At 70.6% G+C, this 115343-nt stretch carries 96 protein-coding genes, 1 tRNA gene and 1 pseudogene (1 of these 98 cut by a window edge); 58 read left to right on the forward strand and 40 right to left on the reverse strand.

The features are described from left to right. A protein-coding gene (locus ACN28F_RS30665; RefSeq protein WP_289205916.1) for a glycosyltransferase crosses the window boundary here: on the reverse strand, nucleotides 1–778 show its 5' portion. It extends 119 nt beyond the left edge of the window; the window shows 778 of its 897 coding nt (coding positions 1–778); it begins with the start codon at nucleotides 776–778; its stop codon lies beyond the left edge, outside the window. Beyond that, nucleotides 778–1497 carry a DUF899 domain-containing protein gene (locus ACN28F_RS30670; RefSeq protein ID WP_421360965.1) on the reverse strand — a complete coding sequence of 240 codons (720 nt, stop codon included), beginning with the start codon at nucleotides 1495–1497 and terminating at the stop codon, nucleotides 778–780. The genes ACN28F_RS30665 and ACN28F_RS30670 overlap by 1 nt, the downstream gene beginning before the upstream one ends. A 311-nt stretch (nucleotides 1498–1808) precedes the next feature. Between ACN28F_RS30670 and ACN28F_RS30675 the strand changes: the two genes are divergently transcribed. The 6 genes from ACN28F_RS30675 to ACN28F_RS30700 all read left to right on the forward strand — a co-directional run bounded on the left by ACN28F_RS30675 (nucleotide 1809) and on the right by ACN28F_RS30700 (nucleotide 9454). Next, nucleotides 1809–4802, forward strand: coding sequence for a family 16 glycoside hydrolase (locus tag ACN28F_RS30675; RefSeq protein ID WP_421360966.1), 2994 nt, complete (start codon nucleotides 1809–1811; stop codon nucleotides 4800–4802). A 263-nt stretch (nucleotides 4803–5065) separates the two neighbouring features. After that, complete coding sequence (locus ACN28F_RS30680) at nucleotides 5066–6037, forward strand: ABC transporter substrate-binding protein (protein ID WP_289205919.1); 972 nt, start codon at nucleotides 5066–5068, stop codon at nucleotides 6035–6037. A gap of 66 nt (nucleotides 6038–6103) precedes the next feature. After that, on the forward strand, nucleotides 6104–6904 hold the full coding sequence (locus ACN28F_RS30685; RefSeq protein WP_289205920.1) for an ABC transporter permease: 801 nt from the start codon (nucleotides 6104–6106) through the stop codon (nucleotides 6902–6904). Then, nucleotides 6901–7737 carry an ABC transporter permease gene (locus ACN28F_RS30690; RefSeq protein WP_421360968.1) on the forward strand — a complete coding sequence of 279 codons (837 nt, stop codon included), beginning with the start codon at nucleotides 6901–6903 and terminating at the stop codon, nucleotides 7735–7737. Before ACN28F_RS30685 ends, ACN28F_RS30690 begins: the two co-directional genes overlap by 4 nt. Continuing rightward, nucleotides 7730–8530 carry an ABC transporter ATP-binding protein gene (locus ACN28F_RS30695; protein WP_289205922.1) on the forward strand — a complete coding sequence of 267 codons (801 nt, stop codon included), beginning with the start codon at nucleotides 7730–7732 and terminating at the stop codon, nucleotides 8528–8530. The genes ACN28F_RS30690 and ACN28F_RS30695 overlap by 8 nt, the downstream gene beginning before the upstream one ends. A gap of 36 nt (nucleotides 8531–8566) precedes the next feature. Then, nucleotides 8567–9454, forward strand: a complete 888-nt coding sequence (locus tag ACN28F_RS30700) for a PaaX family transcriptional regulator C-terminal domain-containing protein (RefSeq protein ID WP_289205923.1) — start codon at nucleotides 8567–8569, stop codon at nucleotides 9452–9454. Here ACN28F_RS30700 and ACN28F_RS30705 read toward each other — a convergent pair. The 4 genes from ACN28F_RS30705 to ACN28F_RS30720 are packed head-to-tail and all read right to left on the reverse strand — an operon-like array spanning nucleotide 9378 to nucleotide 13303. Beyond that, nucleotides 9378–10913: an acyl-CoA synthetase gene (locus ACN28F_RS30705; RefSeq protein ID WP_289205924.1), complete on the reverse strand. Its 1536-nt coding sequence runs from the start codon at nucleotides 10911–10913 to the stop codon at nucleotides 9378–9380. The genes ACN28F_RS30700 and ACN28F_RS30705 overlap by 77 nt on opposite strands. 37 nt (nucleotides 10914–10950) lie before the next feature. Beyond that, the gene (locus ACN28F_RS30710) at nucleotides 10951–11403 is read right to left on the reverse strand and encodes a MaoC family dehydratase (protein ID WP_289205925.1); all 453 of its coding nucleotides are present in this window, start codon (nucleotides 11401–11403) and stop codon (nucleotides 10951–10953) included. 36 nt (nucleotides 11404–11439) lie between these two features. Then, entirely contained in the window at nucleotides 11440–12321 is an 882-nt protein-coding gene (locus ACN28F_RS30715; RefSeq protein ID WP_421360971.1) for an amidohydrolase family protein, read from the reverse strand. A gap of 55 nt (nucleotides 12322–12376) precedes the next feature. Next, nucleotides 12377–13303, reverse strand: coding sequence for an SDR family oxidoreductase (locus ACN28F_RS30720; RefSeq protein WP_289205927.1), 927 nt, complete (start codon nucleotides 13301–13303; stop codon nucleotides 12377–12379). Nucleotides 13304–13387: 84 nt separating this feature from the next. Between ACN28F_RS30720 and ACN28F_RS30725 the strand changes: the two genes are divergently transcribed. Next, nucleotides 13388–13855, forward strand: a complete 468-nt coding sequence (locus ACN28F_RS30725) for a MarR family winged helix-turn-helix transcriptional regulator (RefSeq protein WP_421360973.1) — start codon at nucleotides 13388–13390, stop codon at nucleotides 13853–13855. Between the two features lie 43 nt (nucleotides 13856–13898). Here the strand turns inward: ACN28F_RS30725 and ACN28F_RS30730 are convergent, their stop codons facing one another. From ACN28F_RS30730 to ACN28F_RS30765, 8 genes are all read right to left on the reverse strand, one after another. Then, nucleotides 13899–14651 (reverse strand): IclR family transcriptional regulator, encoded by a 753-nt coding sequence (locus ACN28F_RS30730; RefSeq protein WP_421360975.1) that lies wholly within the window; start codon nucleotides 14649–14651, stop codon nucleotides 13899–13901. Nucleotides 14652–14695: 44 nt separating this feature from the next. Next, nucleotides 14696–15718, reverse strand: a complete 1023-nt coding sequence (locus ACN28F_RS30735; RefSeq protein WP_289205930.1) for a PDR/VanB family oxidoreductase — start codon at nucleotides 15716–15718, stop codon at nucleotides 14696–14698. After that, on the reverse strand, nucleotides 15715–15951 hold the full coding sequence (locus tag ACN28F_RS30740; protein WP_289205931.1) for a hypothetical protein: 237 nt from the start codon (nucleotides 15949–15951) through the stop codon (nucleotides 15715–15717). Before ACN28F_RS30740 ends, ACN28F_RS30735 begins: the two co-directional genes overlap by 4 nt. Next, the gene (locus tag ACN28F_RS30745; RefSeq protein WP_421360977.1) at nucleotides 15948–16988 is read right to left on the reverse strand and encodes a Rieske 2Fe-2S domain-containing protein; all 1041 of its coding nucleotides are present in this window, start codon (nucleotides 16986–16988) and stop codon (nucleotides 15948–15950) included. Before ACN28F_RS30745 ends, ACN28F_RS30740 begins: the two co-directional genes overlap by 4 nt. A gap of 119 nt (nucleotides 16989–17107) precedes the next feature. After that, the gene (locus ACN28F_RS30750; protein ID WP_421360979.1) at nucleotides 17108–19450 is read right to left on the reverse strand and encodes a glycoside hydrolase family 3 N-terminal domain-containing protein; all 2343 of its coding nucleotides are present in this window, start codon (nucleotides 19448–19450) and stop codon (nucleotides 17108–17110) included. A gap of 72 nt (nucleotides 19451–19522) precedes the next feature. Beyond that, the gene (locus ACN28F_RS30755; protein WP_421360981.1) at nucleotides 19523–20401 is read right to left on the reverse strand and encodes a carbohydrate ABC transporter permease; all 879 of its coding nucleotides are present in this window, start codon (nucleotides 20399–20401) and stop codon (nucleotides 19523–19525) included. 1 nt (nucleotide 20402) lies between these two features. Continuing rightward, nucleotides 20403–21401, reverse strand: coding sequence for a carbohydrate ABC transporter permease (locus tag ACN28F_RS30760; RefSeq protein ID WP_421360983.1), 999 nt, complete (start codon nucleotides 21399–21401; stop codon nucleotides 20403–20405). Continuing rightward, nucleotides 21398–22705: an ABC transporter substrate-binding protein gene (locus ACN28F_RS30765; RefSeq protein WP_421360985.1), complete on the reverse strand. Its 1308-nt coding sequence runs from the start codon at nucleotides 22703–22705 to the stop codon at nucleotides 21398–21400. The genes ACN28F_RS30760 and ACN28F_RS30765 overlap by 4 nt, the downstream gene beginning before the upstream one ends. Before the next feature lie 163 nt (nucleotides 22706–22868). Between ACN28F_RS30765 and ACN28F_RS30770 the strand changes: the two genes are divergently transcribed. The 4 genes from ACN28F_RS30770 (at nucleotide 22869) to ACN28F_RS30785 (ending at nucleotide 31272) form a co-directional block, all read left to right on the forward strand. Then, nucleotides 22869–23927, forward strand: a complete 1059-nt coding sequence (locus ACN28F_RS30770) for a LacI family DNA-binding transcriptional regulator (protein ID WP_289205936.1) — start codon at nucleotides 22869–22871, stop codon at nucleotides 23925–23927. A gap of 385 nt (nucleotides 23928–24312) precedes the next feature. Then, on the forward strand, nucleotides 24313–25041 hold the full coding sequence (locus ACN28F_RS30775; protein WP_421360987.1) for a hypothetical protein: 729 nt from the start codon (nucleotides 24313–24315) through the stop codon (nucleotides 25039–25041). Between the two features lie 118 nt (nucleotides 25042–25159). After that, nucleotides 25160–30622, forward strand: coding sequence for a carboxyl transferase domain-containing protein (locus tag ACN28F_RS30780; protein WP_421360989.1), 5463 nt, complete (start codon nucleotides 25160–25162; stop codon nucleotides 30620–30622). Nucleotides 30623–30747: 125 nt separating this feature from the next. Next, on the forward strand, nucleotides 30748–31272 hold the full coding sequence (locus ACN28F_RS30785; protein ID WP_421360990.1) for a protein-tyrosine phosphatase family protein: 525 nt from the start codon (nucleotides 30748–30750) through the stop codon (nucleotides 31270–31272). On the opposite strand, the gene ACN28F_RS30790 is transcribed toward ACN28F_RS30785, so the two are convergent. Beyond that, entirely contained in the window at nucleotides 31257–32201 is a 945-nt protein-coding gene (locus tag ACN28F_RS30790) for an acyltransferase domain-containing protein (protein WP_289205940.1), read from the reverse strand. The genes ACN28F_RS30785 and ACN28F_RS30790 overlap by 16 nt on opposite strands. Before the next feature lie 189 nt (nucleotides 32202–32390). On the opposite strand from ACN28F_RS30790, the gene ACN28F_RS30795 reads away from it, so the two are divergent. After that, the gene (locus ACN28F_RS30795) at nucleotides 32391–33026 is read left to right on the forward strand and encodes a TetR/AcrR family transcriptional regulator (RefSeq protein WP_289205941.1); all 636 of its coding nucleotides are present in this window, start codon (nucleotides 32391–32393) and stop codon (nucleotides 33024–33026) included. A gap of 15 nt (nucleotides 33027–33041) precedes the next feature. Here the strand turns inward: ACN28F_RS30795 and ACN28F_RS30800 are convergent, their stop codons facing one another. Then, nucleotides 33042–34232, reverse strand: coding sequence for an acyl-CoA dehydrogenase family protein (locus ACN28F_RS30800; protein WP_289205942.1), 1191 nt, complete (start codon nucleotides 34230–34232; stop codon nucleotides 33042–33044). Between the two features lie 112 nt (nucleotides 34233–34344). On the opposite strand from ACN28F_RS30800, the gene ACN28F_RS30805 reads away from it, so the two are divergent. Continuing rightward, the gene (locus ACN28F_RS30805; protein ID WP_289205943.1) at nucleotides 34345–34836 is read left to right on the forward strand and encodes a MaoC family dehydratase; all 492 of its coding nucleotides are present in this window, start codon (nucleotides 34345–34347) and stop codon (nucleotides 34834–34836) included. Nucleotides 34837–34850: 14 nt separating this feature from the next. Here ACN28F_RS30805 and ACN28F_RS30810 read toward each other — a convergent pair whose 3' ends face one another. From ACN28F_RS30810 to ACN28F_RS30820, 3 genes are read right to left on the reverse strand one after another with little or no spacing between them, the layout of a single operon-like run. Then, nucleotides 34851–35366 (reverse strand): flavin reductase family protein, encoded by a 516-nt coding sequence (locus ACN28F_RS30810; RefSeq protein ID WP_289205944.1) that lies wholly within the window; start codon nucleotides 35364–35366, stop codon nucleotides 34851–34853. 4 nt (nucleotides 35367–35370) lie between these two features. Further along, nucleotides 35371–36180 (reverse strand): VOC family protein, encoded by an 810-nt coding sequence (locus ACN28F_RS30815; protein WP_289205945.1) that lies wholly within the window; start codon nucleotides 36178–36180, stop codon nucleotides 35371–35373. After that, on the reverse strand, nucleotides 36177–36914 hold the full coding sequence (locus tag ACN28F_RS30820; RefSeq protein WP_289205946.1) for an enoyl-CoA hydratase/isomerase family protein: 738 nt from the start codon (nucleotides 36912–36914) through the stop codon (nucleotides 36177–36179). Before ACN28F_RS30820 ends, ACN28F_RS30815 begins: the two co-directional genes overlap by 4 nt. A 198-nt stretch (nucleotides 36915–37112) precedes the next feature. Between ACN28F_RS30820 and ACN28F_RS30825 the strand changes: the two genes are divergently transcribed. The 11 genes from ACN28F_RS30825 to ACN28F_RS30875 are packed head-to-tail and all read left to right on the forward strand — an operon-like array spanning nucleotide 37113 to nucleotide 49222. Further along, the gene (locus ACN28F_RS30825) at nucleotides 37113–38630 is read left to right on the forward strand and encodes an ABC transporter substrate-binding protein (protein ID WP_421360994.1); all 1518 of its coding nucleotides are present in this window, start codon (nucleotides 37113–37115) and stop codon (nucleotides 38628–38630) included. Between the two features lie 2 nt (nucleotides 38631–38632). Beyond that, nucleotides 38633–39472 (forward strand): ABC transporter ATP-binding protein, encoded by an 840-nt coding sequence (locus ACN28F_RS30830; RefSeq protein ID WP_289205948.1) that lies wholly within the window; start codon nucleotides 38633–38635, stop codon nucleotides 39470–39472. Next, nucleotides 39469–40392 (forward strand): ABC transporter permease, encoded by a 924-nt coding sequence (locus tag ACN28F_RS30835; RefSeq protein WP_289205949.1) that lies wholly within the window; start codon nucleotides 39469–39471, stop codon nucleotides 40390–40392. Before ACN28F_RS30830 ends, ACN28F_RS30835 begins: the two co-directional genes overlap by 4 nt. A gap of 5 nt (nucleotides 40393–40397) precedes the next feature. After that, nucleotides 40398–41285 (forward strand): ABC transporter permease, encoded by an 888-nt coding sequence (locus tag ACN28F_RS30840; RefSeq protein ID WP_289205950.1) that lies wholly within the window; start codon nucleotides 40398–40400, stop codon nucleotides 41283–41285. After that, nucleotides 41282–42073 (forward strand): ABC transporter ATP-binding protein, encoded by a 792-nt coding sequence (locus tag ACN28F_RS30845; protein WP_289205951.1) that lies wholly within the window; start codon nucleotides 41282–41284, stop codon nucleotides 42071–42073. Before ACN28F_RS30840 ends, ACN28F_RS30845 begins: the two co-directional genes overlap by 4 nt. A gap of 14 nt (nucleotides 42074–42087) precedes the next feature. Continuing rightward, the gene (locus tag ACN28F_RS30850; protein WP_421360997.1) at nucleotides 42088–43500 is read left to right on the forward strand and encodes a hypothetical protein; all 1413 of its coding nucleotides are present in this window, start codon (nucleotides 42088–42090) and stop codon (nucleotides 43498–43500) included. Continuing rightward, nucleotides 43500–44684 carry an acetyl-CoA acetyltransferase gene (locus ACN28F_RS30855; protein ID WP_421360999.1) on the forward strand — a complete coding sequence of 395 codons (1185 nt, stop codon included), beginning with the start codon at nucleotides 43500–43502 and terminating at the stop codon, nucleotides 44682–44684. Before ACN28F_RS30850 ends, ACN28F_RS30855 begins: the two co-directional genes overlap by 1 nt. Then, nucleotides 44681–45601: an SDR family NAD(P)-dependent oxidoreductase gene (locus ACN28F_RS30860; protein WP_421361000.1), complete on the forward strand. Its 921-nt coding sequence runs from the start codon at nucleotides 44681–44683 to the stop codon at nucleotides 45599–45601. The genes ACN28F_RS30855 and ACN28F_RS30860 overlap by 4 nt, the downstream gene beginning before the upstream one ends. Nucleotides 45602–45630: 29 nt before the next feature. After that, nucleotides 45631–46119 carry a VOC family protein gene (locus ACN28F_RS30865; protein ID WP_289205955.1) on the forward strand — a complete coding sequence of 163 codons (489 nt, stop codon included), beginning with the start codon at nucleotides 45631–45633 and terminating at the stop codon, nucleotides 46117–46119. Beyond that, a complete protein-coding gene (locus ACN28F_RS30870) occupies nucleotides 46119–47642 on the forward strand; it encodes a class I adenylate-forming enzyme family protein (RefSeq protein ID WP_421361002.1) in 1524 nt (507 codons plus the stop codon). Before ACN28F_RS30865 ends, ACN28F_RS30870 begins: the two co-directional genes overlap by 1 nt. Continuing rightward, nucleotides 47639–49222, forward strand: a complete 1584-nt coding sequence (locus tag ACN28F_RS30875; protein ID WP_421361004.1) for a class I adenylate-forming enzyme family protein — start codon at nucleotides 47639–47641, stop codon at nucleotides 49220–49222. Before ACN28F_RS30870 ends, ACN28F_RS30875 begins: the two co-directional genes overlap by 4 nt. Nucleotides 49223–49225: 3 nt before the next feature. Here ACN28F_RS30875 and ACN28F_RS30880 read toward each other — a convergent pair whose 3' ends face one another. Then, on the reverse strand, nucleotides 49226–50212 hold the full coding sequence (locus tag ACN28F_RS30880) for an MBL fold metallo-hydrolase (RefSeq protein WP_289205958.1): 987 nt from the start codon (nucleotides 50210–50212) through the stop codon (nucleotides 49226–49228). 69 nt (nucleotides 50213–50281) lie between these two features. Here ACN28F_RS30880 and ACN28F_RS30885 point away from each other — a divergent pair, with 69 nt between their 5' ends. The 14 genes from ACN28F_RS30885 (at nucleotide 50282) to ACN28F_RS30950 (ending at nucleotide 65276) form a co-directional block, all read left to right on the forward strand. Then, a complete protein-coding gene (locus tag ACN28F_RS30885; RefSeq protein WP_289205959.1) occupies nucleotides 50282–51829 on the forward strand; it encodes an AMP-binding protein in 1548 nt (515 codons plus the stop codon). Between the two features lie 39 nt (nucleotides 51830–51868). Then, nucleotides 51869–53020, forward strand: a complete 1152-nt coding sequence (locus ACN28F_RS30890; protein WP_421361007.1) for an acyl-CoA dehydrogenase family protein — start codon at nucleotides 51869–51871, stop codon at nucleotides 53018–53020. Nucleotides 53021–53033: 13 nt separating this feature from the next. Further along, on the forward strand, nucleotides 53034–54095 hold the full coding sequence (locus tag ACN28F_RS30895; protein WP_289205961.1) for an acyl-CoA dehydrogenase family protein: 1062 nt from the start codon (nucleotides 53034–53036) through the stop codon (nucleotides 54093–54095). A gap of 80 nt (nucleotides 54096–54175) precedes the next feature. Then, nucleotides 54176–55303, forward strand: a complete 1128-nt coding sequence (locus ACN28F_RS30900) for an LLM class flavin-dependent oxidoreductase (RefSeq protein WP_289205962.1) — start codon at nucleotides 54176–54178, stop codon at nucleotides 55301–55303. Further along, nucleotides 55300–56343 carry an LLM class flavin-dependent oxidoreductase gene (locus ACN28F_RS30905; protein ID WP_289205963.1) on the forward strand — a complete coding sequence of 348 codons (1044 nt, stop codon included), beginning with the start codon at nucleotides 55300–55302 and terminating at the stop codon, nucleotides 56341–56343. Before ACN28F_RS30900 ends, ACN28F_RS30905 begins: the two co-directional genes overlap by 4 nt. Further along, nucleotides 56340–57944 carry a class I adenylate-forming enzyme family protein gene (locus tag ACN28F_RS30910; protein ID WP_289205964.1) on the forward strand — a complete coding sequence of 535 codons (1605 nt, stop codon included), beginning with the start codon at nucleotides 56340–56342 and terminating at the stop codon, nucleotides 57942–57944. The genes ACN28F_RS30905 and ACN28F_RS30910 overlap by 4 nt, the downstream gene beginning before the upstream one ends. Next, nucleotides 57941–58939, forward strand: coding sequence for an LLM class flavin-dependent oxidoreductase (locus ACN28F_RS30915; RefSeq protein WP_289205965.1), 999 nt, complete (start codon nucleotides 57941–57943; stop codon nucleotides 58937–58939). The genes ACN28F_RS30910 and ACN28F_RS30915 overlap by 4 nt, the downstream gene beginning before the upstream one ends. Before the next feature lie 9 nt (nucleotides 58940–58948). Then, entirely contained in the window at nucleotides 58949–59920 is a 972-nt protein-coding gene (locus tag ACN28F_RS30920; protein WP_289205966.1) for an enoyl-CoA hydratase/isomerase family protein, read from the forward strand. Between the two features lie 9 nt (nucleotides 59921–59929). After that, nucleotides 59930–60913: an LLM class flavin-dependent oxidoreductase gene (locus ACN28F_RS30925; protein WP_289205967.1), complete on the forward strand. Its 984-nt coding sequence runs from the start codon at nucleotides 59930–59932 to the stop codon at nucleotides 60911–60913. After that, a complete protein-coding gene (locus tag ACN28F_RS30930; RefSeq protein WP_421361011.1) occupies nucleotides 60910–61245 on the forward strand; it encodes a VOC family protein in 336 nt (111 codons plus the stop codon). The genes ACN28F_RS30925 and ACN28F_RS30930 overlap by 4 nt, the downstream gene beginning before the upstream one ends. A 50-nt stretch (nucleotides 61246–61295) precedes the next feature. Then, nucleotides 61296–62267, forward strand: a complete 972-nt coding sequence (locus ACN28F_RS30935; RefSeq protein WP_421361012.1) for a PaaX family transcriptional regulator C-terminal domain-containing protein — start codon at nucleotides 61296–61298, stop codon at nucleotides 62265–62267. A 145-nt stretch (nucleotides 62268–62412) separates the two neighbouring features. After that, nucleotides 62413–63648 (forward strand): cellulose binding domain-containing protein, encoded by a 1236-nt coding sequence (locus ACN28F_RS30940; protein WP_421361014.1) that lies wholly within the window; start codon nucleotides 62413–62415, stop codon nucleotides 63646–63648. A 240-nt stretch (nucleotides 63649–63888) separates the two neighbouring features. Next, nucleotides 63889–64659: a DsbA family protein gene (locus tag ACN28F_RS30945; RefSeq protein ID WP_289205971.1), complete on the forward strand. Its 771-nt coding sequence runs from the start codon at nucleotides 63889–63891 to the stop codon at nucleotides 64657–64659. Continuing rightward, nucleotides 64656–65276, forward strand: coding sequence for a vitamin K epoxide reductase family protein (locus tag ACN28F_RS30950; RefSeq protein ID WP_289205972.1), 621 nt, complete (start codon nucleotides 64656–64658; stop codon nucleotides 65274–65276). The genes ACN28F_RS30945 and ACN28F_RS30950 overlap by 4 nt, the downstream gene beginning before the upstream one ends. Nucleotides 65277–65282: 6 nt before the next feature. Here ACN28F_RS30950 and ACN28F_RS30955 read toward each other — a convergent pair whose 3' ends face one another. Then, nucleotides 65283–66068, reverse strand: a complete 786-nt coding sequence (locus ACN28F_RS30955) for a spermidine synthase (protein ID WP_421361015.1) — start codon at nucleotides 66066–66068, stop codon at nucleotides 65283–65285. Between the two features lie 302 nt (nucleotides 66069–66370). On the opposite strand from ACN28F_RS30955, the gene ACN28F_RS30960 reads away from it, so the two are divergent. From ACN28F_RS30960 to ACN28F_RS30980, 5 genes are all read left to right on the forward strand, one after another. Continuing rightward, the gene (locus ACN28F_RS30960; protein WP_421361017.1) at nucleotides 66371–67537 is read left to right on the forward strand and encodes a glycosyltransferase; all 1167 of its coding nucleotides are present in this window, start codon (nucleotides 66371–66373) and stop codon (nucleotides 67535–67537) included. Next, nucleotides 67534–68853 (forward strand): aromatic ring-hydroxylating oxygenase subunit alpha, encoded by a 1320-nt coding sequence (locus ACN28F_RS30965; protein ID WP_289205975.1) that lies wholly within the window; start codon nucleotides 67534–67536, stop codon nucleotides 68851–68853. Before ACN28F_RS30960 ends, ACN28F_RS30965 begins: the two co-directional genes overlap by 4 nt. After that, nucleotides 68850–69362 carry an aromatic-ring-hydroxylating dioxygenase subunit beta gene (locus ACN28F_RS30970; RefSeq protein WP_289205976.1) on the forward strand — a complete coding sequence of 171 codons (513 nt, stop codon included), beginning with the start codon at nucleotides 68850–68852 and terminating at the stop codon, nucleotides 69360–69362. The genes ACN28F_RS30965 and ACN28F_RS30970 overlap by 4 nt, the downstream gene beginning before the upstream one ends. A gap of 78 nt (nucleotides 69363–69440) precedes the next feature. Beyond that, nucleotides 69441–69827, forward strand: coding sequence for a carboxymuconolactone decarboxylase family protein (locus ACN28F_RS30975; RefSeq protein WP_289205977.1), 387 nt, complete (start codon nucleotides 69441–69443; stop codon nucleotides 69825–69827). Next, nucleotides 69824–70366: a hypothetical protein gene (locus ACN28F_RS30980; protein WP_289205978.1), complete on the forward strand. Its 543-nt coding sequence runs from the start codon at nucleotides 69824–69826 to the stop codon at nucleotides 70364–70366. The genes ACN28F_RS30975 and ACN28F_RS30980 overlap by 4 nt, the downstream gene beginning before the upstream one ends. Here ACN28F_RS30980 and ACN28F_RS30985 read toward each other — a convergent pair. The 5 genes and pseudogenes from ACN28F_RS30985 to ACN28F_RS31005 all read right to left on the reverse strand — a co-directional run bounded on the left by ACN28F_RS30985 (nucleotide 70315) and on the right by ACN28F_RS31005 (nucleotide 84209). Next, nucleotides 70315–70965 carry a flavodoxin family protein gene (locus ACN28F_RS30985; RefSeq protein ID WP_421361020.1) on the reverse strand — a complete coding sequence of 217 codons (651 nt, stop codon included), beginning with the start codon at nucleotides 70963–70965 and terminating at the stop codon, nucleotides 70315–70317. The genes ACN28F_RS30980 and ACN28F_RS30985 overlap by 52 nt on opposite strands. Continuing rightward, a complete protein-coding gene (locus tag ACN28F_RS30990; protein ID WP_421361022.1) occupies nucleotides 70962–72482 on the reverse strand; it encodes a condensation domain-containing protein in 1521 nt (506 codons plus the stop codon). Before ACN28F_RS30990 ends, ACN28F_RS30985 begins: the two co-directional genes overlap by 4 nt. Further along, nucleotides 72479–81649, reverse strand: a complete 9171-nt coding sequence (locus tag ACN28F_RS30995; RefSeq protein ID WP_421361024.1) for a MupA/Atu3671 family FMN-dependent luciferase-like monooxygenase — start codon at nucleotides 81647–81649, stop codon at nucleotides 72479–72481. Before ACN28F_RS30995 ends, ACN28F_RS30990 begins: the two co-directional genes overlap by 4 nt. 2 nt (nucleotides 81650–81651) lie before the next feature. Then, a complete protein-coding gene (locus ACN28F_RS31000) occupies nucleotides 81652–82902 on the reverse strand; it encodes an MFS transporter (RefSeq protein WP_421361026.1) in 1251 nt (416 codons plus the stop codon). A gap of 375 nt (nucleotides 82903–83277) precedes the next feature. Next, nucleotides 83278–84209 (reverse strand): annotated as a pseudogene (locus tag ACN28F_RS31005) (alpha/beta fold hydrolase). 63 nt (nucleotides 84210–84272) lie between these two features. Between ACN28F_RS31005 and ACN28F_RS31010 the strand changes: the two are divergent. Both ACN28F_RS31010 and ACN28F_RS31015 read left to right on the forward strand, forming a co-directional pair. Further along, nucleotides 84273–85265 (forward strand): helix-turn-helix transcriptional regulator, encoded by a 993-nt coding sequence (locus ACN28F_RS31010; protein WP_421361028.1) that lies wholly within the window; start codon nucleotides 84273–84275, stop codon nucleotides 85263–85265. A 77-nt stretch (nucleotides 85266–85342) separates the two neighbouring features. Further along, nucleotides 85343–85489 carry a hypothetical protein gene (locus tag ACN28F_RS31015; RefSeq protein WP_421361030.1) on the forward strand — a complete coding sequence of 49 codons (147 nt, stop codon included), beginning with the start codon at nucleotides 85343–85345 and terminating at the stop codon, nucleotides 85487–85489. On the opposite strand, the gene ACN28F_RS31020 is transcribed toward ACN28F_RS31015, so the two are convergent. The 12 genes from ACN28F_RS31020 to ACN28F_RS31075 all read right to left on the reverse strand — a co-directional run bounded on the left by ACN28F_RS31020 (nucleotide 85461) and on the right by ACN28F_RS31075 (nucleotide 99388). After that, the gene (locus ACN28F_RS31020; RefSeq protein WP_421361032.1) at nucleotides 85461–88472 is read right to left on the reverse strand and encodes an AfsR/SARP family transcriptional regulator; all 3012 of its coding nucleotides are present in this window, start codon (nucleotides 88470–88472) and stop codon (nucleotides 85461–85463) included. The genes ACN28F_RS31015 and ACN28F_RS31020 overlap by 29 nt on opposite strands. A 169-nt stretch (nucleotides 88473–88641) precedes the next feature. Continuing rightward, nucleotides 88642–88995 (reverse strand): hydroxyisourate hydrolase, encoded by a 354-nt coding sequence (locus ACN28F_RS31025; protein ID WP_289205987.1) that lies wholly within the window; start codon nucleotides 88993–88995, stop codon nucleotides 88642–88644. Between the two features lie 89 nt (nucleotides 88996–89084). Next, nucleotides 89085–89777 carry an HAD family hydrolase gene (locus ACN28F_RS31030; RefSeq protein ID WP_289205988.1) on the reverse strand — a complete coding sequence of 231 codons (693 nt, stop codon included), beginning with the start codon at nucleotides 89775–89777 and terminating at the stop codon, nucleotides 89085–89087. A gap of 39 nt (nucleotides 89778–89816) precedes the next feature. After that, nucleotides 89817–91079, reverse strand: coding sequence for a sulfate adenylyltransferase subunit 1 (locus ACN28F_RS31035; RefSeq protein WP_289205989.1), 1263 nt, complete (start codon nucleotides 91077–91079; stop codon nucleotides 89817–89819). Next, nucleotides 91079–92026, reverse strand: a complete 948-nt coding sequence (gene cysD, locus ACN28F_RS31040; protein WP_289205990.1) for a sulfate adenylyltransferase subunit CysD — start codon at nucleotides 92024–92026, stop codon at nucleotides 91079–91081. Before cysD ends, ACN28F_RS31035 begins: the two co-directional genes overlap by 1 nt. A gap of 50 nt (nucleotides 92027–92076) precedes the next feature. After that, entirely contained in the window at nucleotides 92077–93453 is a 1377-nt protein-coding gene (locus tag ACN28F_RS31045; RefSeq protein ID WP_289205991.1) for an MFS transporter, read from the reverse strand. Between the two features lie 45 nt (nucleotides 93454–93498). Further along, nucleotides 93499–94293, reverse strand: a complete 795-nt coding sequence (locus ACN28F_RS31050; protein WP_289205992.1) for a class I SAM-dependent methyltransferase — start codon at nucleotides 94291–94293, stop codon at nucleotides 93499–93501. Between the two features lie 35 nt (nucleotides 94294–94328). Further along, on the reverse strand, nucleotides 94329–95480 hold the full coding sequence (locus tag ACN28F_RS31055; protein WP_421361036.1) for a hypothetical protein: 1152 nt from the start codon (nucleotides 95478–95480) through the stop codon (nucleotides 94329–94331). 41 nt (nucleotides 95481–95521) lie between these two features. Continuing rightward, nucleotides 95522–96253 carry an SDR family NAD(P)-dependent oxidoreductase gene (locus ACN28F_RS31060; RefSeq protein WP_289205994.1) on the reverse strand — a complete coding sequence of 244 codons (732 nt, stop codon included), beginning with the start codon at nucleotides 96251–96253 and terminating at the stop codon, nucleotides 95522–95524. Next, nucleotides 96250–97008: a hypothetical protein gene (locus ACN28F_RS31065; protein ID WP_289205995.1), complete on the reverse strand. Its 759-nt coding sequence runs from the start codon at nucleotides 97006–97008 to the stop codon at nucleotides 96250–96252. The genes ACN28F_RS31060 and ACN28F_RS31065 overlap by 4 nt, the downstream gene beginning before the upstream one ends. Nucleotides 97009–97072: 64 nt before the next feature. Then, complete coding sequence (locus ACN28F_RS31070) at nucleotides 97073–98398, reverse strand: transaldolase family protein (protein ID WP_421361039.1); 1326 nt, start codon at nucleotides 98396–98398, stop codon at nucleotides 97073–97075. A 159-nt stretch (nucleotides 98399–98557) separates the two neighbouring features. Then, the gene (locus ACN28F_RS31075) at nucleotides 98558–99388 is read right to left on the reverse strand and encodes an alpha/beta fold hydrolase (protein ID WP_289205997.1); all 831 of its coding nucleotides are present in this window, start codon (nucleotides 99386–99388) and stop codon (nucleotides 98558–98560) included. Nucleotides 99389–99595: 207 nt separating this feature from the next. Between ACN28F_RS31075 and ACN28F_RS31080 the strand changes: the two genes are divergently transcribed. The 13 genes from ACN28F_RS31080 (at nucleotide 99596) to ACN28F_RS31140 (ending at nucleotide 113692) form a co-directional block, all read left to right on the forward strand. Continuing rightward, entirely contained in the window at nucleotides 99596–100306 is a 711-nt protein-coding gene (locus ACN28F_RS31080) for a ThuA domain-containing protein (RefSeq protein ID WP_421361041.1), read from the forward strand. After that, nucleotides 100276–101394 carry a Gfo/Idh/MocA family protein gene (locus ACN28F_RS31085; RefSeq protein WP_289205999.1) on the forward strand — a complete coding sequence of 373 codons (1119 nt, stop codon included), beginning with the start codon at nucleotides 100276–100278 and terminating at the stop codon, nucleotides 101392–101394. Before ACN28F_RS31080 ends, ACN28F_RS31085 begins: the two co-directional genes overlap by 31 nt. Before the next feature lie 388 nt (nucleotides 101395–101782). Further along, nucleotides 101783–101998, forward strand: a complete 216-nt coding sequence (locus tag ACN28F_RS31090; RefSeq protein ID WP_289206000.1) for an MbtH family protein — start codon at nucleotides 101783–101785, stop codon at nucleotides 101996–101998. A gap of 250 nt (nucleotides 101999–102248) precedes the next feature. After that, nucleotides 102249–103967 carry a condensation domain-containing protein gene (locus ACN28F_RS31095; RefSeq protein WP_289206001.1) on the forward strand — a complete coding sequence of 573 codons (1719 nt, stop codon included), beginning with the start codon at nucleotides 102249–102251 and terminating at the stop codon, nucleotides 103965–103967. Next, nucleotides 103886–104734 (forward strand): iron-containing alcohol dehydrogenase, encoded by an 849-nt coding sequence (locus ACN28F_RS31100; RefSeq protein ID WP_289206002.1) that lies wholly within the window; start codon nucleotides 103886–103888, stop codon nucleotides 104732–104734. The genes ACN28F_RS31095 and ACN28F_RS31100 overlap by 82 nt, the downstream gene beginning before the upstream one ends. 382 nt (nucleotides 104735–105116) lie before the next feature. Next, a complete protein-coding gene (gene rhaI, locus ACN28F_RS31105; RefSeq protein ID WP_289206003.1) occupies nucleotides 105117–106298 on the forward strand; it encodes an L-rhamnose isomerase in 1182 nt (393 codons plus the stop codon). 44 nt (nucleotides 106299–106342) lie between these two features. After that, the gene (locus ACN28F_RS31110; RefSeq protein ID WP_289206004.1) at nucleotides 106343–108373 is read left to right on the forward strand and encodes a bifunctional aldolase/short-chain dehydrogenase; all 2031 of its coding nucleotides are present in this window, start codon (nucleotides 106343–106345) and stop codon (nucleotides 108371–108373) included. Next, nucleotides 108370–109851, forward strand: a complete 1482-nt coding sequence (locus tag ACN28F_RS31115) for a rhamnulokinase (protein ID WP_289206005.1) — start codon at nucleotides 108370–108372, stop codon at nucleotides 109849–109851. The genes ACN28F_RS31110 and ACN28F_RS31115 overlap by 4 nt, the downstream gene beginning before the upstream one ends. A gap of 1 nt (nucleotide 109852) precedes the next feature. Next, nucleotides 109853–110626 carry a (Fe-S)-binding protein gene (locus tag ACN28F_RS31120; RefSeq protein ID WP_289206006.1) on the forward strand — a complete coding sequence of 258 codons (774 nt, stop codon included), beginning with the start codon at nucleotides 109853–109855 and terminating at the stop codon, nucleotides 110624–110626. Continuing rightward, the gene (locus tag ACN28F_RS31125) at nucleotides 110623–112053 is read left to right on the forward strand and encodes a LutB/LldF family L-lactate oxidation iron-sulfur protein (protein ID WP_421361045.1); all 1431 of its coding nucleotides are present in this window, start codon (nucleotides 110623–110625) and stop codon (nucleotides 112051–112053) included. The genes ACN28F_RS31120 and ACN28F_RS31125 overlap by 4 nt, the downstream gene beginning before the upstream one ends. Further along, complete coding sequence (locus ACN28F_RS31130; protein ID WP_289206008.1) at nucleotides 112035–112649, forward strand: LutC/YkgG family protein; 615 nt, start codon at nucleotides 112035–112037, stop codon at nucleotides 112647–112649. The genes ACN28F_RS31125 and ACN28F_RS31130 overlap by 19 nt, the downstream gene beginning before the upstream one ends. 137 nt (nucleotides 112650–112786) lie before the next feature. Further along, a complete protein-coding gene (locus ACN28F_RS31135; RefSeq protein ID WP_421361047.1) occupies nucleotides 112787–112987 on the forward strand; it encodes a hypothetical protein in 201 nt (66 codons plus the stop codon). Between the two features lie 504 nt (nucleotides 112988–113491). Further along, nucleotides 113492–113692 (forward strand): hypothetical protein, encoded by a 201-nt coding sequence (locus ACN28F_RS31140; RefSeq protein WP_289206010.1) that lies wholly within the window; start codon nucleotides 113492–113494, stop codon nucleotides 113690–113692. A 226-nt stretch (nucleotides 113693–113918) separates the two neighbouring features. Here ACN28F_RS31140 and ACN28F_RS31145 read toward each other — a convergent pair. Both ACN28F_RS31145 and ACN28F_RS31150 read right to left on the reverse strand, forming a co-directional pair. Then, nucleotides 113919–114002, reverse strand: a tRNA-Leu gene (locus ACN28F_RS31145). 145 nt (nucleotides 114003–114147) lie between these two features. Next, entirely contained in the window at nucleotides 114148–115335 is a 1188-nt protein-coding gene (locus tag ACN28F_RS31150) for a monooxygenase (RefSeq protein WP_289206011.1), read from the reverse strand. Nucleotides 115336–115343: the final 8 nt, after the last annotated feature.

A 115343-nucleotide genomic window follows, 5' to 3' on the forward strand; every position in this document is an offset into this window, starting at 1 on the left:
GGGTACCGTACTTTTCGACCATGTAGCGGTAGTTCGCCGCCTCCCGTGCCCGCGAGGCCAGCGGATGCGGCACGTGCAGGCTGGCGGCGTCCCGGTTCAGCACGATCCGAGCGCCGGCCCGGTGCAGCCGGTAGCCCAGGTCGAGGTCCTCACCACCCCAGCCCTCGAACGACTCGTCGAACATGCCGACCGCCCGTACCTGGTCGGTGTTCGCGGAGGTGTTGCAGGTGAAGTAGACGACCCAGGGGGCGGGCAGGTCACCGAAGTCGTCGCCGTACTTGGCGTAGAAGTCCTCCCGGATGTCCGGCCACAGCCCACGCTCGCGGACCAGTGCGATCGATCCGTCGGCGTCGGCGTAGTCCAACGTCCGGTTCATCCGTCCGGACTCGCGTTCGTGCAGCAGCAGGCAGTAGGCGTACCCGATCACGGCGACCGGCCCGGCGTGGGCCTCGTGGGTGTCGACGTGCGCCCGTAGACATCCTGAGTGGGCGATGACCCCGTCGTCGAGGAAGACGCAGATGTCCGACCGCGCCTCGGTGATGCCCAGGTTGCGGGCGGCGGCCGCCCGCGACCCGGTGTCGGCCTGGAAGAAGTAGCGTAGGTCGAACCGGTCGGCGAAGCCCTGCACCATCTCACCGGTGCCGTCGGCGGATCCGTCGTCGACGACCAGCACCTCGAACTCGTCGCGGGGCAGCGACTGGCGGGTCAGTGACGTCAAGGTGTACTCGAGCAACCGCCGTCGGTTGTAGGTCGGAATGATCACACTGCACCGGGGCATCAGGCCGCTCCGTTCCCGTCGTACCGGTCGTGGTGGCGCAGCCAGGGACGACCGGGCGCGTCCTGTCGGCCGAGCGCGGTCAGGTCGAGGTAGTTGTAGGTGCCGTGCAGCAGGTCGGTGCTGTGTGCGTAAGCGGAGTAGGTGTGCAGCACGGTGTCACCGTCGCGCAGGAACACGCTGACCCCGCCCTGCTCACCCTGGGTGAACCAGACCTCGCCGTCGGCCTTGAGCGTCGCCTTGTCCTTGAAGTTGTACGTCACCGGTGCCACCGACTCGTCGAGCGTGACGTGGAAGTCGTAGTTGAAGGAGCTGCCGTACGACGAGTACCACGGCACGGACCAGCCCATCCGCTCGCGGAACGCGGCGATCTTCGTGGCCGGGGCCCGGGACACGAGGACGAGCGTGGTGTCCCGGGAGTGCAGGTGAGACAGGTGGCCGATGTTGTCGGCGAGGAAGGAACAGTGCTTGCAGCCTTCGTCCCAGGCCGGGTCGAACATGAAGTGGTACGTGATCAGTTGCCGCCGGCCGTCGAACAGGTCCAGCAGGGTCGCCGTGCCGGTCGGGCCGTCGAAGACGTACTCCTTTTCGATCTTCACCGCCGGTAGCTGTCGACGCTGCTCGGCCACCGCCGCCCACATCCGGGCGGCCTCCTCCTCCTTGGCCAGCAGTTCCTTGCGTGCGGTGAGCCAATCGTGTCGAGCGACGATCTGTCGAGTCATGGTGTGTTGCCCCTGCGGTAGTAGTTCGCCGGTTGGCGCTTCCGATGGGTAGTCGGAGCCGACCGGCCGGACTCGACACTGGTCTGCCGGCGGCCCTCGGCGCCGGGTTCCAGGCTGGCCTTCAGCCGCCACTGGTGGATCTTTCGACCTAACGTTCAAAAGTTCGAGTATTTCCATCGGAAGATCTTGCTACCCGAGCGAATGTGGCTCATGATGTGCCGCAGTCGTGATCGAGATCATCGCGTCCGCCGAGCAGCACACCTCGGTGATGGTTCCGACCGGCACCCACCCGCACCGCCGAAGGGGGAGGAATGTCTCCACACCCACCACGATTCCGTCGACCAGTCACGTTCGCCGCCGCCGCGGTCATGCTCGGTTCGTTGGCCACCGTCGGCGCGTCGCCGGCCGCCGCCCAGAGCACCGACCTGCCACCGCAGGAACCAGGCGTGACGCTGCGTACCTACGACGTGCGGGTACCGCTGTCGGAGATCTGTACTCTCAAGCCTGGCCAGACCCCCAACGTCGACAAGCTGATGCCGGTCGTCGACTGGTCCACCGCCGCCGACTTCGGCTTCGAGGACAACTTCGTCACGCACGCGCTCGCCAACCTGCACATCGCCACCGCGGGGACCTACACCTTCCGGCTGACCAGCGACGACGGCTCCCGGCTCTACATCGACGACGCGGTGGTGGTCGACCACGACGGGCTGCACGGTGCCACCTCCATGGACGGCGCGGTCACCCTGACCGAGGGACACCACGCGCTGCGGGTCGAGTACTTCGAGGCCGGCGGCGGCCAGCAGCTCACCCTGGCGTGGCAGCCACCGGGCGCGGCGGACTTCGTCGTCGTGCCCAGCTCCGTGCTGAGCACCGACGCCGGCGTGGTCCGGGTGACCGCGCCCGGCCGCAAGGAGTGCCAGGGGGTCACCGACACTCCCGGCGACGGGCTTCCGCTGGACGGGGTGCACCCCGACTACACCCTGACCGACCTGCGCCCGGACGGCTTCCAACCACAGGTCTCCGGAATGGCCTGGACCGCCGACGGTCGGCTGGTCATCGCCACCTGGGGCGGCAGCGAACAGTTCAGCGGCGAGGTCTACATCGTCGAGAACGTCACCGGGGACAGCGGCCCGGACGAGGTGACCTACAAGCGGGTCGCCAGTGGCCTCAACGAGCCGATGGGCGTGGCCGTCGTCGACGGCATGATCTACGTCTCGCAGAAGCACGAGCTCACCGAGCTGCGCGACACCAACGGCGACGACGTCGCCGACGAACTGCGGACGGTCGCCAGCTGGCCGTACGGCGGAAACTTCCACGAGTTCGCCTTCGGGCTGCTCTACAAGGGCGGCAACTTCTACCTGAACCTGTCGGTGGCGATCGACTACGGCGGCGCGACCACCAACCCGCAGCCGGTGGCCAACCGGGGGACCAGTGTCGTGGTGAACCGACGTACCGGCAAGGTCAGCTACGTCGCCGGTGGGCTGCGTACCCCCAACGGCATCGGCTGGGGGCCGGACAACGAGCTGTTCGTCACCGACAACCAGGGCGGCTACCTGCCGGCCAGCAAGTTGGTCCATATCCAACCCGACCAGTTCTTCAACCACTACACCAACCCGGCCGGGCCGTACGACGCCAACCCGGTGACCCAGCCCGCGCTCTGGCTGCCGCAGAACGAGATCGCCAACTCGCCCAGCACCCCGGTGCTGCTCAAGAAGGGCCCGTACCGGGGGCAGTTCCTGATCGGCGACGTCACCTACGGTGGGCTGCAGCGGGCGTACCTGGAGAAGGTCAAGGACCAGTACCAGGGCGCGGTGTTCCGGCACACCCAGGGCCTGGAGGCCGGCGTCAACCGGGTCACCCTCGGCCCGGACGGTGCCATCTACGTCGGTGGGCTCGGCGCCGACGGCAACTGGGGCCAGCCCGGCAAGCTGCGGTACGGCCTGCAGAAGCTCACCCCGAACGACAACCGTACGTTCGACATGAAGTCGATGAGCGCCACCCCGAACGGCTTCAAGATCGAGTACACCCGGCCGCTGTCCACGGCGACCATTCAGGACATCGCCGGGCGCTACCAGGTCGAGCAGTGGCGCTACGCGCCGACCCCGACCTACGGAGGCCCGAAGGTCGACGAGGAGTCGCTGCGGGTCAGTGGGGTCAAGGTCTCCAACGACCGGCGGACGGTCTGGCTGACCATCGACGGGCTCCAGCAGGGCCGCGTGGTGCATCTGCGCTCGCCCCGGTCGTTCACCGCGTCCAACGGCGAGCAGCTGTGGAGCACCGAGGCCTGGTACACCCTCAACGCCATCCCCGGTGTCCAGCCCGACCGGGTCTTCTACGAGGCCGAGGAGGGCCGCCGCCAGGGCAGCGCCCGGGTCGACACCGAGCACGCCGGCTTCTCCGGGGTCGGCTTCGTCGCCGGGTTCGGGGACCTCAACGCCGCGACGACCGTACACGTCGACGTGAAGCGCAACGGCGAGTACGAGGTGGGGCTGCGCTACAGCAACGGTCCCAACCCGTTCTCCGGCGACAAGACCGTCAGCATCTACGTCAACGGCGAGAAGGTACGCCAGACGGTCCTGCCGTCCACCGTCACCTGGAAGGAGTGGGCGACCAAGTCCGAGCTGCTGACGTTGCGCAAGGGTGTCAACGCCATCCAGTACCGGGTGGAGACCGGCGACACCGGACACGTCAACCTGGACCTGGTGACCGTGCGTCAGCCCGGCGAACGGATCGTGCTGTTCGACGGTGGCGACCTGGCGGAGTGGCAGCACACCGACGGGCGTTCGGCGAGCTGGCCGCGACTGGCCGACGGGTCGATGGAGGTCTGCTGCGGCGATCTGCGTACCCGCCAGGCGTTCGGCGACTTCCGGTTGCACGTCGAGTTCAAGGTGCCGCAGCTGCCGGCCGACGTGACCGGGCAGAACCGCGGAAACAGCGGTGTCTACCTGCAGGAACGCTACGAGATCCAGATCCTCGACTCGTACGGTGACCCGACCCTGGACACCAACGAGGCAGGTGCGATCTACCTGCAGAAGGCGCCGGACGTCAACGCCGCGCGGCCGGCGGACACCTGGCAGACGTACGACATCACCTACCGGGCCGCCCGTTACGACGGTGCCGGTACCAAGACCGAGGATGCCCGGGTGACGCTGGTCTGGAACGGCGTGACCGTCCACGACGATGTCGCCATCACCGGTCCGACCGGCGGCAACATCCCCGAGGGGCCGGCCACCGGATCCATCAGGTTGCAGGACCACCAGAACGCCGTGCAGTACCGCAACATCTGGATCGAGCCGTTGAGCTGATCCGCCTACCTCCGGCGGCGCCGGGCCGGGTCCACCGGTCCGGCGCCGCCGGCTGTCGCCGCGTCCGTCACGGGCTGTCGTCCCACAGCGATATTCAATCGTTTCGTGACGGGCGACGAGAAATTGTTGACATTGGGTGTGCCGGTGGTTGACCATGGCCGGACGGCGGGGTGACCACGCTCACACCGAGCCGCACCTGCGCCCCGGGTGCACCCGCCTGGATTGACGCACCCCACGACCTCCGTCCCGGAAGGGCCTCGTCAATGAAGAAGACCCTCACCCTCGGGTTGATCGCCACCGTCGCGTTCGCCCTTACCGCCTGCACCGATTCTGACGCGCCCCCGACCGACCAGGCCGACGACGACCTGCGTCAGGTCCGCGTCGCGGCGCTACCGATCACGGAGACCGCCGCGCTCTGGGGCGGTATCGAGGCCGGCATCTTCGCCGAGCACGGTCTCGCGGTCGAGGTGCTGCCCGCACAGGGCGGCGCACAGGCGATTCCCGCCCTGATCAACGGAGACATCGACTTCGCCATCGGCCAGCCGTTCGGTCCGTTCCGCGCCGATCTGCAGGATCTCGGCGTCGTGATGATCGGCAACTACGCCTCCTCCTACGCCGACGGCGACGACATCAACGCGGTCGTGGCGTCGGCGCAGTCCGGCATCACCCGGCCCGCCGAGCTCGCTGGCCGCCGGGTGGCCGTCAACAGCCTCGGTGCCGCCGGCGACGTGACGATCATGGCTGCGGTGGAGCAGGACGGCGGCGACCCGACCGCCATCCAGTTCGTCGAGGTCGCCTTCCCCGACGTCCCCGCCCAGTTGGAAGCGAACAACATCGACGCCGCCTGGGTGCCGGAGCCGTTCGTCACCCAGCTGCGCGGTCGGGGCGACGTCCTCGTCGTGGAGCCCTATCAGGCGGTCATCCCCGGACTCGCCACCCTGACGACGATCACCACCGCCGAGCGCCTCGAGTCCGACGCCGATCTGATCGCCGACTTCTCCACCGCGATGGAGCAGACGCTGCAGTGGGCGCAGGACTCCGCCAACGAGGCGGCAGTGCGCCAGGCGATCAAGGACAACCTGGAGCTGCCCGAGGCGGTCGCCGACTCGGTGCGGCTGCCGGAGTTCGGCTGGGAGCTCGACCGGGCGAGCCTGGAGACGCTCGCGACCCTCGCGGGCGAGTACGGCGTCCTGGAGCAGCAGCCGGACTTCGACCGCCTCATCCAGCAGCAGTAGCGGTGCGGTCCCGCCCGCCCGCGGCCACCGGCACGCTGCGGGCGGGACCCCCGACCAGGGAGCAACATGCACGTTCTGTCCATCCGACGTCCCCGTTCACTGCGCAAGGCGGTGCTGGGCGTCGTCGGACTGACCGGGTTCCTCGTCGTCTGGCAGCTGATCCCGACGCTCGGCCTGGTGAATTCGCAGTACCTGCCGTATGTCACGGACGTAGTCGCACGACTCGCCGAAGAGTTTCGTGACCTCGCCTTCTGGCGGCGGCTCGGGTCCACCATGACCGCCTGGGCGATCGGGCTGGGAGTAGCGACCGTGGCCGCTGTCGCTCTGGGCACGCTCGTCGGTCTGGTGCCGGCCCTGCGCAGGGCCACCCACACGATGGTCGAGTTCCTGCGCCCGATCCCGTCGGTCGCGCTCATCCCGCTGGCCGTGCTGCTGTTCGGCATTCAGCTGCAGGCGGCCCTCGTGATCATCATCTACGCGTCGTTCTGGCAGGTGTTCGTGCAGGTGATCTACGGCGTCGCCGACGTCGACACGGTCGCTCGCGACACCGCGCGCAGCTTCGACCTGACCCACCGTGAGCGGTTGTTCTACCTGGTGCTACCGACCGCCCTGCCGTATCTGATGACCGGTGTCCGGCTGGCCGCCGCGGTCGCGCTCATCCTGGCCATCACGGCCGAGATGGTGATCGGCAACCCCGGACTCGGCCGCATGATCGAGTTGTCCCGCTCCGCCGGCGACGCCGTCGGGCTCTACGCCTTCGTCGTGGTGACCGGGCTGCTCGGGCTCGGCGTCAACCTGGTCTTCCGGTTCATCGAGCGGCGCTCGCTCTCCTGGCACCAGTCGGTACGCGGAGAGGAGGTCCAGTGACCGCGTCAGCCGTACCCGCCGACGGGGCCGCCCGCCGACCGCGTCGGCGGCCCTCCGCCGCCCGGCGGATCGTCGAGAATCTGCTCTACTCCTTCGGCCTGCCCTTCCTGCTGCTGGTCGTCTGGGGGCTGGCGTCGACGTCGTCGTCGAACCGGTTCTTCCCCGGGCCGGTGCCGATCCTCGACGCGTTCGTCGCCACCTGGGTCGGTCCCGCGTTCGTCTCCGACGTGCTGCCGAGCCTGTACCGGCTGGCCCTGGGGATCGTCGCCTCGATCGTGCTCGGCATCGCCGCCGGTACGCTCATCGGCCTGTTCCGGTGGCTGCGGGAACTACTCGAACCGCTGCTGGAGTTCTTCCGGGCGATCCCGCCGCCGGTGCTGATCCCGGTCGTGATGCTGCTGCTGGGCATCACCGACACGATGCGGGTGGTGGTGATCGTCTCCGGGGCGCTCTGGCCGATCCTGCTGAACACGATCGACGGTGTCCGCGCAACCGACTCGGTCATGTCCGAGACCGCAGACTCGTTCCAGATCACCTGGTGGGAGCGGCTGTGGTTCCTGGTGCTGCCGGCGGCCAGCCCGCGCATCATGGCCGGCGTGCGCCAAGGGCTGTCGGTCGCGCTCATCCTGATGGTGATCTCGGAGATGTTCGCGTCCTCCGCCGGACTCGGCTACCGGATCGCCTACTTCCAACGCAACTACCTCATCGCCGAGATGTGGAGCGGCATCCTGCTGCTCGGCCTCGTCGGTGTCCTGCTCGCGGTCACCTTCGGTGTCGTCGAGCGGCGCGTGCTGCGCTGGTACCACGGAGCAAGGGAGATCAATCGTGCCTGAGCGGAGCGTCCTGCTGCGGGTGGAACACCTGCGCAAGGTCTACGAGTCGGCGAACGGCGACGTCGAGGCGATCGGCGACATCAGCTTCACGATGCACGCCGGCGAACTCGTCTGCATCGTGGGGCCGTCGGGCTGCGGCAAGACGACCCTGCTGAAGTGCCTGGCCGGTCTGCTGCGTCCCACCAGCGGACGCATCGAGATGGACGGGGCCCCGGTCACCGGCCCGAGCCCCGCGATGGCCGTCGTCTTCCAGGAGTACGGTCGCAGCCTCTACCCCTGGCTGACGGTCCGGGGCAACGTCGAGCTGCCGCTGCGGCACAAGCGGCTCTCCCGCAGCCAACGGGGCAAACTCGTCACCGACGCCCTCGAGGCGGTGGGTCTGGGCCACGCGGCCCGCAGCCACCCCTGGCAACTGTCCGGCGGCATGCAGCAGCGGGTGGCGATCGCCCGGGCCGTCGCGTACCACCCGGAAGTGCTGATCATGGACGAGCCGTTCGCTGCGGTCGACGCCCAGACCCGGGCGGACCTGGAGGATCTGGTACGGCAGCTGCACACCGACCGCAAGATCTCGATCGTCTTCGTCACCCACGACATCGACGAGTCGGTCTATCTGGGCGAGCGGGTGCTCGTGTTGTCGAAGTCGCCGACCTGGGTGCAGGAGGACCTCGCGATCGACCTTCCGGCCGAGCGCGATCAGATCACCACCCGGGCGCTACCTCGGTTCACCCAACTGCGGACGCAGATCTACGGACAGATCCAGCGGGCCAAGCGGGGGGAGACCGCCACCGCCTGACCGTACCGTCGGACCAGTGCCGCCCGAGGGGGAGCCGTGCGTAGTCGACAACCGAAACAGTTGCTGCTCGCCTTCTTCGGGGAGCACGTCGTCGACGACGACCCCGGTCCGATCCGCGCGAGTGTGCTGATCGGCGTTCTCGAAGGTGCCGGCGTCGCCGCCCCGGCGACCCGGGCCACCCTCGACCGGCTCGTGCAGACCGGCGTCCTTGCCCGCAGCCGGCAGGGCAGGGAGATCCGCTTCTCGCTCACCGGGCACGGAGCGGCGGTGCTGCGCGAGGCGACCGACCGGGTCCGTGGTCCGCGGCCGTTCGATCCGCAGGGCCCCGGGTGGACGCTGGTCACGTTCACCATCCCGGAGGGCCAACGGACCCTGCGCCATCGACTGCGGTCGACGTTGACCTGGGAAGGGTTCGCGCCGTTGCGCGACGGGCTGTGGCTGGCCCCCGGCGAGGTCGACCTGGCCGGCTCGCTGGAGCCGCTGCGCCGGGACCTGCCGGCCGGCACCGTCGTCGCCTTCCACGCCCGGGAGCTCGGCGAGTTCCCGATCGCCGACAGCGTCCGGGCCGCCTGGGACATCGAATCGATCCGCCGGGAGCACCTCGCGTTCATCGACGTCTGGGACGACCCGGCGGCGGCGACACAGGCGACCAGTGCGTTGTCCGTACGGACGATGCTCGTGGCGGACTGGCTCGCGTTGCTGCGGGCCGACCCCCGGCTGCCCCGGCAGTTCATGGACGCACAGTGGCCCGCCACCCGGTCGACACAGGTCTACCGTCGAATGCACGGACAGCTGGCCGCTCCGTCGGCCGCGGAGTTCGCCGCGCTCGTCGGAGGGGTCGACGGAGTCAGCCGGCGAACCGGGCCCGCAGCTCGGCCTTCCGCACCTTCCCCGAGGCGGTCCTCGGCAGCTCGTCCACGATGACCAGGTTCTTCGGCATCTTGTAGCGGGCGATCCGGCCGTCGAGGAATTCGCGTACCGTCCCGAGGTCGACGCTGGCACCCTCGCGGACCGTCACGATCGCCCAGGGCACCTCGCCCCAGCGGGGGTCAGGTACGCCGATCACGGCCGCCCCCGTCACCCCGTCGACCTCGCTGAGCAGCAGCTCGAGCTCTGGCGGGTAGATGTTCTCGCCGCCTGAGATGATCATGTCCTTGAGCCGGCCCGCGATGTACAGGTAACCGTCGTCGTCCAGGTAGCCGAGGTCCCCGGACCGCAACCAGCCGTCCGAGGTGAACGCCGCCGCCGTCGCCTCCGGCAGCCGGTGGTAGCCGGGGAACACGTTCGGCCCGGCGATCTCGATCTCGCCGATGGCGCCGGCCGGCACCGGCGTACCGTCGCCGCTGGCGATCCGCACGTCGGTGAAGAAGTGCGGCAGGCCGACGCTGCCCTGCTTCGCGCGGGTCATCGCCGGTGGCAGCGCGGTTGCCCCCGGCGAGGCCTCGGTCATGCCGTAACCCTGCGAGAACGACAACCCCCGCTGCTCGTACGCGTCGAGGATCCGCACCGGCACCGCCGACCCGCCGCAGGTGAGTTTCGTCAACGACGACAGGTCGGTGGACGACCAGTTCGGATGCTCGGCCATCATCTGGTACGTGGTCGGCACGCCGCTGAGCATCGTCACGCCGTACCGTTCGATCTGGGCCAGCGCCCGGCCCGGTTCGAAGCCCTTCTCCAGCACGAGCGTCCCGCCCTTGAGGATCACCGGCAACGCCCCCATGCCCAGGGAGGCGACGTGGAACAGCGGCGAGATCATCAACGCGACGTCCGTGGAGACCACGTCGTAGTCGACGATGCAGTTGAGCGCGACCCAGGTCAGGTTGCCGTGGGTCAGCGTCGCGCCCTTGGCCCGGCCGGTGGTACCCGACGTGTAGATGATCGCGGCCGGGTCGTCCATGCCCACCTGGCGTGCGGCGACCTCGCCTGCCTCGTCGGCCTCGACCTCTTCCATCAGTCGGGCCAGTCCGGGCTGCTGCGCACTGCCGAGGCCGGTGACGACGATCCGTGGCGCCGCCGCCCCACCGGTGGCGGCAGCGACCCGGGCCGCGAAGTCGGGGTCGTGGATCAGGACCCGGGCACCGCTGTCGGTGAGCACGTGCGTGATCTCCGGCGGCGCGAGGCGGGTGTTGACCGGGACGAACACCGCGCCCAGCCGCGCGGCCCCGAACATCACCTGGAGAAAGTCCGGGCTGTTCTCCCCGAGGTAGGCGACGCTGTCGCCGGTGCCGACGCCGAGGTGGCGCAGCGCCGCCGCGACCCGGTCCGCGCCGTCGACGAACTGCCGGTACGTCATGGTCGACCCCTCGCCGTGGACGAGGGCGGTCCGGTCGGGTGACATGCGGCGGCGCTTGGTCAACCAGGTGCCGATCCCGTGCTGGTGCATCAGATTCTCCCGGTCGTGCAGGAACCCGATCTCCTGGTCAGGCGTGGAAGCGGTACAGCCCCCGCGCCGCGACCGCCGGCTTGGTGCCGCCGTCGATCTCGATGGTCTGGTCGACGGTCAGTTGGTAGCCGCCCCGGACCTCGGTGACCTCGACGACCACGGCACGCATGCGGATCCGGGAGCCGACCGCGACCGGGGCGGGGAACCGCACCTTGTCGAGGCCGTAGTTGACCTTCGTCGACACTCCCTGGACGTCAAGGAGCTTCGTCCAGAACGGCACGGTCAGCGACAGGCTGAGGAAGCCGTGCGCGATCGGCGTACCGAACGGCCCGTCCTTGGCCCGCTGCGGGTCGACGTGGATCCACTGATGGTCGTCGGTGGCGTCGGCGAACAGGTTGATCTGGTCCTGGGTGACCGTCCGGTACTCGGTGTACCCCAGGTCGGTGCCGGCCAGCCCGGGCAGCTGATCGTAGGTGATGGTCGTTGACATGGCGTCTGTTCCTTTCCTCACCCGTCGCCTGCGTCCTCACTCGGTCAGACGCAGGAGACGGGCGGCGTTGTGCTTGACGATGCCGGGGAGCACGTCGGGTTTGAGATCGGTGGTCTCGACGTCCCGCAGCCAGCGGTCCGGGGTGAGCAACGGGTAGTCGGTGCCGAACAGCACCCGGTGTTTGAGGATCGAGTTGGCGTAGCGCACCAGCTCGGCGGGGAAGTACTTCGGGCTCCAACCGGACAGGTCGATCCAGGTGTTCGGCTTGTGCGTCGCCACCGACAGCGCCTCGTCCTGCCAGGGCACCGACGGGTGGGCCATGATGATCTGCAGGTCCGGGAAGTCGGCGGCGATCGGATCGAGTCGCATCGGATTGGACAACCCGAGCCGCAGACCGTAGCCGCCGGGCAGCCCGGCCCCGATGCCGGTCTGCCCGGTGTGGAACAGGGCCGGCACCCCGGCCCTGGCGATCAGGGCCCACAACGGCGCGTACTGCTCGTCGCCGGGGTCGAAGCCCTGCACCGTCGGATGGAACTTGAAGCCGCGTACCCCCTCGTCCTCGACGAGTCGGGCCGCGGCCTCCAGGGCCGCCTCGCCGGTGCGCGGATCGACCGAGCCGAACGGGATGAGCACGTCGGCGTGGTCGGCGGCGGCCCGGGCGATCTCGGTGCTGGACAACGGCGGATGCCGCAGCTGGGTACGCGCGTCCACGGTGAACACGACGGCCGCCATCCGACGTTCGCGGTAGTACCGCGCCACGGCCTCGATCGCCGGCCGGGGGCCGTCGGTGCGGAAGTATTTCGACGCGGCGGCCTCGAGCGGTGCCGGCAGCGACGAGTGGCCGTGGTCGTCGACCTCGATGTGCACGTGGACGTCGATCGCGGTGATCGCGTCGATGTCGATCGCTGGCTGGTACATGGCGCGGACCTCCGGCCGACGGATCAGGAGACGGCGGGCTCAGGACCCGGCGGGCTCAGGACCCGGCGGGGCGGAACTCCTCGGGCAGCTCCGGGAACCGCTCACCGACGCTCTGCAGCGCGTCGGCGAACTCGGTCGACCAGCCGGCGACCAGCGCCTCGTAGGTCCAGCCGCCCTCGCGGTACGCGGTCGCAGCGGCCTCCGGGTGGGTCCAGATCTGGATCCGGTCGCCGCCCACGCCGATCACCTGTCCGGTGATCCCGGCGGCGGCGTCGGAGCCGAGGAAGGCGACGAGACCAGCGACGTCGTCAGCGGTGCCGAAGCCGAGATCGTGCCGGAAGAACGCCGGCACCGGCGCACCCTTCGCCTCGGCCTCGACCGCTGCGGCGAAGTAGGGCACGGTCGCCGTCATCGCGGTCGCCGCGACCGGCACCACGGTGTTGGCGGTGATCCCGGCCCGCTTCAACTCCAGCGCCCAGGTCCGCACCATGCCGACGATGCCCGCCTTGGCGGCGGCGTAGTTGGTCTGCCCGAAGTTGCCCCGCTGCCCGGTGGGCGAGCCGACGCAGATGATCCGGCCACCCTCGCCGGCCTGCCGCATGTGTCGTACGGCCTCGCGCACCATGGTGAAGGTGCCGCGCAGATGGACGTCGACGACGGTGTCGAAATCCTCGTCGCTCATCTTCCAGAGCACCGTGTCCCGGAGCACGCCGGCGTTGGTCACCACGATGTCGAGCCGGCCGAAACTGTCGACCGCGCTGGCGACCAGGGCCTGCGCGGTCTCGGTGGGACCGACCGGTGCGACCAGCGCGACGGCGCGTCCGCCGGCCGACTCGATCGCCGCGACCGCCTCGTCGGCGGCTCCGGCGTCGACGTCGTTGACCACGACGCTGGCGCCCTGACGGGCCAACTGCCGGGCGTAGGCCAGGCCGAGGCCCCGTCCGGAGCCGGTGACGATGGCGACTTTGCCGTCCAGAGACATCGGGAACTCCTTCGCGTCGAAGCCGATCGGACCATGAACCGTTGAGAATGTCAATTATTGGAGTTGCTTGCTACCATCGTCGCCATGCCTGCGAGCGGGAAGCCCCGGCACGCCGGCGCCGACGGCCTTCGGGGTAGCGCGCTCGGCGCTGACCTGGTGTTTCTCCTCGCCCGTGCCAACGCGATCACGCTCGCGGCGGCGAACGCGGCGCTTGCCGAGTACGGGCTCAAGCCCCGGTCCTACTCGGTGCTCGCGCTGGCTGCCGACGATGCCCGCCCCACCCAACGGGAGCTGGCCGAATTTCTCCGGCTGGATCCCAGTCAGGTGGTCGCCGTGATCGACGACCTGGAGCGCCGTCACCTGGTGGCCCGCCACACCGACCCCGCCGACCGGCGCGCCAACGTACTGGTCGCCACCGACGCCGGCCGGGCCCTGTTCGCCCGCGCCCGGGAGTCGGCCCGCGCCGTGGAACACGGCCTGCTGGCAGCCGTGACCCCCCAGGAGCACCAACGGCTGGCTGAGTTCCTGCGGCTACTGGCCTTCCCGGGCTGAGCCGACGCCCGGCCTGCCCTACCGTCGCGCACCACCGGATGCCCTAGCGCTGCGGTCCGGCCAGCGCACGGGAGATCGCCCGGCCGGCCGCCTGCACCAGCGGGGCGAGAGCCACCGGATCGGCCCGGTCGTACGCGACCACCAGGGAGACCGCCGCCGTCACACCGGTCGGACCCCAGATCGGCGCGGCGACCGAGAGCGCGTCCATCGTCACCTGGCGGTCGCTCACCGCGTACCCGACGCGCCGCGCCTCGGCGAGGTGGCGGCGCAGCCGCGTCGGATCGGTGATGGTCAGCCGGGTGTAGCGCTCCAGGGGCGCGGCCAGCACCCGTTCCCGGACCTCGTCCGGCGCATGGGCCAGCAGCACCAGACCCACCCCGGTGGCGTGCAGCGCGAACCGGCCACCGACCCGGGTCAGCACCGGCACCGCGTGCCGTCCGGCGATCCGTTCGATGAAGACGAGTTCCAGGTCCTGGCGCACCGCGAGCTGTACGTTCTCGTGCGTCACCTCGTACAGGTCCTCCAGCACCGGCAGCGCCAGCTCGCGCAGCCCCAGCCCACGCGGCGCGAGTGAACCCAGCTCCCACAGCCGCAGGCCGATCCGGAAACGCCCGTCCGCGCCGCGCTCCAGCGCGCCCCAGGCGACCAGCTCGGCGACCCGCCGGTGCGCGGTGGGCAACGGCAGGCCGGTGCGCCGGGCCAGCTCGCTGAGCGTCAACGCCGGCTCGGCCGGGCTGAACGCGTCGAGCAGCGCCAGCACCTTGCTGGTGACCGACCGGCCCGGTGGCGTACCCATCCCGCCATCATCGCCGCCCGACGGTGTCCGGCACGACCCGACGGTCACAGCTCCAGTACGAGTCGGGGCGTACGGGACCGGGAGACACAGATCATCATCGTGTCACCCGCGGCCCGTTCCTCCTCGGTGAGCAGACTGTCGCGGTGGTCGGGAACCCCGGCGCGGACCGTCGTCTCACAGGTGCCGCAGGTGCCTTCACGGCACGAGGAGAGCACCGCGACGCCGGCCTGCTCCACCGCTTCCAGGATCGACGTACCGGGCGGCACGGTCACCGTACGGCCGGTCAGAGCCAGCTCGACCTCGACGCTGGCCGGCGCGTCGCCGGCGCGGCCGCGATCGCTGCCCCCGTCGTCGCCCCCGCCGCCGTCGTCTCGTGGCGCGAACCGTTCGACGTGCAGGTCACCCGCCGGCCACGCCCGGCAGCGCTGCTGCACCGCCCCGATCAGTGACTCCGGCCCGCAGCAGTAGACGACGGCACCACTGCGCCGGTCCAGCAGTTCGGTCAGGTCGAGCAGGCCCACCTCGTCCTGCGGCCGTAGCAGCACCCGGTCGCCGTAGCGCTGCCGCAGCTGCCCGGCGAACGCCATCGTGGCCCGGCTGCGGCCGCCGTACACCAGCCGCCAGTCGGCTCCGGCGGCGTCGGCGGCGGCGATCATCGGACGGATCGGGGTGATGCCGATGCCGCCGGCGATGAACAGGTACCGGCGTGCCGCGACCAGCGGGAAGTTGTTCCGGGGCCCGCGCACCGTGATCCGCGCGCCGTCGACGAGCCGGTCGTGGACCTGCCGGGAGCCGCCCCGGCCGGTGGGTTCGAGCTGCACCGCGATCTGCAGACCGGTCCGGTCGGCCGGGTCGCCGCAGAGCGAGTACGGGCGGACCAGACCCGGACCCGGTATCAGGTCGACGTGCGCGCCGGGTGACCAGCGGGGCACCTCACCACCGTCGGGTCGGCACAGGGTCAGCACCACCACCCCCGTCGCCACCTGCTCGCGGCGGGCGACCACCAGCTCCGTCGTGGCAAGCTCGGCCGTGGTCGTGCGCCCACCGTGCTGTCCGGCGGCGCTCATCCGACCACCAGACCGCGGTCGACGGCACCGGCCGGTTCCCGGTGCACCGTCGGCACCGACCGGGCCGGCCAATGGCCACGCGGGTGGTCGAGCAGCCACTGCCACAGCTCGACCGGATCGTCGCCGACCCGCTCGGCGCCGCAGTGGCAGGTGCCCCGCAGGGTGTCGGTGCCCGGCAGCCAGTGGATCCGGTAGAGCCGGTCGCCGGCGGGCAGCCCGTCGGGAAGGGTCACCGCGCTGCTCCCACCGACCCCGACCCGATCATCCGTGCGATCAGGCGTCGGGCGGCGAGCCCGCCGGTGTCGATGTTGATGCTCAGTTCCTGGTACCGCTCCGGTTCGGCGGCAATCACCTGCTCCAGGGTGTTCAGCGCGGTGACGTCCTGCATGACCACCGTGTGGTTGCTCTGGTACAGGTATTCGCTGACCGATTCGTCGTCGAGGGCGAAGTCCCGCGCCACCGCCCAGAAGTCGTACGTGGTGTGCTCGGTCGACGGAGTGATGGCGTAGACGATCTCGGCGTGGAAGGCCGCACTGTCCGGACCCTCCGCCGGTGGGTACACGCCCTGCGGGGCGATCCGGCTGTGCAGCAGGTACAGGCACGGCGGGTGGTACTCGATGTCCTGCCACCGGGTGATCCGGCCTTCGATGCCGGTGGATCGGGCATAGAACGGCGGGCATTCGGCGTCGTCCATGTGCCGGCTGACGTAGACGATGCCGGCGTCGTCGTCGACGGTGGTGGTGATCGGGGTGTTCGCCACCTCGGGGGTGCCGATGTAGCCACCGTGCAGGTAGGTCTCGTGGGACAGGTCCATCAGGTTGTCGACCAGCAGGCTGTAGCGCGCGTTCAGCGGCGCCATGCCACGGACCACCGTGTAGCCGGGATCGGCCAGCCACGGCGCGCGGGGGATCGCGGCCGGGTCGGGGTCGTCCTCGCCGATCCAGACCCAGATCAGGGTGTCCTGCTCCACCACCGGATACGCGGCGACCCGCGCGGTGCGCGGGATGCGTTGCTGCCCCGGGACGAACACGCAGCTGCCGGCGGCGTCGTAGGTGAAGCCGTGGTAGCCGCAGACGATCGTGTCGCCGTCGAGCCGGCTCTGCGACAGCGGGAACCGCCGGTGCACGCACCGGTCGGCCAGCGCCACGGCGGTCCCGGCCTCGGTGCGGTACAGCACGAGCGGCTCACCCAGCACGGTACGGGCGAGCAGTTCCCGGCCGACCTCGTTGCTGTACGCGGCCACGTACCACTGGTTACGTGCGAACGGCATGCGACGGACCTCCCTGGCGGCGATGGTGTGGGCGGTGGGGGTGGTCGTATGGTCCCGGGTGGCCCGACCGCCCGGGACCCCTACTTTCACTCAGTGAAAGCTCACCTTGCCGCCTCGCGTCAGCCCACCGTGCTGGTCGTCCACCGGCGCGACGCCGTGGTGACCGGCACGGTCGGACCGACCACCGTGGTCCGTCCCTGCACCGCCCGGTCCGCGCTGGTGCCCACCCAGATCTCGACGTCACCGGGCTCGACCACCCGGGTCGACGTACGGTCGGTGAAGGCCAGCCGGGTCGTCGGCACCGTCAGCTCGACGGTGACCGCCTGGCCCGGTGTGAGATGGATCCGGCGGTAGCCGAGCAACTGCGCCACCGGCCGGGTCACCGAGGCGACCACGTCACGGCCGTAGAGCTGGACCACCTCGTCGCCGGCGACCGTTCCGGTGTTGGTCACCCGAACCCGCACCACCAGCTCCCCGTCGCTGGGCACCGTCGCCGGCACGGTCAGCTCGGAGTAGCCGAAGGTGGTGTAGGACAGGCCGTGGCCGAACGGCGCCGGCGGGGTCACCGCCAGGTTGGTCACCTCGTGGCCCTCACCGAGCGCCGGGTGCAGATAGGAGTACGGCTGCGCCCCGGCCGACCGGGGCAGGCTGACCGGCAGCCGCCCGGACGGGTTCACCCGTCCGGAGAGCACACCGGCGATCGCGCCGGCACCCTCCTCGCCAGGGAAGAACGCCTGCACCACGGCGGCGCAGCGGTCGAGCGCCCAGCCGATCGCGTACGGCCGTCCGGTGAGCAGCACCAGGACCACCGGGGTCCCGGTGGCCAGCACGGCCTCGACGAGGTCGCGCTGCACCCCGGGCAGTTCCAGGTCGTCGGTGTCGCAGCCTTCGCCGACGGTGCCGCGACCGAACAGGCCGGCGCGGTCACCGACGACGAGTACGGCGACGCTGGCGGCGGCGGCCGTGGCGACGGCCTGCGCGATGCCGGACCGGTCGTCGTCGTCGACCCCGCAGCCGTGGGCCCAGCTCACCTGGTCGGCACCGAACTCCGCCCGGACCGCGTCGAGGACCGTCGGCACCTCGATGCCGGCGTCCACGCCAGGATGCTGAGGCAGGACGTGGTTGACGAAGGAGTAGCAGCCGAACATGGCGCTGGCCAGGTCGGCGTTCGGTCCGATCACGGCCATCGACCGTCCCGGTGCCAGCGGGAGCGTGCCCTGGTTGCCGACCAGCACGATGGACCGCTCGGCGAGCCGGCGGGCGATCGCCCGGTGCGCGGCCGAGTCGAGGTCGATGTCCCGGGGCGGCTCGTCGGTGAAGGTGGCGTCGAGCAGTCCGAGTTCGTGCTTCTGCCGCAGGACCCGCAGTACGGCCTGGTCGAGCAGCGCCTCGTCGACCTTGCCCGCCCGGATCGCCTCCGGCAGCCGGAGGTAGGCGTCGCCGGTGGGTAGTTCGACGTCGACCCCGGCGGCAAGGGCCTGGACCGCCGCCTCGGTGTGGTCGCTCGCCACGTGGTGCAGCAGGTGGAGGAAGGCGACTCCGAAGTAGTCGGCCACGAGCACGCCGTCGAAGCCCCACTGGTCCCGGAGCAGTCCGGTGAGCAGGGTCGGGTCGGCGGCGACGGGCACCCCGTCGATCTCCGCGTAGGAGTGCATGACGGAGCGGACGTCGCCGTCGAGCACAGCCATCTCGAACGGCGGCAGCAGGACGTCGGCGACCTCCCGTGGACCGGCGTGCACCGGCGCGAAGTTACGGCCGGCGCGGGAGGCGGAGTATCCGACGAAGTGCTTCAGCGTGGCGTGTACCCCCTGCGACTGCAGACCGCGCACGTACGCGGTGCCGATCGTGCCGACCAGGTACGGGTCCTCGGCGATGCACTCCTCGACCCGCCCCCACCGCGGGTCGCGGATCACGTCGAGCACCGGGGCGAGGCCCTGGTGCACGCCGAGGGCCCGCATCGACGTACCGATCGCCGAGGCCATCTCCGCGACCAGGTCGGGGTCGAAGGCGGCCCCCCACGCCAGCGGCGTCGGGAAGGTGGCCGCCTTCCAGGCCGACAGGCCGGTCAGGCACTCCTCGTGGACGATCGCCGGGATGCCCAGCCGGGTCCCGGTGACCAGATCGGACTGGAACTTCCACAGCCAGGCCGCGCGTGCCGCCGGGTCGACGGGCCGGGTGCCGTACGCCCGGGTCAGGTGCCCCAGGCCGTGCCGGGAGAAGTCCTCCAGGCGTACGGCGTCGGCGAACTCACCCTGCAGCGGCGCGACGGACTCGCCGTCCCCCTTCTCCCAGAAGCCGACCAGTTGGGCGAGCTTCTCGTCGAGCGTCATCCGGCCGAGCAGCTCGCGGACGCGGGTCTCGCCGTCCGGTGCCGTCCGCCGGTCACGTGCCTGCGGCAGGTCGAGGTACGACCCAGCCGGTCCCGGTGCGACCCCGTCCACCGTCGCGCGGACCTCAGTCATTGGCTGCCTTTCCTTGTCGTGCGCGGGCCACGGTTCGCCACGCACACCGTTCGTTGTGCGGTCGCGGGTGCCTCAGCCCTTGACGGCACCCTGCAGGCCACCGACGATCTGCTTCTCGGCGATCGTGAAGAAGACCAGCGCCGGCAGCATCGCCATCGAGGTGAAGGCGAGGATTCCGGCGGTGTCGGAGGTGTACTGGCTGGAGAAGTTTTGCACGCCCAGCGGAAGGGTGTGCAGGTCGGCGTCACCGAGGACGAGCAACGGCAGAAGGAACGCGTTCCAACTTGTCACGAACGCGAGGATCCCGACCGTGACGAGCGCGGGCCGGGACAGCGGCAGCATGATCCGCCAGAGGAAGCCGAGTCGTCCGGTGCCGTCGATCGCCGCGGCGTCCTCCAACTCCTTGGGTACGGCGGTCAGGAAGGGACGCAGGATCACGATCGTCAGCGGTAGCGCGAAGGCGATCTGCGGCAGGATGACCGCGAAGTAGGAGTTGATCAGCGCCATGTCCCGCAGCATCAGGTAGAGCGGCAGGATCGCCGCCCCGGCGGGAAACAGCAGGCCGAGGGTGAAGAAGGTGTAGAGCAGCTCCCGGCCCCGGAACGTGTACCGGGCGAGCACGAACGCGGCACAGAGTCCGAGCGTCACGACCCCGAGCGTCGTACCGAAGGCGACCACCGCGCTGTTGAACGCCTGCTGCCAGAAGCCGCTCTGGGTCAGCACCCGTGCGTAGTTCTCGCCGACCCATGGATCGGGCAGCGCGGCCGGGTCGGCTACGATCTGCGGCGTGGTCCGGAAACCTCCGATGATCACGTAGATCATCGGCGCGATCGACGCACCGACGACCACGAGGGCCAGTGCGTAGGTCAGCGGGCTGCCCCACGACGAGTCCCGGCGGCGCACGTTCCGGCGGCGCCTGGTGGGCGGCGCGGCGACAGCGGTCGCGGTCACGTCAGCCCCTCCTTCCGGTCACTGCGCCCTCGATGTCCCGGCGGAGGAGGAACCGTTGGAACAGCAGCGCTGCGATGAACGAGATCACGAACAGAATCACGGCGATCGCGTTGCCGTAGCCCCACAGTCGCGCGAAGAAGCCGTTGTCCACCATGTAGGTCGCCATCGTGGCCGAGGCGCCCAGCGATCGTACGGCGGGCACGGAGGTCACCCAGATGACGTCGAAGACCTGCAACGAGCCGATCATCGACAGGAACATCCAGATCCGGATCGTCGGCCCGAGTAGCGGCAGGGTGATGTGCCGTTGGATCTGCCACCAGCTGGCGCCGTCGATCTCGGCCGCCTCGGTCAGCTCCGGCGGTACGTTGGACAGTCCGGCGAGCAGCAGGATGATCGCGAAGCCGACGTACTTCCAGGTGAGGACGAACAGCAGGGTCCAGATGACGATGTCGAGGTCGGCCAGCCAGGGTCGCACCAGGCCGCCCAGTCCGATCGACCGCAGCAGCGCGTCCGTCGTACCCCCGCCGGTCAGCAGCAGCTTCCACATGATGCCCGCGGTGACCTCGGCGAGCACGTAGGGGACGAAGACCAGCAGCCGGAACATCCGTCGGCCGCGGAACGGCCGGTTGAGCAGTAGGGCGATGCCCAGGGCGATGGGGCCCTGGATGAGCAGCGAACCGACCACGATGAACGCGTTGTTGCGCAACGCGTCGATGAAGATCGGGTCCTGGAAGGCGAGGATGTAGTTGTTCAGTCCCACGAAGTCCGTGGGCGGCCCGACTCCCCGCCAGCGGAAGAGGCTGTAGTAGAACGCGAAGCCCATCGGGACCAGCACGAACATCACGTAGACGACGACCGCCGGGGTGGTGAGCCCGATGATCTCGTACCACTTGCGTCGGGTCTCGGCCGCGCGGGAGGACTGGCGCTGCGCGGGCCGGACCCCCGCCGGCGGCGTGGTGACACCGCCGACGGGGCTCTGGTTCTGACTGATCGTGGTCACTTGCTTGCGGCCGACTTCATTGCCGTGACGACGTCCTCGGGCGAGCCGTTGCCGGCGAAGATCGCGACGATCGCGTCGTTCATCGCGTTGCCGACCGTGCTGCCGAAGGCCGTGTCCAGCCAGAGCTGGACGTAGGACGCGTCGCTGGTCGCCGTCAGGATCGACTGCAGCGAGGGGTCGGTGACGGACTCGGCCGCCTCCGGCGCCACCGGCAGGCCGGTGCCGGTCGCGGCGTACCCCTGCTGCACCTCGGGGCTGACGATGTACTTCAGGAACTCCACGCACTCCGCCGGGGCGTTCTTGGCACAGGCGAAACCGTCGCCGCCGCCGAGCGCCGCGGTCGGGTCCCCGGCCGAGCCGGCGATCGCCGGTACGGGGAACCAGCCGATGAACTCCTTGAGGGCGTCAGTGTCGGCGGCCACGTTCTCCAGCGTGCCCAGGTTCCAGTCACCCATCAGCTCCATGGCGGCCTGGCCGTTGGCGAGCAGCCCGTTGGCGCTGGTCGGGTCGTTCTGGCCCGGCGTGGCGATGAAGTTGGCCTGGAACGGCTCGGTCTCGATGAACGCCTGCAGGTCCTCGCCGGCCTTGACGAAGCACGGGTCGTCGAAGTTCAGCTCGGTGGAGGCCGTCCGCAGGGTGTCAACGGAACAGGCACGCAGGGCGAAGTTGTACCACCAGTGCGCGGCGGGCCACTTGTCGCCGGCGCCGAGGGCGATCGGGACGACGTTGATCGCCTTCAGCTTGGTGACCGCGTCGTTGAGCTCGTCCAACGTGGTCGGGGGAGCGGTGATGCCGGCCTGGGCGAACAGGTCCTTGTTGTACCACATGCCTTCGATGCCCATCCGGTACGGCAGACCGTACTGCCGGCCGTCGGCCTGCCAGATCTCCACTGACGAGCCGATCCGGGCGACCTCGTCCTGGACCTGGTCGGTGATGTCCTTCAGGTAGTCGGCTTCCGCCTGTTCCCGCAGCTCACCGCCGCCCCAGGCCTGGAAGATGTCTGGCGGGTCGTTGCTCAGCAGCGCGGCGGGCAGCCGGGTGCGCTGGAGTTGGTTGGTCTCGATCCCCTCGATCTCGATCGTGACCGTTGGGTGCAGCGCGGAGAAGTCCTTGGCGACCTTCTCCCAGTATTCCTTGCCGGCGCCGTCCTGCGAGGCGTTGTGCCACCAGGTCAGGGTGACCGGGTTTTCGTACAGTTCACCGGCAGCCTCGCTGCTGTCGTCGCCGCTGCTGCAGCCGGTGGCTAGAAGGGTGCTGGTCAGAAAGAGCGCTAGGACGGCGCCAGCGCGGCGCGTTATCGCCATTGGGGGTCTCCTCGACTGGTCAGTCGGGTGCTTGGCCTGACGGGGAGTTTTACAGCGATGTAACGCGGTGTCAATCGATATCGATAACGTTTTCGGCTCGGCGGTGACGGGCCGCCGCCGGCCCCCTATCATCGTCGACGTGGAGTTCCCGCAGCGTGTGAAGATGTCGGACGTAGCCCGGGCGGCCGGCGTCTCGGTGGCGACCGTGTCGAAGGTCGTCAACGGCCGGTACGGCGTCGCGCAGGCGACCGTCGAGCGGGTGCGGCGGGTCATCCATCAGCTCGGCTACGAGGCGAGCCTGGGGGCGCAGAGCCTGCGCAGCCACCGGACCAACGTGCTGGGCATCCTGGTGGCCGAGTTCGAACCGTTCTCCACCGAGCTGCTGAAGGGGGCCTCCAAGGAGGTCGCCGGCACCGGCTACCAGCTGCTGGCGTACTCCGGCGGCGACGGCGACGGCGCGGCCATCGGCTGGGAGCGTCGCTCGCTGGCCCGGCTGTCCGGCACCCTCATCGACGGCGCCGTGGTCGTCACCCCGACCGTGGTGGAGACCAAGCAGGGCTTCCACGTCGTCGCGGTGGACCCGCACACGGGCCCGTCCGGCCTGCCCACCGTCGACTCGGATAACTTCGCCGGGGCGATCCTCGCGACGAACTACCTGCTGGCCCTCGGGCACCGTCGGATCGGGCACATCAGCGGTCGGGCGGACCTGGAGTCGGCGCGACTGCGGGAGGCGGGCTTCCGCCAGGCCATGGCCGACGCGGGTGTGCCGGTCGACGACGCCCTCGTGCGGGTCGGTGGCTTCCGGATCGAGAGCGCCGCCGGCACCGTCGCGGAACTGCTCGCGTTGCCGGAGCCACCGACGGCGATCTTCGCCGGTAACGACCTGTCCGCGATCTCGACGCTGAACGTCGCCCGCGAGATGGGACTGAGCGTCCCCGACGACCTGTCGGTCATCGGGTTCGACAACATCCCGGAGTCCGCGCTGGTCAACCCGCCGCTGACCACGATCACGCAGCCCCTGCAGCGGATGGGTGCCGAAGCGTTGCGGCTGCTGGTGGACCTGATCGCCGGGGTGGAGCGCGACACCCACATCCGGCTGCCCACCGAGCTGGTGGTGCGCGCGTCGTGCCGCCCCTACCGTCCGCCGGTCGGCGAGGGCGCCCTGGCGGCGGTGCCGGCCCCGGCCGTACCTGCTGCCGCCCCGGCGGTGCCGGCCCCTTGACCGTGCCGGTACCGCGCTCGTAGCCACGCGGGGTCTGATGAAACGTTTCACGGCACGCCTCCGGACCGGCGAGTCCGCGGCAGGAACCTGTCGACCGATCCTCTGATGCGGGGCCCGGCTGGTGCACGACACCCAACGGATCACGTGCTGCCGGCCGCGAGACGGATCCGTACCGGGCAGGCTGATTCGATAGACTGACCGGCGATCGTGGTGTCGGCCTCGGCGGGCCGGTGCCGGTGTCCACCCCCTGCGGCTGCGTTCCGGTCCTCGGCGAGCCGGGTGCATGCCGTCACCACCAGCCAAGGAGCACCTTCGTGCCAGCAGCTCGCCGATTCCGCGACCGCCGCGACCGTGCCGACGGTCATCTGCCGGGAGGTGCCGCGCGATGAGCAATCGGACCCGCCCCCGACGCCCTGCCGCCGCGTCCCGCCCCACCGGCGCATCGAAGTCCCGGCCGGTCCCGGCATCGGGGTCCGGCCGGTTCGCCGTGCCGGTCCGGCGTATCGCTCCCGTGGCGATCGCGTTCGCGCTCGGTGCCCTGCTCGCCGGTCCGATCGGCGCCGTCACCGCCGACAAGGGTCCGCCGGCAGACGATCCGGTCGCCGTGCTGCGGGCGCAAGAGGCCGAACGCAACGCGGCGCAGATCGTCGAGCTGACCTCGCTGGCCCGGCAGATCCAGGGGAGTCTCGTTCCGGTGCTCGACGGGTTGGCCGAGGCGGTGCCTCCAGGAGCGCCTCCAGGTCCGCCCGCCATCCAGTCCGATGTGGAATCGTGGCAGGTGGTCACCGGCGACACGGTCGCCGTGTTCGCCAACCCGCCGTCCGGCGGCACCGGGGTCAACATCGCCCGCTCCGGCCTGGCCGCCTCGGTGCGCGCCCTCGACGCCGCCGTCGACACCTACGCGGCGGCGCTGGCCCAGCCGTCGGACGCCCGGGGCACACTGCTGGAGCTCGCCGGCCGCCAACGCGACATCGCCGTCGCCACCTGGTCGAGTGCGGCCACCCAGCTCGACGTACTCAACGTCGACGCCGGCAACGGCCACGTGCACGTCTTCCTGCCGTCGACGCCGGGGCAGGGCGCGTTGACCGCCGACGGCGCACCCGAGGGAGAGTGACGTGGCCAGGACATCGCGCTTGCCCCTATGGTGTTTCCGGCCGGCAGGCGCGATGGTGGTCCTGTCGGGAGTCGCATCCGCGACGCGTGGATCGTAGGCCTACCGGAGGGTCGATCGGGTGTTCAGCCGTATTGCCATCGTCAACCGTGGAGAAGCCGCGATGCGGCTCATCCATGCCGTCCGGGAGTTGGCCGCCGAGACGGGGGCGAGAGTCGAGACCGTCGCCCTCTACACCGATGTCGACCGTACCGCGACGTTCGTCCGCGAAGCGGACATCGCCTACGATCTCGGGCCGGCGTCCGCCCGTCCGTACCTCGACCTGGCAGTCCTGGAGCGCGCCCTCGTGGCGACCGGTGCCGACGCGGCGTGGGTCGGCTGGGGGTTCGTCGCGGAGTCCCCGGCGTTCGCTGAACTGTGCGAGAAGACCGGTGTCACCTTCATCGGGCCGAGCGCCCACGCCATGCGCCAACTCGGCGACAAGATCGGCGCGAAGCTGATCGCCGAGGAGGTCGGCGTGCCGGTCGCGCCGTGGAGCCGGGGTGCGGTCGAGACCCTGGACGCCGCGCTGACGGCGGCGAGCGACATCGGCTACCCGCTGATGCTGAAGGCGACCGCCGGCGGCGGCGGTCGCGGCATCCGGGTGGTCACCAACGAAGCCGAACTCGCCGACGCGTACGAACGCACCAGCCAGGAGGCGGCCCGGGCGTTCGGCAGCGGGGTCGTCTTCCTGGAACGCCTGGTCACCGGTGCCCGACACGTGGAGGTCCAGGTGATCGCCGACGGCCAGGGCACCGCCTGGGCGCTCGGGGTCCGCGACTGCTCGGTGCAGCGGCGCAACCAGAAGGTCATCGAGGAGTCGGCCTCGCCGGTGCTCGACCCGGCGCAGGCCGCCGACCTCAAGGCATCGGCCGAACGGCTGGCCGTCGCGGTCGGCTACCGGGGCGCGGCGACCGTGGAGTTCCTCTACCACCCGGGTGACCGCATGTTCGCGTTCCTCGAGGTCAACACCCGGCTGCAGGTCGAGCATCCGATCACCGAGGCGACCACCGGGTTCGACCTGGTCAAGGCGCAGCTGCACGTGGCTTCGGGTGGACGCCTCGAGGGTGGGCCGCCGCCCGAGCGCGGGCACGCCGTCGAGGCCCGGCTCAATGCCGAGGACCCCGACCGCGACTTCGCGCCGTCACCCGGCCGGATCGCCCGGCTGGACCTGCCCTCCGGGCCGGGTATCCGGGTGGACACCGGGGTCAGTGAGGGCGACACCATTCCTGCGGCCTTCGACTCCATGATCGCAAAGATCATCGCGTACGGACGGGACCGCGACGAGGCACTCGGCCGGCTGCGTCGGGCGATGGCGAACACCACCGTGATCATCGAAGGCGGTGCGACGAACAAGAGCTTCGTGCTCGACCTGCTCGACCAGCCCGAGGTGATCGACGCCAGCGCCGACACCGGCTGGATCGACCGGGTCCGCGGCGAGGGTCGGCTCGTCTCGCACCGGCACGTCGCCGTCGCGCTCGCCGCCGCCGCGATCGAGGGCTACGAGGCCGACGAGCAGGTCGAGCGGCAACGCCTGCTGTCCACCGCGTCCGGCGGCCGCCCCCAGGTGCAGCACGCCAGCGGCCGACCGGTCGACCTCAAACTGCGGGGTGTCGGCTACCGGGTACGGGTGGCCCGGACCGGTGCGTACCGGTTCCGCGTCGGTATCGAAGCGGGCGACGCCGTGCACAGCGCCGACGTCGAGCTGGACCGCTTCGACCGGCACACCGGGCAGATCGTCGTCAACGGCAGCCGCCACCGCCTGGCCACCGGCACCCACGGGCCCGTTCACCTGGTCGAGGTCGACGGAGTGACCCACCGGGTCAGCCGCGACGAGGGTGGGGTCATGCGAGCCCCGATGCCCGCGCTGGTCGTCGCCACCCCGGCGCAGGTCGGCGCCGAGGTCGAGCCAGGGGCACCGGTGCTGGTCCTGGAAGCCATGAAGATGGAGACGGTCCTGCGGGCACCGTTCACGGCCGTGCTGAAGGAACTGGCCGTTTCGGTGGGCAACCAGGTCGAGGCCGGCGCGCCGCTGCTGCGCCTGGAACCGGTGGCCGACGGCGACGCCACGGCGGCCGGGCCGGCCGCCGCGCCCGTCGAACTGGACATGCCCGCCGCGACCGGGGCGACCCCGGCACCGCAGCGTGCCCGGCGCGGCCAGGAAGACCTGCGCGGTCTGCTGCTCGGCTTCGACGTCGACCCGCACGACGACCGCCGGGTGCTCGACGACTACCTCGTCGCGCGCCAGGTCGCCGCCGACGAGGGCGACCGGCCGCTGGCCGCCGAGATCGACCTCATCGAGGTCTTCGCCGACCTCGCCGAGCTGAGCCGCAACCGGCCGACCGACGGTGACGGCGCCGACGGCCACGTGCACAGCGACCGTGAGTACTTCCACACCTACCTGCAGAGCCTCGACGTCGAACGGGCCGGTCTGCCGGACGCCTTCCAGACCAAGCTGGCCAAGGCCCTGGGCCACTACGGCGTCACCGATCTGGAGCGCTCCGCCGATCTCGAAGCTGCCGTCTTCCGGATCTTCCTCGCCCTGCAGCGGGCCGCCGCCGACGCCGGTGTCGTCGCCACCCTGCTGCGGGCGTGGCTGCGGGAGCCACCGCCCGGCCAACTGCTGCACGAGCCCGCCGGTCTCGCGTTGGAGCGGCTGGTGGCCGCGACCCAGGTCCGCTTTCCGGTCATCGCCGACCTTGCCCGTGGGGTGGTGTTCGCCTGGTTCGCTCAGCCCCTGCTGCGGCGCAACCGGGCCCGCGTCTACGCCAAGGTCCGCGCGCACCTGCGGCACCTGGACGCCCACCCGGACGCCCCGGACCGCGCCGAGCGCATCGCCGAGATGGTACGCAGTACCGAACCGCTGGTCCGGCTGCTCGGTCAACGGATCGTCCGCGACCACCTCGACAACGCGGTCATGCTGGAGGTGCTGACCCGGCGCTACTACGGCAACAAGGGCATCGCCGCGATCCACGCGCACCAGGTCGGCGGGTGCACCTTCGTGGTCGCCGAGCGGGCCGACTCGAGTGTGGTCACCGCCGCCGTGGACATCGACACGCTCGGCGCCGCGCTCAGTGGACTCGCCCAGTTGGCCACCGGGCACGAATCCATCGACGCCGACGTCTATCTCGCCTGGGAGAACCAGCCGGAGGACTTCGACGCCATGGCGGCGGCGCTGCTCGAGGTCGTCGCCGCACATCCGTTGCCGCCCCAGGTCCGTCGGGTGACCACCACCATCGCCGGTCGCGCCGGCGCGGTCATGCACCACCACTTCACGTTCCGTCCGTCGAGCCAGGGCATGGTCGAGGAACGGCTGATCCGTGGTCTGCACCCGTACATCGCCCAGCGGATGCAGCTGGAGCGGCTGCGCAAGTTCGACCTGACCCGGTTGCCGTCGTCGGACGAGGAGGTCTACCTCTTCCGGTGCGTCGCCCGGGAGAACTCCTCCGACGAGCGTCTCGTGGCGTTCGCCCAGGTGCGTGACCTGACCCAGCTGCGTGACCACGATGGACGTCTGGTCTCGCTGCCGACCACCGAGGACACCGTCGCGGCCTGCCTCGACTCGATCCGCCGGGTCCAGTCGCGGCGACCGTCGAAGACCCGCTTCAGCACCAACCGGATCGTCATCTACGTCTGGCCGCCCAACGACCTGACCCGCGAGGAGATGGAGATGATCGCCGGGCGGGTACGTCCGACGACCACCGGAGCGGGGCTGGAGGAGATCCTGTTCATCGGGCGTCAGCGTGACCGGGCGACCGGCGAGTTGGTGAAGATCGCCGTGCGGATCTCCTTCGACGCCACCGGCGGCGGTGCCGAACTGACCGTCGGCGAGCCGCCGGTCGAACCGGTCGAGCCGCTGGACGACTACCGGTTGAAGGTGCTGCGGGCGAGCAGCCGCAACACGGTCTACCCGTACGAGCTGACCGGCCGTCTCGGCGACTTCGTCGAGTACGACCTCGACGACGCCCACGCGCTGGTGCCGGTCGACCGGCCGAAGGGGCGCAACCGCGCGGCGATCGTCGCCGGGGTGGTCACCACGGTGACTCCCCGGCACCCGCAGGGCATCAGCCGGGTCGTGCTGCTCGGTGACCCCACCAAGTCGCTCGGCGCCCTGTCGGAGCCGGAATGCCGCCGGATCATCGCGGCCCTGGACCTCGCCGAGCGGATGCAGGTGCCGCTGGAGTGGTACGCGTTGTCCGCCGGAGCCCGCATCTCGATGGAGTCGGGTACCGAGAACATGGACTGGGTCGCCGCCGCACTCAAGCGGATCGTCGAGTTCACCCAGGCCGGCGGCGAGATAAACATCGTGGTCGCGGGGATCAACGTCGGGGCCCAGCCGTACTGGAACGCCGAGGCGACGATGCTCATGCACACCAAGGGCATCCTGGTGATGACGCCGGACTCGGCGATGGTGCTCACCGGCAAGCAGTCGCTGGACTTCTCCGGTGGCGTCTCCGCCGAGGACAACTTCGGCATCGGCGGCTACGACCGGGTGATGGGTCCGAACGGGCAGGCACAGTACTGGGCGCCGAACCTGACCGCCGCGCGCGACGTGCTGCTGGCCCACTACGATCACACGTACGTCGTGCCGGGTGAGTCCCGGCCCCGGCGCACGACCACCACCGACCCTGTCGACCGGGACATCTCCTCGTTCCCGCACACGGTGGCCGGCAGTGACTTCACCACCGTCGGCGAGATCTTCTCCGCCGCCGCCAACCCCGACCGCAAGAAGCCGTTCGACATCCGGACCGTCATGCGGGCGTTGGCCGACCAGGACCACCCGGTGCTGGAGCGCTGGGCCGGGATGGCCGACGCCGACACCGCCGTGGTGCAGGACGTCCATCTCGGCGGCGTACCGGTGTGTCTGCTCGGCATCGAGTCACGGACGGTGCCCCGGCGCGGTTTCCCGCCCACCGACGGCCCGGACACCTACACCGCCGGCACGCTGTTCCCGCAGTCGTCGAAGAAGGCCGCGCGGGCGATCAACGCGGCCAGCGGTAACCGACCGCTGGTGGTGCTGGCCAATCTGTCCGGCTTCGACGGCTCGCCCGAGTCGATGCGCAAGCTACAGCTCGAGTACGGCGCCGAGATCGGCCGGGCGATCGTCAACTTCCGGGGGCCGATCGTGTTCTGCGTGATCTCCCGGTACCACGGTGGCGCGTTCGTGGTCTTCTCGAAGGCGTTGAACCCCCAGATGACCGTGCTCGCGCTGGAAGGCTCGTTCGCCTCGGTCCTCGGGGGTGCTCCCGCCGCCGCCGTCGTGTTCTCCGGGGAGGTGGACGCCCGGACCGCCAGAGACCCCCGGGTGCGTGACCTGGAGGCCCGGGTGGCGGCCGCGTCCGGTACCGACCGCGCCACACTGACCGCCGAGCTCGACGAGTTCCGTTCGTCGGTACGGGCGGAGAAGCTGGGCGAGGTGGCGACGGAGTTCGACCGGATCCACAACATCACCCGTGCCGTCGAGGTCGGCTCGGTGGATGCCGTGATCAGCGCCGCCGAGATGCGTCCGCGCATCATCGCCACCATCGAGGCCCACCTGGGCTGAGGCCGGCGGCCCGCCGGGCCGCGGATCGACCGGCGCGGACCGGCCGTCCACAGCCGTCCGGTTCCGACAGCCACGTTGCTGCCAGAACCGGACGGCTGTGCTCGCTGCGGCGGAAGGATGATCCATTGCCGGCACCGACCTTGTTCCCGATACCGGCGCCGGCCCCGGCGCGGCTGAGCATCGTGGCGCGACCGCGCGGCGGCGACGGGCTCGACGACGAGTTGCGCGCCGTCCGGGCCGCCGACGTCGACATTCTGGTCTGCCTGCTCACCTTGGCCGAGCGCGACGAGCTCGCCCTGACCGACGAGGCAGCGGCGGCGACCCGGGCCGGGCTGGAGTTCCACGCCTGGGCGATCGCCGACTTCGGCGTGCCGGACCATCAGGCCATCCGACCGCTGCTCGACCTGCTCGCCACCGCACTGCGCACCGGCCGGCACGTCGCGGTGCACTGCCGCGCCGGCGTCGGCCGGTCCTCGCTGATCGCCGCCGCCCTGCTCACCCGGCTCGGGATCGACACCGAACAGGCCTGGAACGTCATTGCCCGCGCGCGGGGAGTGCCCGTGCCGGAGACCGCCCAGCAGCGGCGTTGGCCGTCGGCTGCCCGGCAGACCGGTCGCGGTCAGATCGGGAGCGGTCAGATCGGGAACTGACCGCGACGCCACTGCCAGTGCCGGCCGGCGGTGAGATGGTCGATGACCGCGCGCTGCAGCAGCGTGCGGCGCGGCAGCGCGTCCAGCGGCGTGGCCAGCGTACGGAACACGAACCGCAGGATCTCGACGTCGGCGTCCGGCCCGTCGGACTCCACGTAGGGCTCCAGCTCGAACCGGCGCTGGAATCTGACGATGTTGGAGTCCGCCGGCAGGTACTCCCGCAGTTGCGGGTCGAGCAGCCACGACCCGCAGGCGAACGCGGTGTACCGCTCGTCGGGAAAGTGGCGGGGGAAGAACGCCCGCGCCGCGTCGAGCGACGTGTCGACCGCCGCCGGAGTCAACGGCCCCGCGTCGGGAACGTGCAGGTCGATGGCGGTGTCCCCGCGCTGGTGCTGCAGCCGGCCCAGCTCGTAGAGGCCGCCTCGCGCGTGCAACGTCAGCCAGGCCTGCATGACCGGCCAGCCCTCGCCGTGCATCCGCCGGTCGAGTGCGAGGTTGCGACCCAGGTCCGCCAAGGTTGCCCAGGACAGGTCATCGGCGATGCCGTGGTCGCGGTGGTACGCCCGGACCACGTCGACCATCGCCAGGTACGCGTAGACGTAGAGATGCCGCCAGGCGGGTCCCCGCTCGCGCGGCAGCTCCGGCCCGGGCGGTAGCCAACCGTAGCCGCCCAGGTCGGCCCGGACCAGGGCGGTCGACCGGTCGAGCAGCCAGCGCAGCTCGTCTGTCCATAGTGAAGAGTCGAGATCGGGCCAGCCGGCCATGATCTCGGCGGCGTCGTCCGGCCGTACCGTGAGCCGGTCGAGGACCGCGGCCGCGTCGGCTCTGGCCGGCGGTGGCGCCGCCGGCCAGTCGCCGGCGAGTCGGTGTACGCGGTCGACCTCCGCGACGGGCACCCCGAGCCGATCGGCGATCTCGTTCAGATCCACGGTACCGACGCTACCGGTGAACGGGGCGTCGGTGACAGGTCAGGTGACTGGCCCGGCCCCGTTGCGCGCCGTACTCTGACGTCCGGAGATCCCGGCACGTCCGATCAGGTAGGGTCCCCGCGACTAACCTTCCGACTGGGCGGTAGGATTTCGTGGGCGCTGAGCAGAAGCCGGAAGCGGAGGCCACAGATGGCTCGTGCGATATCCAACCGCCCGGGGGCGGCCCGACGCCGGCAGCGCTGGGCGGACGGCTACGACCCGGAGAACACCCGCAAGTCGTTGATCGCCAGCGCGTTGGAGCTGTTCGAGCGTCGTGGGTTCGACCGGACGTCGGTGCAGGAGATCGCCGACCAGGCCGGGCTTACGAAAGGTGCTTTCTACCATCACTTCGAGAGCAAGGACGACCTGCTGCGGCACATCCAGGAGGAGTACCTGGAGGCGCAGCTGTCCGCGATCCAGCAGATCGAGTCGGACAACGACGACCCGAAGGCGCGGGTGGCGGAGCTCATCCGGTTCAGCCTGACCAGCGTGGCCGAGTACCGCGCCCACGTGACGATCTTCTATCAGGAACGACGGTATCTCGCCGGCGACATGTTCGCCGAGGTCAGCCGTAAGCGTGACCTGGTGGAAGCAGCCTTCGCGGCGATGATCCAGGACGGCATCGCCCGTGGGGTCTTCCGTACGGACGTGGACGCGCGGATCGTCACCTTCGGTCTCGTGGGGATGTGCGCCTGGGCGTACCAGTGGCTCAACGTCGACGGCCCGCTCAGCATCGACGAAGTCGCGCGCCAGTTCAGCGTGATGGTGCTCGACGGTCTCTGCTGAGTCGGTCCGGGGCGGTTAGCCGGCCAGCAGCGTGCGGGCCATCACGATGCGTTGCACCTGGTTGGTGCCCTCGTAGATCTGGGTGATCTTCGCGTCGCGCATCATCCGTTCCACCGGGAAGTCGCGGGTGTAGCCGTAGCCACCGAGCAGCTGGACCGCGTCGGTGGTGATCTTCATGGCTGCGTCGGAGGCGAAGCACTTCGCGGCCGCGCCGAAGTAGGTGAGATCCGGCTCGTCGCGTTCGGACTTGCCGGCTGCCACGTACGTCAGCTGTCGAGCGGCCTCCAGAGTCATACCCATGTCGGCGAGGATGAACTGGACGCCCTGGAAGTCGGCGATCGATCGGCCGAACTGCTGGCGCTGTCGGACGTATCCAAGTGCATGGTCGAGGGCGCCCTGGGCGATACCCAGCGCCTGGGCGGCGATGGTGACGCGGGTGTGGTCCAGGGTCCGCATCGCCGTCGCGAAGCCCGTTCCCGGTGCGCCGATGATCCGGTGGTCCGGGATGCGGACGTTGTCGAGGTACACCTCGCGGGTCGGGGATCCCTTGATGCCGAGCTTCCTCTCCGGTGCGCCGAAACTGACGCCCGGATCGGATCGCTCCACCACGAACGCGGAGATCCCGCGTGCGCGGGCCGTCGGGTCGGTGACGGCGAAGACCGTGTAGTACTCGCTCAGCCCGGCGTTGGTGATCCAGCGCTTGACTCCGTTGAGCACCCAGGTGTCGCCGTCGCGTTCGGCGCGGGTCCGCATGCCGGCCGCGTCGCTGCCGGCGTCCGGCTCGGACAGGCAGTAGGAGAACATCGCCTCGCCGCGGGCCACCGGCGGAAGGTACCGCTGTTTGAGGTGCTCGTCGGCGGCGAGCAGCAGCGGCATGGTGCCGAGCTTGTTGCCGGCCGGGATCAGCGAGGAGGTGGCGCACGCCCGGGCGACCTCTTCGATGACGATCGCGGTGGCGAGGGCGTCCGCACCGGCCCCGCCGTACCGGACCGGGACGTGCGGGGCGTGGAAGTCGGCCGCCCGTAACGCGTCGTAGGAGGCCCCGGGAAACTCGGCCGTCTCGTCGGCGACGGCTGCGTGCGGGGCGACCTTGTCGTCGCACACCGCGCGTACGGCGTCCCGTACGGTCTTGTGCTCCTCGGGCAGCTGGTAGGCCTCGAACACCTGCGACCTCCTCGTCCGGCATCGTGGCAGCAAGAATACCATCCGGTCGGAATGTTGGTATCCTCGTGCTGGCTCCGGTCGCCCACGGCAGGTGCAGTGTGTCGGCGGGGGGGGTCCGTGGCTCTCGTCCGACGATCTGAGGAGTGACCTGACCGTGCGAACCGCGTCGCGTACGACCGTAGGTGTCCCGAGCGATCTGCTTGACCTCGTCGGTAGAGAACTGGGGGTCAGCGAACCGCAGGTGGTGACCCAACCACAGATCGACCAGTTCGCGGAGGTCACCGGGGACCATCAGTGGATCCATGTCGACGTCGAGCGGGCGCGGTCCGGGCCGTTCGGGACGACGATCGTGCACGGTTTCCTGACGCTGGCGCTCGTGCCACGCCTGCTCGCGGACATCCTCGAGGTGCGGACCTTCTCGATGGGGGTCAACTACGGCCTCGACCGCGTCCGTTTCGTCACACCGTTGCCACCCGGCGTACCGGTCCAAGGGGTCGCGACACTGGTGTCCGCCCGGGCGATCGACGCCGTACCCGGTGCCGGTGCCGGTGCCGGCGTGCAGGCCAAGGCGTCGGTGGCGGTCGAGTTCGCGGACGGGTCGACACCCTGCTGCGTGGCGGAGATCCTGTTCCGGTACTACGCCTGAGCCGCGTCGACGGCTCACTCGGTCGTGGCGCTCGACGGGTTGACGAACTGGCCCCGGTAGAACGACAACGCCGGTACGTTCGTCGGCTTCAGGTGCACGTGGTCGACATCGAGCAGGATGATCACGTGATCGCCGCTGGTGATCACGTGGTCGCGGCGGCCGGCGAGGATCGCCGGTGTGCCGGTCAGCACCGGGACACCGTCCGGACCGGGTGCCCAGGAGACCCCGGCGAGTTTCTCGGTGCCGGTGAGTCCCGAGGTGGCGAACCGGCGCGCCACGTCCTCCTGGTCACGGCTGAGGATGTGGATGGCGATCCGTTCGGCGGCCACGAGGGTCGCGAAGCTGGACGAGGAGCTGGTGACGCAGAACAGCACCTTCGCGGGCTGGAGCGATACCGAGGTGAACGAGTTGACGGTCAGCGCGGCCACGTTGCCCTGCGCGGTAACGGCGGTGACGGCGGTGACGCCGGTGGGGAAGTGCCCGCACACCTGGCGGAACTGGGTGGAGTCGAACAAGGGCTCGGCCGTCACCGGGTCACCGCCTGGGGGAGGAGTCGTGCCCGGGGCGAAGTCCGCCGTCGAGCTGGATGAGGCAGAGCGTGTGACCACCGGGATCCTTCACCAGGTGCAGCGGTCCGTACGGGCTGTCGACCGGGCCGACGGTCGGCGTCCCGCCGAGCGCGCAGACCTGGGTCAGCGCCTGGGGAAGGCAGGCCACGGCGAAGTAGGTGATCCATTTTGCCGGGATCAGATTCGGCCATTCGTTGTCGAGGGCGAGGACGCCGGCGACCGCGACGTCGTCGAGCATCAGCAGGGTGTACGGCCGGGAGGTCGGCGTGTCGCCGGTGCGGCGGGTGGCGTAGCCGAACAGGGACCGGTAGTAGGTCACCGACTCGGCGGGCTCCCCGGTGTCCAGCTCGTTCCAGCACAGTGCGCCGACCGAGTTGAGCATCTGGACGCCGGAGCGTGACTCGCCCTGGTAGAGGCCGAACGCGGCGCCGAACGGATCGATGACCACGGCGCCCGTACCGGCGGCCGGCAGGTAACGCGGACGGGTGACGAGCTCACCGCCGAGCGCGACCGCCCGGGCGGCGGAGTGGCTGACGTCGTCGACCGCGAAGTAGACGATCCAGCCCCGGGGGCGACCGCCGTGCAGGGCGGCGGCGTTCGAGATGCCGGCCACGTCGCGCCCGTCGATGCCGCACATCCGGTACGTGGTGGCCCCGAGCCGTTCGGAGCGGACCGTCCAGCCCAGCAGTGCGCGGTAGAAGGGTTCGACCTTGTCCGGATCGGGGGTGGACAACTCCACCCAGACGGCCTCGCCGGGCCGGAATCGCCTGTTCATCCGGACGCTCCTCGGGTGGTGACGCTGGCGACGATGCTGTGGGCCGAGACGTCGTAGGCATGATCGGGAGCGCCGGTGGCCAAACTGGACTCGACGACCTCGACCACCGCCCGTAGCGTGCGGCCGGGTACGGCGAGCAGCGACTCGACCAGGGCCTCGACCGCACGGTCGAGGCCGTCGTCGGCGACGACTCCGGCGACCAGTCCCCAGGCGAGGAGTTGGTCGGCCGTCGCCGTGGCGACTCCGGTCAGCAGGTGGTAGGCCAGTGAACGAGGGAGCACCTGGGCGATGGTGTGGCCGACGCCAGCGGGGGCGAAACCGTAGCGGGCCTCGGGCAGCGACAGGCTGGCGCTGGCGGCGGCGATCGGCAGGTGCACGGCGTCGAGCAGGCCGGCGCCGAAGCCGATCACGCGTCCCCGTACCGGGGCGACGACCGGCACCGGAAGCCGCCGGATCCGCCGTAACGCGGCGTCACTGGCGCGCAGGCCGTCGGCGACCGCCTCGGGCGACCTGTCGGCCAGTCCGGCGAACGCCGAGGTGTCCCAGCCGCCGCAGAAGTGCCGTCCGGCCATCTCGAGGTGGACGACCGTGCAGGCGTCGTCGGCCGCGGCGGCCTCCAGCGCGCGGACGAGTTCGCCCAGCGTCGCGTCGTCGAGGCAGTTGCCGCGGGCCGCGTTGTCGTAACGCACCTGGATGAGGCGTCCGTTGTGTCGTGGCGTGAGGGTGAGGTCCACCCGGCCGATCATACATACCGGTCGGTATGAAAACAACGTCCCTGGTCGGCTGGGCTTTGTCATGCGAATGTCATAGTCGAGATACCTGGTGGAACCGTTGACTTGATACCGGCTGGTCGGTACTTTGTGGCCAACGTCACCGGCGCGTCACGCGGTGGCATGAACGGGTCCATCGCTGTGAAGGACACCCCGATGATCATGAAATCCCCGCTCCTGCGGCGGTCCCTCGTGGCGGCCGCCACCATCACCGTCGCAAGCGTCAGCCTCACCGCCTGCGGTGGCACTGATTCCACCGAGACCGGACAATCCGGCCCGACTGTCATCCGCGCGCTGCTCGCGGCCCAGCCAGCCACCCTCGACCCGATCGTCGGGGCACGCTCCGCCCAGATCGTCTGGGCCACGATGCTCGAACCGTTGATCGACACCGACTCCGCCCTCGCCCCGACCGACACCGGCCTCATCACCGACTGGGCCCGTACCGACGCGACGACCTGGACGTTCACGGTCCGCCCCGACATCAGCTTCAGCAACGGCGAAAAGGCCGACGCCGCCGCGGTCGCGAACACCATCACCCTCACCCGTGACACCGAGGCGTCGCCGCTGAAGTCCTACTTCAGCAACGTCACCTCCATCGAGGCCACCGACGACACGACCGTCGTGCTCACCACCGGGACGCCGCAGTACAACATTCCCGATCTGCTCACCACGGTCTACCTGGTGCCGCCGGCCTACTACCAGGAGCAGGGATCCGAGGGCTTCGCCGCGGCGCCGGTCGGCACCGGGCCGTACGTGTGGGCCGGCGCCAACGCGGGTCGCGACATCTCGGTCACCACGAACTCCGACTACTGGGGCGAGGCGCCGGCGAACGGCGGCATCACCTTCACCTGGGCCAACGAAGCCGCGCAACGTCTTGCGTTGATCCAGAGCAACAGCGTCGACATCGCCTTCGACCTCCCACCGGCTCAGGCGCAGACAGCCGAGGCGGCCGGCGTCGAGGTGGTCAGCACCGAGACCGCGATGAAGATCATCGCCTTCCTCGACTCGACCAAGGAACCGTTCGACGACCCGCAGTTGCGCGAGGCCGCCGCCCTGGCCATCGACCGCGACGCGATCGTCAGCGGCATCTTCGACGGCCAGGCCGCCGCCGATGCGGGCCTGCTCAACGTCCGGCCCGGCCAGCAGCCGCAGGGCAGTGTCACCGCCGATCCGGCGAGGGCCGAACAACTCGTCGGGGACGCGACCCCGGCCGTGCAGATCACCTACCCGGCGGCGCAGTACACCAACATCGAAGAGGTCGCCCAGGCCGTCGGCGGCAGCCTCGAACAGGCCGGCTTCGCCGTTTCCTACGAGCCGCTGGACTACGGAACGTTGGTCCAACGGATCATCGGACGTCAGGTTCCCGGTATCGCCATCTTCGCCGGGGTTCCCAACGTCGCGGTGCCGGACTACTTCGTCAGCGGATTCATGAAGACCGCGTCGCTGACCGGCAACTGTCCCGACCCACAGATCGACCAACTCGCCCAGCAGGCCCTCGAACAGGACAGCGCCGAACAGGCCGCTCCCATCTACGAGCAGCTCAACACCATCGGAGTGGTCGAAAAGCACTGCTATGTCCCCCTCTACCGGCAGATCTTCAACTACGCGACCGGTCCCGGTGTCACCGGCGTCGAGTTCGGTCCGCTGAACACCGTGGACTTCACGAAGACGACCCGCTGACGATGGCCGAGGTAGTGCAGGCGGGGGTGCCGGGTGACCGGCACTCCCGCACCCCGGACACCGACACCGCCGTACTGGTGGTCGACGACCTGGTGGTCGAACACCGCGACCGCCGCACGGGGACGGCCCTGCGCGCCGTCGACGGTGTGTCGTTGCGGATCGGCGCGGGCGAGAGCGTCGCCGTCGTCGGCGAGTCGGGATCCGGCAAGACGACCCTCGCGATGGCGGCGACCGGGCTGGGCGCCCGTGGCGTCGGGACCATCAGACTCCTCGGGCACGAACTCTCCTCGACCGGTCGGGCGCAGCTGCGGCGGCTGCGACCCGAGGTACAGGTGGTGTTCCAGGATCCGCACGGGTCGCTCGACCCCCGGCAGTCGGTGCGCTCCGGGCTACGGGAACTCCGCGGGCTGCAACCGGCGCGCACCTCCTGGATCAGCGACACCGACCTGCTCGACCGGGTCCGGCTCGCGCCGCAGATCCTGGACCGCTTCCCGCACCAGCTCTCCGGTGGCCAGGCCCAGCGGGTCTGCATCGCACGGGCGCTACTCATGCGGCCACGGCTGATCGTCGCCGACGAGCCGACCTCCGGTCTCGACGTCTCGGTGCAGGCCGACGTGCTGGAGCTGCTGACCGAGATCCGCCGCAGCACCGGCGCGGCACTGTTGATGATCAGCCACGATCTCGCCGTCGTCCGGTCCGTCTGCGATCTTGTGCACGTCATGTGCCACGGCCGTGTCGTCGAGTCCGGGCCCTGCGAGAAGGTCTTCGTCACCCCGGAGCACGACTACACGCGCGAACTGCTCGCCGCGATGCCCGGCGCGCGCTGGAGGTCCCGCCGATGAAGACCACCACGGTACGGCGCGTCGGCAGCCGGCTCGCGTCACTGCTCGCCTCGCTGCTCATCGCGCTCAGCCTGGCCTTCGCACTCGGCCGGCTCTCCGGCGATCCGACCGTTGCCATTCTCGGCCCGATGGCCACCCCGGAGCAGCGTGACGCACTGCGCCACGAACTCGGTCTCGACCTGCCGCTGGCCGTGCAGTACCTCGACTACCTCAAGGGCATCCTCACCGGTGACCTCGGTCAGTCGCTGCAGTTCTATCAGGCAAACACCACGCTGATCGCCGACCGGTTGCCGTTCACCCTGCAACTGGTCGCCGCCGGGATGGCGCTCGCCGTACTCGTCGGCGTGCCGCTCGGAGTGCTGGCCGCGACCCGGGAGGGCACCTGGTGGGACCGCGCCGCGTCGACCCTCGCCCTGCTCGGCCAGTCGGTGCCCGTCTTCTGGTTCGGCATGATGCTGGTGGCGCTGTTCGCCGTCAACCTTGGCTGGTTGCCCGCCGGCCAGTCCGGCACCGCACGACATCTGATCCTGCCCGCCGTCACCATGTCGGTGTACCCGATGGCGCAGATCGCCCGGCTCACCCGGGCGTCGATGGCTGAGGCGCTGGCCGAGCCGTACATCGACTCCGCCCGGGCCCGAGGACTGCGCGGGCGACAGGTCGTCTGGCGGCACGCGTTCAAGAACGCGATGATGCCGATCCTGACCATCGTCGTACTGCAGACCGGCATCCTGCTCTCCGGCGCGGTCGCGATCGAGTACGTCTACTCCTGGCCAGGTCTCGGTCAGCTCGCGCTGCAGGCCATCCAGTTCCGTGACTTTCCGCTCGTCCAGGCGATCGTCGTCTTCGGTGCCCTGACGTTCGTCCTGCTGAACCTGGTCGTCGACGTGATCCATTCCGCGGTCGACCCGAGGGTGAGGTGACGGCCATGAGCAGATCAGATCTCCACCCGGCGCCGACGACGCAAGCGCCCCGACGCCCGGTACGGCGTGCCCGGACCTCGGTGTTCTGGCTCTCCCTGCCGCTGGTGGTGGTCGCCGGCCTGGTCCTGGTGCTGCCACTGACCGGACTGCTGCCGGAGACCGGGCAGGATCTGGCCGCGACCCGACGGCCGCCCGCCTTCCTCGACGGCGGCTCCTGGGCTCACCCGCTGGGCACCGACAAGCTCGGCCAGGACGTACTCACCCAGTTTGTCTCCGCAGGCCGGCTGACCATCCTGATCGGCCTGGTCGGCGCCCTGGTCGCGATCGGCCCCGGCACCCTGCTCGGCATGCTGGCCGGCTACTTCCGTGGCTGGGTCGACCGGGTCATCTCGGTGCTCATCGACGCCCAGTTGGCGCTGCCGTTCATCCTGGTCGCGCTCGCGATCATCTCGAACCGGGGCAGCTCCCTGCCGGTGCTGTTCCTGGTGCTGGCGCTGACCGGCTGGGCCGTCTGCGCCCGGGTCACCCGCTCGGCGACCCTGGCGATCCGGGAACGGCAGTTCGTGACCGGACTGCGGGCGGCCGGAGCGTCGGAGACGCGGATCGTCGCGCGGCACGTCCTGCCCAACCTCGCCGGAACGGTCGTCGCGCTCGGCACCCTCCAGATCGGTACGGCGATCCTGGTCGAGAGCGCGTTGAGCTTTCTCGGCCTGGGTGTGCCACCGCCGAGTGTCAGCTGGGGCTCGATGCTCGCCTCCGGTCAGGATGAGCTCAGCCAGGCCTGGTGGATCGCGCTGTTCCCCGGCCTCGCCATCACTCTGCTGGTGCTGCTGGTCAACCTGTTGGGCGACGCGCTGCTCACCCACCACGACCCACGGAAGAGGCACCGATGACCGCGCTGCTGACCGTCGCGGGCCTGACCGTCGCCGCCCGCCTGACCGGCGACGACCTGCTGCTGCTCGACGACGTGCACCTCGACGTCGGGCGTGGCCAGATCGTCGGCGTCGTCGGCGAATCCGGTAGCGGCAAGACCACCCTCGCCCGCACCGTCGTCGGGTTGCTCGAGCGCAACGTCCAGGTGAAGGACGGCGCTGTCACCCTCGCCGGCGAGGTGGTCGTGGCACCCGGGGTCGACCGGACCGACCGGGTGCGTGGCCGTGCCGTCGGCATGGTCTTCCAGGACGCGTCACGCTCGCTGAACCCGCTGATGAAGGTCCGCACCCAGCTCGCGGAGGTGCTGCGCCGGCACGTGACGGGCATCAGCCGGGCGGAGGTCGAGCGGCGTTCGGTGGAGGTCCTGGGACAGATGCGCATCAGTGACCCGGCCCGGGTGCTGAACAGCTACCCGCACCAGCTCTCCGGTGGACTGCGGCAACGGGTCGCCATCGGGCTGGCCGTCGTGACCCGTCCCTCGCTGGTGATCGCCGACGAATGCACCACCGCCCTCGACGTCACGACCCAGACCAAGGTGGTCAGCCTGTTCCGCACCCTGGTCGACGAACTCGGCATCGGCCTGCTCTTCGTCACCCACGACCTGATGCTCGCCAGCGACATCTGTGACCGGATCGCGGTGATGAGCGGCGGACGGGTCGTCGAACAGGGTGCCGCCCTGCAGGTGCTGGAGCAGCCGCAACAGGACTACACGCGGCGACTGCTCGCCGCCATCCCCTCGTGGAGCTGAAGGAGAACCGCGACATGCCTGACCAGCCCGGTGTCGACGGGTACGCGGTACACCTGCCGGCGTACGCCCTGCACGACAACAGACTCGACACGGCCGACCCGCCGCGACCCGGTGGCCCGGTACGCGGCGTCGCCGCCTTCGACGAGGACGCCGTCACCATGGCCGTCGAGGCGTTGCGCTCCGTCGCCGTCGACCATCCGGTCCGCGAACAGGTGCTGTTCGGGACCACCAGCGCACCGTACGAGGCGAAGACCTCGGCCGGGGTGGTGCATGCCGCGCTCGGGCTCGATCCGGCCGTCGGCGCGGTCGACCTGCGTGGTCACCGCTGCGGCGCGACCGCTGTCGACCTCGTCGTCCGGTCCGGTGCGGCGGCGGTGCTGGCCGACCTGCGGACCACCCGGCCCGGGGCACCCGACGAGCTGGCCCAGGGCGACGCCGCTGCGGCGTTCGTCGGCGGCGGTACCCGCGCCGCCGCGCTGCTCGCCCGCGCCGGACACACCACCGAGATCCTGGAACGGTGGCGACTGCCCGGGGAACGTCACGACCGGGTCTGGGACGAACGGTTCACCGCTGACGTCCTGGTGACCGCGGGCCTCGACACCGCCCGGCGGGCCATGGCCGCCGCGTCCCTGGACACCGTCGACGAGGTCGTCGTCTCCTCGTCGAACGCCCGGGCCGCCGCGGCGCTGCGGCGGGCACTGCGCGGTTCCGGGGTCGACGTACGGGTCGAACGGGCCACCGGGTTCACCGGTGCCGCCCATCCCGCCCTGCTGCTTGCCGCCGCGCTCGACGAGTCGCAGCCGGGCCGGACGATTCTGCTGCTGTCAGCCACCGAAGGCGCGGACGCGTTCGTCTGGCGGGCCGGTGCGGGGGTGCGGTCGGCGCGGGCCGGGCGCTCCGTCCGCGACCAGTTGGCCGCCCGTCGGCCCGTCGGCTACGGCCGCTACCTGCGCTGGCGCGGGCTGCTGGACGTGCAGGGCCCCGCGCGGCCCGCGTCCCCGGCACCGGCCTCCCCGGCGATGTTCCGGCGCGCCGGCTGGAAGTACCGGCTCGAGGCCAGTCGGTGTGACGCCTGCGGGAACCTCACCAGCCCGCCGGGGCGGGTCTGCGCGTCCTGCGGAACCGCGTCGACGGGGCAGCCCACCGCGAAGGTCTCGCTGCGGGACAAGGTCGCCCGGGTCGTCTCCGCCACCAGGGACCATCTGACCACCATGCCGGAGCCGGAGGTCGTGATCGTCGTCGCCGACGTCGACGGCGGCGGCCGGTTGACCACGTACGCGACCGATGTCGCGCCGGACGACGTGACGGTGGGCATGCCGATGACGCCCACCTTCCGGCGACTGTGGACCACCGACTCGATCCACAACTACTTCTGGAAACTCCGGCCGGTTCCGGTGCCGGACCCGCCCGTGGAAGGACAGCACTGATGGCCAGCAGACGTATGGCCCACGACGTCGCGATCGTCGCGATGGGCTGCACCCCGTTCCGCGACCACTGGCACCGTTCCGCCGACGACCTGCTGGTCGACGCGGTGCAGGAATGTGTCGGCGCGCTGCCCGGTGCCACGCTCGACGACGTCGACGCGTTCTGGGTCGGCACCCAGGGTTCCGGCATGTCCGGGCAGACGTTGGCCCGGCCGCTGCGGCTGGTCGGCAAGCCGGTCACCCGGGTGGAGAACTACTGCGCCACCGGCTCGGAGTCGCTGCGCAACGCGGCGTTCGCGGTCGCCTCCGGGGCGTACGACATGGTGATGGCGACCGGCGTCGAGAAGCTGAAGGATTCGTCGTACTCCGGTCTGGCCGCCGTCTACCCACCTGCCGACGGCACCGACGTCGACTGGACCGCGCCCGCCGGGTTCTCCCTGCTCGCGCCCGCCTACCAGCAGGCGTACGGCGTCGGGGCGCGGGACATGCGCGACGCGCTCACCAGGGTCGCGACGAAGAACCACGCGAACGGTGTGTTGAACGAACGCGCCCAGTTCCGTAAGGCGGTCTCCGCCGAGGCCGTCGAGAACGCACCACGTGTCGCCGGTCAGCTCGGCGTCCTGGACTGCTCGGGCGTCTCCGACGGGGCCGCCGCCGCGATCCTGGTCCGCGCCGAGGACGCCTACCGGTACACCGACAAGCCGGTGTTCCTGCGGGGGATGGGGTTCGTCGCCGGCTCGGGGGCCGGGCTCGCCACCGACGGCTACGACTTCACCACCTTCCCTGAGGTGGTGCAGGCGGCGCGACAGGCCTACGACCAGGCAGGTGTCACCGACCCGGCGACGCAGATCTCGCTGGCCGAGGTGCACGACTGTTTCACCCCGACGGAGGTGGTGCTGATGGAGGACCTGGGCTTCTCCGAACGCGGCAAGGCCTGGCGGGACATTCTCGACGGCCGGTACGACCTGGGCGGCGCGCTGCCGGTCAACACCGACGGCGGGCTCAAATCGTTCGGCCACCCGATCGGCGCCACCGGGCTGCGGATGATGTTCGAGTGTTTCACCCAGCTGCGGGGTGAGGCCGGCGCCCGCCAGGTGCCCGACGCCCGGTTGGCCCTCGCGCAGAACCTCGGTGGGCAGCCCGGTTCCTGTGTGGCGTTCGTCGCGGTGCTGGGGAGCCAGCGGTGAGCGCCGAGGTCCGCCTCGACAGGCAGGTCGTCGTCGTCACCGGCGCCGGCAACGGGATCGGCCGGGCACACGCCCTGCTGCTGGCCGAACGCGGTGCCCGCGTCGTCGTCAACGACCTCGGCGGGACGGTGGACGGCTCGGGTTCCTCCGGTGCGGCGCAGCGGGTGGTCGACGAGATCCGCGCCCTCGGCGGTGTCGCGGTCGCGTCGACCGACTCGGTCGCCACCGCCGCCGGCGGCGCCGACCTCGTCGCACGGGCCGTCGACGAGTACGGGCGGATCGACGCGGTGATCCACAACGCCGGCATCCTGCGGGACGCCACGCTGGCCAAGATGCGCGAGGAGGACGTCAGCGCCGTCCTCGACGTGCACCTCGCCGGGGCGTTCCACGTGCTGCGGCCCGCGTGGCGGCAGATGGCCGAGCGGGGGTACGGGCGGATCGTGCTGACCAGCTCGTCGTCCGGGCTGTTCGGCAACTTCGGCCAGGCCAACTACGGGGCCGCCAAGGCCGGCCTGATCGGGCTGATGAACGTGCTCGCGCTGGAAGGAGCCCGCCGGGGCATCCTGGTCAACGCGATCGCACCGACCGCCGCGACCCGGATGACCGAGAACCTTCTCGGTGAGCTGGCCGACCGGTTCGACCCCCGGCACGTCGCCGCGGTGGCGACCTACCTCGCCTCCGGGCAGTGCCAGCTCAACCGGCACATCCTCACCGTCGGCGGCGGCCGGGTCGGGCGGATCTTCCTCGGCGTCACCCCTGGTTGGTACGGCGGTGCCGAGCCGGTCTCGCCGGACGACATCAGCGCGTCGATCGACGAGATCTGCCGGCTCGACGACTTCATCGTCCCCGACAGCGGCGCCGACGAGGTCGCGCTGATCCAGCGGGCCCTGTCCGGACCCGCCGGTCCAACCGCCTGAGCCGCGTCAAGAAGGGAGCCACCATGCCGGTGAGCGAGGTACACCACGTGGCCGTGACCGTCTCCGACGTCGACCGCGCCGCGGACTTCTACGAGAAGGCACTGGGCTACCGCCGGACCCTGCGGGCCGACGTCGCCGGACCCGGCATCGAGGTGTCGCTGGGCCTGCCCGCCGGCACCACCGGCCGGGTCCAGTACCTGCAGGGACCGAGCCAGATCGGCCAGCTCGAGCTCATCGAGTGGAACGGCACCGCGACCCGGACGGCGACCGGCGGGCATCTGGAACTGGGCACCTTCCTGCTCAGTTTCGCGGTGCCGCTGGCGGAGATGGACGAGCTGTACGCCCGGCTGGTCGAGCTGGGTGCGCAGTGCCTGAGCCCGCCGAACCAGGTCCTGCTCGACAACTACGGGCCGATCACCGCGTTCGCGGCCCGTGACCTCGACGGCAACCTGCTGGAGTTCGTGGCGCTGCCGTCGCGGGAGGAGATCCTGGCCCGGCGGCGGGAGGGCGGCAGCTGATGGCGACCAGCAACTTCGCCGAGACGCTGCGCCGGCAGGCGCTGCGTCGCGCCGACCGGGAGGCGCTGGTCGACTCCGACGCCCGCTGGACGTACGCCGAACTGGACGCCGACGTCGACCGGCACGCGGCGGCACTGCGCGACGCCGGCATCGCCGACGGTGACCTGGTCGGGGTGCTCGGCCGCAACAGCGCCACGTACGTCATCGAGCTGCTGGCGCTGAGCCGCCTCGGTGCGGTCTCGGTTCCGCTGAACTGGCGGCTGCACCCCCACGAGCAGGCGTACGTCCTCGACCAGGCCGGTGTCACCGGGCTGATCTACGACGACGACTTCGCCGACGTCGCCGCCACCCTGGCGGCCACGACCGGGCTGCGGACGGTCGTGGCCAACGGGGCCCGGGTCGTCGTTGACGCCCGTCGGCTGGCCGATCTGCTCGCTGCGGCGCCGCCCGGGGTACGGGTGCCGGACGCCGAGAAGACCGCCGCCGACGTGCACCGGCTGCTCTACACCTCCGGCACCACCGCACGCCCGAAGGGCGTCATCCACACCTGCGGCAACCTGACGGCGAACCATCTGGCGCAGGTGCTCGAACTGGAGCTCACCGCAGCCGACCGGATCCTCGTCTCGGCACCGTTGTTCCATGTCAGCGGCCTGGAGGCGCCGGGCCTGGCGACGTTCGTGGCCGGCGCGACGATGGTGCTGACCCCGACGTTCAAGGCCGCCGACATCGCCCGGACCGTGGCCCGGGAGCGGATCACCGGCATGGTCCTGGCGGCGCAGATCCTCTTCGGGCTGCTCGACCGCGACGACCAGTCGGACCTGGCGTCGTTGCGTTACCTGCTCTTCGCCGGGGTCGCGCCCAGCGTCCGGCGTGAGGTGAAACGCCGGCTGCCGCACGTACGGCTGGTGGACACCTTCGGCATGACCGAGCTGTGCAACGGCGTCTGCTACCTGGACGCCGCCCACGAACAGAGCAAGGTCGGCGCGCTCGGCGCGCCGTTCCCCGGGGTGCACATCCGGATCGTCGACGAACATTTCCAGCCGGTGCCGCCCGGTGTGGAGGGGGAGATCATCGTCCGGGGCGAGAAGATCTCGCCCGGTTACTGGAACGACGACGAGGCGAACCGGCGTACCCGCCGGGACGGTTGGTTCCTGACCGGCGACGTCGGGCGGATCGACGCCGACGGCTACCTGTGGTTCGTCGACCGCCGCGCCGACCTGATCAAGTCCGGTGGGGAAAACATCGCCAGCGCCGAGGTCGAACGGGTCATCGCCGGGCATCCCGACGTCAGCGAGGTCGCCGTCGTCGGGGTGCCGGACCCGACCTGGGACGAGGTCCCGAAGGCGTACGTGATCCTGCGCGCCGAGGCGACCACCACGGCGGAGGGGATCCGCGAACACTGCCGGGCCGAACTGGCCCGGTACAAGGTGCCGAAGTATGTCCAGATCGTGACGTCGCTGCCGCGCAACGACTCCGGCAAGGTGCTCAAGAAGCAGCTGCGCGAGGCGGCGGTGACCGGATGAGTACGGCGAACGTCGCCGCGATGCTGGCCGGCAACGCCCGGCGTTTCGCCGACGCCGACGCGCTGGTCTTCGAGGGCCGGCGGTGGACCCACCGCCAGCTCGCCGCCGACGTCGAGGCCCTGGCCGCAGGTCTGACGGCCGAGGGGATCCGCCGCGACGCCCGGGTGGCGATCATCTCGAACAACGTGCCCGAGTTCCTGCTGTTGTCGCTGGCGTTGTCGAAGCTCGGTGCGGTCTTCGTGCCACTGAACTACCGGCTCACCGCGGGGGAGCTGGCCCAGTTGCTGCGGCACGCGCGGGTCCAGGCGGTCGCGACGGTCCCGGAGTTCGCCGCGTTGACCGACGCCGCCGTGACGCAGGCCGCGCTGACGGAGGTGGGCACCCGCCCGGCGGCCCCCGTACGCCGGTTCGCGCTGGAACCGATCGACGACGGCTGGCTCGACGTGCGGGCGATTGTCGAGGCTCACCGGGGTACCCGGGTCGCCGACGCCGATCTCGACGAGGCGGCCCTGCACCGGATCGTCTACACCTCCGGTACGACCGGGCTGCCCAAGGGAGTGCTGCTCACCCACGGCAACGTGAACATGAACATGCACGCCCAGATCGTCGAGCTCGGGCTGCGGCCGAGCGACCGGATCCTCAACTTCGCACCGCTGTACCACGTCGGCGGCACCGACCTGCCGGGCTTCGGCATCTGGCATGTCGGCGGCACGATGGTGCTGCACCGGCGGTTCGAACCGGCGGCGGTGCTGCGGACGATCGAGACCGAGCGGATCACCGGCATGGTGATGGCGGCGACGATGCTCGACATGGTCCGCCGCGCGGTCGACGTCGCCGCCGCCGATCTGACCTCGGTGCGGTGGGTCATCTATTCACAGGTCACGTCGGCGTTGTTCGCCGTGGCGCGGGAGCTCTTCCCGGACGCCCGGCTGATCGAGGGCTACGGTCTCACCGAGACGTGCAGCGCCCTGACGTACCTGGACGAGGCGCACATGCGGTCCAAGCAGGGGTCGGTCGGCCTGCCCGTGCCGTGGGTCCAGGTACGGGTGGTCGACGCGGACGGCAACGACGTGCTGGTCGGCGACGACGGGGAGGTGATCGCACGCGGCCCGAAGGTGAGCCCCGGCTACCTCGACGATCCGCAGGCGACCCGGGCGGCCTGGCGCGACGGGTGGTTCCACACCGGCGACATCGGTCGCTTCGACGCCGACGGCTACCTGTACATCCGGGACCGGCTCAAGGACATGATCCGCAGCGGTGGGGAGAACATGTCCAGCGCCGAGATCGAGAACGTGCTGGCCGACCACCCGCTGGTGCTGGCCGCGTCGGTGGTGGCGGCACCGCATCCGGTGTGGCTGGAGGTCCCGGTGGCGTTCGTGATCGGCCGGCCCGGCCTGGAGCCCGAGTCGCTGATCGCACATGCCCGGCAGCGACTCGGCGGCTTCAAGGTCCCGAAGGAGATCTACGTCGTGGACGAGTTTCCGACGAATCCGTCCGGCAAGGTGCTGAAGCGCAGCCTGCGGGAGCTGCGGTCGTCGGCGCGCCCGGACTGGACGTATGACCGGCTGCGACGCGACTGACGACTACCGGTGGACGCCCGCCGTGTGCCGCAGCAGGGCCTGGGCATGGACGAGGGAGAACCGTTGGGTACCGCGGCCGAGTTCGTCCCAGGGTCTGCGCCACTGCATCCGCCGGGCGACGTCCCAGGCGGTGACCCGCCCGTCGGTCGCCAGAGCGTCGACGGTGGCGACCTCGGCACGGTGGAAGGCGGCCAGTTCGTCGGCGCGGGCCGCGACGTCGCGGTACGGGAACTGGTGGGCCGGGCAGGCAATCGTCGCGCCGAGGTCGCGGATGCCTTCCAGCGTCCGGAACAGGTCCGCCGCCGGGTCGTCGTCGGCGCGGCTGACGATCGCGAGCTGGGTGGGGCCCTCGGGCATCATCGTGTCGCCGGTGAAGACCAGGCCGCGGGTGTCGACGTAGACCGTGTGCCCGTAGGTGTGGCCCGGGGCCGGTACGGCGCGGATGGTCACGTCGCCGAACCGCAACTCGGTCTCGTCGGCCACGGCCAGGTCGATCCGCAGGTCCTCGTGGTGCGCGGTGACCGCGACCGCGTCGGCGTACATCGTCTCGACGACGTCGGGCGGGGCACCGGTCGCCGTGAGGGCGGTGCGCAGCTGGGTGAGGAAGCCACCCCTGCTCCGGCGCATGGTGGCGAAGTCGTCGGCCTGCCCCATGACCAGCCGGGCACCGGACCGGTCCCGGACCCGGGCGGCGAAGCCGATGTGGTCCGGGTGGTTGTGGGTGAGCAGGACGGTGGAGATCGTCTCGACCCGGCGGCCGATCGCGGCGACCGATCCGGTGAACGACTCCCAGCAGCTCGGGTGGTCGTAGCCGGCGTCGATGAGGACCGCGCCGTCGCCGGTGTCGACCAGGAAGACGGTGACGTAGCGCAGTGCGCTGCCGCGCAGCGGGACCGGGATCGCCCAGATCCCGTCGGTGACCTCGGTCGGGTCCGGGACCTGACGGGCGTGATAGCTGGCGGCGTGCGCGTCGTTCACAGGTCTGGACATCGTCAGACGCCTCCCTTACTGTGGAAACAACAACATACCGGATGGTCGGAATTTAACTCAAGGAGTCCGATGAGCGACGAGCGGACCGGCTTCCGGCTCTGGGCGGCCGCCGAGCCGGACCTGTGCGCGATCGTGACTGCCGACGATCGGCAGATCTCCTACGGCGAGCTGTACGCCGAGGTGAACCGGATCTCGCACGGCCTGCGTACCCGCGCGGGCCTGCGTGCCGGCGACACGGTCGCGGCGGTGATGACCAACAGCGCCGGCATGGTCGCGCTCTACCTGGCGGCGATGCAGTCGGGGCTCTACCTGGTGACGCTCAACTACCACCTGACCGAGCCGGAGATCGCCTACATCCTCGCCGACAGCGGTGCCAAGGTCGTCGTCTGCTCCGCGCGGGTGGAGCCGGTCGTCGCCGCGGCCGCCGCCGGCGTACCCGGGATCCAGGTGTACGTCGACGGAGTCCCGACCACCGGTCGCGTCCGTCCGTTGTCGCGGCTCACCGACGGCATGTCGACGGTGAGCCCGGAGCAGACCCCGGCCGGTTCGCTGATGATGTACACCTCGGGCACCACCGGCCGCCCGAAAGGGGTGAAGCGGCCGCTGGCCGGCGTCGACGCCGACACCGGCGCGTCGACCTACCGGTGGCTGTTCCAGGAGTTCGGGATGGAACGTCCCGCCTTCGGGTCCTGGCTCGTCTCGGCTCCGCTGTACCACTCCGCGAACATCACCCCCGCGATGGGTGCCCTGCACGCCGGCGGAACTATGGTCCTGATGGACGGCTGGACGCCGGAGGGTTTCCTGCGTCGGGTCCACGACCGGCGGGTCACCGGCACCAGCATGGTGCCGACCCACTTCTACCGGCTGCTGCAACTGCCCCAACAGGTTCGCGACAGCTACGACGTCTCCTCGCTGCGCTACGTCCTGCACGGCGCCGCGCCGTGCCCGCGTGAGGTCAAGCAGCGCATCCTCGACTGGTTCGGCCCGGTGGTCTACGAGTACTACGGCTCGACCGAGGTCGGTACCACCATCGCCCGCCCGCACGAGTGGCTCGCCCACCCGGGAACGGTCGGTCGCCCCGCGTCCATCTCGACGCTGCGGATCCTCGACGAGGCCGGCAACGAGGTGCCGGTCGGCCAGACCGGCATCGTGTACATGCGTCAGGGCTCCGACCAGGTCGAGTACCACAACGACCCCGGCAAGACCGACGGCGCGCGTCGCGACGGCCTGATGACCGTCTGGGACGTCGGCCACGTCGACGCCGACGGCTTCCTGTACATCACCGGCCGGGCCGCCGAACTGATCCTGGTCGGCGGGGTCAACGTCTACCCGGCCGAGATCGAGGCCGCGTTGCTCGGCCACGACTGGATCGCCGACGCCGGAGTCGTCGGCGTACCCGATCCGGAGTTCGGCGAGGTGCCGCAGGCCCACGTCGTGCTGACCGAGACCGCGCCCGACGCCGAAGCAGCGCTCGCGCAGATCCGTACCCATCTCGCCGGACGGCTGGCGAAGCCGAAGCGTCCGCATTCGTACGTCGTCCGCGAGGCGCTGCCCCGCGACCCCAACGGCAAGCTCTACAAGGCGCGGCTCACCCGTGCCCCGGAGGTGTCGGCGTGACCGCGACCCGTGAGGTGCCCGAAGACAGGGGAGCCCGGCGTGGACTTCGATGACAGCGACAGCGACCTCGCGTTCCGGCGTGCGGCCGGCAGCTGGCTCGACCAGGCGCTGCGCGACGTGCCTGATCAGGAGGAGCTGTCCCAGACCGAGCGTGAGCACTGGTCACGGGTGTGGCAGGAGCGGCTCTGCGCCGGCAACTGGGCCGGGTTGTCCTGGCCGGTCGAGCACGGCGGCCGCGGGATGGACTCGTTGGCGCAGGCGATCTTCAACGAGGAGGCCGCGGTCCGGGGCGCGCCGTACCCGCTCAACGGGGTCGGCATGATGCTGGCCGGTCCGACGATCATCGCGCACGGCAGCGACGAGCAGCAGGCCCGGTACCTGCCGGGCATCCTGCGCGGCGAGGAGTACTGGTGCCAGGGCTTCAGCGAGCCCGGCTCCGGCTCCGACCTGGCGAGTCTGCGGACGGCCGCGACCCGGGTCGACGGCGGCTGGCTGATCAACGGCACCAAGATCTGGACCTCCAACGCGCACAACGCCTCCCGGTGTCTGTTGCTGGCGCGGACCGACCCCGAGGAGACCCGGCACCGGGGCATCACCTACTTCCTGGCTCCGATGGACCGGTTCACCGTCCGACCACTGGTGATGATCAATGGGGACACCGAGTTCAACGAGATGTTCCTCGACGACGTGTTCGTCCCCGACTCCGACGTGCTCGGCGGGCTCGGCAACGGCTGGAAGGTCGCGCTCACCACGCTCGCCTTCGAACGCGGCAGCATGGCGCTGAACCTGTGGGTGTGGGCCCGCCAGGCAGTGGACCGGGTCGTCGATCTGGCGATCGCGCGGGGCCTGGCCGACGACAGCGCCTTCGTCGACACGGTCGGCGCGTTGCAGTGCGATGCCGAGGCGGTCCGGATCGGGTCGATGCGGATGCTGGCGGAGAGTCGCGCCGGCGGCGTCCCCGGCCCGGAGACATCGGCGTTGAAGAGCCTGTGGGCCGGCGTGGTCCAGAACGCGAACCGGCTCGCGGTGCAGCTCGACGAGGCCGGCGGGGTGCTTCTCGACGGCGCCGGGGCCGCCGCCCGGATGCACCGCTACCTGCGTGCCCGCGCCCACACGATCGAGGGCGGCACGGAGGAAGTCCAGAAGTCGATCCTCGCGGAGCGGGTGCTTGACCTGCCCCGTTCACGTTGAACGGAGTGGCCGCGTGCACGCGACATTCACCCAGGAGCAGCAGGAGATCGGCGAAACCGTCGCGGCCCTCGCCAAGGCGCAGGCCGGCGCGGCGCGCGCCGCGCTGTCGACAGGTTGGCGGCCCTGCGCCGCCGACGGGCCGCTGCTGCGCGACTTCGGGCTGCTCGGCGTGCCCGAGTCGGTCGGCGGGGTCGGGTCGGCTCTGATCGACCTGCTCGTCGCCGTGGAGGTGCTCGGCGAGTACCTGGTCCCGAGCCGGTTCGCGGCCCACGCGGGCGCCGTACAGCTGCTCTGCGGCGCAGACGGGCGGACCGCGTCGTTGCCCGACGAGGTCCTCGACGGCCGCCGGGTGCTCACGTCGGCGGTCGACGTGCCGTCCACGGCCGGCTGGCCGGACCGGTCGGTGCCGGATCCGCTGGTGCGGACCCTGGTGCCGTACGCCGCCCAGGCGGACGGGTTCGTCGTCGCCGGTCCCGACGGGACCTGGGTCGCCGATGCTGCCGCGCTCGCCGAGCAGGCTCGGGTCACCGAACGGCGGTCGTTCGACCCGTCGGTGCCGCTGTCGGACGTGTCGCTGTCCGCACCGCAGCGGGTCGACCCGGTCGGCACCGGGTTGTGGCGGGCGACGCTGGTGGTCGCCGCCGAATTGTGCGGCGTCGCGCAGGGCGCGATCGGGTTGGCCGCCGAGCAGGCCCGTACCCGGGTGCAGTTCGGCCGGGTGATCGGGTCGTTCCAGGGGGTCGCGTTCCAGCTGGCCGAGGCCGCCACCGCGCGCAAGGCGGCGTGGGACCTGACGCTCTACGCGGCCTGGGCCGTCGACAACCGTCGACCGGACGCCGGGAGCCAGGTGCACGCCGCCAAGGCGGCGGCGGGAAAGGCCGCGGTCTTCGCCGCTGAGCGGGCCATCCAGGTGTACGGCGGGATGGGCATCACCATGGAGGCGGATCCGCATCTGTTCCTGCGTCGGGCGTTGGTGCTCGACGCCCGCGCCGGCCGTGGCCGGTGGCACCGTCACCGGGCCGGCACGCTTCGGATCGAAGCGCGCCGGACGGGCCCGGGACAACCCACGTACTAATGCGCTGACCTGCGCAGACCTTGCAGTGCCAGCAACGCAGCGGTAACATACCGGCTGGTCGGAATAAACGAGGAGTGGTCGTGAAGTTCGGAATCATGAACCTGTTCCCGGTCGCCGACGGGGCATCGGACCATCAGGTGCTACGAGAGACTCTCGACGAGATCCAGCTGGCCGACGAACTCGGCTTCGACTCGATCTGGCTGGCCGAGCACCACTTCTCGAAGTACGGCATCCTCGGCAGCCCGGTCAACTTCGGCATGGCCGTCGCCGAGCGGACCAAGCGGATCACGATCGGCACCGCCGTGCTGGTGCTTCCACTGCACCACCCGCTGCGGCTGGCCGAGGACATCGCGGCGCTCGACGTGCTCAGCGGCGGTCGGGTGACCATCGGGGTCGGCCGTGGCTACCAGCCGGCCGAGTTCGCCGGCTTCGGGATCGCCCTGGCCGAGTCGAAGCAGCGCTACCAGGAGACCCTCGACGTACTGCGGTTGGCGCTGACCCAGGAGAAGTTCTCCTACCACGGCGAGATCTACCACTTCGACGACGTCACGACCTACCCCCGGCCGTTCACTCCCGGCGGTCCGCCGATCCTGCAGGGCACGGTCTCCCCGGACAGCTTCCGGGAGCGCGGCGCGATCGGCGAGCCGATCATCACCTCACCCAACTTCACACCGTTGGGCATCATGCAGCGCAACTTCAGCCTCTACCGGCAGAGCATGCAGGCCAACGGCTTCGACATCGCCACCTACGAACTGCCCTTCATGCAACAGGTGTGGTGCGGCGACGGCGAGGACGGCCTGCGTGAAGCCGCCTCGGCCGCGATGAACTACTACAAATCCGTCGGGAAGGTGATCCCGGGTTCGGAGGAGGCGATCGAGCAGGAGCGGTCCTATTACGCGGCGGTCGCCAAGAACATCGAACTGCTGACCCTGGAGCAGACCCTGACCCACGGCGGCAACTTCGGCTCGGCGCAGCGCGTCATCGAGACCATCGAGATGCTGCGCGAGCAGCTCGGCATCAACCACTACATCGGCTGGCTGCGGATCCCGTCGCTCGACCGGCGGAGCGCACTGAAGTCCATGGAGGAGTTCGCCACCAAGGTGATCCCGCACTTCCGCGCGGCGGACCAGGCGGCCCGCCCGGCCGACGGCCACGACCGGGCCGACGACGTGCTGACGACCACCGCCCCCCAGGCGGTCATCGGATGAAGGTCAGCTGTTTCCTCAGCGCCCAGTTCGATCCGTCGACCAGCGCCTCAGACGGCATCGACCAGGTGCTGGAGCAGGCCGCCGCCGCTGAGGCGGCCGGCTTCCACGCCGTCTACCTCGGCCACCACTTCCTCGCCAGGTCGGCGTTCGTCCAGCCCGTGCCGCTGGCCGGCTACCTCGCCCGGGCGACCACCCGGGTACGCATCGGCTTCGGTGTGCTGCTGGCACCGCTGCTGAATCCGGTCGCGCTCGCCGAGGACCTCGCCTCGCTCGACGTGCTCTGCCGGGGACGGTTGACCGTGGGCATCGGCGCCGGTTACCGCAAGCGGGAGACCGCCGCGTTCGGCGTCGAGTGGACCGACCGGCTGCGTCGACTGCGTGAGTACGTCCCGATCCTGCGGTCGCTGTGGAACGGCGAGACGATCGACATCTCCGGCAGCTGGGGCGAGGTCCCCGGCGCGTCGCTGGCGCTGCGCCCGGTGCAGCCCGGCGGCCCGCCGCTGTGGATCGGCGCGTTCGCCGAGCCGGCGGTCCGCCGCGCCGCCCGACTGGACGCGCCGTGGCTCATCGGCCCCAAGGGCACCGACGCGGAGCTCGCCCGGCTGCTCGGCGTCTACCGGGGCGAGCTCGCCGACCGCGGTTTCACCCTCGACCGTGAGTACCCGATGAGCCGGGAGGCGTTCATCGGCGACAGCTACGCCGCCGCGGTCACGGCCGTCCGACCACACCTGCAGCGTCAGTACGCCGGTTACCGATCCTGGGACGACGCCCAGTCCCTGGACATCGACCGGTACCTGGCGCAGGACTGCCTGGTCGGCTCGGCGGACGAGATCGTCGACAAGCTGCGACGCTGGGAGGCTGAACTCGGCATCACCGAGGTCTCGCTGCGGCACCAGTTCGTCGGCGCCAGCCAGGCCGAGGCGATGGAGCAGTTGGCCCGCTTCGGAGCGGAGGTCGTCCCCCGCCTCGCCGCGTCGCCGCCGGCGTCGCCATCCGTCTCGGAGGTCGCGTCGCCATCCGCCCCGGAGGTCGCCCGATGAGCACCGACCCGGGGACCACGCTGCCGGACGCCGACAACCTGGCCCTCGTTCTGCAACGCCGCCGTGCCGACCGCGGCGACGTCGTCGGCCTGTACGGCGAGGACGGTCGGTCATGGACGTTCGACGAGATCGACCTGCTCGCCGGCGGGGTGGCAGTCGCCCTGCGGGACGAGGGCGTGGGCGCCGGCGACCGGGTCGCCGGCTACCTGGCCAACGGCCCGGACATCGTCTTCTTTCTCTTCGGCTGCTGGAAGATCGGTGCGGTCCCGGTCACCGTCAGCAGCCTGTACAACGCCACCGAACTCGCCGAGTCGCTGGCCAAGACCAGCCCCCGGTTGCTGCTCGTCGACGGACGCAGCCCGGACGTGGTCACCGAACTCATCGGCACCGGCACCGGGGTCCCGATCCGCCGCGTCGGCGAGCCGTCCGCCGCGCCCGACGGCGTCGCGGAGCCGGACGTCGAGCCGCTGCCGTGGGGTCGGCAGGCCCGGGTGCCGGCGGTCGACGTCGACCCGCAGGCCGAAGCCTGTGTGCTGTTCACCGGCGGGACGACCGGCCGGCCAAAGGCGGTCAGCGTCACCCACGGCGGCACCCGCGACTCGCTCATGCGGCTGGCCCGCGTCGCCACCGGTACCGACGCCGAAGGCACCGCCGCGCGGGACGCCAGGCCGAACCTCATCGCCCTGCCGCTGTTCCACAGCGGCGGCCAGCACTCGCTGCTGTTCGCGTTCTTCGTCGGGCGTCCGGCGGTGGTCTGGGAGAGGTTCGGCGTCGACCGGCTCGCCGACCTGATGGACCGGTACCGGTTCGACAACTTCTTCCTCCTGCCCACCATGGTCTACGACATCGTGCACGCCGAACGGGACCTGCCGTTCGACGGGGTCAAGTCCGTCCTGGTGGCCGGTCAGGCCATCTCGTGGTCGCTACGCCGCGCCTTCGAGGAGCGGTACCAGGTGCCGATCCTGGTCAACTACGGATCGACCGAGGCCGGGCACATCGCCGGCTGGACCGGCCGGGACATGAAGGCCGGCCGCTGGAAGCCCGGCTCCGCCGGGCGGGTCTACCCGGGGGTGGAGCTGGAGATCCGGGACGAGACCGGTGCCGCACTGCCGGGCGGGCGACCGGGGGAGGTGGTGGTCCGCTCCGCGTTGACCAGGGGCTACGTCGACGACGCCGCCGCCTCCCGCGAGCTGGTCCGGGACGGCTGGGTGCACACCGGCGACATCGGCTACGTCGACGAGGACGGGGTGCTGTTCCTGGTCGGCCGGAAGCGGGACATGATCAAATGCGGTGGTTTCCAGGTCTGGCCCGAGGAGATCGAGGACGAGCTGCGCCGGCATCCGCTGGTCGACGACGTTCGGGTGCTCGGCCGGCCGGACGACCGGCTCGGCGAGATTCCGGTGGCCCTCGTGGTGCGCAGGCCGGACCGCACGGTGACCGACAGCGAACTCTCCCAGCGTCTGGTCGCGTACGCGCGGGACCGGCTTGCCCACTTCAAGACACCCCGGCGGATCGAGTTCGTCGCCGCCCTGGAACGCAGCGCCACCGGCAAGATCAGCCGGGCCACACCGGCCGCGACGCGGGCGGGTGCGTCCGGATGAAGTTCGGCATCATGGCCTCGCACCAGTATCCGCACGGCGACGACCTCGGCGCGCACCTCGCCGACCTGTTCGGCACCGTCGAACTCGCCGCCGAACTCGGCTACGACTCGGTGTGGACGATCAACCACTTCCAGTCGAACCTGGCCACCCCGCAGCCGATCTCCATGCTGGCCAGCCTCATTCCGCGCTCCGGCGACATGCTGCTCGGCACTGGCATCCTGCTGCTGCCGATGTTCCACCCCGTACACGTCGCGGAGGAGTTCGCGACCCTCGACCACCTCTCCGGCGGACGGGTGGTCCTCGGCGTCGGCGCCGGCTACCGGGAGAACGAGCTCGCCGCGTTCGGAATCGACCCGCAGACCCGGTTCCGGCGCTTCGACGAGAGCATCCGGCTGATCCGCGCGCTGTGGACCGGACGACCGGTCACCCAGGACGGCGAGTTCTACCCGCAGACCGACGCGACCATCGGTGTCCGGCCGCTGACGCCGGGCGGACCGCCGATCTGGATCGGCGCCGGCGGCAGGAAAGCGGTCCGCCGGGCCGCCCGTCTCGGCGACGCCTGGTACGCGCCGGGCAACTCACCGAGCCGGCGCTTCCTGCCCGAGCATCGGGCCGTCTACGAGGAGGCGCTGGCTGAGTACGGCCGGGACCCGACGACGGTGCAGCGCCCGGTCGGGGTCGAGCTGTACTGCGCGCCGAGCACCGAGCAGGCTGTCGCCGAGGCGCTGCCGCACGCCCGGCGGGAGTACGCCACCTACGCCGAGTACCCGGCGCTGCGCTGGCAGCGGGACCGCTTCGACGAACTGGTCCGCAACACGCTGCTGCTGGGCTCGCCGGAGCTGCTCATCGAACGGATCACCGCCCTGCGTGACCTGGGCTTCGACCACGTCATCTTCCGCCCCGGGTGGCTCGGCATGCCGACCGGGAAACTGCGTGCCTCGCTGCGGCTGTTCGCCGCCGAGGTGATGCCCGCCTTCCGTACCAGCCGACCGTGAGGAACCGTCGTGAAGAAGACCGAAGCTGAACTTCTGGAACACCAGTGGGACGTCGAGAACATGGAGGTCGATCCCGAGGTCCTGGCGAAGTACGTCCGGTACGACGTCGACGAGCAGCGGTCGGTCGCGACCATCACCTTCGACCGTCCCGAGCGGCTCAACGCCATTCCGGTGGCCGCCTTCGAGCGCGTCGGCGACCTGGTGCGCGAGGCCGAGACCGACGACCGGGTCAAGGTCATCGTGTTCAAGGGCGAAGGCGAACACTTCGGCACCGGCGCCGACGCCGCCGAGCTCGGGCACTACATCGGCTACCGGACCGGCACCGACAAGTCGTCGCGGCGGCGGCCGGCGCAGCGGCAACGCATCCTGCCCGACCGCAACGTGCTCAGCTCCGGATTCACCCGCCCGATCATCGAGTCGCTCAAGGCGACCATCTGCCAGGTGCAGGGGTACTGCTACGGCGGCCACTTCCAGATCGCGCTGTCGGCCGACATCGTCATCGCCAGCCCCGACGCCCGGTTCACCCATCCGGCGTTCCGCTACCTCGGTCCCGCCCCGCAGGACATGTACCACTGGATCGAGAAGGTCGGTCTGACCACGATGAAGGACGTCATGCTGACCATGCGGGCCATCGGCGCCGAGGAGGGCGAGCGCAAGGGCCTGGTCACCAAGGTGGTCGAGCGTGACGAACTACAGCGCTGGGTCGACGACTACGCCGACGCGATCGCTGTCATGCCACTGGACTCGCTGATGATGGGCAAGTCGATGATGCAACTGGTCATGGAGGCCCGGGGCAAGGGCCTCGGCGCGATGACCGGCTGGGTCGGGCACGGCTGGGCGACCAACGTCAGTTTCGACGACGGGGACTGGAACTTCCTCAAGGAGCGCCGGGAGAAGGGCATCGGCCGGGCGCTGGCCGACCGGGACCGGCTGGTCGCACCGTACTTCCGGCTCAGCGACACCCGGTCGCGCGAGAAGTAGGGCGCGGTCGTGAAGTTCGGCATCCTTCTCGACCACCAGTACGAGCTCGGCGACGACCTGCAGCGGCGGACCGGTGAGACGGTCGAGTACGTCCAGCACATCCGCGACCTCGGCTACGACTCGGTGTTCGGTATCCACCACTATCTGTCGTCACTGGCCACACCGCAGCCGATGCCGCTGCTGAGCCGGCTCGTCGAGCACTCCGGCAACATGCAGATCGGCACCGGCATCCTCATCCTGCCGCTCGGGCATCCGGTGCACTGGGCCGAGGAGATCGCCACGATCGACCAGATGTCCGGCGGCCGGTTCGTCCTGGGCATCGGCTCCGGCTACCGCGACGCCGAGTTCGCCTCGTTCGGCGTCGACCGGCGTACCCGGGTGTCGCGGATGAACGAGGCGCTGGCGGTGATGCAGCGGTTGTGGACCGGTGAGCCCGTCCACCACGAGGGGCGGCACTTCACCCTGGACGGGGTGCGGTGCAGCGTACTGCCGCGGCAGCGGCCGCACCCGCCGGTCTGGGTCGGCGCCAACGGACCGACCGGCATCGCCCGGATCGCCCGTCAGGGCCTGCCGTGGCTCGCCCCGTCCAACGTGCGCCGCAACTGGGCCGTGGGAAACCTGACCGAATACCGGCAGCTGCGTACGGCGGCCGGCTTCAGCGAGCAGGACGCGGTGTTCCCGATCCACCGGGACCTGTGCGTCGCGGACTCGGCCGACGCCGCGCACGCGATCGCCGGCGACGCGGTCCGCCGGTCCTACGGCGAGTACGTCCAGTACGGCATGGACTTCTTCGAGTCCCAGTGGGAGGCGATCAAGGAGAAGGCGCTCTTCTTCGGCTCGCCCGACGACATCGCCGCGAAGATCTCCGACTTCGCCGCCGCCGGCTTCAACCACTTCGTCTTCCGCGCCCAGTGGCTCGGGCTGCCGATCGAGCGGTCCGTTGAGATCGTCGAACGGTTCGCCCGCGAGGTCATGCCGAGGTTCCGGCGATGAGGATCGGCCACGTGATCGTTCCGGCCGCAGACCTGGCCGCCCAGGTCGACTTCTACACCCGGCTCGGACTGACGGTGCGGTTCCGCGACGGCGACCGGTACGTCGCGCTCACCGACGGGACGGTGACCATCGGCCTGGCCGACGGATCACAGCAGCCCGTCGCCGGCCGCACCCTGCTCAGCGTCGAAGTCGACGACCTCGACCGCTGCGTCGCCGAACTGGCCGCATCCGGCGCGTCGGTCGGGGAGCCCGTGCCGGGCCCGCACGAGCGGCGGTCGGTGGTCGTCGACCCGGGCGGTGTCCCGGTCGTCGTCTACGAACGACGGGCCTGACCGAGCACGGCGGCCGGCGGGGCGGTGCCCGACCGGTGCAGTCTGGTGAGGTGAACGCCGAGGAACCCACCGACGACATTCGAATTCCCCGTGCACAGGTCGGCTCCAGCCCACAGCATCTACTGGCGACCCTGCTCGGTGAGTATCTCGACTCGGCGGACGCCGGCCTGCCGTCGACGGCGGTCATTGCGATCCTGGGCGAGTTCGCAGTCAGCGAGCCAAGCGCCCGGGCGGCGCTGTCCCGCCTGGTCAAGCGCGGTCTGATCGCGACCCGAGGGCGCGGCCGGCCGCCGGTCTACCACCTCACGCCCGTCGCGATCGCCCGGCACCGACAGCGGATGCGGCACTTCCTGAACTTCGGTGCCCAGCCACCGCGGTGGACCGGTGAGTGGTTGCTGGTGTCGTACTCGATCCCGAGTTCCGGGCAGGCCGTGCGACACGCGGTCCGCCGATCGTTGGGCGCGCTGCGCTTCGTGGGTCTGTACGACAGCGCCTGGATCCGGCCGGGAACCGACGCGGCGCCGGTGCGGCAGGTGCTGGACGAACTGCTGCACCACGTGGCAGGTGCCCGGTGGTCGGTCATGCATGTCCGGTTCGACGAGGAGGCCGGCCCGCACGGCCCGGCCAGCGCCTACGACCTGGCCGGGCTCTCCGCCGCGTACTCACGCTTCATCGCGCGGTACGCGCCGCTGCGGACCGCGGTGCGCAACGGGGCGGTGGACGCCGCGGCAGCGCTGGTGGCCCGGACCTCGGCCATGGATTCCTGGCGGTGGTTCCCGGACACCGATCCGGATCTGCCGGCCCACCTGCTACCACAGCCCTGGCCCCGGCAGCAGGCCAGGGAGATATTCCTGGACATCCACTGTGCGCTCGGTGCGCTCGCGCAGGCCCGCCTCGTCGAGGTGGCGACACCGTACTGGCCGGACGCCGCCGCGTGGATCACCCACTTCACGGCGTCGCATGATCCCGCACACCCCGAACCGACCGGTGGCGCCCGGGCCGCCCCGCCTTCGCCAGGTTGACGGCGGCCGTGGCCGGTCAGGGCAGACAATCCATTGACACTTTTCGTTGCGACGGTGATAGTAACTGCACAGCTCCCCTCGGAGCGCTGTGGGGACCGCGGCCGGGCGGTCCACGCGCCCGTCGCGACACCCGCTGGAGAGGCACATGCGAAGAAGATCGATGATCGGTGCCGGCCTGGCCGCCGCCCTCGTCCCGGCCACCGCAGTGATCGTGGCGCTCGGCGCGCCACCGGCAAGCGCCGCGATCGGTGGCTCCGGTCCCTATCCCGCCGACTACGAGACCGCGGCCAGCCTGCCCAACCACACCATCTTCCGACCGCAGACCCTGCCGGCCGAGCGCCTCCCGATCCTCGCCTGGGGCAACGGCGGCTGCTCAGCCAACGGCCTGTCGCAGGGCAACTTCCTCCGCGAAATCGCCTCCCACGGCTTCCTCGCCATCGCCAACGGCGCGCCGAACGGATCCGGCTCCACCACGTCGCAGATGCTCACCCGGTCCATCGACTGGGCCGTCGCGGAGAACTCCCGACCGGGCAGCAAGTACTACGACAGGCTCGACACGACCAAGGTCGCCGTGGCCGGCTTCTCCTGCGGCGGGCTGGAGGCCTACGCCGTCTCGAACGACCCGCGTGTCACCACGACCGGCATCTTCAGCAGTGGACTGTTGAACGACGCCGACGACTACCAGCTCAGGAGACTGACCAAGCCGATCGCCTATTTCATCGGCGGTCCCAGCGACATCGCGTACCCGAACGCCGTCGACGACTGGGGAAAACTGCCGGCCGGGCTGCCCGCCTTCATGGGCAACCTGAACGTGGGGCACGGTGGCACCTACGACCAGCCCAATGGCGGCGAGTTCGGTCGGGTGGCGGTGCTCTACCTCAAGTGGCGGTTGAAGGGCGACACCGCCGCCGGTGCCAACTTCGTCGGCGCGGACTGCGGGCTGTGCCGCAGCCAGTGGAGCGTGCAGCAGAAGAACCTGACACTCGACGGTGACCCGCCGCCGACCACCCCACCGCCGACCACTCCGCCGCCGACGACCCCACCACCGACCACTCCGCCGCCGACGACCCCGCCACCCGGCGGGACGCCGGCCTGCACCGCCGCCTACACGGTGCAGGACCAGTGGAACAGCGGGTTCGTCGCGACCGTCACCGTGACCGCTGCCAGCACCCCGCTCACCAGTTGGCTGGTCACACTCAACCTGCCAGGTGGCGCGTCGGTCAGTTCGATGTGGAACGGCGTCGTCAGCGGTACCAGCGGCACGGTCACTGTCACGAACCAGAGCTACAACGGTCGGTTGGCCGCCGGTCAGAGCACCAGTTTCGGCTTCCAGGGCGCCGGAAACGGTAGCGGCGCCACCGCCACCTGCACCGGAAGCTGACCTCCCGCCAACCTGAGCTGTCCCACCGTCGCGTCGGGCCGGTGCCGGGGGCACCGGCCCGTCACGGCTGCGCCGCCCATGGTGCAGCCCGGTCGTAGGACCAATGGCCCGGCCGGGTAGTGACCTTCGCCGGCGGCGGCCGGCGTGGGGATGGCGGAGAGTGGGCCCGACAGGGTCAGCACGGTGGCCTCGGCCCCGAGCCGCCGCGCGCCGTCGGGTGGCGACCACGGGAGTACGACAGTGGGCAAGCAGAGCCGGGACAGGGCGCGCGCACTGCGCGAGGCGCAGGCCGCTATCGCCGCGCAGCGCGGTCGCAGGCGGCGGTGGGCGTACGCGGTCGGCGGTGTGGTGATCGCCGCGCTGGTCGTGGCGATCGCGGTGACGGTCGTCGACGCGATGGGCCGAAAGCCCGGCGGCGTCGCGACGGATGCGGATGCGGCGCAGCGGCCGTCGTCGGCCACCGCAGCCGGTTCGCTCACCATCGGGGACCCGGCGGCCCCGGTGGAACTCGAGGTGTTCCTCGACTACATGTGTCCCTTCTGCGGTCGTTTCGAACGGGCCAACGGCGACGACGTCGCCCGGCTGGTCGCTCAGGGCACCGTCCGCCTGCAGCTTTACCCGCTGTCGTTTCTGGACGAGGCCTCCGCCGGCAGCGAATACTCCACCCGGGCCGCGAACGCGGTGGCGACCGTCGCGGACCGGGCACCCGAGCAACTGCTCGCGTTCCACCAGGCGCTGTTCGAGCAGCAGCCCGCCGAGGGCACCGAAGGACTGTCCGACGACGCCATCGCCGCACTGGCCCGGGACGTCGGCGTGCCGGCGGCGGTCGTGGCCACCTTCGACGACCGACGGTTCGTGTCCTGGACCGCCGCGGCCACCGAACAGGCGTTCGCCAGCGGCATCTCCGGCACCCCGACCGTGCGCATCGACGGCACGACGTTCACCGGCGATCTGTACACCGCCGGCACGCTGACCCGGGCGCTCACCGCGGCCGCGGCGGGGCCGCAGTGACCGCGCCGCTGACCCGGCTGCGTGCGGTACGGCACTCCAACGGCTGGATCTACGGCACGATGCTGTTCTCGGCGTGCCTGAGCCTGCTCGCCTCGTTCGTGCTGTCGGTCGACGCGGTACGCCTGGCCGCCGACCCGGCCGCGAACCTCACCTGCAACATCAACGCGGTGTTGAGCTGCGGCACGGTGGGCGGCTCCTGGCAGGCGCAGCTGTTCGGCTTCCCGAACGCATTCCTCGGGCTGGTCGCGGAGCCGGTGGTGATCACCATCGCGGTCGCCGCGCTGGGTGGGGTCCGGTTCCCCCGGTGGTTCATGTTCGCGGCGCAGGTCGTATACACCCTGGGAGTGATCTTCGCCTACTGGCTGTTCTACCAGTCGATGTTCGTCATCGGCGCGCTCTGCCCATGGTGCCTGCTGGTGACCGTCTCCACCACCCTGGTGTTCGCCACCCTGACCCACGTCAACATCCGCGACGGCAATCTCTTCCTGCCGCCGCGCCCGCACCGCTCGGCCCGGCAGTTCGTCGACGCCGACCTGGACGTCATCGTGGTGACGATCTGGATGCTGGTGCTGATCCTGGCCGTGGTGTCGAAGTACGGCCCCGCGCTGCTGTCCTGACCACGCTCACCGCTGCGGGTCGTCGGCGCGGGGCCGGGCACCGGCGACGAACCGGTCCAGCGCCGGCCCGTGCAGGACACGGCCCGGTACGGGGTCCCGTGACGTCCGGGCGGCCAGGAGCGCCACCGGCAGCCGGTCCGGGCGCCGCGTCGCGGCGAGCACCACGTTGCCGTACCGCCGACCGCGCAGCATCCGCCGGTCGGCGACGACGCAGACGTCGGCGAAGACCGTCCGCAGGGTGGCCACCTGTACCCGGCTGCCGACCAGCGGCGGCAGGTCGGTGACGTTGACCAGGTAGATTCCGTCCTGTCGGAGCACCCGGGCCACCTCGGCGGCGAAGCCGACCGTGGCGACGTGCGGTGGCATCCGCGCTGCCTGGTAGATGTCGGCGAGCACCAGGTCGTAGGCGTCGGCGGGCGCGGCGGTGACCGCCGCCCGTGCGTCGGCCACGTGGACCTCGACGCCGGCCGGTCGGGGCGGCAGGTTCCGGTCCACCAGCGCGACCACCGCCGGATCCCGTTCCACCACGACCTGCGTCGATTCCGGTCGGGTCGCGGCGAGGTAGCGGGGCAGCGTCAGCGCGCCGCCGCCGAGGTGCAGCACGTCCAGCCGGGTGCCGGCGGGCGCGGCGAGGTCGGCCACGGCGGCCATCCGACGGACGTACTCGAAGTGCAGGTACGTGGGGTCGGCGACATCCACGTAGGACTGGTCGACCCCGCCGGCGAGCAGCGTACGCCCGGTGGGCCGGGCCGGGTCGGCGGCCAGTTCGAGCCGGTCGTCCGGTGTCCGCATGACCAGCAGGCTAGCCTTCCCGGCCGGGCTCGGCGGCACGGGAACCGGTCTTGTCGGACGGCCAGAATTGAGGTCGAGTCGCAGTTACGCCCCCAGTTGAGTGGAAAACCAGACCGGCCACTCCAACTACTCCGACTCGCCTGAAACGGCCAAATGGCAACCTTTCCGGAGGGTGGAATCCGCCTGCGGCAAAGTAGTGGTGGTCGATTCTTCCCAGGCATTGACATCGATTGTCCGCCCCGGCAGGCTGCTGTGAAGCTGATCATGTAGCACCTCGTCGCCCCCGTCGAATCGGAGACTTGATGCGCGTCGCCCTTGTCACCACGACTCAGCATGGTCACCTGAACCCCTATGTTCCGGTGGTCAATGCGCTACGAGCTGCCGGCGGTGAGGTGACGCTGCTGCTGTTGTCCGCAGACGGTGGCGAGCTCGACCAGCAGCGTCGCCGCGCTGTCGGCACGACGCAGGCCCACCTGATCGGGCAGGTCGAGATGGCACCCTGGAGCGGCGATCCGGCGAAGATCGGTCCGATGCTGCAGGCGTCGCCGGTAGCCGATCAGACGGCTGACGCGATCAAGACGACCGACCCGGACTTCGTACTCCTCGATTCGCTGCCAGTGACCGCCTCGGCCATGGTCGGTGCGCAGCGCTCCGGCGTGCCGTACGGGATGATCTGGGCAAACCTGGGCGGGGTGTGCCCGCGCGAGCACCGACGAGCTCGCTGGCCGTACGACGAGCAGGTCGGCGACTATCTGACCCGGCACGGGGTGGCGTGGTCGACCCGGACCCATTCGGCGCGGTCGCCGATTCTCAACCTGATGCCGACGATCCCCGCGCTCGTCGGGGACGACGCGGTCACCGACGACGGGGTGCAACTGGTCGGGCTGCCCGGGGCGGCGGGGATCCGTGGCGACGAGGTCGCCCTCGCGGGGCTGGACCGGCTCGACCCGGACCGTCCGGTGGTCTACGTCTCCTTCGGCACGATCTTCTACCGGCGGCCGGACCTGCTGCGCACGGTGATCACCGGGGCGGCGGCGACCGGTGCGCAGGTGATCGCCGCCGTCGGGGACCTGGCCGCGGAGCTCGCGTTGCCCGACGACGTGCTCACCGCCCCGTACCTGCCGCAACGTGAGGTGCTTGAGCGCGCCGACGTGTTCATCACCCACGGTGGGTACAACTCCGTGGCGGAGTCGATCCGGGCGGCGACACCGATGCTGGTGATCCCGCTGGCGGTGGATCAGCCGATCCAGGCGCACTTCGTGACCAGCGCGGGCTTCGGAACGGCGCTGGGGCCGGCCGACGTCACCGCCCGCGCGGTCGCGGACGCGGTCGGCGATCTGCTCGATCCCGCCCGGCACTACCGGGCCCGGCTGCGCGCCGCGCAGCCGCAGTGTGGCGATTCCGCGGTACGCACGGCGGAGCTGGTGGCCGGCACGGTCGAGGCGCTACGGCGGAGGGCGGAGCAGTGACGATCGAGCTGCAGCGGGCGGTGATCGACCCGATCGTCGTCGACGACCGCGAGCGCATGTCGTTCCGGGTGGATCGCCGCGCCTACACCGATGACGATCTGGCCGCGCGCGAAACGGCCATGATCTTCGACCGCTGTTGGCTGTATGTCGGCCATGAATCAGAGGTGCCCGCGCCGGGTTGCTATGTGGCCCGCGACGTCGGCGGGCGTCCGGTGGTGATGGCGCGCGGTTCCGACGGAGTGATCCGGGTGTTCGCCAACAGCTGCCCCCACCGGGGGGCGCTGATCTGTTCGCAGCCGTCCGGGCAGGCCAGATCGTTCCGGTGTCCGTACCACGACTGGACGTTTTCCAACCGGGGCGACCTGGTCGGGGTCCCGATCCCGGACGGGTACGGGCCGGGTTTCCGCAAAGCGGACTTCGGCCTGGCCCTGCATCGCAGTGACAGCTACCGCGGTTTCGTGTTCGTCACCTTCGATCAGCGGCAGCCGCTCACCTTGACCGAATATCTGGCGGGTGCGGCCGAGTACCTCGATCTTCTTGACGACCAGTCCGAGGTCGGAATGGAGGTGATTCAGGGCGCGCAGCTGCACGGGGCGCGGGCCAACTGGAAGCTCATGATGGAGAACAGCGTCGACATCTACCATTTCCGGGCCCTGCACAAGCGGTACGTCGGCTACATGGAGTCGCTGGGGTCGGTGCCACCACGACGACGAGGCGGTTTCGGCCGAGCCCTCGGCCTGGGGCATGGCGCCAACGAACTGCCGCCGGCGGCGGCCCGCCCGCTCGCGTACTGGACGCCGATGTTCAGTCCCGAGGTCCGGCCACGGATCGAGGCGACGGCCGCCCGGTTCGTCGATCGGTTCGGGGCCCAACGCGCCGAACGGATCACCAGCACCAACCGGGCGGTGTTGATCTTTCCCAACCTGATGATCATCGACGCGATCGCCATCACGATCCGCAAGATCGACCCGGTCGGTGCCGGCCGAATGGCCATCACCTCGGTCGCCCTGGCCCCGAAGGACGAGGATCCGGAGATCAGGGAGCTCCGCAAGAGCCACTACCTGACGTTCCTCGGCCCTGCCGGCTTCGCCACCCCTGACGACATCGAGATCATCGAATCGTGCCAGCGAGGCTACCTCAACCGTACGGTCCGCTACTCGGACCTGTCCCGGGGCATGAACAAGGCGGTCCCGGAGACGACCGACGAGTTACCCGCCCGCGAGTTCTGGCGGCAGTGGGACCGGCTGATGCACGGCGACGCCGGGCACCTCGAGATCGCTCACCCGGCCGAGACGCAAGGGGAGTGGCCACAGTGACCACCGAGCTGACGGTCGACGACACGGTCCAGCTGAGGTTGTGGCACCGGGTGAGCCAGTTTCTCTTCCGCGAGGCGCGGCTGCTCGACGAGTGGCGCCTGCGTGAGTGGTACGACGAGATGCTCACCGACGACGTCCGCTACCGCGTGCCGGCCACCGACGTACGGGGTGGACCGGTCGACGCGCTCGCGCTCGTCGACGACGACGCCGCCCGGCTGCGCCAGCGGATCGAACAACTCCTCAACGGTGAGGTGTGGTGCGAGAATCCCCGGTCCCGCACGAACCGGATGATCAGCAACGTGGAGATCCTGACCGACCGGGGCAGCCATCTCGACGTGACGGCGAACCTCGTCGTGTACCGGTTCGGGCACGGGCGCTCGGACGCCTACGTCGGGAAGTACCGGTCCGCACTCGTCGTCGAGGGGGAGTCCCTCCGGATCCGCCGACGGGTCGTGGAGCTCGACCACGAAACGTTGTACGACCACGGCAAGCTCAGCATCATCCTGTGACCGGACAGCGGCGACCGCCGGTGCCGGCTGGGTGCAGCTGGTCCGACGTCGTCCGGGCCAACACCGAGGAGCTGATCGATGAACCAGCCGTCCGCCCGACATGAGCGGGGCGAGGCCATGTTCCATCAGGTATTCGGCCGCGAACCGCGCCCGGGCTCCTACCCGGAGTTTCTGCAGATCACCGTCGACCACCTGTTCGGCGAGATCTGGACCCGTCCGCACCTCAGCGTCGAGGAACGCGAGCTGGTCGCGCTGACCGCGGTCACCCTGGCCCGGACCGACTGGGAACTGCGCGGCCACATCGGCGCCGCGCTGCACCTCGGGATGACGCGGGAGAAGATCGTCGAAGTCATCATTCAGCTCGCCTACTACGGTGGCTGGCCGGTCGCGAACAACGGTCTGCGCGTCGCCCAGGAGGTCTTCGCCGAGCTGGACGGTGCCACCGACGGGGAGGACCGACCATGACCGGTGTACCGTCCCCTCTCGACCCGGCGGAGAAGGTCGACCTGTGGCGCCAGCGGTTCTTCGAGGCCCAGGCCGCCGCTGAGGAGTTCATCCTGGCGGCGTACGGTGACGACGGGCTCGCCGCCTGGATTCAGGCGAACTCCCGCATCACCGCGGACCTGCTGCGGGCGCAACGGCCCGCCGGGGTGTCCACCACCGATCACTTCATGGACCGGCTGCAGCGTCAGTTGCTGCTGTACGACTCGGCGGTGGTAACTGAGCCCGCGCCCTCGGGCACCGTTCTGCGCAACGCCGACTGCGGGATTCTGCGCTACCGCAAACGGGCCGCCCGTGCCGGCGTCGTCCTGACGTTCTCGTCACCGTGCCCGTACTGCCAGCAGCTCAACACCGCGATCGCCGCCCGCTACGTGGAACCGGAGGTGACGGTGTCGTGTGAACAGGCAGGCGACGGATGCACCTGGCGGGCGGAGTCGCCGGTACACCCGGGTCACGCCGACGACCCCGCCGAGCCGCCGCACCGGGGCCGGACCGGTGCCTGAACCACCGGCAGTGCGGTGCGGTCGGCAGCCGGCGACCTGCTGACGTCGAGCGTCATGCCGACCTGCCGACCCACCGCCACACACAGGTCGACCGCCGCGGTACGGGCCAGATCCTGATGCTCGTTCTGGGTGAAGCACGCCGACGCCACGTTTCTGTTGCGCAGCCGGAGATACCACGGGAACAACGAGCCCAGCGCCGGCTCGGTCAGCATCGTGCGCGAGTGCACGATCGTCCCCACCAGCAGGTTGCCGAACGGGCGCTGCCCGGCGTTCATGAAGCTCTTCAACCGCTCCTGGAAGATCTTCAGGACCGCGGGCACGTTCCCCGCGTACACCGGCATGGCGAGCAGCATCGCCTGCGCACCCTCGGCGAGCTTGACGACCTGCTCGAAGTCGTCGTCGAGAGTGCACCGACCCACCTCGGGATCCAGGCAGGTGTCCTCGCCCTCGCACATGGCGATGCGGTGGTCGATCAACCGGATGCGCTGGATCCGTGCGTCGCGCACCTCCTGGGCGACGCCGGTGACCGCGGCTTCGAGCAGTGCGTCGGTCAGCGACGGGAGCCGCTTCTGGGTGCAGGACAAGGCGATGATCTTCACACCAGCGACCCCCTCAGGTCGGCGAGCGGATGGTGCGCGCCGCCGCACGCCGTGGCGAGCAGGTCGACGTACCCGGCCATCCAGCGGCGGGCGGTGCCGTCGGCGATCCGGTCCACCGGGTACTCCAGATAACCGTCGATCCCGTCCGGGCCGGGCACCAGGGCGATGATCAGCGCCGTCCGGCCGACCCCGGCCGGTACCTCGTGCACCTGGACGGTCAGGTCCGGCAGGTCGATCCGGGTGTCGAACGTACTCTGGAAGGCGAAGCTCACCGTCATCCCGGCCGGTGCCGCGTCCCTGCCCGCCGCGTCCCTGCCCGCCGTGGCCAGCTGCTGGTATATCCAGGCCGTGGGCAGCAGGTTGTCGATGCCGGCGAACAGGCCGTCGGCGGCCTGACCGACCAGCTGCGCGAACGTCGCGGCGGCGCCCGTACGGATCCGCACCGGCAACGCCGTCGCCAGCACCGTGACGGTGTCCTCGTACGCCTGCGGCGACCGGTTGGCGTACGGCATCGACAGGGTGATGTCGGGCTGCCCGCTGAGCCGGGCGAACAGCAGCGCCAACGCCGCAGCGGTCACCGCGGTCACCGTGACGCCCCGGTCGCGGGCGAGCGCCTCGACGGCGGACCGTACCGGCCGGGGGATCTCGAACCGGCAGGTGGCGGCCTGCCCACTCGGCTGTCGCGGTGCGGGACGGTCGAACGGCAGTTCCAGCGCCAGTGGTCCGTCGCCGAGGTGCTCCGCCCAGTAGGCGAGCCGTCGACGCCGGGTCGACTCGTCCCACTGACCCTGCTGCCAGCGCGCGTAGTCGGTGCACTGGGTGGCGGCGGGTGGGCCGAAATCCGGCGAGCCGTGGTCGCGGGCGGTGCGGTACCCGACGGCCAGTTCACGCAGCAGCACGGTGACCGCCCGGCCGTCGCAGGCGACGTGATGCAGGACCAGGACCAGCCAGGACTCACCCGGCGCGAGCCGGATCAGGGCGTACCGTACCGGTGCATCGTGCGCCGGCGTGAACGCCGTCGCCACCAGCTCCTGGCAGACCACCTCGGCCCGGCGCCGCGCCGCGTCCGGCGCCAGCGCGGTCAGCTCCACGATGGGCAGCGGGACCGACCGGTGGGCGAGGATCCGTTGGGTCCAGGCGCCGCCGTCGCGGGCCAGCCGGGCGCGCAGAGCGTGGTGCCGGGCGACGAGGCCGTCGAGTGCGGCGTCGAGTGCGGCGACATCGAGTTCACCGACCAGTTCCATCCGCAGCCCGACGTTCCAGCTGGCGGGGTGCGCGCTGCGCGCGGCGACCTCCATCACCCGCTCCTGCTGGGCCGACAGCGGCGCCCGCGTCACCTCGCGTTCGTCGGCCGGTGCGGTCAGCCAGCGCAACAGTTCTCCTTTGTACGACCGCAGCGCAGCGACCAGCTCCGGACCCGACGCGGCGGCCGGGGCGTCGTAGTGCAGGACGTCGCCGGTGCCGGTGAGCCGCACGTCGTGCACGGCGAGGTGCTCCAGCAACTCGTCGAGGGTCACAGCGCCCCCCGTACCCGGTGGCCGGGTGCGTCGTCGACGGCGGCTCGTACGGGGCCCGGCGGCGCGGCCGTGACGGTGCCGCGCAGCCGGCCGACCATCGCGGCGATGGTCGGCGCGCGGAAGAACTCCAACGCCGGATAGTCCACCGCCGTGGCCTCGCGTACCCGGTTGAGCAGGCGCATCGCGTTGATCGAATGTCCGCCGAGGGCGAAGAAGGACACGTCGTGGTCGATGCGGCGCGGATCCTGGTCGAGTTCGGCGGCCCACAGTGCCCGCACCGTGTCGGCCAGCGCGGCACCGGTCGGTTCGTCCACGCCGGCCAGCGCGCCGGCCGGCGGGGCCGCCGGCGGTGGTGCCGGCTGTGGTGCTGGCTGTGGTGCCAGCGGCGCGGGCATGCCGGTGCGGATCGTGGGTTCCGGCAGCCCGGCGTGGTCGACCTTGTTGTTGCCGGTCTGCGGCAACGCGGGCAGCACCGCCCATACCCGGGGAATCAGCACGTCGGGCAGGTGACGGGACAGTGCGGCGACGAGCCGGTCGGCCAGACCGTCGTGGGCCACGCCCGGCGCGGGTACGACGTATCCGGCCAGGTACGCCTCGTCGCGCCGGTCCCGCCGGGCCACCACGACACCGTCGGCCACCAGGTCCAGCCCGCGCAGCACCGCCGACGTCTCGCCCGGTTCGACCCGGTTGCCCCGGATCTTGACCTGGTCGTCGGTACGTCCGAGGAACACCAGCGCGCCGTCGGCGGTCCACCGCACCAGGTCCCCGGTGCGGTAGCAGCGGGAACCGGGTCCGCCGGCCGGGTCGTCGACGAACCGCTGCGCGGTCAGCTCAGGTCGGTTCAGATAGCCGCGACCCACCCCGGCACCGCCGATGAACAGCTCCCCGACGGCACCGACCGGGGCCAGGCCGCCCCCTTCGTCGCGGACCTCGACGCGGACGTTGTCCAGCGGCCGGCCGATCGGGATCGGTCCGTCGGACCCGGTCGACGCCGCCGCCACCACCTCGGAGGTGGCGATGACGGTCGTCTCGGTCGGTCCGTACACGTTGCGCACGACGTACGGCACCCCGGGCTGTGGGCGTACCCGCAGCTGCTGGCCGCCGACGGTGAGGTGGCGCAGCCGGGGCTGGGCCGCGACGGGCAGCGAGAGCAGGCCTTCCCCGATCGGAGTGGGCAGCATCGCGACGCTCACTCCGGCGGTACGCAGCCAGCGTGCCAGCGCCATCGAGTCCAGCCGTACGGCGTCGTCGGCGATGGTCAGGCTCGCGCCGACCTGCAGCATCGGCCAGATCTCCAGCATCGAGGCGTCGAAGCTCTGCCCGCACACCACGGCGCCACGGTCGTCGGGGGTCAGCGCCAGCTCGTCCCGGTACCACTGGCACAGGTTCGCCACGCCGCGGTGGGTGATCACCACGCCCTTTGGCCGACCGGTCGAGCCGGAGGTGTACATGACGTAGCAGGCCGGGTCCGGATCGTCCGCGGCGCGGCCAGGGTCGCCGTGCCCGCTGCCGTACCCGCCGCCGGGATCGTCGCCGGGATCGTCGACCCGCAGCAGGTGCACCCCCTCGGGCAGGTCCGGTGCCGCGTCAGCTCCGGTGGCCAGCACCACCCGGGCCGCGCTGTCCGAGACCATGAACCGCACCTGCCGGCCGTCGAGGGACGGATCCAGCGGCAGGTACGCGGCACCGGTCCGCAGCACCGCCAGAGCGGCCACGATGAACTCCGGCGACCGGGGCAGCCACAGCGCCACGATGTCGCCCACGGCGGTGCCGTGCCGGGCCAGCCGGTGCGCCAGCACGGTGGCCTGCTCGTCGAGCTGCCGGTAGGTCAGCACGGTGCCGCCACCGATCACCGCGACTGCCTGCGGGGTGTGGACCGCCCACTGCCGCACCGCGTCGTGCACACCACCGGGCGGCAGCTCACGCTGCCGTCCGGCACCCCGACGGGCCAGCGTGTACCGGTCGGTGTCGAGGACACCGACCAGCGCCGAGATCGGCGTATCGGGCCGATCGACGGCGGCGGCCAGGATCGCGACCAGGTACGACAGCAGCCGTTCGGCGCTGTCCGCCACGAACAGGTCGGTGCTGTACTCCAGCCGGCAGTCGATCCCGTCGGGGTGCCTGGTGACGTACAGGGCCAGGTCGGTGACCGCCCGTTCGGCCCGGTGCGCCAGCGTGCGGGCCGTCACCCGGGGCAGGTCGAGCGGGAGCGGGTCACCGCCGTTGTCGAACTCCACGATGGTCTGGAAGATCGGGGTCCGGCTGGGGTCACGGTCCGGGCCTACCGCGCCGACGACGGCGTCGAACGGTACGTGGGCGTGGCCGTACGCGTCCAGGGCGGTGTCGCGAACCTGCGTGAGCAGATCGGTGAAGGTCGGGTCGCCGGACAGGTCGAGCCGCAGGGCGACCGTGTTGAGGAAGAACCCGACCACGTCTTCGGCGCCGCCGGGCCGGACCGACACCGGTGTCCCCACGACCACCTGGTCGTCGCGGGTGAACCGGCGCAGGGTGGCCGCGTACCCGGCGAGCATCGTCATGAACAGGGTGCTCCGGCGCGCGCCACTGAGCCGACTCAACAGCCCGGACAGCTGCGGGTCGAGCCGGCGGCGGACCGACGCGCCGGCGCCGGACCGTACCGGCGGGCGCGGCCGGTCGGTCGGCAGGTCCAGCACCGGCAGCTCTCCGGCCAGCCGCTCCCGCCAGTAGTCCAGACCGGCCTGCTCGTCGCGTTGACCGCCGTCGGCGTCCGCTTCCCGACGGGCCAGGCCCAGACAGTCGACGGTGAGCTCCGGCAGTTCGGCGGGCCGGCCGTCGAGCGCGGCCCGGTAGACGGTGGACAGGTCCCGGGCCAGCACTGCCACCGAGGCCGCGTCGATCACGATGTGGTGCAGCGACAGCACGAGCACGTGCCGCTCGGGCGACCAGCGCAGCAGCCGGGTAACCAGCAGCGGACCACGGGCGAGGTCGAACACCCGGCGGACCTCGTCGGCCAGCACCTGGCGCACGGCCTCGTCCTCGTCGTGGCCGGTGCGTTCCTCGACGGTGAGTTCCACCGTGCTGCGGCCGCGCACCACCTGGACCGGTTCGCCGTCGCGTTCCGGGAACACGGTACGCAGCGCCGGATGCCGGGCCACCAACTGGTCCAGCGCGACCCGCAGCGCCGACACGTCCAGCGGCCCGTCGAGCCGTACGGCGATCGGCTCGTTGTAGGTGCCCTGGCCGGGATGCAGCCGTTCGAGGAACCACATCCGTGCCTGCCCGCGTGACACCGGCCCGGACCGGTCCGGGAGAACACCAGGAGCGGCCGCGACGGTACCGGCCGCCGGCTGGCCGGCCGGGGTCTGGTAGCGGGCGCGGAGCCGGTCCAGGTACGGCAGACCCGCCCGTACCTGTTCGGGGGAGGCCCCGAAGTCGACCAGCGCGGCCACCTCGTCGACCCCGGCGGCGGTCAGCGCCTCGATCAGCCGGGCACCGTCGTCCGGCGACCCGATCAGCGCCCGCGCCTCGCAGTACCGGTCGTAGGCGCGCCGGAAGACGTAGTCCAGGTCGTCGGCGTCGGTGTTGTCGAGGTCCACCTGGAATCCGAGGCTGTTGGTCAGCTGCCCGAACAGCGACAACGACGACCGCAGGTACGCCTGCAACGGCGCGAACGCCTCGGCCCGCGCCTCGGCCGAGTCCGCACCGAGGTAGGTGTGCACGAGGACGACCACCCGCCCGCCGTCCGGGTCGAGCCCGTGCGCGGCGCGGGTCCGCCGGTAGCGCCGGACGTTGTCGGCCAACTGCTCCACCGACTGGCTCATCAGGTTGGTGACGACGCCCAGGTCGTGTTCGGCGGCCCGCTCGTACGACTCCGGGTTGCCGACCACGGCGACGAACATCGGCGGCGTCGCCTGTACGGGGCGGGGCAGGGTGCGGATCTCGACCGGTTCGCCGGTGCCGCTGCGGCGTTCGACGGCCTCCCCGCGCCACAGCCGGCGTACCTGGTCGAGGTGGCGGTACATCACGTCGCGGTGGGTGCCGAAGTGTTCGGGCGCGAGCACGAAGTCCCCGGCGTGCCAGCCGGGCGCGCAGCCGATGCCGACCCGGCCACCGGACAGCCGGTCGACCATGGACCATTCCTCGGCGACCCGGATCGGATCGTGCAGCGGCAGGACCACCGATCCGGCGTGCAACCGGATCCGACTCGTCTCGCGGGCCAGCGCGGCGGCCAGCACCACCGGGTTGGGGAAGACCCCACCGAAGGAGTGGAAGTGACGCTCGGGTATCCACAGCGCGTGGAATCCGTGCTGGTCGGCGAAGCGCGCCGTGTCGACGATCAGTTCGTACGGGTCGGCGGGCCCCGAGCCCGGCGGATAGTCCCCGAAGAAGTACACGCTGAAGTCCGGTGCCCGGCGCGCCGCACCGCTCGCCGGTCCCGGGCCGCCCGCCGGTGCGACACTCGCTGTCGGCTCGGTTCGTACCGCCGGTTCGCTTCGGGGGGTGCCGTTGGAGTTCGGCGCGGTTACGGCGGCACCGGGTGGGCGGGGGAGCAGCCCGTCGGCGCGCATCTGACGCAGCGAGTCGCGCACGGCCTCGATCACCGTGTCGACGTCGTCGTCGGTGTGCGCGGTGGAGAGGAAGAAGTTGCGCCACTCCCAGACGTACACGCCCTTGAGTAGCAGGTGGTGGTAGAGAAGCTCGAGGTCGGCGTGGTGTTCGAAGCGGAACTGCGAGCCGACGTGGCCGAGCCGCAGCGGGTACTCCTCCTCGGTGAACAAGGAGTTCAGGGTGCCGACGAGCCGGTCCGTCCGGGCGTTGAGCTCCTGCTGCAGTCGTGGGCTGTGCGCGGTCAACCTGGTCAGCACGGCGCGGGCGGCGGCCATGGACACCGGGTGCTGGATGTAGGTGCCGCCGAAGAAGGTGGTCTCCCGCTGCGGTCGGCTGTCGTCGCCGTAGCGCCAGAAGCCGCCGTCGACGCCGTCCATGATGTCGGCGCGTCCGGCGATCGCCCCGATCGGGAAGCCGCCACCGAGCAGCTTGCCGTACGTGGCGAGATCCGGCGTCACGCCGAACAGTCCCTGGGCGCCACGCGGATGAGGTCGGAACCCGGTCAGCATCTCGTCGAACATCAGCACGATGCCGTACCGCCGGGTGATGTCGCGGAGTTGGTGCAGGAACTCCGCCGGCTGCAGCGACGGGTGCCGGCTCTGCACCGGCTCGACCACGACAGCGGCCAGCCGTTCGCCGAGCGCCTCGATCACCTGCAGGCTCTCCGGTACGCCGTAGTCGAGCACGACCAGGTCCGCGACGGCGCTGGCCGGGATGCCGGTGCTGACCGGGACAGTGGTCCGGTCCGCTCCGGTCCCGACCGAGCGGCCGAGCACGTTGTCGGCATGCCCGTGGTACGACCCGTGGAACGTGACGATCGTGTCGCGTCCGGTGGCGGCCCTGGCGAGTCGGATCGCGGCCGAGTTGGCCTCGGTGCCGGAGTTGGCGAAGGCCACGCGCGGCATCCCGGTCAGCTCGCTCAACAGCCGCGCGGCCTCACCTGTGTCGACGCTGCGGGGTCCGAGCTGGATCCCCCGGGACAGGTGTTCCCGGACCGCGTCGGCGACGAAGTCCGGCTCGTGGCCGAACAGCAGGACCCCAAAGCCCATGGTGATGTCGACGTACCGGTTGCCGTCCACGTCCTCCAGCCACGCGCCCTTGGCGCGCTGGCCGGCGATCGGGTACAGCATCTCCTTCGTGGCGCTGCGGAAGCCGACCACCGCCCGGCTGTCGGCCAGCACACCACGGTAGCGCTGGGCGATCTCCTTGGAGCGCCGGGTCTTTGCCACGAACCGTTGCCGCAGGTCGTCGAGGTGTGCCTGGGCGCGGTCGTCGACAGCCGACCCGGCCTGACCGGCGTCGTGCGCCACGACCACCCTGGGCCCGTGCACGTCGACGCCGGGTGCCGCCGCCAGCGACGATGCCGGTCGCGGTGCCGGTGCCGGTTCCGGTTCCGGTTCCGGTGGCGGTTCCGGTGGCGGTGCGGCTGCCGGCGGCAGTGGCGGTGCGGCTGCTGGTGGCGGTACGGCCGCCGGCGGTGCGGACCCGACCGGGGCCCGCCGGGACAGGATCAGGCGGGACAGCTTGGCGGCGGTGTCGGCCTCCTCGAACAGCTCGCGCATGGCGAGCCGGACACCGAACTCACCCTCGAACTCCCGCAGCGCGTTGATCATGGCGAGTGAGTCGGCGCCCATCGCGACGAACGGGCGGTCGACGACGATGTCGTCCGGCGCGCAGCCGAGGTGCCGGGCGCTGATCTCGCGTACCCGCTCGACCACCGGATCGAGGTCCGGCGCGGTCGGTTCGGCGGTGATCGTGGTGTCAGCGTCGCGGGCGGTGTCGTCGTCGACCATCGACCCTCCAGGTTCGGTTCGTGCCAGCGGCGGTCCGGTCCAGTGGATTCGTCGCTGGAACGGATAGGCGGGCAGCGGTATCCGGCGTGGGTGGCCGGTGCCGAGCAGCGTCTCCCAGTCCAGGTCGACCCCGTGTGCGTACAGGCGGGCGCAGGTGTCGAGGTGCTGATCGAGCTCCGCGTCCCGGCGCTGCGCGGCGAGTACCGGCGAGCAGGGCAGGGCGCAGCGCAGCAACCCGACCAGACTCGGATGCGGCCCGACCTCCAGTACCGGCACACCGGTCGGTGACCCAGGGTCCGACCCGTCGGATGTCGCGGTGGCGAGCGCGGCCATGACCAGGTCGAACCGGACCGGCAGCCGGGTCTGCCGCACCAGGTACGCCGGATCCGGCCGGTGCCCCACCGGCAGGACGGCGCCGTCCACGCTGCTGACCAGCGGTGTCTGCAAGGGCGCCCACCCGATCGTCGCGACCGCCTCACCCAGCCGGTGCAGGATCGGGTCGAGCAGCGCCGAGTGGAAGGCGCGGTCGACCGCGAGCCGCTGCCAGCGCCACCCGAGGCGGTCCAGCAGGGTGCACACGGCGTCGATCGCCGCGACCGGCCCGGCGACGACCTGCTGCTCGGCCGCGTTGGTCGCGGCCAGGTCGAGCCGTCCGTCGGTGGCGAGCAGTTCGTCGACCGCGCTGCGGCCGGCGAAGACCGCGACCATGCCGCCGGGCGCGGTGTGCTCGCGCATCAGCCGCCCGCGCAACCCGGTCAGCCGCAGACCGTCCTCGACCGACAGCGCACCGGCCGCGGCCAGGGCGGCGTACTCGCCGATGCTGTGGCCGGCGACGAGCCGTGGCACCACCCCGAGCGTGTGCCAGAGCCGGGTCAGGGCGGCCTGGTACGCGAACAGCGCCGGCTGCGCCACGTCGGCCGGCCAGATCCGGTCGCCGACGCCGGTGGCGGTGGCGAGCAGTGGCGTCAGCACCGACGGCCCACCGGTGCGGCGCTGGTACGCCTCGCAGGCGTCGAGCACCTCCCGCACCTGCGGGTACCGCCGGTAGAGCGGACCTGCCATGCCGGTGTACGAGGTGCCCTGCCCGCCGTAGACCAGTACCGGGGCCACCGGGCCGGGTGCCGACCCGGCCGCCACCCGCGCCGGGTGGTGCCGCTGCGGCGCGGCGAGGTAGTCGTCCAGCGCCTGCCCGAGTGCCGACGTCGTAGCGCCGGTCACGACGAGTCGGTGCGGCAGGTGCGGCCGGCCGAGCGCGACGGTGGCGGCCAGGTCGGCCAACTCGAGTCCGGGGTCGGCCGACAGGTGCTCGCGCATCCGGCGGGCGAGCGTACGCAGGCTGTCCGGGTGATGCGCCGACAGCGGCACCGCCACCGGTGCGGCCGTGGCGGGCGGTGCCGTGCCGCCGGAAATCGTCGTGTCGTCAGGACTGGTCGTCGGCGGCAGCGCCCTGACCGCCGGTGGTGGTGCCTCCAGGATCAGGTGGACGTTGGTGCCACCGACCGCCAGTGCGGTCACCCCCGCCCGGCGCGGCCCCGGCAGGTCGGGCCAGTCACGCCCCTCGGTCGGGATGACGAAGGGGCTGGCCGCCAGATCCAGCGCCGGGTTCGGGCGTTCGAACCCGACCAGCGGCGGAATCGTCCCGTGCCGCAGCACCAGCACCGCCTTGATCAGGCCGGCCAGGCCGGCGCAGGCGTCGAGGTGGCCGATCGCCGGTTTGGCTGAGCCGATCGCGCAGTAGCCGGCCCGGTCGGTGTGCCGGCGGTAGGCCGCGGTCATGGCGTCGAACTCGATCGGGTCACCCTTGTAGGTGCCGGTGCCGTGGGCCTCCAGGTAGCCGATCGTGTCGGGGGAGACCCCGGCCACGTCGAACGCGCGTAGGATGGCGTCGCGTTGTCCGGCGGCGCTGGGCGCGGCGTAGCTGGTCTTCGTGGCGCCGTCGTTGTTGACCCCGCCGCCCAGGATCACCGCGTGGATGGTGTCGCCGTCGGCGACCGCCCGGTCGTACCGCTTGAGCAGCACCGCCGCGACGCCGTTGCCGCCGACGGTGCCGTCGGACGACGCGTCGAACGCCCGGCACCGGCCGGACCGCGACAGGATGGTGCCCTTGACGTGGCGGTAGCCCAGGATCTGCGGGGTGTGTACCGCCGAGGCGCCGGCCAGGGCCAGGTCGGCGTCGCCGGCGAGCAACGCCTGTCCGGCCAGGTGCACCGCCACCAGCGCCGTCGAGCAACCACTCTGTACGGTGACCGCCGGACCGGTCAGGCCGAGGCGGTACGCGACCCGGGTGGCGGCGAAGTCGTTGAAATTGCCCAGCGCCACCTGGAACGCCGGGCCGAAGTCACCGTCCCAGCGGGCGTCCGGCAGGTTGTTGCGCAGGTAGGTGTTCAGCGGATACAGGTGGTATCCGACCCCGGCGAAGATGCCCACCCTCGCGTCGGGTCGCGCGCCCGCGTACCCGCCGTTCTCCAGCGCGTGGTAGCAGGTCTGCAGGAACAGCCGGTGCTGTGGGTCGACGGTGCGCGCCTCCTGCGCGCTCATTCCGAAGAACTCCGCGTCGAACGAGTCGATGTCGTCGAGCACGCCGCTGACGGCGACGAAGTCCGGTGACTCACGCAGTCCGGCCGGCACCCCGGCATCGGCCAGCTCGGTGGAGCTGAACCGCCGTATGCTGGTCACGCCGTCTCGGATGTTGCGCCAGTACGCCTGCGGCGTGTCCGCACCCGGTAGCCGCAACGCCATGCCGATGATGGCGATCCGTCGGTCGTCGGTGCCCCCGCGCGTCGGCACGCTCATGTCGGTGCCCGCCGACGGGCCCACAGCACGGCGAGGAAGGCCAGCGCCAACAGCACCGCCACTCCGTGGAACACGGTGACAACAGTCAATGGGCTGAGCTGCTCCAACAGGAAGGAGCAGGCGACCATGCCGAAGCCGAAGCCGAGGTTCTCCACGGTGGCGGAGAACCCGAAGACGTACCCGCGCTGATCGTCCGGGGCGGCCTGGAGCCGAGTGGTGTAGGCGATCTCGGTGAAGCCGTCGGCGATGCCGGCGGCCAGGGCGACCAGGACGGCCAGCGGTAGCGGCGGCGCGGTGAAGGCGAGGATGAACGCCACCGACATGACGGCCGCGCCGGCGGCGAACGCGCGCTCGTTGATGGTCCGACCGGTCCGTACGGCCCAGCGGGCGACCGCCCGCTGCGCGATGATGTTGCCGATCGCCCAGGTGGCCCAGAACTGCGACATGAACGCGGCCGGATGCTCCGGATCGAGCAGAGTGGACAGCACCGGCAGACCGACGTTGTGCGAGGCCGAGCCGAACGCGTCGACGGCGCGCAGGCTGACCAGCGCCAACAGGATCGGAGTCAGCCGCAGGTAGCGCAGGGCCGTCATCTGCTCCGCGAGAAACCCGGCGCGCCGCGGCGCGTCGGCCGGCCCGGACACCGGCACGGACGACTGCGACGCGCCAGCGGTGGGCGCCGCCGGACGCACACTGCGGGTGGTGATCGGCAGCCGCGCCAGGACCGCGGCCGAGAAGAGGAACGCCCCGGCGTCGATGAGGAACGCACCGGTGTAGCCGACCGTGGAGACCAGTACGCCGGCCGAGGCGAAGCCGGCTACCATCGCCAGCGACCGGCCGGTGGCGAGCAGCGCGTTTGCCCGTACCCGCTGGTCCGCACCGACGATCTCGGGGATGCTGCTGCGCAGCGCGACGCTGGTGACGGTCGCGCCGGCACCGGTGACGACCGCTACGGCGTACAGCAGGCCGACCTGCGCGGTGGCTGGCGCGACGACCAGGACGATCAGGGCGAAAGCCTGGGTGACGTCGGACGTCACCATGAGCCGTTTGCGGTCGAACCGGGAAGCCAGGGTGCCGGCACCGAATCCGCTGAGGACGCTGGTGCCCAGCCGTAGCGCCAGGAAAAGTCCGGTCTGCAACGCGCTGCCGGTCAGCGAGTACGCGAACAGGCTCAGCGCGATCATGTCCAGGTAGGAGCCGTATGCCGAAACCGCGTTGCCGACCACCAGGAACCGGAAGTGTCGCATCCCGGCATCCGTTCGGCCCGGACCGTGCTCCGTGACCGTCACGGGCGGCCGGCGGGTACGTCGGGGGTCGCGGGCCCTGGTCGTGGAGGCTGGCCGGCGGAGCGGACTGGGTGCGGCAAGCTGTGCCCCCAAGGACGATGGTCGCCGTTGGCGTGTGGTCACGTGATGACTACCGCCCGTCAGGGTATGGGACGACGTCGATCTGATCAAGAACTACTGTGGATGACGGTGGGGCCGGCGGTGCCGTGCGTGGTCGACAACCCGCCGCTGGCCCCGCGAACGAGCGGGGCCAGCGGCGCGGACCACCGCAGCCACGTCGGGCAGGACTCCGCGACCTGCGCCTGCGTCCGCTCGCGCAGGCGGTGCGGGGGAGCGCTACCTGGCGTCCTGCCGCTCCAGCCAGTTCAGGATCGCCTGGTTCGTATCTTCCGGCTTCTCCTGCTGGATCCAGTGGCCGCAGTCCAGGGTGACCACGTCCACGTTGGGCACGAACTCCGCGAGTCGGTCAGACTTCGTGATCGTGTCCCGATCGCCGTAGATCATGAGGGTGGGCTGGTGGATGATCGGGTCGACGTCCGCCAGCAGGTGCCAGTTGCGGTCGAGGTTGCGGTACCAGTTGACGCTGCCGGTGAAGCCGGTCGACTCGAAGGCGGAGACGAAGACGGCCAGTTCGCTGTCGCTCATCACGGGCTCACCGAGCGGCGCTTGCGCCCGGGCGAGATCGATCAACGCCATGCCCGGCTGAGGTTCCCTGAGCGGGACGTTCTTGCGGTACAGGTTGCGCAGGAACCGGTACGTGTTCTCGTCGAAGACGGCGGTCGCGACGCCTGGCTGTCGGTTGAAGTGGACGAAGTAGAAGTCGCCGCCGAGTACGGCTTCCATCAGCTCGATCCAGGGCGTCCCGCCGCGCTCCTGGTACGGCAGGCTCAGGTTGATCACCCTGTTCACCCGGCGCGGATGCAGCAGGGTCAGCCCCCAGACGACCATCGCACCCCAGTCGTGACCGACGAAGTGGCGTCCTCGTATCCGTAGTGATCGAGAAGTGCGACGAGGTCACCCGACAGGTGTGCGATGTCGTAGTCGGTGACCTCGGTCGGGCGCGACGAGTTGCCGTATCCCCGCTGGTTCGGGGCGATGACGTGGTAGCCCGCCTTGGCCAGGGCGGGCATCTGGTGACGCCAGGAGTAGGCGTGCTCCGGCCAGCCGTGACAGAGCACGATCGGCCGTCCGGCGTTCCGCCGGCCGGCTTCGAAGACTTCGAGTTTGACACCGTTGACGGGAACAAGGCTGGGTTCGGGGAAATTCATGCCGCCATCCTGCCGACCGAAACCGGTCACCTCATGACCGGTTAATCTGACAATCTTGGCGGCATGCGCACCGACCGGCTGGTGGCCGTACTCCTGCTGCTGCAGCAGCGCGAGCAGGTGACGGCGGCGGAGGTCGCCCGGGAGCTGGAGGTCTCCGAGCGCACCGCCCGCCGCGACCTCGACGCCCTGGCCATGGCCGGGGTACCCGTCTACTCCACGCAGGGCCGAGGCGGTGGCTGGCGGCTCGTCGGCGGTGCCCGTACCGACCTGTCCGGGTTGACCGCGGGTGAGGCCCGCGCGCTGTTCCTGGTCGCCGGCCCGGCCTCGGCCACGACGCCGGCGGTGAGATCCGCGCTGCGCAAGCTCGTCCGCGCGCTGCCGGAGCCCTTCCGGGCGCAGGCCGAGGCGGCGGCGTCGTCGATCGCCGTCGACCCGCAACGCTGGGGGGTGAGCCGGGTCGACCGCCCGCGCCCCCGCTTTCTCGACGAACTCCAGGACGCGGTGATCCGGGGCGTCCAGGTGCGGCTCGGCTACGTCGACAGCACCGGCACCGTGACCGAGCGGACCGTCCACCCGCTGGGCGTCGTGGCCAAGGGGTCGTCGTGGTACCTCGTCGCCACCACCGGGGCCGGCCGGCGGACCTTCCGGGTCGACCGGGTGTCGTCCGTCGACCCGACCGACGATCCGGTGCACCGGCCTGCCGACTTCGACCTTGCCGGCAGCTGGCGGGAGATCGCCGACGAGGTCGACCGCAGGCGGATGCCCGTCGAGGTCCGGGCGGTCTGCGTGCCCGACGGGATAGCCACGCTGCGGATGGCGCTCGGCGATCGGCTCGAGGTGGGCAGCCCGACGGCCGACGGCCGTATCGAGGTCGTGATCCGTGGCTACGACGAGTACTCGCTCGCCGGCGAGCTCGCCTGGCTGGTCGAATGGCTCGAGGTGACCGGCCCGGCGGGTGTGCGGGAACACCTGGCCGCGATCGGCACCGCGCTCGTCGAGCGATACGGCGGAAACCGCCCGAAGTCCGAGGCTGCTCCTTCGATAGCCGGAAGATAGGTTCCCTTTATGCCTGCCCCTGTTTCCTGATGACCAGCGGCGCCGATGGTCGGACGTCGACAGGGAAGGAGCCTCCAATGACGATCAACAAGGTGGTGGCAGCTGTGGCCGCGGCCATGTTCGCGCTCACCGTCGTCGTGACCGGGCCGGACACCGGGAAGGTCACCGCCAGCCCGGCCGACCTTGCCGCGTCGCTCACGTCGGGTGACACGCCGTGGGACTGACCGGCTCCGTCAGCTGTCGTCGCAGGTCGTTCACCCGCTCCAGCCACCGCCGCGCGCCGATCTCGGTGAACGCCTCCTCGGCGTCCACCAGCCGGCGCCGCACCGTCGGCTGGTCGCCGTGCCGCAGCGCCAGCTCCGCCAGCATCAGGATCGCCCGCCCTTCGATCAGACGATTCCCGGTACGACGGGTCTGTCCGAGCACCTCGGTGAGCGCGTCCCGGGCCTGGTCGAGTTGCCCCCGCTGGATCCGTACCGCGCCGATCCCCAGCCAGGCGTAGATCTTGCCGACCGGGTCGTCGGTCGTCGTGGTGGTTTCCAGTACCTCGGTGAACTCCGCCTCCGCCTGCTCGTACTCGCCCTGGGTGAGATACAACTGACCCAGCCGGTGCCGTGCCTGGGCACCGACCCGACGGGCCCCGACATCGGTGCAGATCGCCAGAGCAGCGCGTAGCAGCCGCTCACACTCCTTCGGTTCCGCACGGTCGGTGCGCAGTTGGGCGAGGTTGATGAGCACGTGTGCCTCGGCCACCCGGTCGCCAGCGGTACGCAGGTCCGGCAGGGCGCGCAGATACCGCGACTCGGCCCGGTCCTCCCGTCCACGCAGGCGGTCGATCGAGGCCAGGCTCCGCAGGGCCAGCCCCCGGCCGCGTCGATCGTCGGTGCCCTCGAACCAGGACAGCGCCCGTGACAGGTCGCTTTCGGCGTCCTGGAGCCGTTGCTCAATCAGCGCCAGACCTGCCCGGGAGCAGCGCACCGCCGCCTCCCCGTACCCGTCGCCGTGCCGGATGGTGGTCTCCAGCGCGACGTCATGCGTGTGGAGCCAGTCCTCGCGGTGCAGTTTCGCCTCGAACAACGTCACCGCGGCGACGGCGAGATTCCAGCAGAGATCACTGAACCGAAGATCGGCGGCGACCCGGACGCTCGCGACCAGGCCGGCATGTTCCGAGGCGAGCCACTCGATCGGGTCGGCGAGCAGCGACTCCACCAGGTGTTGCGGAAGCTCCCACAGAACCACTGTGGAGTACAGGACGGTGTAGTCTCCGCCGTACTCCCGGCGGTGGGCGGCCCGGGCCAGGAACAGCAGGCACCGCAGGTACCGCTCCATCGCGGCCGCTCGCTCCGCAGCCGGCACGTGCGAGTTGAGCAACTCCCGGGCGAAGACCCGCACCAGGTCGTGGAGCCGGTACCGGGCGTGCACCCCGGCACCGGCATGGACTTCGACCAGCCGGGCGTCCACGAGCTCGTCGAGCGCGTCCGCGCCGTCGTACAGCTCGACGCCGAGGAGCGGGCCGGCCATCCAGGTCGCGAAGTCGTTCACGTTGAGTGCGCTGAGCAGAAGAAGCAGCCTGCGGGCCGTGCTTCCCAGCGTGTCGAAGGAGACCGCGAGGGTCGCCCGTACCCCGGTCCCCTCCAGGGACAACTCGTCCAGACGGCGGCTCTCGTCGCCGAGCTGGCGGGCCATCCGTGCGATGTCCCAGTGCCCCCGCACCGACAGCTTTCCGCCGGCGATCTGCAACGCCAGCGGCAGGTGACCACACAGTTCGGCGACCCGTGCCGCCTCCTGCGGTTCGGCCTTCACCCGGTCGGTCCCGATCACCTGACGGAGCAACTCCACGCTGGCTTCCGGGTCCAGGACATCAAGATCGTGTCGGTACGCCTGACCGAGCGCCGCGAGCGGGCCCCGGCTCGTCACCAGGACCGCGACCCCCGGTGCGCCGGGAAGCAACGGCTCCACCTGCCACGGCCCGGCGGCGTCGTCGAGAACGATCAACATCCGGGCGTCGGCCAGCCGGCTGCGGTACAGGCCGGCCAGCGCGTCCGGCTGGCTGGGGATCACCGAGGGCGCGACGCCCATGGCGCGCAGAAAGTGCTCGTGTACCTGTTCCGGCGTGACTGGGCGGAGTTCCGTCCCCCGCAGGTGCGCGTACAACTGCCCGTCCGGAAACTGGCTCATGACCGCGCGCGCAGCGTGCAGGGCCAGTGCGCTCTTGCCTACCCCCGCCGCTCCGCTGATCACTATCAGCGGTGGCGTCTCGTCGGCCGAGGCGTCGGTGAGGGTGGTGCGGATCTCCACGACGGTGCTGCTGCGACCAATGAAGCCTCGGTGGGACACCGGAAGTTGTCGGGGCACCGGTGGCTGTGCCGTGGGCGCCGGCGGGGCGGATGCGACCCAGGCCACCGTGGAGTCCGCCTCCAGGATCGCCCGTTCCATGTCTCTGAGGTCGTCGCCCGGGTCGAGCCCATGCTCCTCGACCAGCATCGTCCGGGCCTGCCGGAAGGCCTCCAGTGCCTCGGCCTGCCTCCCGTCCCGGTAGAGGGCGAGCATCAGCTGGGCGTGGCCCTTCTCTCGGAGCGGGTGGGCCACCACGAACTGCCGTAGCTCGCCGACGAGCTCGTGGTGGCGCCCGAGCTCCAACTCCAGCCCGAGACACTCCTCGGTGACGGCCAGACGGTCCTCGTTGAGCTGTACGGCTGCGGACTGGACGAGTCGGCTCCGCACGTCCGAGACAGCCTCTCCGCGCCACAGACCAAGCCCCCGGCGGAGAGTCCGCACCGCGGTGGCGTGCTGCCCGGTGCGGGCCGCGTCCCGCCCGAGTGCCACCAACTGCCGGAAGTGGTGGGCATCCACACTCTCTCCGGCCACCTGGACGGAGTACCCTTTGCCGTGCGTGACGATCACGTCGGGGATTCCGAGTTGATCCAGCTGGGAGCGGAGCTTCGAGATGGCGATGTAGATCTGGGCCTGTGCGGTGGACGGTGGCCGTTCGTCCCAGACGGCGGTGATGAGCCGCTCCGCGGGTATCACCTTGCCGAACTCCAGTAGCAGCGTCGCCAGGATCACCCGCTGCCGGGTCCCCCGGATGTTCTCGGGCCTGCCGTCGACGAGCATGTCGAACGGACCGAGCAGCCGAAACTGGACGGCGCGGTCGTAGTGCTGTGGCTCCGTCGGGTCGGGCTCACCTCTATCGATGGGTGACTCCATCGATCCCATCCCTCCGCGCCTGCTACGGCCCACCAAGGTGTTGCCCGCAAGGCTACCCGACGGTGACAGCCCGAAGTGGCGTCGGCGGAGGTGCGTCATGTTGCACCGGCTGCCAACGACACGGTGACCAGGTGCGACCCGTCAGCTGAAGACGGTGCGACCGCCGTACCTAGCCGCTCGGTCGGTCGACGGTCGTCAGACGGCGTACCGACAAGGCGGCCGGAGTGACCGCCACCAGCAGCCGCACGTTCTCGTAGGGGCGGGTGACGCGGAAACAGAAGTCCAGCGACGACACCAGCGGTTCCAGGCCCATGGCCGAGAAGTAGCCATCGAGATCCACCGCCAGTCGGTACCGGCCGCAGGCTCTGGAGATCCGCTGGCCCACGACGCCGCCGGTGGCGTCGGTGCGGGCGCTCAGCATGGTCTGCCACACGGCGTCGACCTCACAGGACAACGCCACCGGGACGCCCTCGGCGGGACGTCCGAACGTCTGGTCCATCACCTCGACTGAGATCGACCGCATCTCGGTTGCCTTCCGGAGGGAGGGGTGATCCCGGGCTGCCGCCGCATCGAGTCAGGATCACGGCGATCCGGGTCGAATCGGCGGAAGGTTCACCGGCTGACCGCAGACTCCAGCTGCCGGTTCCGCCAGTGGTCGAGGAGCCCGGGAAGCTCCGTCATGGTGGCGAAAGTGGTGGCACCTGCGGCGGCCAGCACCGTGGCCAGCCGGCCGGCCGGGGTACCCGTGTCCGGTGGTGCGTACCCGAAGACCGTCATCGCGGCGCTGACACCGGCGCGGACCCCCACCAGGCTGTCCTCGATCACCGCGCACCGGGCTGGCCGACAACCGAAGTCGTCGGCGGCGCGCAGGAACAGGTCCGGGTCCGGCTTCCAGGTCTGATGATCGTACGCACTGTAGATCCTGCCATCGACGTACCTCAGCAGGCCGGTCAGGGTGAGTACGTATCTGATCTTCTCCATCGGCGCGCTCGACGCGACGCAGAAGGTGGTGTCGAGGTCCCGGAGCACCTGGGCCACCCCCGGCACCGGCCGCAGCTCCCGAGCGAACCGCTGCGCCGTCCGCTGCCGGAACTCCGCGACGAACGAGTCCCGCAGCCGCGCGCCGGCCATGGTCTCCAGCTCGGCCACCCACTCGGCGACCTTGCGTCCATGAATGAGTTCCAGCGCCTCCCCGGTGTTCACCGCGACACCCCGCTCGGCAGCCATCTCCCGGGCGACCTGGGCGCTCAGGATCTCGCTGTCGACAAGTACGCCGTCACAGTCGAAAATGATCAGTTCGGACATGGTCGCCTCTCGCCGTCAGTCTGGTCGGTGCAGTGTCGATCAGCCGGTCATGCCGGCGGCGATCGTGTCGCCGCGGCTCTTGTCGATCACCAGGAACGATCCGGTTCGCCGGTACTGCGGATAGTCGTCCAGTGGAAGTGGCCGGTCCAGCTCCAGCGCCACCCGACCGATGTCGTTGACCTGGAGCACCTCCGGCCCGGTGACCCGGCGCAGCGTCGCCAGGTCCAGACGGTCCACGAGCCGGGTCACCGTGGCGTCGACGATCTGGGTTCCGTGCCTGATCAGGTAGCGGTCGCCCGCCCGCAGTCCACCGCCGGTGAGCACACACAGGGTCGGCGTCAGGTGGCGGCGTACCAGGGGGCTGCTGGCCAGCGGCGCGATCAGGTCACCCCGGTGCACGTCGACGGGGTCGGCGAGCCGCACCGTCACCGACTGCGGGGCGGTCGCCACCGTGGCCGGCCGGCCGAGGACGTCGATCGACTCGATTACGGAGGTCCGGCCGGCGGGCAGGACCGCGACCGGCTCACCCACCCGCAGCGTACCGGCGACGAGCTGCCCGGCCGGGAGTTGCCGTCCGTCGTCGGCGGTGAGTGTGCACTGCACGGGAAGCCGCGCCGCCTGTGCGACATCGGTATCGCCGACGGGTACGGATTCGAGGTACTCGAGCAAGGTGGGACCGCCGTACCAGTCGGTGTGTGCCGATGGGGCGATGACGTTGTCCCCGCGCAGCGCTGACACCGGGATGGTGGCCACCTCCGGGACGCCGAGCCGGTCGGCGCATTCGGCGAAGGCCTGGGCCGTACGGGCGAAGGTCTGCTCGTCCCAGTCGACCAGATCCATCTTGTTCACCGCCGCGACCACCCGGGGGACCCGTAGCAGGGCCGCAACCGCGGTGTGGCGCCGGGTCTGCTCCACCACGCCCTTGCGGGCATCGATCAGCACCACCGTCACCTGCGCGGTCGACGATCCGGTCACCATGTTCCGGGTGTACTGCACGTGCCCGGGGTTGTCGGCCAGGACGAACCGTCGACTGGCGGTGGCGAAGTACCGGTACGCGACGTCGATGGTGATTCCCTGTTCGCGCTCGGCGCGCAGCCCGTCGGTCAGCAGAGCCAGGTCCGGCCCGTCCTGGCCGTTGACCGGCGACCGGGCCCCGATCGCGGCGAGCTGGTCGCTGAGCACCGACCTCGAGTCGTAGAGCAAACGTCCCACCAGCGTGGACTTGCCGTCGTCGACCGAACCGGCCGTGGCGACCCGGAGCAGGTCCGCGTCGCCACCGGATGCCTTCAGGTAGTCGGCCATCAGAAGTACCCCTCTCGCTTGCGGTCCTCCATGGCAGACTCGCAGAGCCGGTCGTCGATTCGGCTCGCTCCGCGCTCGCTCACCCGGGACGAGGTGATCTCCGTGATCACGTCGCGGACCGTGCCGGCCGTCGACTCCACTGCCCCGGTGCAGGACATGTCGCCCACCGTGCGGTAACGCACCCGGCGGTTGACGACCCGCTCGTCCCCGCGTGGGCCACCCCAGCGGCCGGGTGCCAGCCAGGAGCCGTCGCGGGCGAAGACCTGCCGAAGGTGGCTGAAGTAGATCGACGGCAGCTCGATACCCTCCCGCTCGATGTACTGCCAGACATCCAGCTCGGTCCAGTCGGACAACGGAAAGACCCGGACGTGCTCACCGGACACGTGCAGCCCGTTGTAGAGCTGCCACAGCTCCGGTCGTTGCCGACGGGGGTCCCAGGCGCCGAACTCGTCACGCAGGGAGAAGACCCGCTCCTTGGCACGCGCCTTCTCCTCGTCGCGGCGGGCCCCGCCGATCAGCGCATCGAAGCGGTGCCGCGCCACACTGTCCAACAGCGGGACGGTCTGTAGCTTGTTTCTGCTGCCGTCCGGCCGCTCCGCGACCTCGCCACGATCGAGGTAGTCCTGCACCCGGGCCACGATCAGTTCCAACCCGAGGTCGGCGACCACCCGGTCGCGGAACTCGATCACCTCGGGAAAGTTGTGGCCGGTGTCCACGTGCAGTAGCGCGAACGGAATGCGTGTCGGGGAGAAGGCCTTGCCCGCGAGGTGCACCGCGGCCATCGAATCCTTGCCGCCGGAGAAGAGAATCGCCGGGCGTTCGAACTGACCCGCGGTCTCCCGCAGAATCGCCACCGCCTCCGCTTCGAGCTCGTCCAGGTGCGGCAACGCGGCCCTGGCTGGTCGCTGGTCCCAGTCGGACCCCGCTGCTGGCAATGTCAAGACCATCGAAATCTCCTTGTCCCGTAGCGAATGCATCGGATCTGGCGGTGGGCGTGCTACCGACGGAACGCGGCCGCCGCGACGCCGGGTGCGTCGGTTCGGTCGGGACGACCGTCGGCGGGCGGACGCGTGGTGTCCGGCCGGCCGATCTCCGGGCCGTGCTGGATGTCGGTTTCGGCCGGGCGGGCGTCGGGCTGCTCCGGCAGGCCCTCCCGAGGCAGCAACAGGGACAACGCGCCCAGCACCACCAGGGCGACCGCGATCATCGCGTAGATGGGCAGGAAGCTCTCGGTGACCTCGCGCAGAACCCCGGCCAGGTAGTTGCCGAGCATGCCGCCCACTCCCAACGTCACGTTCGCCACGCCGAACACCGTGGTGGCCGCGGATCCGCTGGCGGTCTTGGCGATGTACGCCGGTACCAGACCAAAGATCGGATAGAACGCGACCGCGAACAGCACACCGGCGACGACCGGGAACACCCCGGTCGGGGTGACGATCAGAAGCGCGGCGGAGGCGAGGATGGACCCGTAGCAGAACAGCAGTGCCAACCGGACGCCGGTCCGGTCGGAGAACCAGCCGACGAGGAACCCGGCGAACATGCCGACGAACCCGATCACTCCCCAGACCGTGGCGCTGTACTCCACCGAGAAATCGAGTCCTTCCCGCAGGTACGGCGAGAGGTAGTTCTGGAACGGCATGGTGGCGAAGCCGTTGAGGAACGTGATCGACCAGATGATCAGCATCCAGGGCACGACCATCGCCCGGGCCGCCGTCCGGGGCGGTGTCCGCCCCGTGCCCGTCGTGGGTTGCCGCGTGTGACGGAACAGGCCGAGGCGCCAGAAGACCACCGCTGCGACGACCGTCACCACGAGCGTGCCGGAGCCGACCGTCCACCAGACACCGCGCCAGTTGTCCGCCCGCAGGAACACCGGCACCAGCAGGCTGTTGACGAAGACGCCGTAGCTGGTGCCGCTGGAGATCAGACCCAGCACCTTCCCCCGGTGCTGGTAACCGATCGCCCTGGCGACGATCTCGACCATCGGCACGTACACCGAGGCGGCGGTACCGCCGAGAACGACCAGCAGGACTCCCACGATCGCGATGTGGTCGCTCAGCGGGAGCAGCACCAGAGCGGCGCCGCAGAGCGCCACCGAGCCGATGATCACCTGTCCGCCGCCGAAGCGGGCCGCCGCCCACGCGCCGAGCAGCGCGAACAACATGAAGCCGAACTGCCCGCCTGCGGTGATCACCCCGACCGCGGTGTATCCGAAGCCCAGATCCGCGCGCATGTCCGTCACCAGCTGAGCGAACAGGTAGAAGCCGAAACCGTAGGTCGCGGCGACGAAGCTGGTCAGCAGCACGGTGAGAACGACGGCGGTGAGTCCGGCGGTACGCGGTCGCCGCGCCGCCGGTTGGATCGTTGAACTGCTCATGGTCCTTCCTCTGTGGCTGTAGGCGGTCGCATGGGCCGGTGGTCGCTACTGCCGCTGGGCGACGTGGATCACGAAGTCCGGGTCCGTGTCGGGGCGGTATGGTTGGAAGTCGCCGAAGGTACGGACGCCGCCGAAACCGTGCCCGCCCAACAGGTCGAGCAGCTCCGTGGTGAGGATCGGGTACACCTCGAGGTGGTAGGTGTGGCCGTCAGCGAACGCGTACCGGAACCGGCACCGCTGCTTGTCGACGCTGGCCACGCTCACCCGCACCCCGGAGCCGCAGTAGTAGTGCTGGCCGGAGCTCTGGTAGCGCGCGGCGCGGATCGCGTCGAAGTTGCGATGGTCCAGCAGCAGCAGGCCACCGGGCCGGAGCATGGCGTGAAAGGACTCCAACGCCCGTACCTGGTCGGCCGGCTCGAACAGATGTGGAAACGAGCTGCCCAGGCAGAGCACCGCGTCGTAGCGCCCGGACACCGTGGCGGGCAGGTCCCGCCAGTCGGCCGGGACGAAGGGCAGCACCTGCCCTCGTGCGCGGGCGTTGTGCTCCGCCCGGCGGAGCATCTCCGCGCTGGCGTCGGCGGCGGTGACCTGGAACCCGGCCTCGGCCAACCGGACCGCGTGGTATCCGGTGCCGGTGGCGACGTCCAGCACCTGCCGGGCACCGGCAGCCCGAAGGATGTCGACGAAGAACTGTCCTTCGCTCTGGCCCCGCCGGTCCCAGTCGATCAGCTCGTCCCAACGGTCGACGAACGGCCGTACGTACTGGTCCGCGTGGTCATCGGCGAGTTCGGTGGGGGCTGCCGACGTCGGCGGTCCGCTCGTCGTGGTCGCGTAGGTCATGGGGACTCCCATCAGCTCGGCGGAAACGTGACCGTTCAGCGGAACGTGGCGGCGAAGGCGGCGAACCGGTCCCGCAGTTCAGCCGCGGCGACGGCGGTCTCGGGCAGGGACAGCGTCCGGCACTCGTAGCCGAGGTACTTGCGCATGATGGCCATCTCGGGCTCGGTGAACGTCACACTGCCGTCGGCGTGAATGGCCTCGATACCGTCGGACCGCTGGCACCGTTCGTTGATCTCGACGGCCTCGGCCAGGGTCAGACCGGCGGGCAGGTCGATCGTCCCTCCGTCGCGGTCGACCCGGACCGGGTAGCCGCCGGGCAGGCCGTCCGGCGCCGGAGCGTGGGCGAACGCGCCGCTGCCGGTGGCCATCGCGGTGAGGACCCGGACCGCCGACGCGGCGGTCAGGTGCTGGCCCGCGATGCCGCCCTGCCGCTTCAGGTCGCCGGTCAGGCGGGCGAACAGCGACTCGTGCCGAACTTGATCGGTGCGGTCCACGCCCCGTACGGAGACCGCCAGAGCGTAGGCGCCGTCACCGGCCGTGCCGAACCTCGGCACGTAGTGGCTGAAGTAGTGCTGGGTGACCAGTTGGACCCGGACATCCTCAGGCGGCTCGCCGAGTTCCGCCGCCGCGCTGAAGGTGAGCGCCGGAATGATGTTCGCGACGTTGCCGATCCCGATCGTGGGGGCCAGACCCACCTGGCGCAGCACCGGGCCGACGGCGTCCGGGAACGCGGCGTTGACCACCCTGGCGTGGCTGCCGGACATCCGGACCGCCTGCATGAGCTGGTAGTTCAGGGTGAGGTGCATCGGCAGCCACGGGCCGAACTGGGCCTCGTCGAGTGCCTCGAAGATGTCCTTGGGCAGCCTGGTGATGACGTGCCAGGCCTGCAGCGAGGCACCCATGAAGACAACGTCCGGACGCACCCGCGCGAGCGTTTCCGCCGTTGCTGCGATGTCGTCGAGGTCCATCGACACGCTGGCGATGTCCGGGTACGAGCCGAGGTTGGCGGCCGCGAACCGGACCAGGTTGCCGAGCCGCTGGTTGCCTTCGACATCCCGGCCGGCCAGCACCAGCCGGTTGGTGGCGGGGTTCGCCGCGAGTAGTTTGGCGACCCGCGTCGACAGGTCACCCATCCCGACGATCATGATCAAGGGTCGGCGGTCGTGACTCGCTGGTGGTGCGGACATGCGACTCTCCTTCGAATGTCGGCGTACGGGGATGGCGATGGTCACCGCGGGTAGCAGCCGTTGTCGGCCGGGATCAGCGCGCCGGTGAGCGTCCTGGCGCGGTCGCTGAGCAGGTACGCGCAGACGTCGGCCACGTCCGCCGGGGTGATGTCGCCGGTGAGCCGCTCCTGACGCTTGTACTCGTCGTACCGGTACTGCGGGATGCGGTCGGCGATGGCGGTGTTGACCACCAGGCCGGGGGCCACGGCATTCACCCGGACATGGGGGGCGAAGTTCATCGCATTGGACTTGGTCAGTCCGATCACGCCTGCCTTTACCGTGCCGTACAGGGCGTCGGAGCTGCCGACCTCACCCGCCACGGAGGCGAGGTTCACGATCGCTCCGTCCCGGCGGGTCGCCAGCAGCCGTTCACCCAACCGGCGGGACAACCAGATCGGCCCTTTGAGATTGACCTCGATGACCTTGTCCATCGTCGTGTCGTCGTAGTCCCAGACCGGCTGACCCAGGTACATCCCGGCGTTGTTGACCAAACCGTTGATCTTGGGGTGGCGAGCGAAGACCTGGTCCATGAGCCGGTCGCAGTCCGCGCGCGACCCGACGTCGCAGTGGTACACCTCCAGGGCCCGGCCGTGGTGTTCCTCGGCCAGATGCTTGAGCGCCAGGTCGTCGATGTCGGCCGCGAGTACCGTCATTCCGGCCGTGAGGCAGTGCTGGACCAGCGCGCGGCCGATCCCGTTCGCACCGCCGGTGACGAGTACGGTGTGGATGGTCATGCGGTGACCTCCTCCAAATGGGTGCTGTCGAAGCCGAGTAGGGCCTGGTAGTAGGGCCGGCAGTAGTCGATGAGGTCCTGGGTGTGCGGCGGCGAGGGCGCGGCCTGGCGAGGGCGGCCCGGATCACGGCGGCGGGTGAGGCCGGTACTGGCCATCACGTCCCGGTGCCAGCCTTCCCAGCTGGTCCACTCCGGCCGTGGCCCGGGCGACCAGCGCAGGGCGTCGGGGACGAACGTGATGCCGACCCTCTCGCAGTAGCGCGCCATCACCCGATACGGGTCCGCGAGCAGCCGGTCCGCGTCGATCACCACCGGCACCGTGCCGGTCAGCTCGCGTACCTGCTGGAACAGCTCCCAGAGTTGCGCGTAGCCCAGCGCCTCGCGGGTCACGTCCGGATGGACGGCCAGGTGTGACGGGACCGCCGCCGCTGGATTCCGGATCAGGAAGGTGTTGACCTGTCCGCGCAGATAGTCCGGATCCGCGAGCAGATGGTCCAGGGCGTGATAGGGAAAGTCCTTGTGAAACACCGGCCGGGTGAGCCGGGCCGTCTCCATCATCCGCTTGATTTCCGGGTACGTCCGCGGCTGCGACGGGTCGACCCGCTTGTGAGGGATGTCGGTGCGTTCCTCGTGCACGTAGTAGACGTAGGAGAACGCCTCGTGGAAAACGGCGAAGTCGCCACGCTCGATGAAGGAGCGCTCGAACGCCGTGGAGAGCGATCGGGGGTGGCTCCAGAGCGCCACGGAGATCTGCATGGTTGCCTCCTGGGCAGGCGCGCTGGCCGGCGACGACCCGGGATCGGGTCGCGGGATCCGGCGCTCAGCGCGTCGGTACGGGTTCGGTCGTCAGCTGCCGCGCCACGAAGTCGACCAACCGCCGGGTCTGCTGCAGCACTTCCGCGTAGTTCGCGACGAACGGGCCGTAGTGCGGAAACTCGTCCGGGCGCATCCCGGCCGGGTCGATCGCCCGGCGGAACGACGGCAACCGCATCAGCTTGTCGTACACGGCCGCCGGCGGTTCGGTGTCGATCGCGTTCGGGCGGAAGCGGTCGAGCTCCGCCTCGCGACGCATCAGGTCAGCGAGGAACTGCGGCTTGCAGGTGTAGACGATGTCGGCGCCGGCACTCTCCTCCAGGTGCATGCTCAGCGTCGCGCCGTCCGGGGCCGGCGAATCGGTCTCCAGACTGGACAGCAGCAGCTTCACCGGGTGCCGGTTGTCGGTCAGTGTCGCGTAGACCCGCTTGAGCACCGCCACCTCGGCCCACCGCACCTCCTGCTGGCTGAGCGGAATTCCCCGTGCCGTCGCCTCGTCCCGGAGGTCGCCGTGGCTACCAAGCCGACCGATCATGTGGGTGACCACCGCCCGATGGGATGTCAGATTCACACCGGCGGCGGATCCTTGCGCCAACCCTGTCTCCACCGCCTCGATGTAGGCGGCGAACTGCGGCATGGTGTACGAGAGGGTCCCGTTGGTGCTGACACCCCGGGCGGCCAGCCGGCGCACCACGCGGTATCCCTGCTCGGTGCCCGGTACCTTGACCATCAGGTTGGGGCTGAGCCGCGCCAGCTGCAGCGCCTGCTCGTACATCCCGTCCGCGTCGAACATCAGTCGGGGATCCAGCTGGCCGGAGACCCAGCCGTACCGGCCGTGGCTGTCCTGCCACATCGGCAGCATCGCGGTCGCGGCCCGACGTACCGCCTCCCGGTACAACAGCCAGAACGCGCTGCCCACGTCGGTGAGCGACTGTCGCCGTGCCTGTTCCCGCAGCTCGGCCGTCCAGAAGTCGGCCGACGCCAGCACACTCTTGGTGATCAACGACGGATTCGTGGTGATGCCGCGTACCAGGGCCGGCGGACGGGCTTCTCCCCAGTGCAGGAACCGGTCCAGCTGCGTGGCCCAGCGCGTGTGCTGCGACGGGTCGCACGCCTGCGCCAGGATCCTCCTACGCTCGGCGGGAAAGTCGAGCGGCGAGGAGTCCCACCAGATCTCCAGCTCCGGACGGCAGGACTGAAGCTTCTCCAGCACACTGCTGCCGGTATCGACTCCGCGCTCCGGCGGCGCCGAGACCCACGGTTGCGCGTCGTTCGGCGCGGTCACCGGCGCCGGCGAGCTGCGCTCGGCCACGGCGAGGTCCTGCACTCTCATCGCAATCGCCCTCTCGAATCGGGTCGGTCCGCTGGTGTGACCAAGAGTCCGACCCGGGGCGTATCGATGACCTATCCGCTGTCTATCCGTCGGCGCCGCAGGCGCAATCCGGGCGTCGGGAGCCGGTCGTACCGCGGCGACTCCCGACGCCGCCGATGGTCAGCCCGCCCGGACGAAGTCGAGCAGGGCGGCGGTGAGTTCCGCCGGTGCGTCCTCCTGCACCAGGTGACCGGCCTGCGGGATCAGCTGCAGGGACGCCGCAGGGAACCGCCGTGCCAGCTGGCGGCCCTCGGCTGCGGGAATCCACTGGTCCTCGGTTCCCCAGCAGACGAGTACCGGGATGGTGACCTCGCCGAAGCGGTGCTCGATCTCGGCGGTGTGTGCCTGGTCGGCCTGTGCGATCTGGCGGTAGAAGCCGGCTTGGCCGGTGTCGCCGAGCCAGGGCCGCACGAGGTGTTCAAGCGTGTCCGGTAGTAGCCCGGCTGCGGTGGCCGAGCTGATGTACTCCCGTACGAGCGCCCGGTGCAGGGCGGACGGCAGCGCGCTGAACACCTCGGCGTGCTGCTGGACGAGCCGGAAGAACGGCGAGCCCCAACCGCCGAGGGCGACCGCGTCCACCAGGGCGAGCCGTCGGTACCGTGCGCCGTGCAGCAGCATCGCCCGCAGCGCGGTGGCGCCGCCGACGTCATGGGCGACCACCGTCGGCTCGGCCAGTTCCCAGTGGGCCAGCAACGCGGCGAAGGTGCGGCCCTGGGAGGCGAGGGAGACATCCTGGCCCGGGGCCATCTCCGACGAGCCGTAGCCGGGCATGTCCCATACGTAGACCTGGTGACGCGGGGTCAGGGCCCGGACGACGCGTCGCCAGACGTAGGAGGAGAAGGGGGTGCCGTGCAACAGTACGACGGGCGGTGCCGCTGGATCACCGAACCGGTCCCACCGGACCTGTCCGGCGTCGCTTTCGTACGCTTGGGTTAGCTTCCAGTGCTCCATAGTGCGCTTACCCTACCGTTGGCGGACGAATAGGACGAATTCTCCTCGGGCGTTCTGGTTGGGTCGCCCACCCCGTAGCTGGGACCGCTCGTGCCGGGCGAGGGTCGACCGGGCGGTGGCGGGTACGGTTGTCGATGGTCGCAAGCTGCGGGCGTCGTCGCGGCGGCATCGGCTGCCCAGGGCGACGGACCGGGGGAGGGAGCGGGTGTGGATCGGCGCAGAGCACTGGTGGTCCGGGGCGGTTGGGAGGGACACCGGCCGGTCGAGGCGACGGAGCTGTTCATCCCGTTCCTCGAACGCAGCGGATACACGGTACGGGTGGAGGAGTCGACGGAGATCTACGCCGACGCCGCCGAGTTGGCCGACACCGACCTCATCGTGCAGTGCGTGACGATGTCGCAGATCACCGCGGAGCAGGTGGCGGGGCTGGCGGCGGCGATCGTGGCGGGGACCGGTTTCACCGGCTGGCACGGCGGCATCGTCGACTCGTTCCGCGCCTGCTCGGACTACCTGCACCTGGTGGGCGGCCAGTTCGCCACCCACCCGGGCGTCGAACCGTGCGAACGCAGTGGCGGCGAGAAGGACAACTTCCTGCCCCACTCGGTGACCATCACCGACCTCGGCCGGGAGCATCCGATCACCGCCGGGATCGCCGATTTCGACCTGCTCACCGAGCAGTACTGGGTGCTGCACGACGACCTGATCGAGGTGCTGGCCACCACCACCCACCCGACGCGGGCGTGGCACCCGTGGCACCGGCCGGTCACCTCGCCGGCGATCTGGACCCGCAGTTGGGGCGCGGGGCGGATCGTCGTGACGACTCCCGGACACAGCCTCGACGTGCTGGAGCACCCGTGCGTGCGCACCGTCATCGAAAGGGGGATGGTGTGGGCGACCCGCACGGCATCGGCGTCGTAGGTCTCGGGGTCATCTCCCGCGCGTACCTGGACACGCTCGTCGACCATCCCACGGTGCGTGTCGTCGCGGTGGCCGACCTCGACGTCGCCCGGGCCGCCGCTGCCGCCGCCACGATCCCCGGGGCCGAAGCGGTGAGCGTCGAGCGACTGCTGCACCACCCCGACGTGGCGACGGTGCTCAACCTCACGATCCCGGCGGCGCACGCCGAGATCTCGGGCGCGGCGATCGACGCCGGCCGCAACGTCTACGTCGAGAAGCCGCTCACCGTCACGTTCCCCGAGGGCCGGTCGATCATCGACCGGGCGGCGTCGGCCGGCGTCCGCGTCGGTTGCGCGCCGGACACCGTCCTGGGCACGGGTACGCAGACCGCCCGCGCGGCGATCGACGGTGGACTGATCGGGCGCCCGATCTCCGCGTCGGCTGTCATGGTCACCCCGGGGCACGAGCGCTGGCACCCTGCGCCCGACTTCTACTACGCCCCGGGCGGCGGCCCGCTGATGGACATGGGGCCGTACTACATTTCGGCGCTGGTCCACCTGCTGGGGCCGGTCCGGGCGGTGACCGGCGCGGCCAGCCGGCTGCGTGACGTCCGGGTCATCGGCTCGGGACCCCGCCTCGGGCAACGCATCCCGGTCGAGGTGCCGACCCACGTGACCGGGGTGCTGGAACACTCCGGTGGTGCCCTGACCACCCTCACGACGAGCTTCGACGGTGTCGCGACGACGGCCGCGCCGATCGAGGTGCACGGGGAGGACGGCACCCTGGCCGTGCCCGATCCGAACACCTTCGACGGCGAGGTCCGTCACCTCGCGCTCGACAGCCCCGGGTGGCGTGCCCTCGAACCACGGGCCGGCTACGTCGCGGCCTCCCGGGGGGTCGGCCTGATCGACCTGGTCCGGGCCGACCCGGCGCGTCCGCCACGGGCCAGCGGCGATGTGGCGCTGCACGTACTCGACATCATGACCGCCCTGCTCTCCTCTGCCGCGCAGGGTCGGCGGGTCGAGCTGACGACGACGGTCGAACGCCCTGCACCCGTCCCGTTGACCCCGGCCGAGCAGTGGCGGTCAGCCCGCGCGCCTGGGCGCTGAGGGCCCAGCTCTACGGGTTCCTGGGGCCCAGCTCTACGGGGTTCCTGCGACGCCGACCCCGGTTCCGGATCGCGGAGGCGGTACTCGGTCCGACCCAAGGCCTGGTCTGCCCGACGGTGGTCGTGGCTCCTGGCGTTGGCGTCCGGTCCGGCTTGGCCGGTCCCGGCCTGAATTGGTAGTTATTGGTCCATGCTGGGATTTCTGGACCTGCATCGTGGCCTAATATGGGGCTATTGATCGTTTCGTTGACCAATTTCTGGTTTAAAATGCCGTAAGGATGAATGGCAATAAGTTGCCGACAATTTGACAACGGTGTTGACTCCTCTTTATGCGTCGTGTCATCCTCCTGCATCGGGTCTTGTAATTGGCGGCTGCAAGGGGTGTCAGCATGTTCGGCGACGACGAGACGATCGTGTACGCGGTGGTTCTGAATCAGGAGGAGCAGTACTCGATCTGGCCGCACGAGCGTGATGTGCCAGCCGGATGGTCCCAGACGGGCATGGTGGGCACGAAGGCCGAGTGCCTGGAGCACATCGAGAAAATCTGGGTGGACATGCGCCCACGATCCCTACGGGACTGGCTTTCTGGCGAGGTGAGCTCCTGATTCTAGTCAACTACTTGACTCAGAGGTTGACTTGCTGATCAACTGATCGCTCGATCAGCTGTCAAGCTCCGTTGGGAGTGCTTTCTGGCGGCTGGAGAGATGTCGGCGCGATGCTGCGCCACGGTGACGTCGGCCCGCCGGCGGCTCGAGAAGTGTCATCGCGCGGGATCTCAGCAGGCGGCCCCTTGGCGCTGGCCGGGCCCGTCGCTGGTCCAGGTGGTTACGCGACTACGGAAGTCGGAGGCCGGTCGTGCGATATGGGGCGTCCCCGCTGCAACGTGGCCTGATCGTGAACAGCTTGCGCGACCGGGATGCCGGGGTCGACGTCATCCAGGTGCTTCTGACCTTGCCGCAGGCGTTGGACCGGGCTGCCTTCGAGGCCAGTTGGCATACTGCGACGTCGCGGCACGAGGTGCTGCGGACCGGGTTTCACTGGCACCCCTCGGACGGGCTCATGCAGGCCGTCGAGACGACGGCGAAGATCGGAATCCGGTGGCATGACGACAGGCGGTCCCCGTACGACCTGGACAGTTTTCTGCGTGCCGACCGGACGGAGGGGTTCGACCCTGACCGGCCCCCGCTGTTGCGGATCACCGTGCTCGCCCCGACGGCGCAGCCCACCGTGGTGCTCACCTTCCACCACGCCATCCTGGACGGCCGGTCGCTGGTCCTGCTGCTCGACGAGGTCCTCACCGAGTACCTCGCCCGGCTGGCCGGGCAGCCGGTCGAGCATCCGGCGCGGCCGCCGTTTCGCAACTTCATCGACTGGTGGCAGCGGCACGACCTGGCGTCGGCGCGGCGGTTCTGGTCCGAGTACCTCGCCGGCTGCGAGCCTGCGCGGCCGTTCGCCGGATACCTCGGCGAAGTCCGCCCCGCCGGGTCCGGCTCGGCGCCCGGTGGCCCCAGCGCCCCCAACACCCTGACCGTCGAGCTGACCAGGGACGAGTCCGAGCTGGTCAGGGCCGCCGCGACCACCGCCGGGGTAACGGTGAACAGCCTGGTCAACGCCGCCTGGGGGCTGGTACGGGCCCGTTACGCGGGTCAGCCGGAGGCGGCCTTCGCGGTGACCAGATCGTGCCGTGGCGCCACCGCACCCGGCGCGGCGGAGATGATCGGGCTGCTGATCAACACCGTCCCGGTACGCCTCCGTGTCCCGGCCGAACTGACCGTCACCGAGCTGCTCCGCGACGTCCATCACCGGATCCGGCAGGTCCGCGATCACCAGTACGCCCCGTTCACCACGATCCTCGAGTGGGCCGGACACCGGCCAGAGGTGCCGCTGATCGACAGCCTGGTGGTCTTCGAACGCCAGCTGGCCCACTCGGTGCTGGCGCAGCGGCACCCGATGCTTCGGGCGGCGGGCATGCGGCTGGAACGCCTGCCCAGCTATCCGGTCACCCTCTACGTCTTCGACGAGCCCCGGATGCAGCTGTTGCTCATCCACGACGGCAACCGGCTGCTCACCGCCGCCGCCGAGCGGATCCTGGCCCACTTTCGTACCGTCCTGCTGACCATGGCCGGCCAGCCGCATGCGCTGATCGGCACCGTGGCGCTGGGGGACGAGACCCAACGGATCTCAGCCCGGCGTGGCCGGTCCGATCCGGGTCAGCTGCCGGCTGCCACCATCGGGGAACTCTTCACCACCGTCGTCAGCGATGCTGGGCAGGCACCGGCGCTGACCGACGGCGACCTCGAGTTGTCCTACCAGGATCTCGCCGAGCGGGCACACCGGCTGGCCTGGTTGCTTCGTGAGCACGGCGTGGACTGCGACGTTCCCGTGGCGGTGGCGCTGCCTCGCGGGATCGACCTCGTCGTGGGGTTGCTCGCGGTGAGTCTCGCCGGGGTCGCCACGGTGGGAGCCCGCGCGACTTCTACGGCGAGTCGAGGGTGCCGGGGCCGACGATTCCTCTCGTCGCGGTCCCGACGACGTCAGGCACCGGCTCCGAACTTACCCCCGTCTCGGTGTTGACCGACCCGGACCGCGAGCTGAAAGTGGGCGTTTCCAGCGTCCACATCGTGCCCGACTTCGCCATCGTCGACCCCGAACTCACCTACACCTGCCCGGCGACCGTCACCGCCCACTCGGGCATCGACGCGTTCTGTCACGCGGTGGAGAGCTACACCGCGCGACCCCGGGCACACGGTCCACGCGACCTGGTGGAGCAGGTGTTTCTCGGCCGCAACCCGATCACCGACCACTACGCGCTCCTGGCCGCTGCACGGATCGCCTGCAGCTTGCGTCGTGCTGTCCGGGACGGAGGCGACACGCAGGCGCGCGCGGACATGTCCTATGGGTCTGTGCTGGCCGGGCTCGCCTTCTCTCACGCGGGCAACGCGGCCCCGCACGCCCTGCAGTACCCCATCGGCGCGGCCACCCACACGCCGCACGGCCTGGGTGTCGGGCTGCTACTGCCCTACGTGCTGGACGCCGTCAAGGGTGCCATCGGCGACCGGCTGGCCATCCTCGCCGGGGTTTGCGGGCTCGACGTGTCCGACGCTTCGGAGGCCGAGGCCGCAGCCGCGTTTCTCACCTGGCTCGACCGGCTACTCGCTGACATCGCCATCCCGTCGACCTTGGCCGACATCGGCGTGGCCCGCGCGGATCTGCCGCGTTTCGCGGAGATGGCCAGTGGCGTCACCCGTCTGATCCAGAACCATCCGGGCCCGACCGACGCCGCGAGCCTGACCGCGATCCTCGAAGCGGCCTGGACCGGGGACCGGACCCGACAGTCCTGACTCGGGGCGGAGACAGTGGGGATGGAGAACGGCCTGCCGGCGGGCCGGGCGGTCCATCGCTTGTAAAACGTTTCACCTGGTCACCTGACGGTGCCGTGGCGGGCAGGAGTGTCGCCTGACGGTGAGTCGGCGGGAACGCCTCGCGGCTCCCGCGCGGCGACGCGGCAGCCAGCCGAAACTCTTGACCTGCGCCTCAGGCCACGCCTATCGTCGGGATGGACATGAAACGTTTCATAGCCGCCGGCGATGGCGACGACCGAGGCTGACGCCGGTGGCAGACGCAGAGATTGCGTTCTCCGTCGGCGTGCCGAGCGGGACTTGGCCGGGGATCCAGGCCCCGGCTGAGATCTTCCGTCCCGAAGAGCAACTGGGGGGAGTGGCAATGACCGAGATCGACCCGACCACGCGCAGACGGGTCCTCGACGCCCTGCGGAAGCAGCGCATCGAGACGGCCTCCTGGGCGTACGGCAACTCGGGTACCCGGTTCAAGGTGTTTGCGCAGGAGGGTGTGCCCCGCGACCCGTACGAGAAGGTCGCGGACGCGGCTACCGTGCACCGATTCACCGGCGTCGCACCGACCGTGGCGCTGCACATTCCCTGGGACCGGGTGGACGACTACGCCGCGCTGGCCGGGTACGCCAGGGAGCAGGGCGTCGAACTCGGCACGATCAACGCGAACGTGTTCCAGGACGACGACTACAAGCTGGGCTCGGTCACCAATCCCGACCCGGTGGTGCGCCGTAAGGCGATCGGGCACCTGCTGGAGTGCGTCGACGTGATGGACGCCACCGGGTCGCGGGACCTCAAGCTGTGGTTCTCCGACGGCACCAACTACCCGGGCCAGGACAGCGCCCGCGAGCGCCAGGACCGGCTCGCGGTGGCGTTGCGACAGACGTACGACCGGCTCGCCGGCGACCAGCGCCTGCTGCTGGAGTACAAGCTGTTCGAGCCGGCGTTCTACCTGACCGACGTGCCCGACTGGGGCACCGCGTACGCGCACTGTGTCGAGCTGGGCGGGCGGGCCCAGGTGGTCATCGATACGGGTCACCACGCGCCGGGTACGAACATCGAGTTCATCGTGGCTTTCCTGCTACGTGCGGGGAAACTGGGGGCCTTCGACTTCAACTCGCGGTTCTACGCCGACGACGACCTGATGGTGGGCTCGGCGGATCCGTTCCAGCTGTTCCGGATCATGCATGAGATCGTCCAGGCCGACGCGCTGCGCCCGTCCTACGGCATCGCGTTCATGTTGGACCAGTGCCACAACATCGAGCCGAAGGTGCAGGCGGTCATCCGTTCGGTGCTCAACGTCCAGGAGACGACCGCCAAGGCGTTGCTGGTGGACACCACGGCGCTGACCGCCGCGCAGCGCTGCGGTGATGTGCTGGAGGCCAACGCCGTGTTGATGGACGCGTACAACACCGATGTGCGGCCGCTGCTGCGCGACCTCCGCGAGGAAATGGGTCTTGACCCGGATCCGGTCGCGGCCTACAAGCGCTCCGGGTACCTGGAGCGGGTCAGGTCCGAGCGGATCGGTGGGCAGCAGGCAGGTTGGGGCGCCTGATCTGCGACGACGACCGCTTCAGCTTGAAGACTGCAAAGGAAGTCATGACGAATCCCATGGTGCGTGACCTGCTGGTCCGCAGTAATCGGCTGGGGGCCGACCCGGCGAACACCAACTACGCCGGGGGAAACACCTCCGCGAAGGGCGTGGGGACCGATCCGGTGACCGGCGAGCCCACCGACCTGCTCTGGGTCAAGGGTTCCGGCGGCGATCTCGGCACGCTCGCCGAGGGCGGGCTGGCCGTGCTCCGGCTGGACCGGCTACGGTCGCTGGTCGACGTCTACCCGGGGGCGGAACGCGAGGACGAGATGGTCGCCGCGTTCGACTACTGCCTGCACGGGCGGAGCGGTGCGGCACCGTCCATCGACACCGCCATGCACGGACTGGTCGACGCCCCGCACGTCGACCATCTGCACCCGGACTCGGCAATCGCGATCGCGACCGCGGCCGACGGGCCGGCGCTGACCGCGAAGATCTTCGGCGACCGGGTGCTCTGGGTACCGTGGCGGCGGCCCGGCTTCCAGCTCGGCGTCGACATCGCCGACGTGTATCGGACCAACCCGCAGGCCATCGGGGTCATCCTGGGTGGGCACGGGATCACCGCCTGGGGCTCGACCAGCGACGAGTGCGAGACCAACTCCCGGGAGATCATCGCGACCGCGGCCCGGTACATCGCCGAGCACGGCCGGTCCGAGCCGTTCGGTGCCGTGACCCACGCAGCCCTGCCGCAACAGCAGCGCCGGGACCGGGCCGCCGCACTCTTCCCGGTGCTACGTGGCCTGGCCTCGACCGACCGGGCCCAGGTCGGCCACTACACCGACAGCGACGTCGTGCTCGACTTCGTCGGCCGGGAACGGATGCCGGAACTGGCCGCGCTCGGCACCTCCTGCCCGGACCACTTCCTGCGGACCAAGGTGCGGCCGATGGTCCTCGACCTGCCACCGGATGCCGGGCTGGCGGAGACGGTCGCACGTCTCAAGGAACTGCACGTCGCCTATCGTGCGGACTACCGGGCGTACTACGAGCGGCACGCCGGGCCGGACAGCCCGCCGATGCGCGGTGCCGATCCGGCGGTCGTGTTGGTGCCGGGCGTCGGCATGTTCAGCTTCGGTGCCAACAAACAGACTGCCCGGGTCGCTGGCGAGTTCTACGTCAACGCGATCAACGTCATGCGGGGCGCCGAGGCGGTGTCGACGTACGCCCCGATCGACGAGGCGGAGAAGTTCCGCATCGAGTACTGGGCGCTGGAGGAGGCCAAACTCCAGCGGATGCCGAAGCCGAAGCCCTTGGCAACCCGGATCGCACTGGTCACCGGCGCCGGCTCGGGTATCGGCCGGGCGATCGCTCACCGGCTCGCCGCCGAGGGCGCCTGCGTCGTGGTCAGCGACCGGGACCTCGCCGCCGCCGAAACCGTCGCGGCGCAGGTCGGCGGCACGGACGTCGCCGTCGCCGTACCGCTCGACGTCACCGACGAGGAACAGGTCGCCGCCGCCGTGCGGGCCGCTGCCCTGGCCTTCGGCGGGGTCGATCTGGTGGTCAACAACGCCGGGCTGTCCCTGTCGAAGTCACTGCTGGACACCAGCGTCCGCGACTGGGAGCTGCAGCACGACGTGATGGCCAAGGGATCGTTCCTGGTCTCCCGGGAGACCGCCCGGGTGCTGGTGGCGCAGGGCATGGGCGGCGACATCGTCTACATCGCCAGCAAGAACGCGGTCTTCGCCGGCCCGAACAACGTCGCGTACGGCGCTGCCAAGGCCGACCAGGCCCACCAGGTCCGGCTGCTCGCCGCCGAGTTGGGTGTGCACGGCATCCGGGTCAACGGCGTCAACCCCGACGGGGTGGTGCGTGGCTCCGGTATCTTCGCCGGTGGTTGGGGTGCCGACCGGGCCGCCGTGTACGGGGTGCCGGAGGAGAAACTCGGCGAGTTCTACGCCCAGCGCACCCTGCTCAAACGGGAGGTCCTGCCGGAACACATCGCCAACGCGGTCTTCGCGCTCACCGCTGGCGACCTGTCACACACCACCGGCCTGCACATTCCGGTCGACGCCGGCGTCGCCGCGGCCTTCCTGCGATGACCCCGCAACGTCCGGTCCGGTCCGGTCCGGCGCCGCCACCTGTCCACGTCCGCGAGGTCAGCGTCGCCGCCGTCGACCTCGGCGCCTCCAGCGGCCGGGTGGTCCTCGGACAGGTCCGCCGCGACGCCCTGCGGCTGACGGTGGCGCACCGGTTCGCCAACGAGCCGGTGCGCGTCGGCGGGACCCTGCACTGGGACATCCTGAGCCTCTTCCGCGAGGTGCTGACCGGGCTGCGGGCGGCCGGACCGGTCACCAGCGTGGGCGTGGACTCCTGGGCGGTCGACTACGGCCTGCTCGACTCCACCGGCGCGCTGCTCGGCAACCCGGTGCACTACCGCGACACGCGTACCGACGGTGTCCTGGAGCAGGTGACCCGACGCCTCGGCGCCGAACGCCTCTACGCCACCACCGGGCTCCAGCAACTGCCGTTCAACACGCTCTACCAGCTCGTGGCCGCAGCCGCCACACCGCAACTCGCCGTCGCCCACCGGCTACTCATGATCCCGGACCTGATCACCTACTGGCTCACCGGGCTGATCGGCGCCGAGGTCACCAACGCCTCCACCACCCAGCTCTACGACCTGCGCACCCGTGCCTGGGCACCGGGCCTGATCGGCGACGCCGGCATTCCCGCCCACCTGTTCCCTCCGCTGCGGAAGCCCGGCACCCGGACCGGGCGCACGCTACCGGAGCTGGATCTGCCCGGTACGCCGGACGTGGTGGCGGTCGGCTCCCACGACACCGCCTCGGCAGTGGTCGCGGTACCCGCCAGCGGTGAACACTTCGCATACATCTCCTGCGGCACCTGGTCGTTGGTCGGCGTCGAACTGGACCGGCCGGTGCTCACCGAGGCCAGCCGGCGCGCGAACTTCACCAACGAGGGCGGCGTCGACGGCACCGTGCGTTACCTGCGCAATGTCATGGGACTGTGGCCGTTGCAGGAATCGCTGCGGAACTGGGGGAACCCGGATCTGCCGAACCTGCTGGCCGCCGCCGCTGGCGAAGCGGGCTTCCGCAGCGTGATCGACATCGACTCGCCAGCGTTCCTGCCCCCGGGCGACATGCCGAACCGGATCATCGAGGCGTGCCGGCTCGCTGACCAGCCGGTGCCGCAGTCACCGGCGGCCGTCGTCCGCTGCATCATCGACAGCCTGGCGCTGGCGCACCGTCGGGCCGTGCACCAGGTGCAGGAACTCTCCGGCCGACACATCGACTCCGTGCACATCGTCGGTGGTGGCGCCCGCAACGCCCTGCTCTGCCAGCTCACCGCCGACGCCTGCGAGCTGCCGGTGCTGGCCGGGCCGGTGGAGGCAACCTCGATCGGCAACCTGCTGGTGCAGGCCCGGACCGCCGGCGTGGTCGGCGGCGACCTTGCTGCGCTACGACAGCTGATACGGCAGACTCAGCGGATCGTGCGTTACGAGCCTGATCGCGGGTCCGTGGCGGCGCGGGCAGCCAAGCGGCGGGCGGAGGTCTGACGTGCGGATCGCGTTGTTCGTGACGTGCCTGGCGGACACCATGTTCCCGGCGGCGGCGAAGGCGACGGTGCTGTTGCTGGAGCGGCTGGGCCACGAGGTGGTGTTCCCGCCGGGACAGACGTGTTGCGGGCAGATGCACGTCAACACCGGCTACCAGGCGCAGGCGGTGCCGCTGGTGCGCCGGCACGTGCGCGTCTTCGACCCGTACGACGTGGTCGTCGCGCCGTCGGGATCGTGTGTGGGGTCGGTGCGCCACCAGCACGCGATGGTGGCCCGGCAGGCCGGTGACGTCCGGTTGGCCTCCCGGGCGGAGTCGGTGGCGGCGCGCACGTACGAGCTGTCCGAGTTGCTGGTCGACGTGTTGGGGGTGACCGATGTGGGCGCGTTCTTCCCACATCGGGTGACGTATCACCCGACCTGTCACTCGCTGCGGATGCTGCGGGTGGGGGATCGGCCGGTGCGGCTGCTGCGCGAGGTACGTGGCCTCGACCTGGTGGAGTTGCCGGCGGCGGAGCAGTGTTGCGGGTTCGGGGGGACGTTCGCGGTGAAGAACGCGGACACGTCGACGGCGATGTTGGCGGACAAGATGCGTCATGTGCTGGCGACCGGTGCGGAGGTCTGTGCGGCCGGGGACTCCTCGTGCCTGATGCATATCGGCGGTGGACTGTCGCGGCTGCGTACGGGGGTGCGGACGGTGCATCTTGCGGAGATCCTGGCCTCGACCGAGCAGGGCGGTGCCTCCGACGAGCGGGGCGGGCCGGGGGTGGGGTCATGACGCGCACGTTCCTCGGCATGCCGGCGACCGCCCCGAAGGGCGTTGGGCAGCTACGCGGGGAAGAGACCTTCCCGGCTGCCGCGCGGCGGGCTCTGGCCGATGCGCAGCTGCGTCGCAATCTTGGGCACGCTACGGCGACGATCCGGGCGAAGTCGGGTGCGGTGATCGCCGAGGTGCCGGACTGGGAGGCGTTGCGGGCGGCCGGGTCGGCGATCAAGACCGACGTCATGGCTCGACTGCCGCAGCTGCTGGAGCAGTTGGAGGCGAAGGTGACGGCGGCCGGGGCAGTGGTGCACTGGGCCGCCGACGCCAACGACGCCAATCGGATCATCACCGACCTGATCCGGGCCACCGGCAGCGATCGGGTGATCAAGGTCAAGTCGATGGTGACGCAGGAGATCGGTCTGAACGACGCCCTCGAAGCAGCCGGGATCGCGCCGGTGGAGACGGACCTGGCCGAGCTGATCGTGCAGCTGGGTGAGGACCGGCCGAGCCACATTCTGGTGCCGGCGATTCACCGTAACCGGACCGAGATCCGGGAGATCTTCCTGCGGGCGATGCCGGGGGTGGATCCGGCGTTGACCGACGAGCCGGCGGCGCTGGCGGCGGCGGCTCGTCGGTTTCTGCGGCAGACCTTCCTGTCCACGCCGGTGGCGGTGTCCGGGGCGAACTTCGCCGTGGCGGAGACCGGCACCCTGGCGGTGGTGGAGTCCGAGGGCAACGGGCGGATGTGTCTGACCCTGCCGCAGACGCTGATCACCGTGATGGGTGTGGAGAAGGTGGTGCCGACCTGGCGCGACCTTGAGGTGTTCCTGCAACTGCTGCCCCGGGCCTCGACCGGGGAGCGGATGAACCCGTACACCTCGATGTGGACCGGAGTCACCCCGGGCGACGGGCCACAGGCGTTCCATCTGGTGCTCCTCGACAACGGCCGCAGCGCCGTGCTCGCCGACGAGGTCGGCCGGCAGGCGCTGCACTGCATCCGCTGCTCGGCCTGCCTGAACGTCTGCCCGGTCTACGAGCGCACCGGCGGGCACGCCTACGGGTCGGTCTACCCGGGCCCGATCGGTGCCGTGCTGTCCCCGCAGCTGACCGGGGTGGCCGACAACGCCTCCCTGCCGTACGCCTCCTCGCTCTGCGGGGCCTGCTACGACGCCTGCCCCGTGAAGATCAACATTCCGGAGCTGCTGGTGCATCTGCGTGATCAGGCGCCGCACCCGCGCGCGGAGTCGGCCGCGATGGCCGCCGCCGCGTACACCATGGACCACCCCGCCCTGTACGCGGCGGCACAGCGCGCGACGCGGCTCAGCCGGCTGGCCGGCCGGCGGGGCCGGGGCCTGCCGCCGCCGCTGTCCGGCTGGGCCGCCAGCCGTGACCTGCCCGACCCGCCCGCGCAGACGTTCCGGCAATGGTGGGCCAAGCGGTGAGCGGACGAGAGGTCATCCTCGGCCGGCTGCGCGCCGCCCTCGCCGCCACCGAACCGACCCGGGTGCAGGTGCCGCGCGACTACCCGCCTGCGGGCACGCCCGACCTCCACCGGTTGGTGGAACGGTTGACCGACTACCGGGCCCGCGTGCACCAGGTGCCCGAGACGGCGGTTGCCGACACCATCGCCGCAATCCTGCCTACCCGTGCGACCATCGTCGTACCACCGGGGCTGCCGCCGGCCTGGCTGCCTCCGACGGTGACGGCCCTGCGCGACGACGCCCTCGACAACGACGCCATCGCCGCGGCCGACGGCGTCGTCACCGCCGTCGCCGTCGCCATCGCGGACACCGGCACCGTCGTGCTCGACGGTACGCCGGACCAGGGACGCCGCGTGCTCAGTCTCCTACCGGACCTGCACATCTGCGTCGTCCGCGCTGCTCAGGTGGTGGCCGGGGTGCCGCAGGCACTCGCCCGACTCACCCCGCACCGCCCGCTGACCTGGATCAGTGGACCCTCCGCGACCAGCGACATCGAACTCAACCGGGTCGAGGGCGTACACGGCCCCCGCACCCTGCACGTCATCCTGCTGCCCTGAGCCGCTCCACGAACCGCCAGACGCCGGCGCGTACGGTCTGCACGGTCCCGCCGGGCAGCCGTACCTCGGCGGTGCGGGCCGGTTCCTCGGCCGTGCGTGTCGAGCCGCACCCGGCGTACCAGCCCATACAGGACGCCATGGCGTCCCGGGTGAGCGGCGCGCAGTACGGCGATCCGGCTGCGGCGGGCCCGGCCCTGCTGCAGATCGTCGACGCGGAGAACCCGCCGTTGCGCGTCCTGTTCGGCAGCCAGCCGGTGGGCCTGGTCAAACACCTGTACGCGCAGCGCCTGCAGACCTGGACCGACTGGGAGCACGACTCCCACGCCACGCAGGGCTGACACCACCGACTCCGAGCAGGCGCCGGCTCGGTCCCGGCACACCACCGGTACCTGGCGTTGGTCGGCCAGCCATGCGGCCAGGGTCGCGGCCCGCCGGTCGGGTAGGACGTCGATCGGGCGGCCGGTGTCGACGTCGACCAGGATGGTGGCGTACCCGCTGCTGCGGCTGGTGACGGTCGTACCGGCCGTGGACCCGGGTCGAACCGGCACCGCGGCGCACGCATGACGCGCGGCGTGCCCGGGACCTCGCTTAGACACTCGACCCGCCGGTGCTGCGCTCGATCCGTTCCACCACGACGCCGGCCAGGCGCGGCAGCAGTACCGCCGGGTCAGCCCAACGCGCGAGCGGCGACACCGCACTGGACGGCCGGTTACCTCGGTCAGCCTTGATCACGGAGTTTGAGCCAGATCCAACACTTGCCCCCAGTTGACGGTTGAACGATGATCGACCATGGTCGTCACACTGCGTCGAGCTGACAAGATCTACTAGGGTAGGGTGGCCGCGTGAGCCGCTGGGTCGAGTCCGTGGAACGCCGTATCGACGCCCCGGCAGCGCAGCTCTACACGCTGGTGTCCGACCCCGAACGGCACCGGGAGTTCGACGGGTCGGACGGGCTGGTCGGAGTGACCGAGGTGAGCACGTCGACGCGGCCGCTCCGGGTCGGTGACTACTTCACGATGGACATGTACGAGCGAGCCGCGTAGATCCTCAAGAAGCCGCAGGCCACCGCAGGTACGGAGAATTGAGCCCCTACACGCCGAGATCCAGACCGTGGTCGAGGCGCTCTCCGGCATCGCCAACGTCCTGCGCACCGCCGACCCCGTCGACAAGGCCCAGGTCTACCAGCAGCTCGGACTCAAGCTCACATACAAACCAGGCCTCCGCATCATCGAAGCGGAGGCCAACCCTGATGGATCATGTACTAGTTTGTGTCCGAGGGGGGACTTGAACCCCCACGCCCTATACGGGCACTAGCACCTCAAGCTAGCGCGTCTGCCATTCCGCCACCCGGACCTGTCCGCACCACTCTACCGCTCCGGCTGTGGTGTCAGCACCATCGGCCGGCGGCAGAGGGCCGCACGGGGCATGACTGTACACGAGCGGATTCGATCATGCATAACCGCGCACCGGTCACCCCGGGTGCGGCATTCGTCACCTGTCAGGCCGGTGACCAGATGACCAGACCGAGGCACATCTCGTCGCTGGTCCCATCACCCCAGAGCACGTACCGGGCGGGCTGGTCGCGCAGTTGCGGCAGCCGGGCCCGCAGCGTGGCGTCGTGGGTGCAGGTCACCCGGTAGGTGTCGCCGGGGGAGACCGTCACCGGCTCCTCCAGCGGAACGATCGCCTGGTGGTCGAAGTCGTAGTTCGGTACGCCGAGCAGCGTCCGGGCCCGGTCGGTGCCCGGGTTCAGCTCGACGGTGATCGACCGCCCCAGCAGGTGCATGTGTCCGCCGAGGCCGTACACCGTGCCAGGATGACGTACCTGATGGTCGCAGCTGCCGGTGTCACCCGCCCTCGGTGCCTGGCCGGCGTTGCACCACGTGACCAGCTGCTCGGCGAACCCGCCGACCTCGGGTCCGAACCGCCGCTTCACGTCCGCCAGCGCAGCGGCCCGGTCGCACAGTGCGCCGGACTCGCCCGGCGCGCACGGCAGCTCTACCGGTGCCGGCAGCAGCTCCGTCTCCAGCGGCCGGATGCCGTCGACGTCGTCGACGATGCGCATCCGGATCCCCGACTGGTCCGCTGCCTGCGGCTGTCCGTCGCTGGCGAGCAGGTTGTAGTGGATCTGCATGACCAGCTGGCTGCCGGCCGGCATCAGGTAGCCCAGGTCGGCGTCGAACAACGTCTCGTCGGTGCCGGGCGCCCAGGAGGCGACCCAGGCGGGGTTGCCGCCGATGCCGGCGTCGCCGAAGCAGGTCCAGCCGGCTCCGGGCGACCGGTCGTCCGCCGCGCGGGCCGAGCCGACCTCTGCCGGTGACACCCGGAAGAAGATCGCGTGGTGGACGATGTCGAGATTGTCGGGCAGGAACTGGCTGCCGGTCAGCGCGACGTCTCCGGTCAGCCGCGGGTCGATGAGGAAGCAGCGGTACTCGTCGGTGCCGACGCCGCCGGGGGCGGCCGGGGTGTAGGCCTGCGGCATGGCGAGTTCGACGAACCGTTCGCCGTCGCGCAACGGCGCCGGGGACGGTACGGCGACTCCGGAGTGCCGATGGTCGGGTGCCTGCTCCTGGCCCGCCGTCGCGGCCCCGGCCGGTTCCCGGTCGGCGGTGCCGCCCGTACCCGCGCAGGCGCTCGCCAGGGCCGCGACGACAGCGACCGCCGCGATCCGTGCGAACCCGCTCACCCGCCGTG

The organism is Solwaraspora sp. WMMA2101 (assembly GCF_049179175.1).
GTDB lineage: Bacteria > Actinomycetota > Actinomycetes > Mycobacteriales > Micromonosporaceae > Micromonospora_E.

Excerpts from the sequence above, each read along its gene's own strand:
- ACN28F_RS30670 (WP_421360965.1), bottom strand. The coding sequence starts at position 1,497 with ATGACTCGACAGATCGTCGCTCGACACGATTGGCTCACCGCACGCAAG.
- ACN28F_RS30735 (WP_289205930.1), bottom strand. The coding sequence starts at position 15,718 with ATGAGCGCCGCCGGACAGCACGGTGGGCGCACGACCACGGCCGAGCTT.
- ACN28F_RS31115 (WP_289206005.1), top strand. The coding sequence starts at position 108,370 with ATGACCCCGCAACGTCCGGTCCGGTCCGGTCCGGCGCCGCCACCTGTC.
- ACN28F_RS31000 (WP_421361026.1), bottom strand. The coding sequence starts at position 82,902 with ATGCGACACTTCCGGTTCCTGGTGGTCGGCAACGCGGTTTCGGCATAC.
- ACN28F_RS30680 (WP_289205919.1), top strand. The coding sequence starts at position 5,066 with ATGAAGAAGACCCTCACCCTCGGGTTGATCGCCACCGTCGCGTTCGCC.
- ACN28F_RS31060 (WP_289205994.1), bottom strand. The coding sequence starts at position 96,253 with ATGACCATCCACACCGTACTCGTCACCGGCGGTGCGAACGGGATCGGC.
- ACN28F_RS30800 (WP_289205942.1), bottom strand. The coding sequence starts at position 34,232 with ATGGTATTCTTGCTGCCACGATGCCGGACGAGGAGGTCGCAGGTGTTC.
- ACN28F_RS30870 (WP_421361002.1), top strand. The coding sequence starts at position 46,119 with ATGGCGACCAGCAACTTCGCCGAGACGCTGCGCCGGCAGGCGCTGCGT.
- ACN28F_RS31055 (WP_421361036.1), bottom strand. The coding sequence starts at position 95,480 with ATGTCCGCACCACCAGCGAGTCACGACCGCCGACCCTTGATCATGATC.
- ACN28F_RS31110 (WP_289206004.1), top strand. The coding sequence starts at position 106,343 with ATGACGAATCCCATGGTGCGTGACCTGCTGGTCCGCAGTAATCGGCTG.
- ACN28F_RS30955 (WP_421361015.1), bottom strand. The coding sequence starts at position 66,068 with ATGCGGACACCGGACGACCGGCTCGAACTGGCCGCCGACCCGGCCCGG.
- ACN28F_RS30825 (WP_421360994.1), top strand. The coding sequence starts at position 37,113 with ATGAAATCCCCGCTCCTGCGGCGGTCCCTCGTGGCGGCCGCCACCATC.
- ACN28F_RS31035 (WP_289205989.1), bottom strand. The coding sequence starts at position 91,079 with ATGGCCGACTACCTGAAGGCATCCGGTGGCGACGCGGACCTGCTCCGG.
- ACN28F_RS30830 (WP_289205948.1), top strand. The coding sequence starts at position 38,633 with ATGGCCGAGGTAGTGCAGGCGGGGGTGCCGGGTGACCGGCACTCCCGC.
- ACN28F_RS31125 (WP_421361045.1), top strand. The coding sequence starts at position 110,623 with ATGACGCGCACGTTCCTCGGCATGCCGGCGACCGCCCCGAAGGGCGTT.
- ACN28F_RS31070 (WP_421361039.1), bottom strand. The coding sequence starts at position 98,398 with ATGAGAGTGCAGGACCTCGCCGTGGCCGAGCGCAGCTCGCCGGCGCCG.
- ACN28F_RS30710 (WP_289205925.1), bottom strand. The coding sequence starts at position 11,403 with ATGTCAACGACCATCACCTACGATCAGCTGCCCGGGCTGGCCGGCACC.
- ACN28F_RS31010 (WP_421361028.1), top strand. The coding sequence starts at position 84,273 with ATGCGCACCGACCGGCTGGTGGCCGTACTCCTGCTGCTGCAGCAGCGC.
- ACN28F_RS30960 (WP_421361017.1), top strand. The coding sequence starts at position 66,371 with ATGCGCGTCGCCCTTGTCACCACGACTCAGCATGGTCACCTGAACCCC.
- ACN28F_RS31045 (WP_289205991.1), bottom strand. The coding sequence starts at position 93,453 with ATGAGCAGTTCAACGATCCAACCGGCGGCGCGGCGACCGCGTACCGCC.
- ACN28F_RS31130 (WP_289206008.1), top strand. The coding sequence starts at position 112,035 with ATGGTGGGCCAAGCGGTGAGCGGACGAGAGGTCATCCTCGGCCGGCTG.
- ACN28F_RS30885 (WP_289205959.1), top strand. The coding sequence starts at position 50,282 with ATGAGCGACGAGCGGACCGGCTTCCGGCTCTGGGCGGCCGCCGAGCCG.
- ACN28F_RS30715 (WP_421360971.1), bottom strand. The coding sequence starts at position 12,321 with ATGTACCAGCCAGCGATCGACATCGACGCGATCACCGCGATCGACGTC.
- ACN28F_RS31030 (WP_289205988.1), bottom strand. The coding sequence starts at position 89,777 with ATGTCCGAACTGATCATTTTCGACTGTGACGGCGTACTTGTCGACAGC.
- ACN28F_RS30845 (WP_289205951.1), top strand. The coding sequence starts at position 41,282 with ATGACCGCGCTGCTGACCGTCGCGGGCCTGACCGTCGCCGCCCGCCTG.
- ACN28F_RS31135 (WP_421361047.1), top strand. The coding sequence starts at position 112,787 with ATGGCGTCCCGGGTGAGCGGCGCGCAGTACGGCGATCCGGCTGCGGCG.
- ACN28F_RS30775 (WP_421360987.1), top strand. The coding sequence starts at position 24,313 with ATGAGCAATCGGACCCGCCCCCGACGCCCTGCCGCCGCGTCCCGCCCC.
- ACN28F_RS31020 (WP_421361032.1), bottom strand. The coding sequence starts at position 88,472 with ATGGAGTCACCCATCGATAGAGGTGAGCCCGACCCGACGGAGCCACAG.
- ACN28F_RS30765 (WP_421360985.1), bottom strand. The coding sequence starts at position 22,705 with ATGGCGATAACGCGCCGCGCTGGCGCCGTCCTAGCGCTCTTTCTGACC.
- ACN28F_RS30940 (WP_421361014.1), top strand. The coding sequence starts at position 62,413 with ATGCGAAGAAGATCGATGATCGGTGCCGGCCTGGCCGCCGCCCTCGTC.
- ACN28F_RS30835 (WP_289205949.1), top strand. The coding sequence starts at position 39,469 with ATGAAGACCACCACGGTACGGCGCGTCGGCAGCCGGCTCGCGTCACTG.
- ACN28F_RS30750 (WP_421360979.1), bottom strand. The coding sequence starts at position 19,450 with ATGACTGAGGTCCGCGCGACGGTGGACGGGGTCGCACCGGGACCGGCT.
- ACN28F_RS31090 (WP_289206000.1), top strand. The coding sequence starts at position 101,783 with ATGTTCGGCGACGACGAGACGATCGTGTACGCGGTGGTTCTGAATCAG.
- ACN28F_RS30795 (WP_289205941.1), top strand. The coding sequence starts at position 32,391 with ATGGCTCGTGCGATATCCAACCGCCCGGGGGCGGCCCGACGCCGGCAG.
- ACN28F_RS31065 (WP_289205995.1), bottom strand. The coding sequence starts at position 97,008 with ATGCAGATCTCCGTGGCGCTCTGGAGCCACCCCCGATCGCTCTCCACG.
- cysD (WP_289205990.1), bottom strand. The coding sequence starts at position 92,026 with ATGGTCTTGACATTGCCAGCAGCGGGGTCCGACTGGGACCAGCGACCA.
- ACN28F_RS31050 (WP_289205992.1), bottom strand. The coding sequence starts at position 94,293 with ATGACCTACGCGACCACGACGAGCGGACCGCCGACGTCGGCAGCCCCC.
- rhaI (WP_289206003.1), top strand. The coding sequence starts at position 105,117 with ATGACCGAGATCGACCCGACCACGCGCAGACGGGTCCTCGACGCCCTG.
- ACN28F_RS30980 (WP_289205978.1), top strand. The coding sequence starts at position 69,824 with ATGACCGGTGTACCGTCCCCTCTCGACCCGGCGGAGAAGGTCGACCTG.
- ACN28F_RS30815 (WP_289205945.1), bottom strand. The coding sequence starts at position 36,180 with ATGAACAGGCGATTCCGGCCCGGCGAGGCCGTCTGGGTGGAGTTGTCC.
- ACN28F_RS30725 (WP_421360973.1), top strand. The coding sequence starts at position 13,388 with ATGCCTGCGAGCGGGAAGCCCCGGCACGCCGGCGCCGACGGCCTTCGG.
- ACN28F_RS30745 (WP_421360977.1), bottom strand. The coding sequence starts at position 16,988 with ATGCCGTTCGCACGTAACCAGTGGTACGTGGCCGCGTACAGCAACGAG.
- ACN28F_RS30705 (WP_289205924.1), bottom strand. The coding sequence starts at position 10,913 with ATGCACCAGCACGGGATCGGCACCTGGTTGACCAAGCGCCGCCGCATG.
- ACN28F_RS31025 (WP_289205987.1), bottom strand. The coding sequence starts at position 88,995 with ATGCGGTCGATCTCAGTCGAGGTGATGGACCAGACGTTCGGACGTCCC.
- ACN28F_RS30675 (WP_421360966.1), top strand. The coding sequence starts at position 1,809 with ATGTCTCCACACCCACCACGATTCCGTCGACCAGTCACGTTCGCCGCC.
- ACN28F_RS30905 (WP_289205963.1), top strand. The coding sequence starts at position 55,300 with ATGAAGGTCAGCTGTTTCCTCAGCGCCCAGTTCGATCCGTCGACCAGC.
- ACN28F_RS30875 (WP_421361004.1), top strand. The coding sequence starts at position 47,639 with ATGAGTACGGCGAACGTCGCCGCGATGCTGGCCGGCAACGCCCGGCGT.
- ACN28F_RS30910 (WP_289205964.1), top strand. The coding sequence starts at position 56,340 with ATGAGCACCGACCCGGGGACCACGCTGCCGGACGCCGACAACCTGGCC.
- ACN28F_RS30915 (WP_289205965.1), top strand. The coding sequence starts at position 57,941 with ATGAAGTTCGGCATCATGGCCTCGCACCAGTATCCGCACGGCGACGAC.
- ACN28F_RS30730 (WP_421360975.1), bottom strand. The coding sequence starts at position 14,651 with ATGGGTACGCCACCGGGCCGGTCGGTCACCAGCAAGGTGCTGGCGCTG.
- ACN28F_RS30850 (WP_421360997.1), top strand. The coding sequence starts at position 42,088 with ATGCCTGACCAGCCCGGTGTCGACGGGTACGCGGTACACCTGCCGGCG.
- ACN28F_RS30720 (WP_289205927.1), bottom strand. The coding sequence starts at position 13,303 with ATGTCTCTGGACGGCAAAGTCGCCATCGTCACCGGCTCCGGACGGGGC.
- ACN28F_RS30975 (WP_289205977.1), top strand. The coding sequence starts at position 69,441 with ATGAACCAGCCGTCCGCCCGACATGAGCGGGGCGAGGCCATGTTCCAT.
- ACN28F_RS30685 (WP_289205920.1), top strand. The coding sequence starts at position 6,104 with ATGCACGTTCTGTCCATCCGACGTCCCCGTTCACTGCGCAAGGCGGTG.
- ACN28F_RS30930 (WP_421361011.1), top strand. The coding sequence starts at position 60,910 with ATGAGGATCGGCCACGTGATCGTTCCGGCCGCAGACCTGGCCGCCCAG.
- ACN28F_RS30855 (WP_421360999.1), top strand. The coding sequence starts at position 43,500 with ATGGCCAGCAGACGTATGGCCCACGACGTCGCGATCGTCGCGATGGGC.
- ACN28F_RS30840 (WP_289205950.1), top strand. The coding sequence starts at position 40,398 with ATGAGCAGATCAGATCTCCACCCGGCGCCGACGACGCAAGCGCCCCGA.
- ACN28F_RS30880 (WP_289205958.1), bottom strand. The coding sequence starts at position 50,212 with ATGTCCAGACCTGTGAACGACGCGCACGCCGCCAGCTATCACGCCCGT.
- ACN28F_RS31015 (WP_421361030.1), top strand. The coding sequence starts at position 85,343 with ATGACGATCAACAAGGTGGTGGCAGCTGTGGCCGCGGCCATGTTCGCG.
- ACN28F_RS30770 (WP_289205936.1), top strand. The coding sequence starts at position 22,869 with ATGTCGGACGTAGCCCGGGCGGCCGGCGTCTCGGTGGCGACCGTGTCG.
- ACN28F_RS31075 (WP_289205997.1), bottom strand. The coding sequence starts at position 99,388 with ATGGAGCACTGGAAGCTAACCCAAGCGTACGAAAGCGACGCCGGACAG.